General features: G+C 42.2%; 98 protein-coding genes, 2 tRNA genes and 1 pseudogene (2 of these 101 only partly in view). 46 read left to right on the top strand and 55 right to left on the bottom strand.

Annotation, left to right across the window (positions count from 1 at the left end):
* Together CQ839_RS03470 and CQ839_RS03465 are read left to right on the top strand one after the other, a co-directional pair.
* A protein-coding gene (locus CQ839_RS03470; RefSeq protein ID WP_103666887.1) for a DNA phosphorothioation-associated putative methyltransferase crosses the window boundary here: on the top strand, nucleotides 1–864 show its end. 1,203 nt of this gene lie to the left of the window's left edge; only the last 864 of its 2,067 coding nucleotides appear in the window; its start codon lies beyond the left edge, outside the window; it ends in the stop codon at nucleotides 862–864.
* A gap of 63 nt (nucleotides 865–927) precedes the next feature.
* Nucleotides 928–1,575 carry a rhomboid family intramembrane serine protease gene (locus CQ839_RS03465; protein WP_103666886.1) on the top strand — a complete coding sequence of 216 codons (648 nt, stop codon included), beginning with the start codon at nucleotides 928–930 and terminating at the stop codon, nucleotides 1,573–1,575.
* Between the two features lie 85 nt (nucleotides 1,576–1,660).
* On the opposite strand, the gene CQ839_RS03460 is transcribed toward CQ839_RS03465, so the two are convergent.
* Both CQ839_RS03460 and CQ839_RS03455 read right to left on the bottom strand, forming a co-directional pair.
* Entirely contained in the window at nucleotides 1,661–2,737 is a 1,077-nt protein-coding gene (locus tag CQ839_RS03460; protein ID WP_103666885.1) for a hypothetical protein, read from the bottom strand.
* Between the two features lie 241 nt (nucleotides 2,738–2,978).
* Nucleotides 2,979–4,667 (bottom strand): adenylate/guanylate cyclase domain-containing protein, encoded by a 1,689-nt coding sequence (locus CQ839_RS03455; protein ID WP_103666970.1) that lies wholly within the window; start codon nucleotides 4,665–4,667, stop codon nucleotides 2,979–2,981.
* Nucleotides 4,668–4,866: 199 nt separating this feature from the next.
* Here CQ839_RS03455 and CQ839_RS03450 point away from each other — a divergent pair, with 199 nt between their 5' ends.
* Complete coding sequence (locus CQ839_RS03450; RefSeq protein ID WP_103666884.1) at nucleotides 4,867–6,126, top strand: aspartate aminotransferase family protein; 1,260 nt, start codon at nucleotides 4,867–4,869, stop codon at nucleotides 6,124–6,126.
* A gap of 59 nt (nucleotides 6,127–6,185) precedes the next feature.
* Here the strand turns inward: CQ839_RS03450 and CQ839_RS03445 are convergent, their stop codons facing one another.
* The 7 genes from CQ839_RS03445 to CQ839_RS03415 all read right to left on the bottom strand — a co-directional run bounded on the left by CQ839_RS03445 (nucleotide 6,186) and on the right by CQ839_RS03415 (nucleotide 17,609).
* The gene (locus CQ839_RS03445) at nucleotides 6,186–6,641 is read right to left on the bottom strand and encodes a chemotaxis protein CheW (RefSeq protein WP_103666883.1); all 456 of its coding nucleotides are present in this window, start codon (nucleotides 6,639–6,641) and stop codon (nucleotides 6,186–6,188) included.
* 58 nt (nucleotides 6,642–6,699) lie between these two features.
* A complete protein-coding gene (locus CQ839_RS03440) occupies nucleotides 6,700–10,230 on the bottom strand; it encodes a hybrid sensor histidine kinase/response regulator (RefSeq protein WP_103666882.1) in 3,531 nt (1,176 codons plus the stop codon).
* A 47-nt stretch (nucleotides 10,231–10,277) separates the two neighbouring features.
* The gene (locus tag CQ839_RS03435) at nucleotides 10,278–12,881 is read right to left on the bottom strand and encodes a methyl-accepting chemotaxis protein (RefSeq protein ID WP_103666881.1); all 2,604 of its coding nucleotides are present in this window, start codon (nucleotides 12,879–12,881) and stop codon (nucleotides 10,278–10,280) included.
* Nucleotides 12,882–12,951: 70 nt separating this feature from the next.
* Nucleotides 12,952–15,288, bottom strand: coding sequence for a methyl-accepting chemotaxis protein (locus CQ839_RS03430; protein WP_103666880.1), 2,337 nt, complete (start codon nucleotides 15,286–15,288; stop codon nucleotides 12,952–12,954).
* Nucleotides 15,289–15,410: 122 nt separating this feature from the next.
* Nucleotides 15,411–15,938, bottom strand: coding sequence for a chemotaxis protein CheW (locus tag CQ839_RS03425; RefSeq protein ID WP_103666879.1), 528 nt, complete (start codon nucleotides 15,936–15,938; stop codon nucleotides 15,411–15,413).
* A gap of 13 nt (nucleotides 15,939–15,951) precedes the next feature.
* Nucleotides 15,952–16,317, bottom strand: a complete 366-nt coding sequence (locus CQ839_RS03420) for a response regulator transcription factor (RefSeq protein WP_103666878.1) — start codon at nucleotides 16,315–16,317, stop codon at nucleotides 15,952–15,954.
* A 101-nt stretch (nucleotides 16,318–16,418) separates the two neighbouring features.
* Nucleotides 16,419–17,609 (bottom strand): response regulator, encoded by a 1,191-nt coding sequence (locus CQ839_RS03415; protein WP_103666877.1) that lies wholly within the window; start codon nucleotides 17,607–17,609, stop codon nucleotides 16,419–16,421.
* Between the two features lie 504 nt (nucleotides 17,610–18,113).
* On the opposite strand from CQ839_RS03415, the gene CQ839_RS03410 reads away from it, so the two are divergent.
* Nucleotides 18,114–21,263: a PAS domain S-box protein gene (locus CQ839_RS03410; RefSeq protein ID WP_103666876.1), complete on the top strand. Its 3,150-nt coding sequence runs from the start codon at nucleotides 18,114–18,116 to the stop codon at nucleotides 21,261–21,263.
* 49 nt (nucleotides 21,264–21,312) lie between these two features.
* Here the strand turns inward: CQ839_RS03410 and murF are convergent, their stop codons facing one another.
* The 4 genes from murF to CQ839_RS03390 form a co-directional block, all read right to left on the bottom strand.
* Complete coding sequence (gene murF / locus CQ839_RS03405; RefSeq protein ID WP_103666875.1) at nucleotides 21,313–22,698, bottom strand: UDP-N-acetylmuramoyl-tripeptide--D-alanyl-D-alanine ligase; 1,386 nt, start codon at nucleotides 22,696–22,698, stop codon at nucleotides 21,313–21,315.
* Between the two features lie 476 nt (nucleotides 22,699–23,174).
* Nucleotides 23,175–24,314, bottom strand: a complete 1,140-nt coding sequence (locus tag CQ839_RS03400) for a hypothetical protein (protein WP_258040614.1) — start codon at nucleotides 24,312–24,314, stop codon at nucleotides 23,175–23,177.
* Between the two features lie 301 nt (nucleotides 24,315–24,615).
* Nucleotides 24,616–25,392 (bottom strand): TrkA family potassium uptake protein, encoded by a 777-nt coding sequence (locus CQ839_RS03395; RefSeq protein ID WP_103666874.1) that lies wholly within the window; start codon nucleotides 25,390–25,392, stop codon nucleotides 24,616–24,618.
* A 76-nt stretch (nucleotides 25,393–25,468) separates the two neighbouring features.
* Nucleotides 25,469–26,803, bottom strand: coding sequence for a TrkH family potassium uptake protein (locus CQ839_RS03390; protein ID WP_103666873.1), 1,335 nt, complete (start codon nucleotides 26,801–26,803; stop codon nucleotides 25,469–25,471).
* Nucleotides 26,804–27,064: 261 nt separating this feature from the next.
* Between CQ839_RS03390 and CQ839_RS03385 the strand changes: the two genes are divergently transcribed.
* On the top strand, nucleotides 27,065–27,448 hold the full coding sequence (locus CQ839_RS03385) for a hypothetical protein (RefSeq protein WP_103666872.1): 384 nt from the start codon (nucleotides 27,065–27,067) through the stop codon (nucleotides 27,446–27,448).
* A 122-nt stretch (nucleotides 27,449–27,570) separates the two neighbouring features.
* Nucleotides 27,571–28,020: an NAD(P)H-quinone oxidoreductase subunit N gene (locus CQ839_RS03380; RefSeq protein WP_103666871.1), complete on the top strand. Its 450-nt coding sequence runs from the start codon at nucleotides 27,571–27,573 to the stop codon at nucleotides 28,018–28,020.
* A 107-nt stretch (nucleotides 28,021–28,127) separates the two neighbouring features.
* Here the strand turns inward: CQ839_RS03380 and CQ839_RS03375 are convergent, their stop codons facing one another.
* On the bottom strand, nucleotides 28,128–28,967 hold the full coding sequence (locus CQ839_RS03375; RefSeq protein ID WP_103666870.1) for a zinc-dependent peptidase: 840 nt from the start codon (nucleotides 28,965–28,967) through the stop codon (nucleotides 28,128–28,130).
* 149 nt (nucleotides 28,968–29,116) lie between these two features.
* Between CQ839_RS03375 and CQ839_RS03370 the strand changes: the two genes are divergently transcribed.
* Nucleotides 29,117–30,487 (top strand): efflux RND transporter periplasmic adaptor subunit, encoded by a 1,371-nt coding sequence (locus tag CQ839_RS03370; RefSeq protein WP_103666869.1) that lies wholly within the window; start codon nucleotides 29,117–29,119, stop codon nucleotides 30,485–30,487.
* Nucleotides 30,488–30,547: 60 nt separating this feature from the next.
* Entirely contained in the window at nucleotides 30,548–33,763 is a 3,216-nt protein-coding gene (locus CQ839_RS03365; RefSeq protein WP_103666868.1) for an efflux RND transporter permease subunit, read from the top strand.
* 238 nt (nucleotides 33,764–34,001) lie between these two features.
* On the opposite strand, the gene CQ839_RS03360 is transcribed toward CQ839_RS03365, so the two are convergent.
* The 4 genes from CQ839_RS03360 to CQ839_RS03345 form a co-directional block, all read right to left on the bottom strand.
* Nucleotides 34,002–36,626, bottom strand: a complete 2,625-nt coding sequence (locus CQ839_RS03360; RefSeq protein ID WP_103666867.1) for an RNA helicase — start codon at nucleotides 36,624–36,626, stop codon at nucleotides 34,002–34,004.
* A gap of 261 nt (nucleotides 36,627–36,887) precedes the next feature.
* The gene (locus CQ839_RS03355; protein ID WP_103666866.1) at nucleotides 36,888–37,445 is read right to left on the bottom strand and encodes a Uma2 family endonuclease; all 558 of its coding nucleotides are present in this window, start codon (nucleotides 37,443–37,445) and stop codon (nucleotides 36,888–36,890) included.
* Nucleotides 37,446–37,498: 53 nt separating this feature from the next.
* Nucleotides 37,499–39,163, bottom strand: coding sequence for a ShlB/FhaC/HecB family hemolysin secretion/activation protein (locus tag CQ839_RS03350; RefSeq protein WP_103666865.1), 1,665 nt, complete (start codon nucleotides 39,161–39,163; stop codon nucleotides 37,499–37,501).
* A gap of 155 nt (nucleotides 39,164–39,318) precedes the next feature.
* Nucleotides 39,319–43,068: an S-layer family protein gene (locus CQ839_RS03345; RefSeq protein ID WP_103666864.1), complete on the bottom strand. Its 3,750-nt coding sequence runs from the start codon at nucleotides 43,066–43,068 to the stop codon at nucleotides 39,319–39,321.
* Nucleotides 43,069–43,546: 478 nt separating this feature from the next.
* Between CQ839_RS03345 and CQ839_RS03340 the strand changes: the two genes are divergently transcribed.
* The 4 genes from CQ839_RS03340 to CQ839_RS03325 all read left to right on the top strand — a co-directional run bounded on the left by CQ839_RS03340 (nucleotide 43,547) and on the right by CQ839_RS03325 (nucleotide 49,547).
* Nucleotides 43,547–44,830, top strand: coding sequence for a Glu/Leu/Phe/Val dehydrogenase (locus tag CQ839_RS03340; RefSeq protein ID WP_103666968.1), 1,284 nt, complete (start codon nucleotides 43,547–43,549; stop codon nucleotides 44,828–44,830).
* Nucleotides 44,831–44,997: 167 nt separating this feature from the next.
* Complete coding sequence (gene secA / locus CQ839_RS03335; protein ID WP_103666863.1) at nucleotides 44,998–47,805, top strand: preprotein translocase subunit SecA; 2,808 nt, start codon at nucleotides 44,998–45,000, stop codon at nucleotides 47,803–47,805.
* 386 nt (nucleotides 47,806–48,191) lie between these two features.
* Nucleotides 48,192–48,845 (top strand): uracil phosphoribosyltransferase, encoded by a 654-nt coding sequence (gene upp, locus CQ839_RS03330; protein ID WP_103666862.1) that lies wholly within the window; start codon nucleotides 48,192–48,194, stop codon nucleotides 48,843–48,845.
* 120 nt (nucleotides 48,846–48,965) lie between these two features.
* Nucleotides 48,966–49,547 carry a Uma2 family endonuclease gene (locus CQ839_RS03325; RefSeq protein ID WP_103666861.1) on the top strand — a complete coding sequence of 194 codons (582 nt, stop codon included), beginning with the start codon at nucleotides 48,966–48,968 and terminating at the stop codon, nucleotides 49,545–49,547.
* Nucleotides 49,548–49,580: 33 nt separating this feature from the next.
* Here CQ839_RS03325 and CQ839_RS03320 read toward each other — a convergent pair whose 3' ends face one another.
* The 3 genes from CQ839_RS03320 to CQ839_RS03310 all read right to left on the bottom strand — a co-directional run bounded on the left by CQ839_RS03320 (nucleotide 49,581) and on the right by CQ839_RS03310 (nucleotide 51,689).
* On the bottom strand, nucleotides 49,581–50,585 hold the full coding sequence (locus CQ839_RS03320) for an NAD(P)/FAD-dependent oxidoreductase (RefSeq protein ID WP_103666860.1): 1,005 nt from the start codon (nucleotides 50,583–50,585) through the stop codon (nucleotides 49,581–49,583).
* Between the two features lie 44 nt (nucleotides 50,586–50,629).
* Nucleotides 50,630–51,028, bottom strand: a complete 399-nt coding sequence (locus CQ839_RS03315) for a VOC family protein (protein ID WP_103666859.1) — start codon at nucleotides 51,026–51,028, stop codon at nucleotides 50,630–50,632.
* A gap of 88 nt (nucleotides 51,029–51,116) precedes the next feature.
* Complete coding sequence (locus CQ839_RS03310; RefSeq protein ID WP_103666858.1) at nucleotides 51,117–51,689, bottom strand: peroxiredoxin; 573 nt, start codon at nucleotides 51,687–51,689, stop codon at nucleotides 51,117–51,119.
* A gap of 300 nt (nucleotides 51,690–51,989) precedes the next feature.
* Between CQ839_RS03310 and CQ839_RS03305 the strand changes: the two genes are divergently transcribed.
* A complete protein-coding gene (locus tag CQ839_RS03305) occupies nucleotides 51,990–52,409 on the top strand; it encodes a Fur family transcriptional regulator (protein ID WP_103666857.1) in 420 nt (139 codons plus the stop codon).
* Nucleotides 52,410–52,441: 32 nt separating this feature from the next.
* Here CQ839_RS03305 and CQ839_RS03300 read toward each other — a convergent pair whose 3' ends face one another.
* Genes CQ839_RS03300 through CQ839_RS03290 form a run of 3 tightly spaced genes read right to left on the bottom strand, consistent with a single transcriptional unit; the run spans nucleotide 52,442 to nucleotide 53,790 of the window.
* Complete coding sequence (locus tag CQ839_RS03300) at nucleotides 52,442–52,981, bottom strand: DUF948 domain-containing protein (protein ID WP_103666856.1); 540 nt, start codon at nucleotides 52,979–52,981, stop codon at nucleotides 52,442–52,444.
* A gap of 43 nt (nucleotides 52,982–53,024) precedes the next feature.
* A complete protein-coding gene (locus tag CQ839_RS03295) occupies nucleotides 53,025–53,390 on the bottom strand; it encodes a YtxH domain-containing protein (RefSeq protein ID WP_181016076.1) in 366 nt (121 codons plus the stop codon).
* Nucleotides 53,371–53,790, bottom strand: a complete 420-nt coding sequence (locus CQ839_RS03290; protein WP_103666854.1) for a hypothetical protein — start codon at nucleotides 53,788–53,790, stop codon at nucleotides 53,371–53,373. The genes CQ839_RS03295 and CQ839_RS03290 overlap by 20 nt, the downstream gene beginning before the upstream one ends.
* 382 nt (nucleotides 53,791–54,172) lie before the next feature.
* Between CQ839_RS03290 and CQ839_RS03285 the strand changes: the two genes are divergently transcribed.
* Both CQ839_RS03285 and CQ839_RS25000 read left to right on the top strand, forming a co-directional pair.
* The gene (locus CQ839_RS03285; protein ID WP_103666853.1) at nucleotides 54,173–54,892 is read left to right on the top strand and encodes a LuxR C-terminal-related transcriptional regulator; all 720 of its coding nucleotides are present in this window, start codon (nucleotides 54,173–54,175) and stop codon (nucleotides 54,890–54,892) included.
* Nucleotides 54,893–55,069: 177 nt separating this feature from the next.
* On the top strand, nucleotides 55,070–55,225 hold the full coding sequence (locus tag CQ839_RS25000; protein ID WP_181016091.1) for a hypothetical protein: 156 nt from the start codon (nucleotides 55,070–55,072) through the stop codon (nucleotides 55,223–55,225).
* A gap of 199 nt (nucleotides 55,226–55,424) precedes the next feature.
* Here the strand turns inward: CQ839_RS25000 and CQ839_RS24995 are convergent, their stop codons facing one another.
* The gene (locus CQ839_RS24995) at nucleotides 55,425–55,583 is read right to left on the bottom strand and encodes a hypothetical protein (RefSeq protein WP_181016075.1); all 159 of its coding nucleotides are present in this window, start codon (nucleotides 55,581–55,583) and stop codon (nucleotides 55,425–55,427) included.
* A gap of 65 nt (nucleotides 55,584–55,648) precedes the next feature.
* Here CQ839_RS24995 and rpsO point away from each other — a divergent pair, with 65 nt between their 5' ends.
* Together rpsO and CQ839_RS03275 are read left to right on the top strand one after the other, a co-directional pair.
* Nucleotides 55,649–55,918, top strand: coding sequence for a 30S ribosomal protein S15 (rpsO, locus tag CQ839_RS03280; protein ID WP_103666967.1), 270 nt, complete (start codon nucleotides 55,649–55,651; stop codon nucleotides 55,916–55,918).
* Nucleotides 55,919–56,094: 176 nt separating this feature from the next.
* Nucleotides 56,095–56,619 (top strand): PAM68 family protein, encoded by a 525-nt coding sequence (locus tag CQ839_RS03275; protein WP_103666852.1) that lies wholly within the window; start codon nucleotides 56,095–56,097, stop codon nucleotides 56,617–56,619.
* A gap of 29 nt (nucleotides 56,620–56,648) precedes the next feature.
* Here CQ839_RS03275 and CQ839_RS03270 read toward each other — a convergent pair whose 3' ends face one another.
* From CQ839_RS03270 to CQ839_RS03245, 6 genes are all read right to left on the bottom strand, one after another.
* The gene (locus tag CQ839_RS03270) at nucleotides 56,649–57,305 is read right to left on the bottom strand and encodes a 4-vinyl reductase (RefSeq protein ID WP_103666851.1); all 657 of its coding nucleotides are present in this window, start codon (nucleotides 57,303–57,305) and stop codon (nucleotides 56,649–56,651) included.
* Between the two features lie 12 nt (nucleotides 57,306–57,317).
* Nucleotides 57,318–57,776 (bottom strand): hypothetical protein, encoded by a 459-nt coding sequence (locus tag CQ839_RS03265; RefSeq protein ID WP_103666850.1) that lies wholly within the window; start codon nucleotides 57,774–57,776, stop codon nucleotides 57,318–57,320.
* A 65-nt stretch (nucleotides 57,777–57,841) separates the two neighbouring features.
* Entirely contained in the window at nucleotides 57,842–58,120 is a 279-nt protein-coding gene (locus tag CQ839_RS03260; protein ID WP_103666849.1) for a hypothetical protein, read from the bottom strand.
* Nucleotides 58,117–58,797 carry a V4R domain-containing protein gene (locus tag CQ839_RS03255; RefSeq protein ID WP_103666848.1) on the bottom strand — a complete coding sequence of 227 codons (681 nt, stop codon included), beginning with the start codon at nucleotides 58,795–58,797 and terminating at the stop codon, nucleotides 58,117–58,119. Before CQ839_RS03255 ends, CQ839_RS03260 begins: the two co-directional genes overlap by 4 nt.
* Before the next feature lie 122 nt (nucleotides 58,798–58,919).
* Nucleotides 58,920–59,414, bottom strand: coding sequence for a 2Fe-2S iron-sulfur cluster-binding protein (locus CQ839_RS03250; RefSeq protein ID WP_103666847.1), 495 nt, complete (start codon nucleotides 59,412–59,414; stop codon nucleotides 58,920–58,922).
* Nucleotides 59,415–59,647: 233 nt separating this feature from the next.
* Nucleotides 59,648–60,748 (bottom strand): hypothetical protein, encoded by a 1,101-nt coding sequence (locus CQ839_RS03245; protein WP_103666846.1) that lies wholly within the window; start codon nucleotides 60,746–60,748, stop codon nucleotides 59,648–59,650.
* 19 nt (nucleotides 60,749–60,767) lie between these two features.
* Between CQ839_RS03245 and CQ839_RS03240 the strand changes: the two genes are divergently transcribed.
* Together CQ839_RS03240 and hisC are read left to right on the top strand one after the other, a co-directional pair.
* A complete protein-coding gene (locus tag CQ839_RS03240) occupies nucleotides 60,768–61,694 on the top strand; it encodes a LysR family transcriptional regulator (protein WP_103666845.1) in 927 nt (308 codons plus the stop codon).
* A gap of 118 nt (nucleotides 61,695–61,812) precedes the next feature.
* Nucleotides 61,813–62,862: a histidinol-phosphate transaminase gene (gene hisC, locus CQ839_RS03235; RefSeq protein WP_103666844.1), complete on the top strand. Its 1,050-nt coding sequence runs from the start codon at nucleotides 61,813–61,815 to the stop codon at nucleotides 62,860–62,862.
* 65 nt (nucleotides 62,863–62,927) lie between these two features.
* Here the strand turns inward: hisC and CQ839_RS03230 are convergent.
* Both CQ839_RS03230 and CQ839_RS03225 read right to left on the bottom strand, forming a co-directional pair.
* Nucleotides 62,928–63,000: transfer RNA gene (locus CQ839_RS03230), tRNA-Ala, on the bottom strand.
* A 58-nt stretch (nucleotides 63,001–63,058) separates the two neighbouring features.
* Complete coding sequence (locus CQ839_RS03225; protein WP_103666843.1) at nucleotides 63,059–63,547, bottom strand: hypothetical protein; 489 nt, start codon at nucleotides 63,545–63,547, stop codon at nucleotides 63,059–63,061.
* A gap of 190 nt (nucleotides 63,548–63,737) precedes the next feature.
* Here CQ839_RS03225 and CQ839_RS03220 point away from each other — a divergent pair, with 190 nt between their 5' ends.
* The 3 genes from CQ839_RS03220 (at nucleotide 63,738) to CQ839_RS03210 (ending at nucleotide 66,809) form a co-directional block, all read left to right on the top strand.
* Nucleotides 63,738–64,634 (top strand): 4-hydroxybenzoate solanesyltransferase, encoded by an 897-nt coding sequence (locus CQ839_RS03220; RefSeq protein ID WP_103666842.1) that lies wholly within the window; start codon nucleotides 63,738–63,740, stop codon nucleotides 64,632–64,634.
* A 90-nt stretch (nucleotides 64,635–64,724) separates the two neighbouring features.
* Nucleotides 64,725–64,946, top strand: coding sequence for a Calvin cycle protein CP12 (locus CQ839_RS03215; RefSeq protein WP_103666841.1), 222 nt, complete (start codon nucleotides 64,725–64,727; stop codon nucleotides 64,944–64,946).
* 384 nt (nucleotides 64,947–65,330) lie between these two features.
* Nucleotides 65,331–66,809, top strand: coding sequence for a hypothetical protein (locus tag CQ839_RS03210; RefSeq protein ID WP_103666840.1), 1,479 nt, complete (start codon nucleotides 65,331–65,333; stop codon nucleotides 66,807–66,809).
* Between the two features lie 49 nt (nucleotides 66,810–66,858).
* Here the strand turns inward: CQ839_RS03210 and CQ839_RS03205 are convergent, their stop codons facing one another.
* The 3 genes from CQ839_RS03205 to CQ839_RS03195 form a co-directional block, all read right to left on the bottom strand.
* Complete coding sequence (locus CQ839_RS03205; protein ID WP_103666839.1) at nucleotides 66,859–68,130, bottom strand: site-2 protease family protein; 1,272 nt, start codon at nucleotides 68,128–68,130, stop codon at nucleotides 66,859–66,861.
* A gap of 119 nt (nucleotides 68,131–68,249) precedes the next feature.
* Nucleotides 68,250–69,560: a CCA tRNA nucleotidyltransferase gene (locus CQ839_RS03200; protein WP_103666838.1), complete on the bottom strand. Its 1,311-nt coding sequence runs from the start codon at nucleotides 69,558–69,560 to the stop codon at nucleotides 68,250–68,252.
* Between the two features lie 42 nt (nucleotides 69,561–69,602).
* Nucleotides 69,603–70,673 (bottom strand): LOG family protein, encoded by a 1,071-nt coding sequence (locus CQ839_RS03195; RefSeq protein ID WP_103666837.1) that lies wholly within the window; start codon nucleotides 70,671–70,673, stop codon nucleotides 69,603–69,605.
* Between the two features lie 224 nt (nucleotides 70,674–70,897).
* On the opposite strand from CQ839_RS03195, the gene CQ839_RS03190 reads away from it, so the two are divergent.
* The 5 genes from CQ839_RS03190 to CQ839_RS03170 all read left to right on the top strand — a co-directional run bounded on the left by CQ839_RS03190 (nucleotide 70,898) and on the right by CQ839_RS03170 (nucleotide 74,707).
* The gene (locus tag CQ839_RS03190) at nucleotides 70,898–71,197 is read left to right on the top strand and encodes a 2Fe-2S iron-sulfur cluster-binding protein (protein ID WP_103666836.1); all 300 of its coding nucleotides are present in this window, start codon (nucleotides 70,898–70,900) and stop codon (nucleotides 71,195–71,197) included.
* A gap of 195 nt (nucleotides 71,198–71,392) precedes the next feature.
* Nucleotides 71,393–72,526, top strand: coding sequence for a molecular chaperone DnaJ (gene dnaJ, locus CQ839_RS03185; RefSeq protein WP_103666835.1), 1,134 nt, complete (start codon nucleotides 71,393–71,395; stop codon nucleotides 72,524–72,526).
* Between the two features lie 60 nt (nucleotides 72,527–72,586).
* The gene (locus CQ839_RS03180) at nucleotides 72,587–72,820 is read left to right on the top strand and encodes a sulfurtransferase TusA family protein (RefSeq protein ID WP_103666834.1); all 234 of its coding nucleotides are present in this window, start codon (nucleotides 72,587–72,589) and stop codon (nucleotides 72,818–72,820) included.
* 13 nt (nucleotides 72,821–72,833) lie between these two features.
* On the top strand, nucleotides 72,834–73,910 hold the full coding sequence (gene rsgA / locus CQ839_RS03175) for a small ribosomal subunit biogenesis GTPase RsgA (protein ID WP_103666833.1): 1,077 nt from the start codon (nucleotides 72,834–72,836) through the stop codon (nucleotides 73,908–73,910).
* Nucleotides 73,911–74,041: 131 nt separating this feature from the next.
* Complete coding sequence (locus CQ839_RS03170; protein ID WP_103666832.1) at nucleotides 74,042–74,707, top strand: hypothetical protein; 666 nt, start codon at nucleotides 74,042–74,044, stop codon at nucleotides 74,705–74,707.
* Nucleotides 74,708–74,786: 79 nt separating this feature from the next.
* On the opposite strand, the gene CQ839_RS03165 is transcribed toward CQ839_RS03170, so the two are convergent.
* From CQ839_RS03165 to CQ839_RS03155, 3 genes are all read right to left on the bottom strand, one after another.
* A complete protein-coding gene (locus CQ839_RS03165; RefSeq protein WP_181016074.1) occupies nucleotides 74,787–75,413 on the bottom strand; it encodes a heme-copper oxidase subunit III in 627 nt (208 codons plus the stop codon).
* Nucleotides 75,414–75,592: 179 nt separating this feature from the next.
* Complete coding sequence (ctaD, locus tag CQ839_RS03160) at nucleotides 75,593–77,263, bottom strand: cytochrome c oxidase subunit I (RefSeq protein ID WP_103666831.1); 1,671 nt, start codon at nucleotides 77,261–77,263, stop codon at nucleotides 75,593–75,595.
* A gap of 49 nt (nucleotides 77,264–77,312) precedes the next feature.
* Entirely contained in the window at nucleotides 77,313–78,281 is a 969-nt protein-coding gene (locus tag CQ839_RS03155; protein WP_103666830.1) for a cytochrome c oxidase subunit II, read from the bottom strand.
* 359 nt (nucleotides 78,282–78,640) lie between these two features.
* On the opposite strand from CQ839_RS03155, the gene CQ839_RS24740 reads away from it, so the two are divergent.
* Nucleotides 78,641–78,823, top strand: a complete 183-nt coding sequence (locus tag CQ839_RS24740) for a hypothetical protein (protein ID WP_146048685.1) — start codon at nucleotides 78,641–78,643, stop codon at nucleotides 78,821–78,823.
* An 80-nt stretch (nucleotides 78,824–78,903) separates the two neighbouring features.
* Here CQ839_RS24740 and CQ839_RS03150 read toward each other — a convergent pair whose 3' ends face one another.
* The gene (locus tag CQ839_RS03150; RefSeq protein ID WP_103666829.1) at nucleotides 78,904–81,015 is read right to left on the bottom strand and encodes an NACHT domain-containing NTPase; all 2,112 of its coding nucleotides are present in this window, start codon (nucleotides 81,013–81,015) and stop codon (nucleotides 78,904–78,906) included.
* 81 nt (nucleotides 81,016–81,096) lie between these two features.
* Complete coding sequence (locus tag CQ839_RS24735) at nucleotides 81,097–81,912, bottom strand: triacylglycerol lipase (protein WP_146048684.1); 816 nt, start codon at nucleotides 81,910–81,912, stop codon at nucleotides 81,097–81,099.
* 137 nt (nucleotides 81,913–82,049) lie between these two features.
* Here CQ839_RS24735 and CQ839_RS03140 point away from each other — a divergent pair, with 137 nt between their 5' ends.
* Nucleotides 82,050–82,241: a DNA-binding protein gene (locus CQ839_RS03140; protein WP_181016073.1), complete on the top strand. Its 192-nt coding sequence runs from the start codon at nucleotides 82,050–82,052 to the stop codon at nucleotides 82,239–82,241.
* 26 nt (nucleotides 82,242–82,267) lie between these two features.
* Here the strand turns inward: CQ839_RS03140 and CQ839_RS03135 are convergent, their stop codons facing one another.
* Entirely contained in the window at nucleotides 82,268–83,854 is a 1,587-nt protein-coding gene (locus tag CQ839_RS03135) for a cryptochrome/photolyase family protein (protein WP_258040612.1), read from the bottom strand.
* An 87-nt stretch (nucleotides 83,855–83,941) separates the two neighbouring features.
* On the opposite strand from CQ839_RS03135, the gene CQ839_RS03130 reads away from it, so the two are divergent.
* The 4 genes from CQ839_RS03130 (at nucleotide 83,942) to CQ839_RS03115 (ending at nucleotide 87,513) form a co-directional block, all read left to right on the top strand.
* On the top strand, nucleotides 83,942–86,185 hold the full coding sequence (locus CQ839_RS03130; RefSeq protein ID WP_103666828.1) for an ATP-dependent helicase: 2,244 nt from the start codon (nucleotides 83,942–83,944) through the stop codon (nucleotides 86,183–86,185).
* Nucleotides 86,186–86,284: 99 nt separating this feature from the next.
* Nucleotides 86,285–86,518, top strand: a complete 234-nt coding sequence (locus CQ839_RS03125; protein ID WP_103666827.1) for a hypothetical protein — start codon at nucleotides 86,285–86,287, stop codon at nucleotides 86,516–86,518.
* An 81-nt stretch (nucleotides 86,519–86,599) separates the two neighbouring features.
* The gene (def, locus tag CQ839_RS03120; protein ID WP_103666826.1) at nucleotides 86,600–87,160 is read left to right on the top strand and encodes a peptide deformylase; all 561 of its coding nucleotides are present in this window, start codon (nucleotides 86,600–86,602) and stop codon (nucleotides 87,158–87,160) included.
* Nucleotides 87,151–87,513 (top strand): DUF2237 family protein, encoded by a 363-nt coding sequence (locus tag CQ839_RS03115; RefSeq protein ID WP_103666825.1) that lies wholly within the window; start codon nucleotides 87,151–87,153, stop codon nucleotides 87,511–87,513. Before def ends, CQ839_RS03115 begins: the two co-directional genes overlap by 10 nt.
* Nucleotides 87,514–87,563: 50 nt before the next feature.
* Here CQ839_RS03115 and CQ839_RS03110 read toward each other — a convergent pair whose 3' ends face one another.
* A complete protein-coding gene (locus CQ839_RS03110) occupies nucleotides 87,564–88,004 on the bottom strand; it encodes a hypothetical protein (protein WP_103666824.1) in 441 nt (146 codons plus the stop codon).
* A 118-nt stretch (nucleotides 88,005–88,122) separates the two neighbouring features.
* Entirely contained in the window at nucleotides 88,123–88,836 is a 714-nt protein-coding gene (gene pyrF / locus CQ839_RS03105; protein ID WP_103666823.1) for an orotidine-5'-phosphate decarboxylase, read from the bottom strand.
* Nucleotides 88,837–88,903: 67 nt separating this feature from the next.
* Here pyrF and CQ839_RS03100 point away from each other — a divergent pair, with 67 nt between their 5' ends.
* Nucleotides 88,904–91,462: a mannose-1-phosphate guanyltransferase gene (locus CQ839_RS03100; RefSeq protein WP_103666822.1), complete on the top strand. Its 2,559-nt coding sequence runs from the start codon at nucleotides 88,904–88,906 to the stop codon at nucleotides 91,460–91,462.
* Between the two features lie 235 nt (nucleotides 91,463–91,697).
* A tRNA-Gln gene (locus CQ839_RS03095) sits at nucleotides 91,698–91,769 on the top strand.
* Nucleotides 91,770–91,883: 114 nt separating this feature from the next.
* Here CQ839_RS03095 and gloB read toward each other — a convergent pair.
* The 4 genes from gloB to CQ839_RS24990 form a co-directional block, all read right to left on the bottom strand.
* The gene (gene gloB, locus CQ839_RS03090) at nucleotides 91,884–92,654 is read right to left on the bottom strand and encodes a hydroxyacylglutathione hydrolase (RefSeq protein ID WP_103666821.1); all 771 of its coding nucleotides are present in this window, start codon (nucleotides 92,652–92,654) and stop codon (nucleotides 91,884–91,886) included.
* Between the two features lie 124 nt (nucleotides 92,655–92,778).
* The gene (locus CQ839_RS03085; protein WP_103666820.1) at nucleotides 92,779–93,243 is read right to left on the bottom strand and encodes a salt stress protein, Slr1339 family; all 465 of its coding nucleotides are present in this window, start codon (nucleotides 93,241–93,243) and stop codon (nucleotides 92,779–92,781) included.
* 72 nt (nucleotides 93,244–93,315) lie between these two features.
* On the bottom strand, nucleotides 93,316–93,918 hold the full coding sequence (locus CQ839_RS03080) for a VWA domain-containing protein (protein ID WP_103666819.1): 603 nt from the start codon (nucleotides 93,916–93,918) through the stop codon (nucleotides 93,316–93,318).
* 131 nt (nucleotides 93,919–94,049) lie between these two features.
* Complete coding sequence (locus tag CQ839_RS24990; protein WP_181016072.1) at nucleotides 94,050–94,193, bottom strand: hypothetical protein; 144 nt, start codon at nucleotides 94,191–94,193, stop codon at nucleotides 94,050–94,052.
* On the opposite strand from CQ839_RS24990, the gene uvrB reads away from it, so the two are divergent.
* Nucleotides 94,177–96,180 carry an excinuclease ABC subunit UvrB gene (uvrB, locus tag CQ839_RS03075; protein ID WP_103666818.1) on the top strand — a complete coding sequence of 668 codons (2,004 nt, stop codon included), beginning with the start codon at nucleotides 94,177–94,179 and terminating at the stop codon, nucleotides 96,178–96,180. The two genes, CQ839_RS24990 and uvrB, sit on opposite strands and share 17 nt — an antisense overlap.
* Nucleotides 96,181–96,226: 46 nt before the next feature.
* On the opposite strand, the gene CQ839_RS03070 is transcribed toward uvrB, so the two are convergent.
* Together CQ839_RS03070 and CQ839_RS03065 are read right to left on the bottom strand one after the other, a co-directional pair.
* Nucleotides 96,227–96,559, bottom strand: a complete 333-nt coding sequence (locus tag CQ839_RS03070) for a DUF5615 family PIN-like protein (protein ID WP_103666817.1) — start codon at nucleotides 96,557–96,559, stop codon at nucleotides 96,227–96,229.
* Nucleotides 96,556–96,780 carry a DUF433 domain-containing protein gene (locus CQ839_RS03065; RefSeq protein ID WP_103666816.1) on the bottom strand — a complete coding sequence of 75 codons (225 nt, stop codon included), beginning with the start codon at nucleotides 96,778–96,780 and terminating at the stop codon, nucleotides 96,556–96,558. The genes CQ839_RS03070 and CQ839_RS03065 overlap by 4 nt, the downstream gene beginning before the upstream one ends.
* Nucleotides 96,781–96,987: 207 nt before the next feature.
* Between CQ839_RS03065 and CQ839_RS03060 the strand changes: the two are divergent.
* From CQ839_RS03060 to CQ839_RS03040, 5 genes and pseudogenes are all read left to right on the top strand, one after another.
* Nucleotides 96,988–97,281: pseudogene (locus tag CQ839_RS03060) on the top strand (type II toxin-antitoxin system HigB family toxin).
* Between the two features lie 25 nt (nucleotides 97,282–97,306).
* Nucleotides 97,307–97,684 carry a type II toxin-antitoxin system HigA family antitoxin gene (locus CQ839_RS03055; protein ID WP_103666815.1) on the top strand — a complete coding sequence of 126 codons (378 nt, stop codon included), beginning with the start codon at nucleotides 97,307–97,309 and terminating at the stop codon, nucleotides 97,682–97,684.
* Nucleotides 97,685–97,699: 15 nt separating this feature from the next.
* Entirely contained in the window at nucleotides 97,700–99,019 is a 1,320-nt protein-coding gene (locus tag CQ839_RS03050) for an AAA family ATPase (RefSeq protein WP_103666814.1), read from the top strand.
* Nucleotides 99,016–99,780, top strand: a complete 765-nt coding sequence (locus CQ839_RS03045; protein WP_103666813.1) for a retron system putative HNH endonuclease — start codon at nucleotides 99,016–99,018, stop codon at nucleotides 99,778–99,780. Before CQ839_RS03050 ends, CQ839_RS03045 begins: the two co-directional genes overlap by 4 nt.
* 48 nt (nucleotides 99,781–99,828) lie before the next feature.
* Nucleotides 99,829–100,890, top strand: a complete 1,062-nt coding sequence (locus tag CQ839_RS03040) for a ring-opening amidohydrolase (RefSeq protein WP_103666812.1) — start codon at nucleotides 99,829–99,831, stop codon at nucleotides 100,888–100,890.
* Nucleotides 100,891–101,182: 292 nt separating this feature from the next.
* Here CQ839_RS03040 and CQ839_RS03030 read toward each other — a convergent pair whose 3' ends face one another.
* The 5 genes from CQ839_RS03030 to CQ839_RS03010 all read right to left on the bottom strand — a co-directional run bounded on the left by CQ839_RS03030 (nucleotide 101,183) and on the right by CQ839_RS03010 (nucleotide 109,795).
* Entirely contained in the window at nucleotides 101,183–102,364 is a 1,182-nt protein-coding gene (locus CQ839_RS03030) for an RtcB family protein (RefSeq protein WP_103666810.1), read from the bottom strand.
* Nucleotides 102,365–102,490: 126 nt separating this feature from the next.
* Complete coding sequence (locus CQ839_RS03025; protein WP_103666809.1) at nucleotides 102,491–105,091, bottom strand: polynucleotide kinase-phosphatase; 2,601 nt, start codon at nucleotides 105,089–105,091, stop codon at nucleotides 102,491–102,493.
* Entirely contained in the window at nucleotides 105,091–106,146 is a 1,056-nt protein-coding gene (locus CQ839_RS03020) for a hypothetical protein (protein WP_103666808.1), read from the bottom strand. The genes CQ839_RS03025 and CQ839_RS03020 overlap by 1 nt, the downstream gene beginning before the upstream one ends.
* Before the next feature lie 143 nt (nucleotides 106,147–106,289).
* Complete coding sequence (locus CQ839_RS03015; protein ID WP_103666807.1) at nucleotides 106,290–108,602, bottom strand: NACHT domain-containing protein; 2,313 nt, start codon at nucleotides 108,600–108,602, stop codon at nucleotides 106,290–106,292.
* A gap of 329 nt (nucleotides 108,603–108,931) precedes the next feature.
* Nucleotides 108,932–109,795, bottom strand: a complete 864-nt coding sequence (locus CQ839_RS03010) for an alpha/beta fold hydrolase (protein ID WP_103666806.1) — start codon at nucleotides 109,793–109,795, stop codon at nucleotides 108,932–108,934.
* A gap of 48 nt (nucleotides 109,796–109,843) precedes the next feature.
* Here CQ839_RS03010 and CQ839_RS03005 point away from each other — a divergent pair, with 48 nt between their 5' ends.
* The 5 genes from CQ839_RS03005 to CQ839_RS02985 all read left to right on the top strand — a co-directional run.
* The gene (locus CQ839_RS03005) at nucleotides 109,844–111,073 is read left to right on the top strand and encodes a response regulator (protein WP_103666805.1); all 1,230 of its coding nucleotides are present in this window, start codon (nucleotides 109,844–109,846) and stop codon (nucleotides 111,071–111,073) included.
* A 375-nt stretch (nucleotides 111,074–111,448) separates the two neighbouring features.
* Nucleotides 111,449–112,654, top strand: a complete 1,206-nt coding sequence (locus CQ839_RS03000) for a response regulator (protein WP_258040611.1) — start codon at nucleotides 111,449–111,451, stop codon at nucleotides 112,652–112,654.
* 235 nt (nucleotides 112,655–112,889) lie between these two features.
* Nucleotides 112,890–113,267: a response regulator gene (locus CQ839_RS02995; RefSeq protein ID WP_103666803.1), complete on the top strand. Its 378-nt coding sequence runs from the start codon at nucleotides 112,890–112,892 to the stop codon at nucleotides 113,265–113,267.
* Nucleotides 113,264–113,848, top strand: a complete 585-nt coding sequence (locus CQ839_RS02990; protein ID WP_103666802.1) for a chemotaxis protein CheW — start codon at nucleotides 113,264–113,266, stop codon at nucleotides 113,846–113,848. The genes CQ839_RS02995 and CQ839_RS02990 overlap by 4 nt, the downstream gene beginning before the upstream one ends.
* A 162-nt stretch (nucleotides 113,849–114,010) precedes the next feature.
* On the top strand, nucleotides 114,011–115,343 hold the beginning of the coding sequence (locus CQ839_RS02985; protein ID WP_181016071.1) for a methyl-accepting chemotaxis protein. Its footprint extends 4,547 nt past the window's final position; only the first 1,333 of its 5,880 coding nucleotides appear in the window; the start codon lies at nucleotides 114,011–114,013; its stop codon lies beyond the right edge, outside the window.

Below are 115,343 nucleotides of genomic sequence, written 5' to 3'. Positions count from 1 at the left end.
TTACCCGTTGGAGAGGAATTGCAAAACTTCGAGCCGTTACTGACAGAATTTGGAACGGTACGCCGCGCCTTTAACTTGATTGTCAGCGCCACAAATCAAAATGAATGGGATGCGATCGCTGATAAGCGTCGCCAAGATATCTTGGTATTCCTAGCCCTTAGCAATTTTGATAACCCTTACAAACGACTCAAATTAAGCCAACTTTCAACGCCATACCAAACCGATATCAAATCTCTATTTGGCTCTTATCAAGGCGCAAGTACCACTTCTGACCTGATGTTATTTAATTTAGGTCGTGAAGGTTTCATCGCTACCTGTTGTCGAAATAGCAAAATTGGACGGCTAGATCATCAAGCCCTCTATGTTCATATTTCGGCTTTAGAACATCTTGATACTATGCTCAGACTCTATGAAGGATGTGCCAGTCGCACCATTGGTAGAATGGATGGAGCCACGCTGATCAAATTCCATCTTCATAAACCGAAAATAAGTTATCTTTTTTATCCTGACTTTGATCGAGATCCTCACCCAAAAATGCAAGCCTCAATGCAAATTGACCTGAGAGATTTACAGGTTCATTATCGTGACTATCCCAATTCCGATAATCCTCCAGTACTTCATTGCAAAGATGCCTATATCCTTCCCGACTACCCACAGCATGAAAAATTTGCAAAATTGACCCAACAAGAAGAAAGTTGGGGATTGCTAGAAAACATGAAAGATATTTCACATTGGCAAGGCTGGCAACAAAAATTAAAAGAATACTGTGCGGAACTTCAAGGGCATCGTCTTGTCTGGAGCAAAGACTCTGACCCAGAGACGATAAAGTTATTGAAGATGAGACACAAAGCCAAGAAATTATAGGAATTACACAAAATGCTGAGATGTAATTGCTAAAATCTATAAAGCTGTTGCTTATGGTTAGCAATGTTTCCTTTACATGATGATAATCCGACTCAAGACACTTCTATAGTTGTCTATGCGCTGATTTTAATAAATGTGCTGATTTTTGGATATCAAACTAGTTTGCCAAACTTTCAACTGGGGGAATGGTTAGGGAATTGGGCATTATTTCCAAAAGAATTAATTGCTAATCCATCAAAAGGCGCGATCGCATTAATATCATCACAGTTTCTCCATGGCAATATTTTCCATTTAGTTGGGAACTTGTGGTTCCTATATCTATTTGGCAATAACATTGAAGACCAGCTTGGGCATTGGAAGTTTTTGTTTTTTTACTTGCTTTGTGGAGCTGTAGCAGGAGTTGCTCAAGTGCTGACTGCGCCAATGTCTTTAGTTCCGATGATAGGAGCTAGTGGTGCGATATCAGGTGTAATGGGCGCATATCTAATCCGTTTTCCTCGCGCAAGGATTTTGAGCTTAGTATTTTTAGGCTTTTTTATCACAGCAATTCCGATTCCTGCGGCAGTATTTTTAGGCTTATGGATTGTAGGTCAAACTGTTTATGCCGCGATAGCGAATCCTAATTTACCAGGGGTGGCATATTTGGCTCATGTTAGCGGTTTTGCGATCGGGGCGATCGCGATGTTTTTATTCTCCAAGCTCAAAAGATGAGAGGCACTGCCTTTGCGCTGCCTCTCATCTTTTGAGCTTGGAGGTGAGTTTACGCTCACCTCAAAACCGCTATATTTTGGGTTGGCTAGATTGGCTGAAAATTTGCAGAATCAGCTAAAAAGCCACGTAAACGCCGAGAAATTAATTCACGACTACCCATTCTGCGTCCCAGCTCTTTTTCTAAGGCTCCCACTGGGGTGAGGTTTTGCGGGGCACGGGGATCGCGCGTAGGATGCGAGGCATATTGAGGAATTAAATATGTGCTTTGATCCGCGATCGCCTTAGCTCGCTCTAGGGGAATTGCGCCATCTAGATCAATGCGAATAATTCCATGTAAATCGTGATAGCCCAGCTTTTTATAGTTCAAATCTTTACTACCCGATCGCAAATACCAACTGAGATTCGAGCCATTGGTATTAGAAATCCTAAAAATTGGAGTCCGCTCTCCGACTTTTAGCGATCGCATGACTTGGGCATTGTCTCCTTTGAGATAGGCTTTACCCATTGTTTTCACATAACCCATCGTATCGTAGGGAGTTTGATAAACTCGATAGAGTAAGGGTCCATCGCGAACAATTAGCGTATTCTCTTTGATTAATTCTTTATCTAAAGAGAGAGCATTAGCAATTCGCAGTTCTTCGTCGAGCATTTCGCCCTGCACTAATTGAGATGGAGTGTCTGGCTGATTGTTACTACTAGTCAAACAGCGATCGTATCTCAAATCACCTCGACCACTGACAGGACAAGGAATTGACGTTACAGGGGGAGTCAAATTTCCACCCAGAGCAATAATCCTCGTTACTTCTGTCGCTACACATTTTGCTCTGTTGATCGTGCGATCGACTAATACTGCTCCCACTGAGATCGTCGCAAACGCACCATACAAAATCTCATCATCTCGCCGCCCCAAAAAGCTAGCATCGAGGCGCAGTCTGCCATCGATAAACAAAATTTGATTAGGAAGTTCGGGTGCGATCGCAGCCCTGATTGGTTGCCATTCACCATTTTCAAACTCAACTTCAGTATTTACCCTGTCGCTTGTAGGAATTTCTTCAGGATTAATGCTGACAGGTGCATCATAGCCCATACTCCAAGGCTCTAAGCGAATGTTATATTCGCTCCAAAAATTGTCTACTAGTGGCTTTATAAGGTTGGCAACCATAGAAATTAAGCTGTGCAAATAGGAATGAATTATACACGAGCAAGCCATTAATACAAATTCTCAAAATGGCGTTGCCATTTTGAGAATTTCAAACCAAACAGATGCACAGGTACTTAGGGACTTGCGAAAAAATAAAGTGCCAATCCAGATTTTCCAGAATCAGTGGGGCGGCGAAGCCGCCCCACTGATTCTGGTTTTATATTTGGTACTTTATTAAATCGCAGATCCCTTAGTGCTAAACCTAGGGAGTCGGACCTGAAAACTTAGTTTTGGTTTTACTAAGCATTTCTTTAACATCAACATTTTCCCAAAGGACTCGATACAACTGCAATGGATCTTCTTTCCCCTTTACCTTAATCAGGTCTAGCTTCTCTAGTGGTAGATTCTGACTGGAAATATGAGTCCTTGTACTTTCAGAAATAAAGACTTCCCCCGCCTTCGCAGCTGTACAAATTCTACTAGCCACATTCATTGTGTCGCCAATATTGGTGTACTGAATGAGATTCTCAGAGCCAATATTCCCTGCGGCAACCATTCCTGTATTTAGCCCAATGTGAATCTGGATTTGCAGATCGCGTCCCTGTTCTGTCCACTGTTCATTTAACTCTTTCATCGCCCATTGCATCGCGATCGCAGCATTCACTGCCATGATCGCATCATCTTCTTTTTGATAGGGTGAACCCCATACCGCTAATAGGGCATCAGCGATATATTTCTCTAAGGTGCCACCAAAGGGGAAGACGATATCCTCGACCATTACTTTGAAATATTCATTCAAAAATTCGAGAACCTTACGGGGCTGCATCGGCGCTGTCATTTCGGTGAAACCACTAATATCAGAAAACAAAGCGGTCACTTCGGTTTCGATAATCCGATTTAAATCCCAGCCTTCCTCAATTTTTTGGCTGACAGCGGCAGGAAAAAATCGCTCTAGCTTAGTACGACGGATCACTTCTGATTGCATATTGCGATAGAGATTGGCATTTTCGATTGCGATCGCAGCTTGGTTAGCAAGACTACTCAAAAATTCTAAATCTTCTTTATGGTAAGCATGACCACGGGATAAATTATCCACATACAGAACACCGATCGTCTGATCTCTGGGTCTTAATGGCGCACACATCGCGGCTTGAATCGATTGTTGAATGATAGATTGCGAACTATCAAAACGGCGATCGAGCGAAGCATCATCACTGATAATCGCATCTCCCTGCTTAAATACAAAATTAGTAATTTTGCGACTATAAAAATCAAGATCGGCTGTGGCGCTAGGATTGCTAAATCTATAGGCTTTTGGTTCTAGTAGTCCAGTTTTTTCATCGACAAGTAATAAGACAGCGCGATCGACTGACATTATTTTCAGCAATAATTCCAAAATCTTTTCAGGTAAAGCTGAATAAGCTTCGGGAGATGCTAATTCTTGGCTAACCTCCAGCAAAACTCGCAACTTTGCCGATGTTCTCTGTACCTCATCCGTCCCCTGAATCATCAACACCGAGCCTGATGTCGTTAATTTCTGCTCTTTCAGCAAATCTTGCATATTCACACGAGATTTCTCTGGAGAAACTCGCATTACAATCGATAAACCTGAATTTGGAATTACTTTTTGACCAGAAGTAGAATCATCCCCAGATTGCGAGTCATCAACTAATCGAAATACGACACTACCAAACTGTACCAAGTCACCATGGCTAAGCTTTTGTTGAATAATCTTGACCTGATTAACAAAAGTGCCATTACTACTATTCAAGTCGGTAACATATAAGCCTTTATCTGTTACCTGAATTTCTGCATGATGACGTGAAAGACTACGAGCATCATCTTCAACGACAATACTATTATCTAGTCCTCGTCCAATCGTATTTACACCATATCGTAGCTCGCAGATGCGCTCATGGGGAGTACCTTGACCTTGAATAATGTATGGCATATTTTTTCCTATGGCGACAACTGCAATATCATTACAGCGCAAAGCGCTGACGTAAAACCCAAAATTTTTATTGAAAGTTTTACCTTGTAAAACTTTCAATAAAAATTTTGGGTTTATTCGCTAATTCCACTACAGAAGTACTTACGAAAACTCTCGTATCATTCATAATGAAATTAACAGCATTATCACATTTTTATCCATGTCTCCAACTACGTTAGAAGTACAATCTCAAGTTCAGGCAGATAATCAGGTTTCAACTGATCCCATTGCCGAGTTTAATCAATATGTGATGAGTACCTACGCTCGCTTCCCGATCGCCTTAGAGCGAGGTGCAGGTTGCCGAGTCTGGGACAGTACAGGTAAAGAATATTTGGATTTTGTGGCTGGCATTGCTACTTGTACGTTGGGACACGCACATCCTGCAATGGTCAAAGCTGTAACTGAGCAAATCCAAACTCTTCACCACGCCTCTAATTTGTTCTATTTTGCGCCCCAAGGTCAATTAGCTAAATGGCTGGTACAAAACTCTTGTGCGGATAAGGCTTTTTTCTGTAACTCTGGTGCTGAGGCAAATGAAGGCGCGATCAAATTAGCGCGTAAGTATGCGCATACTAAACTCGGCATTGAAGATCCCTTAATTTTGACTGCAAATGCTAGTTTTCACGGACGTACCCTAGCCACTGTTACAGCAACGGGTCAACCTAAATACCACAAGAATTTTGCGCCCCTTGTCCGAGGATTTGACTACATTAAATATAACGACATTGCCGCCCTCGAAGATGCAGTCAAAAAATATGAAGGTAGACTTTGCGCGATCATGCTCGAACCACTACAGGGTGAAGGTGGCGTAAATCCTGGCGATCGCACCTACTTTGCTCGTGTTCGTGAAATCTGTGACGAGAAGAAAATTCTGTTAATAATTGATGAAGTCCAAGTTGGTATGGGTCGTAGTGGAATGCTTTGGGGTTATGAAAATCTTGGCATTCAGCCCGATATCTTCACTTCAGCAAAGGGATTAGGCGGCGGCATTCCCATTGGCGCGATGATGTGTAAGGCGCATTGCGATGTGTTTGAGGCTGGGGATCATGCGAGTACCTTTGGTGGTAATCCTTTTGTCTGTGCCGTGGCTCTAGCAGTCTGTAGCACGATGGTTCAGGATAATTTGATTGCCAATGCGAGAGAGCGTGGTCAACAATTGCGAACTGGGCTACAAGCTATTTGCGATCGCTATCCCCAGCATATTGCTTCAGTCCGTGGCTGGGGCTTAATCGATGGTTTAGTTTTGCAAGAGTCCAGCCAGATCCAAGCCCGTGATGTGGTTGCGGCAGGAATTGAAAATGGGTTGCTACTAGTTCCTGCGGGTGTGAAGGTGGTGCGCTTTGTGCCTCCTCTGATCGTCTCTGCTGAGGAGATTGACCAAGCTTTAGCCATCGTCGAAAAGGCGATCGCTGCTTTCTAGCCAAAACAACAAAAAAGGCGGCGCAAAGCGCCGCCTTTTTTGTTGTTTTGGTGGTGCAGCTAAGCTGCCATCTTTAGTAACAGTTCGGAATCTAGTAGAAATACAGTTTGTGGATTAGATCTTTTAATGGAGACTTGCATTGTGTGGCTAGCAATTCCTAATGTGTCAATCTCGCGATATGCAGGTGGTATTGGCTGCAAACTATTTACAGAAACATTCTCCACATTTGGTAAAGTGGCGATCGTAATACCATACAAACAGTTTAGACCTGCAAAAATCACCAAAAACCCTTTAGCAAGATTTATTTCCTTACCATAGATTCGCTTGTGCAAATCGATGACTAAAACCTCTTGATCTTCATAGTTTGCTATTCCCAATAATTTATCACCACTACGATGAATTTGCGGTAAAGGGATAATTCGCACCACACTCTCAATGCCGATCGCTAAATTGAGGTCTGCCATGGTGAAGATCAGGAATTTAAGCGTTTCTTCTTTTTTTTTGCTGCTGAGCATAGTAATTAATTATAAGTTCGGATAATGAAATCTGATATTAGGAGAAGATTCGCTCCGCCTATACGAGTAACTGTTGGATAGTTTTGATTAATTCTTGTTCTAAATAGGGTTTGGTGAGATATCCTGAAGCGCCAAGCATCTGAGCTACGCCGCGATGCTTAGCGCCACTACGGGAAGTGAGCATAACAATGGGAATATCTAGATAACGGCTATCTTTACGACAGGCGGTTAAAAATTCAAATCCATTCATATTCGGCATTTCCACATCACACAATACAGCTTGAATTTCAGGAGATCTAGACAGTTTCTCGATCGCTTCGCGTCCATCGCCAGCTTGGATAACTTGATAGCCAAATTTCTCTAAGGTCAAATAAAGTGCTTGGCGAACAGTGAGTGAATCATCCACAATTAGGATCGTTTTCCTCTGGGGTGCATTAGGCTTGGATTCAGCTAATAACGGTGGGGTGGTATGTGTTGGCGATGCTGATAGCAAGGAATTGGTAGACTGTTTGATAGAAAGCAAAACTGAACTATCAATGACAGGTACAAGTGTTCCATTACCTAACACAGTACAACCGTATAGATAGGGTGGCGGCGTGATTACTTTACCAAAAGGTTTAATCGCTAATTCCTGCTCATTAAGTACGCGATCAATTGGGAGAGCCACAACTTGATCGCCATCAGAAAACAGCAACAAAGTGGTCTGATTATCCTCTGTAAATGACTCTGTGTTAAACATATCTAGAGATTGCTTGGGCAATGGATAACCATCAGCAAATAAAGATATAGGATATAGAGGAACTAGCCGATCTTCAAAACGATAGAACTCATTACCTTGGATAATTTGAATTTCATTACTATCAACGGTGATAATCCCTAGCAAGCTATCGATCGCGATCGCTAATAAGCGTTCCTGAATGCTGAAAATCATCAGCTTGGCAATGCTCAGTGTTAGCGGCAATTTAATCGTAAAAGTCGTACCTTGCCCAAGTTCTGACTTGATTTCAATTGATCCTTTAAGACTACGAACTTGCTCTTGGACGGTGGATAATCCCATTCCCCGCCCTGAGATCTCAGATACTACATCCGCTGTCGAAAAATTGGGCTCAAATAAAAACTGATAGACCTCTTCGTTAGTGATTTGATCGGCTTTTTCAGGTGCCAATAGACCAGACGCGATCGCCTTTGCTTTTACTTTGTCAGGGTTAATCCCTTGACCATCGTCTTTGATTTCGATATAGGTTTGATTACCTCGATAATACGCACGAATCTCAATGCTTGCAATCAAAGACTTACCAACTTTGAGACGCTTTTGAGCTGGCTCAGTACCATGATCGAAAGCATTACGGACTAAATGCACAAAGGGATCATAAAGTTTTTCTAATATAGATTTATCAACTAATGTGCCTGTTCCAAATAGTTTCAGATTGACCTGTTTGTTATATTTATTAGACATCTCCCGCACCATGCGCGGCAAATTGCTGAGAATATCTCCTAGTGGCAACATCCTCGACCATAGTAGGTCATAGCGTACTTGTTTGAGAATCTGCTGCTTGCGCCGTTGAGTTTGCTGCGTCTGTTGCATTAAAACCGTCATATCGCGCATCCCTTCATCCATTTGCGCAATATCTTCGAGTGCCTCTTGGATAAAACCATGCAGATGGCTATATGAATCCATTAATAATGGGTCAAAATCTACTAGTAGATTCGTAAAAGTAGAAAAGCTCCGAGAAACATCATTAGCATTGTAGGCATCGGGAGGAGAAGAATCTACAGTTAGTTCTTGAGTTCTAACTTGCGATCGCTGTGCTTTATCGAGCCATGTTTGCAGATTTTTAGAGAGTTGATCAAAATCTTTAAATTGCTTTTGAATGCGTTCAATTTTGGCTTGAAGCTGTTGATTATGAAGGATTGAGGCATTCTCTTGTGTCACTAATTCACTAGAATAATTATTTAATCGATCTAATCTGGGTATAGCGACTCGAATAGTTTCGGCGATGGAAGGAATAACATTTTTAGGAGTACTACCAATTTCTTGGGTAACATATTTAGTTGATATTTTTTTGGGTTGCTGTGGTACAGTTTCAGCTAATTGGGAAGATGATTTATTAGTTAACGAAGATTCTTTAGGTTCAAAGAAATTAGATAGCTCAGATATATCTGTTACTTCTTCAAAACCATTAAAAGAGTCTGTTTCTATAAGCTCATTGTCATTCTCATCTAGATCCTCAGAAAAAACATCAAAATGTTGATCAAGTTGATCAATATCCAGAACATCAAAGTTCTCAAATTCTGACGTTATTTCCAATGCCTCTGGATCGATTTCAGAGCTAATTAAGGAAATATCAAATTCTTGAGTATCTGCAAATAGATCTAATTCCATTTCTGGAGAATTATCGCCAAAACTATCTATAGCTAAATCTATCTGTGTTTCTAGTTGTACATCTTCATCTAGATCCTCAGAAAAAATATCAAAATTTTGATCGAGTTGATCAATATCGAGAGAATCAAAATACTCAATTTCTGACGTTGCTTCCAATATCCCTGAATTGACTAAGGGAATATCATCAAGATAATCAAATTGTTGGGTATCAACAAATATATCTAAGTTAAATTCTGAACTTGAATCAGTCTCTGTCTCTAGTTGTATATCTGAGTTAGTCTCTGGAAATACAACCTCATTTAATCCTTCCTCTAAAGCCTTAAACCAATCATCATCATCAAAATTTGCCTCAAAAGGGTCTTCCTCCGTCAAAGCTGGAATTGCTGCTGTTGAACTAGATTTAGCTTGATTAGCTTTAGACTGAGATTTTGTCAGAGCAATTAACTCTGGGCTGGGTTGCCCCCCTTGAGCGCGATCGCCCACCAAGACCTCAGCACGAGCAGCTTCAAAATTAGCAACTGCCACCCTGCCCACCAAAATTGGATTATCAGTATTTTGTTCAAGCGCTTGCAAGGTTGCATCGGAGATTGCTTTAAATCCAGATAAATTTAATAATTCGCCAATACCGCTAAACACTTCTATTTGTGCTCGGATTTCCCCTGCTACAGGTACACCTTCAGGATTGGCAAGGACACTTTGTAGGCGGGCGATTCCCTGTTGCACATCGCCTTCAAAGACGATCTGAACAATATCTACACCTAACTCAGCCGCTGTTGGTAATTCAACATCTTCATCCGTATCACCAAAATACAGCTTTAACACTTCAAATACTGGTTCTGCCGCCGCGATCGCAGCGGCAGATTCGTAATGTCCTAATTGCAGTTGATCCATTAGTGGCAGGCGCAAGCAGTCATAAGCTTGAAATAACAAGCCTTCTACATCGGCATCAATCTCGCCTTCAAAGCGGTAAAGCGATCGGAAGACATCTTCTAATTGATGGGCGATCGTTTTGATACCTTCGAGATTGAGGCTAGCGGAACCGCCTTTGATCGAGTGGGCAGCTCGCATAATCGAGTGGATATTATTGGTACTGCGATCTTCCCGCAGAGAGAGTAGACCCGTCTCAATCGTCTGCAAAAATTCAGGTGCTTCTTGCTTAAAAAATTGATATGCCTGATCGTGAATTTCTCTTTCTGTGCTGTACATGGCTGCTATCCTGATTTTTTTGCCTGAATCTCTCTCTAATAATGTTTCTATGCGTTGACTTTAAACTGAGCGACACTAACTTGCAATTCTTCGGCAACTTTTAGTAACTCGCTAAAGGAATCATTCAGATTTTGGGCATAGCCAGAGTTAGAAGTGGCGATCGCAGCTACGTTTTGAATCGTTTGGCTAGCCTGATCTGAAGTCTGTGATTGCAAAGAAGCTGATTGAGCAATTTCTCTCACCAATTGGTTAACTTGTTGACTAGATGCCGAAATATCAGTTAGCTTCTGGCGGGTTTCTTCAACCAATTGAGAGCCACTGGTTACTTGTTTTGTTCCCATTGTCATTGCCTTGACGAGATCATTAACTTGCGATTGAATTTCCTCAATCAATTGCCGAATTTCGGTGGTAGCCTTTGCCGAACGTTGGGCAAGTGCTCGAACTTCATTAGCAACAACGCCAAAGCCCTGACCTTCCTCTCCAGCTCTTGCAGCTTCAATCGAAGCATTCAGCGCTAGCATATTGGTCTGATTGGCAAATCCGCTAATTAGTTTGACGACCTTCGAGATTTTCTGTGAAGCTTCTCCCAACTGCTGCACTTTTTCGGCGGTTTCGGCTACAGTCTCACGAATTGCTGTGAAGCCTTCAACGGTGCTATTCATCGCTGCATCACCTTCGAGCAACGCTTGGTTCGTCGATTCCACCTGTGCTTCTGCTTGAACTGCACGCATTTCTACACCTGCGATCAACTCGGTAAGAGTATGAATTTTTTCAAGCGTCTGATCGATCGCCAGTACTTGTTCTGAAGCACCATTGGATACGTTTTCCATAGTTGGTTGGTTCTTCAAAACATTTTGAGATACAGACTGAGCAGCAGATTGAACTTCTAGTACTAACTTACTGAGGTTCTTAATGGTGGCGTTATAGGAATCTGCGATCGTACCAATTTCATCTTCTGTAACATTAGCGCGAACTGTCAAGTCGCCACGGCTGATCGGATCAACTTCGATCAGCAATTCCAAGGCTCGTTTTTGCAGAAATTCCTTCGCTTGACGTTGTTCTTGAATGCGCGATTCCGACTCGCTTTGAGCAACCTCCTGTCTAGCAACCGCAATACGCTCTGCTTCTAGCTGTTTCTCAGCAATCAGGACTTCTAGCTGTTCAGCCATATTATTCAGCTCTTGAGACAAGGTGCCTATTTCATCACCACGATCGCTATCAGTTAATCTTTCTGCCATTTCGCCACGACCCACTTTTTGGGTGAAACTTGATAAACGGCGCAAGGGACTAGAAAAAGAACTAGCAATGATTAACCCGATCGCACTAGCAAGCACAATCGAAATTAAGGCGATTATATAGCCAGCATTGGATAAGCCACTTAACAGGTCTTGCACTTCGGATAGAGGACGACCTACATAAGCAATGCCAACAGGCTTAGCCGTATCATCAATTAGTTTACGGTGATCATAAAGAGGAGCATAAAATGTCAAGTAATTGACACCTGTAATACTCGTTTCCCCAATATATTCTTGACCTTGTTGAAGTACCTTATCCGATACTTCACGCGCTGCACGAGTACCGATCTCTCTGGTGCTATCCGTACTTGTAGTGTTCGGATCGACATAAGGAACGTTGGTGGTGACTCGCCAATCTTGAGCGAAGATTGTAGCCGTCGGCATATTGTAGCGTACAGAAAACTTATCAACGATGCCATAATTTCGATTGAGCAAGGCTCCAACCACAGCAGTCCCGACTACGCGCCCTTTGACCTTGATTGGATATACCGCCATACTTACTAAGCCTGACTTGCCTTGCTCAATGTCGTAAGTTCCTGTTGGAGCTGGCTGCTTTGGTTCTTTGAGCCCCTGTGTTATTTGGGGGCGGATACCAATGTTGGCTTGCTTTTCTAATCCGAGGGCTTGCAGATCAGCCGATTTTACCAATTCGATGCCATACATCGGCTTACCAGTCGCGATCGCATTTTTAACAATCGGCAGATTTGCTAAATTACTATTTGTGGGGATTGTTTCCTGTCTATAAACCTGAGGAACTAATTCTTTTTGACCTTTTGATGCCAACATTGGAAACTTAGAAAAATCATCACTTAGAACAAGTGAATTTCCTTCAATACTGCGACCACTATTGTCTGTGATCACCTTGATGTTCTTAATTGATTCGGGATCGACACCTTCGCCGCTAACTTGAAGTAATGGTTGCAGAATAGAACGCTTAGCGGCTAGAGCAGTTGCATCGCTTAAATCTAAATTGGCATCTTCAATGCTTTTAGCGATCGCTTCGGCATCCTGCTTACTTTCATTATTTGTCCAAAGCACATATTCTGACACAAAGAAAGAACCTTTCTCCTGCACTGAGATCTTTAATTCTTTAAGAGAAGCCTGTTCTGATGATTTGACTAGTATCTGTGTGACGATTAATACTGGTAGCCCCGAAACCAACAACAGAACAATCGACAATTTCCAACGCACACCTAAGTTGTTCCAAGCCCGTGCGGGTAAATTCCAGAAAGGTATTTTAGGTCTAGGCGATTTCGTCTTAGTTATGGAAATTTGTTTATTTTCCGATGATTTTGTACGTGAGATTTGCTCTGCATCCTCAGGTGATGGCATCTCTGGTTTGTCTTTAAGTAACATAATTTTCTCTAAATCTATGATCAATATTGAATTCAGATAGTCGTCGCTAAGCGACGACTATCCAAGAGACTTAAGCAACCTTGAACTGAGATACACTCACCTGTAAATCTTGTGCAACTTGCAAAAGCTCAGAGAACGATCGCGCCACATCTTCAGACTGCTTAGATGTATCCTTTGCGATCGCGGCAATACTTTGCATTGTCTCCCCCATGTGATCGGAAGTTTGGGTCTGCGTATCCGCAGCGATCGCAATCTCGCGCACAATTGAGTTTACCTGTTTACTCACCATCGCAATTTGAGTTAGTTTATCACGAGCGTTTTGGACAAGTTTTGTACCTGTGACCACCTGTTCAGTACCAGTTTCCATCACTGCAACTACTTCGTTTGTTTGCGATTGAATCTCTTCTACTAGTTGTTCGATTTCCGCCGTTGATGTTGCCGACTGTTCCGCAAGATCTCGGATCTCCTCAGCAACTACACTAAATCCTCTTCCTTCTTCACCAGCGCGGGCAGCTTCAATCGCGGCATTAAGAGCTAACAAGTTAGTTTGAGCAGCAAAGTTACTAATCAAGTTCACAATTCGTGAAATCTTTTGCGAAGTCTCACCCAGACGCTTGACCTTTTTCGCTGTTTCCGACACAGTTTCACGGATCTCAGAAATCCCTTGAACCGTGCGATTCATCGCTTCGTCTCCTTCTTTCAGAGCTGATACCGCTACTTGCATTCCCTGTTCGGCTTGTTTGGCTCTATTTTCTACGCCTCGACTTGACTCAGCCATGACTTTAATTTCTTGTAGCGCTGAGTTAATCGATTCTGACTGCTTCAATGCTTCATTAGAAACCGATCGCACTGATATTTCATTACTGATAGTGGTTTGGGTTACAGACTGTGAAGCTCCTTGTACTTCAACTACCAGTTTCCGCAAGTTACGGATAATCGCATTGTACGAGTCAGCGATCGTCCCTACTTCATCAGCAGTCACGTTAGCCCGAATCGTCAAGTCACCACGGCTAACAGGGTCAACCTCCATCAATAGTTCCAAGGCTCGACGTTGCAAAAGTTCCTTTTCTTGCTTTTGCTCTTCAGCTCGTTCATCGGCTTCTGCTCTTGCCTCTTGTCGAGCCGACTCCAATCTTCCTGCTTCTTGTTGCTGAATGTCATTCAGGTACTTGAGTTGCTCAGCCATCCCGTTAATGTTACTAGACAATACACCTAGCTCATCATCACTCACTACCTCAAGGCGAGAATCTAGATTGCCTAGCCCAATCTTTTCGACCACCTTAGCAGCTTCTTGAATTGGTTTAACAGCTCGATTTGCTAGAAGAGCAGCTAGTAATCCTACCGCTACAGCCGAGAATAGACCACCAAGTAAAAATACATACCCCAACTCTACTTGCGCCCGAAAGGCAACATCGTCGTTAACAACTAATAAAAATCTCCAATTAAGGTTGGGCATTCCAGTTAATTCAGGAGTGGGAGCATTGCCAATTAGTTTGTAATCTGATGTCTCAATCTCTTGTCCAACATAAGAATAAGCTGGGGTTCCATCTTTTCGACTTTCGACATCCTTAAATACTGCTGCCACTGGTTTACCAACTTTATCTTTGTCTTGAGAGATAAAAATTACGCCCTTGGCATCTACAATATTGTAACTTCCACCCTTATCTGTGGCTGAGACTAGATCTTCCAAGACTTTAACAGGAATACGAGTTCGCAACGCACCTATTATTTGATTGGTTTCAACATCTCTGATTGGCGCAGCAATTTCAACCGAAACTTTGCCTGAAGATTTAGACTTTGCGGGTGGATTCAGAACTGGCTTACCAGTCTTTATAGCTTCTTGAAAATATGGGCGATCGCTATAGTTACTAATAGGGGTTCCACCACGCATCTGTACAATCGTATTACCCTGCAAATCAAAAACGGCAATACTGTCGTACACCCCATAACTTTCGGCATATTTTGTTAAAATTTCTGAGCGCTCAGCCAAGGAGTAAATTTTTCGTACTCTAGAATCAGTAAAAATTGGGAGGTTCGCCAACACCTGTGCATCACCATAGCGTTCAAACATAAACCTAGCTATCTTGTCCCCAGTCGTGATAGAAGCCTTAGTGTTGGATTCAGTAACCTGCTTTGTCACAGTATTGCCAGCTATGAGATATCCTGCAATTCCGATGAGCAGAACTGGCAATGAACCAATCATGACCGCTAGAATTGTTGATTTAGATTTTAGAGATAGCGATCGCCAGCCCCATTTTTGGGATTTAGGCGCTTGAGGAATGGGCGGAAAGTCATCTTCTGGCAAGTTTTCGAGAAGCTCTGCATTATTTTCAGCAGCATTATTGCCATTTATGTCAGCACCTCCTGAATGAGGTTGGTTTTTGGGCTGATTATTTTGTGTCAACATTATTGATTCTGCTCCCTAAACATCTAAAAAAGCATTAAAAAATGAAATTTTGTAATTTTCAATCCGTCAAATCTCAGAAAAATTACGATGAAATCATGACATGGTTATGTTCAGAAATTAATCTATGTACTTACAATTTCGGCGATCGCATCGCCATCAAGCACTAAAAAAGTTTCCTCCGAACCACTTAACCAATAGCCTCGACAAGCTTGCATCATTGCTGGATTTGCAAATGTTAAAGCTGAAGTTTGAATTTTGGAAATATCACATTTCACTATCTGCCCCACATGCTGCACTGCCAAGCCAATTACATTATCTTGACTACGCAGCAATATAATGTGGCATTTGTCCTGAAGTTTCTCCTGTTCATATTGCTGTGCATAAAGAGGCTTATATCCTAAAAGACTAGCTAAATCAACGACCCAGATCACATCTCCGCGCCAGTTATATATACCCATAATGCTAGGAGCCAAACCTGCGATCGCCGTTATTTGTGTCAGACTAACCTTGACGATTTCGAGTAATTGCTGAGTTGGCAATAAAGATTGCTGATCTGCATCCAAATAAAATGACAGAAATTGCTCAACCACAGCCTGAGACTTAGTTAGCTGAGTTGATTTTTTCTGACTACTAATCGTCTGATTTGTCATGGCGATCGCCTTCCTAATCTTTTACTAACAACTTAATTGTGCGGATCAGTTCAGCAACATCTACGGGCTTGGTCAGATAAGCTGAAGCCCCTTGTTTCATACCCCAAAATTTATCCATTTCGCCACTCTTAGTAGAGCAAAGAATGATCGGAATATCCTTAGTCTCAGGCTTGTCCTTAAGATCTCGACAAAGCTCAAACCCACTTTCATTGGGTAAAACCACGTCCAAAACAATGGCACTAGGCTTTTGTTGGCTGATTTTTGTTCTAGCTTCATCGCCACTCATTGCCAAAATCGTATTAAAGCCAGCATTTCTAAGACTGCCTGTAATAATCTCAGCTTGAGTCATTGTGTCCTCAACCACTAAAATTGTACTCATATAAATTCTTTCCCTTTACTGTTTTATCTACCGTTTTATTTATTAATAAATTATCAATAATTTATCGAATGTTAATTAGTTGAATTAGGAGTTTCTCCAAGCTAATTTGGTTGAGCAAGATGCAAAAACTTACGTAGTATTTGCAAAACCTTCGCAGAATCTGGTGGTTTGCTCAAAAAATCCGAGGAGCCGGCCATCTTCGCTCTTACCCGATCAATCATCCCATCTCTTCCTGTCAAAATCACAATAGGTATTTCCTGAAATGTCGTAGTTTTCCGTAAAAAAGTACATAATTCGTAACCATTAGTATTTGGCATCACCAAATCCAGAAAAATCAAATCGGGCTTACGTTGCAATAAAGTACTAACACTTTGTAAAGGCTCAGTAATGCCCAAAACTTCATAGCCCAACGGCTCAAGGATGCGCCTCATTTCAATTGCAACTTGAGGACTGTCATCAATGCAAGCAATCAAACCTCGAAGGGGAACGTTACTAGGCTTACTGGGAAATTTCCACTTCGGTGAAACCCAATCAGCAACTTCGTGAAACGCGACAATACCATCTACCACCAGTGGTAATAGCGATCGCATCACGGCAATCATCGAGCAGTGCATGATGATTGACAGATCCCATAGAGTATTTTTGCCATTAACAATTTTCTTGAGAGTTTTATAGGTTTTGCTCGTGATGGCATCGGCATTTAACATCAAGTCTAATTGGTCTGGATTAGCCAGATAGGGTGCTAAATCAAAGGAAAACCCTTGAATCATATTCTGTACATGTGACAATCCCGCCTGTTGCCACCTTGATTGAGCTGCAACAACGCTATCTAGGGTCTGGAGCGTAGGCAAAGCAACGATAGGCTTAAACACTAAAGCTTCTAAGGGTTTCCAAGATGATTTTGGATTCTTTTGATCGCTTAGACTATAAAAAACTTCATGAATACTTGACTGGATAATCGCCCGCGCCTGCTCTGTTGTCAGTAAATTTTCGTGAATAGCCTGTTCAATGATCTTTAGCTCCCAAGCTTCCGTATTGGGTGTGGCATGTCCAAGTAATTCTTGGATATTTATGTGCGGTGAATGCTGACGAATCGCTCTTGCCAACCTACGGACACGATGTTTGCCACCAGTTGCATATACTAACCGTCCTAGATAAAAATATATATTCCAAGTAGGATCTCCCTCTTGGTCCCCAGTTACCAGCAACTCACCTGTAGCCTGTTGAAACAGGACATGTATTTGCTTCAAATCTTGAATAAACTTAGGTTGTAATTGAATTGATGAGTCCACTAGAGCAGGTCTGTTAAGTAGTATGGATGAGCAATACTGAAAATCACAAGCAACTAAAATACAATCATTTACTTTAATACCTAACTGATTTTATAGATACTTGCTTACCAAGTAATCACAAGAAACTCATTAAATAAAAATAGATGCAGTTAGAACATCTATCAAATCAAATTAAACCTTTTGATTGATTCTATGTTATGGGAACGGATTCAAGACAACTATACTATAGGAATTATTCTTTTGCTCTGGGAGAAACAATTATTTAGCTAGCCTCATTACTTATATAGACACAAACTTACTGTACCAGTGATATTCATTGTCCAAATTGGTTTCATAAATTTAGAATTGCTGGATTCGGAAGTTAACTCAGTAAAATTGAAAATCAGTTTCGTAATGGCAATCGCCAGAAAATTTGTGAATGCCAAGTAAAAGCCAGAAACTTAAAGTAGAATTTAGTTAAAAGATATTTGTATAGAAATTTCATAAAATTCTGTGGTTGTACCTATGTATGCTAATAGTCAGGAAGTGCCAATTGAACAGGCGATCATTCGCGCTCCCTTAACGATCACAGCAAGTGCAACTGTTGCTGACGCGATCGCCCTAATGAGTGTGGGCAGAAAAACTTGCAACTTATTATGTGAGATTGACTCAGAAATAAATTTGCAATTAGCTCATGCCCAAAACAGTTGCATTTTAGTAACTGAAGGGAAAAAACTAATTGGCATTTTGACTGAACGTGACTTGGTTAGGCTATGTGGACAAAAAGCTAATCCTGAAACTTCAGCCCAAAATTCGGTGCAAAATCTGATCGAAACTACGATCGCTGAGGTGATGGTTTATCCAGTTCAATCACTTTTGGAATGGGAATTTACCGACATCCTTGTAGCAATTAATCGCTTCCATCGCTATCAGATTAAACATTTACCCCTAGTAAATGATCGTGGCGAAATCGTTGGATTACTTACTCAAGAGAGTTTACGGCAATTATTGCGTCCCATCGATATGCTGCGTTTGCGTCAGGCTAGGGAGGTTATGACTACTTCTGTGATTTATGCAGATTCTAGAGCTTCGGTAGCACAGATTGCGAACTTAATGCTTGAGCAGAAAGTGAGTTCAGTAGTGATCGTTGAAGAGTGCGATAGAGGCATATTGCCTGTGGGAATTGTTACTGAAGGCGATATCGTTCAATATCTTGCTTTAGAGATAGCACTAGCGACAACATCTGTACAGGTAGTGATGAGCTTTCCAGTTGCTACAGTCAGCCCAGATGAGACACTTTGGTCAGTACGAGAGATAATGCAAACGCGAATGATTAATCACTTGATTGTGACTAATCCAGATGGAACAATGGAGGGAATCATTGGTCAAAGTGACTTGATTAATACACTTCAGCTCACAGAAATTTATAAACTAGTCTCGATCCTAGAAACAAAGATGTCTCGACTAGAGCAAGAGAAACTAGAGTTACTCCAAGGACGAAATAAACTATTGGAGAGCCAAGTGCAAGCAAGCACATTTGCACTAGCTGACAGTAATAATATGTTTCGTCAATTTGCCGATAATAATCGCGGTGCAATTATTATCCGTGAGTTTAGTACTGGGAAGGTAATGTATGTGAGTCCTCGATATTCTGAGATTTGGGGACATTCATGCGAGTATTTATATCAAAATCCTGAGATTTGGATGCAATCGATCCATCCTGAAGATATTGATAGAGTTCTTCAACTTTATAAATTGACAGTTAGTAGTGGATTCTTTAGTGAGGAATATCGAATTATTCGTCCTGATGGAGATATTCGATGGATATGGGGACGCTGCTTCCCCTTAAAAAATTCTAATGGAAAAATCGAGCAAATGGCTGCCATTGCTGAAGATATTAGCGATCGCAAGATTGCGGAAATAGCCTTAAGAGAGAGTGGACAACGATTAAGAGCAAGTGAATCTCTTTTAAGCGCCATGTTTGAACGTTCAGTTGTAGGCATAGCAATTACGAATGCTGACGGTAAATTTATTAGGACTAATCCTTTTTATCAACAAATGGTTGGCTATTCTGAAAGTGAATTGCAATTAATGCGATTTACTGACAATATGCTGCCTGAAGATATAGAAGATAATTTACGACTGCGTACTCAAGTCTTGTCTGGTGAAAGTGAAAGCTATCAAATGGAAAAACGACTTTTTCATCAAGATGGGAAAATGCTTTGGGTACGAACAACTAGTTCTAAAATATTGGATGAAGTTGGTCAGACACCACTTTTAGTTGGGGTCATCGAAGATATTAGCGATCGCAAGCAAGCTGAAAAATCTTTGGCGAGTGCAGAGATAGAAAGACAAGAAGCGATTGATGATCTCTATCAACTCAATCAACAATTAGAGTCAAGAGTTGCACAACGGACGCAGGAGCTTCAATTTACCAATCAGCAATTGAGCGCGGCTAATAATGAGTTAGCTAGGGCGACGAAACTTAAGGATGAATTTCTTGCTAACATGAGCCATGAACTGCGGACTCCACTAAATGCTGTGTTGGGAATGTCTGAAGGTTTGATGACAGGAGTATTTGGAGATTTAAACGAGCGACAGATGCGATCGCTATCTCTAATCGAAACTAGCGGTCGGCATTTATTGGAATTAATTAATGACATTTTGGATGTAGCCAAAATTGGTGCAGGTAAATTGGAGCTGGAGCTTAGCTCCGTAGCGATCGAATATCTGTGCAAATCCAGCCTAGAATTTGTCAAGCAAATTGCCAGTCAAAAAAATATTCAGCTCAAGTTGTCTATCAACCACAGCATCAAAATGGTCACAGTTGATGAACGACGCATGAGGCAAGCCTTAATTAACTTACTCAGCAATGCGGTTAAGTTCACGCCTAAAGGGGGGAGTGTTTGCCTAGAAGTTAATCTCCAAGCAGCAGAGACAACAAAGATAACTACCGAATGCCCTTATGTAATGATCTTCTCAATTATTGATACGGGTATTGGCATTTCTCCAGAAGATATTAGTAATCTATTTCAAGCTTTTGTCCAGATTGATAGCAGCCTAAATCGACAATACGCAGGCACAGGTTTAGGACTTACTCTAGTCCAACAACTTGTGGAAATGCATGGAGGCTGTGTGAGTGTTGCTAGTCAAGTTGGCGAAGGAAGTTGCTTTTCGATAGTTTTGCCCTATACAGAATCAATTGAATTAGATAAATTAGATAAAGTAGATAAATTAGAACTTCCATCAAATTCCTTCAGTGAGAGTTATAAGCAAGCAAGTAATTTAGAGAATAATTTAGCTGTTAATCCTTTGATTTTGTTAGCAGATGATAATCCCATTAATATTGAAACTTTCTCTAATTATTTAATTAGTCGAGGATATCGCCTAATTTTTGCATCTGATGGTCAAGAAGCAATCAATATGACGATCGCCCAAAAACCTGATCTGATTCTGATGGATATTCAAATGCCAGTGCTAAATGGAATCAGCGCAATTAAAAGTATCCGAGCAAATCCAGATATAAACAATATTCCCATTGTGGCGCTAACTGCTTTAGCGATGATTGGCGATCGCGAAAAATGTTTAGCCGTTGGTGCGAATGAATATCTCGCCAAACCTGTGCAACTATCTCATTTAATTACAGTTATTCAACAACTCCTAAAGACTATATAAATGGCGGCGCTACGCGCCGCCATTTATATAAAAACAAACTAAAGACAAACTATTGCCAAGTCTGGCGAAATGCCTTGACAACTTGATCCATGCCAACGGATCGTGAAGCTTTAAACAGAATGCGATCGCCACTTTTAACTTTTTGCAAAAGCGTCTGTGTAATATCGTCATAGGACTGACAGGCGATCGCATATTTCAATGAACCATTGGCTCCCGTCAAAATCGCATCTGCTTCACCATCGGTCAAGATGATCGCTCCTTCAATTCCCAATTTACTGATCGCTTCACCAACTTGACGATGCAATTGAGTAGACATCTCTCCCAATTCCTTCATCGTCCCCAAAACTGCCCAATGTCGTTTTGCTGGCATATCTGCAAGTTGGCGCAGAGCCGCGAGCATCCCTTCAGGGGAAGCATTATACGTCTCATCAAGAATCATCACATCTTGAGGCAACTCATATATCTGCGCTCTACCAAACGGAAGATCGAGTTTCCCGATCCCTTGAGTTGTTCGATGCCAATCGAGATTTAATGCCCTGAGAACTGCTAAGCCTGCCAAAAAATTTAAAGCATTATGGCGACCTGGTAAGGGCAAGTCCCACGTTAGACCTTCTACATGTAATTGCTGATCAATTAGTTCACCATTGATATCCCCAGTCCCTAAGCCATAGGTGATCGTTTTACCTTGCCAAACTTTGCTAGCCATTTCCAGCAAAAGGGGATTACTAGCATTGAGAATGGCAGTGCCATTCGGAGAAGTCTCAGCCAAAAGTTCACATTTAGCTTGAGCGATCGCTTCTCGCGAACCTAACCTACCAATATGAGCTGTTCCCACATTAGTGATTACGCTCACCGTCGGCAAAGCTGTTTTGGCAAGGCGTTCGATTTCGCCTAGACCACGCATCCCCATTTCTACAACGACAAAACGATCCCGCTCAGGATCAATCGACAACAAAGTTTGCGCCACACCAATATCATTATTATGGTTAGCCTGACTCTTGTGAACTCGCTGATCGGGGGCGACATAGCAAGCTAACATGCTGGCAATAATTTCTTTAGTGGTGGTTTTGCCAACTGAGCCAGTAATCGATACAACTGGGTGTAAAAACTGCGATCGCCACCAGCGGGCTAGATCTTGGTAAGCCGTAATTATATCGTCAACGGCTAAGACAGGTAAACCTACTGCGGCATCTGAGCTCGCCCATTCACGGCTGACGATTGCAGCAACTGCGCCTTGGGCGATCGCTTTTGCCACAAACATATGACCATCAAAGTTCTCGCCAGTTAAAGCTACAAATATCTCACCAGCTTTAAGTTTGCGGCTATCGGAAGTAACGCCCCTTATCTCTATGTTGTTTTGCGCGTTTTCGTCAATATTGGCAACCATTGCCGATGTAATGGCGATCGCTTGGCTAATCGTACAAATACAGGTCATGCTTAATTTTTTCTGTTCGTAGCTGTTCTGTGCTTCGGATGGCAAACTCAAATTTGGTAAAAAAGTCTCGGTTTGCGCAACTTTTCAACAATTCTAATTATGAGACCAATTTCAGTACTTTCATTACCAGTGGCACTAAAAGTACTGAAATTGGCTTAGTTAAAAGTATGTTTGCGACATGTTTTTAACTAAGCCAATGGGTATAACTAAAACTACTGGCAACTTTTTTACCAAGCTTATTACAGTGCTTTACGCTCAAACCCAAACTAATAAATTCTTTAATACCAATTCACAAAAGCGTGACAACACTTCTGTGAATTAAAAAGCAAACCCTGTAAGGGTTTTAAAAACACAAAGTGGCTACGCCACTTTGTGTTTTGGTATAAAAGTGTTGCGAAGCAACACTTTTATAGAATTTATTATGGTTAGTTTGATCGGAAATAGCTGTAGGTTTAATATTCCAAGCTTTATTATTATCAGGCTTCGGGCAGCACATCATCACCAAACATTTCATTCAAGGCGATGAGATATGGCTCAAACTGCTGAACATGCTCTTCTCCAAGACAATTATGCATCTCTTGAGAAAGCAGTCTTAACAAAGTGCGCACTAGTTCCCAACTAACTTTTAAAGGTGGATAGAGCATAATACAGAGGGGGAAAAGCTCTTGCTGAATTGAAGCAACGCTTTTTTCGAGAACACATAGACAAAGATAAACTTGAAACATCTCAATGTCACGCAAGCTAGAAACACGAATTTGAGGTGAGCTCAACACACCGCTATAGCAATGATAGTCAGAATGCATAATCAGTGTTTTTTGAGAAACTTGCCGTGCAATTTCACTAGTTCTTGTAAGCAAATGACGCACAGATTCCAAGGCAATGTCGTCATACTCTAGATTCCCAGCCGCTTCATAGCATCTTTGCAAGGGCATGTAGAGATGATCGTCAATGACTTTGAAGTAGGAGTTAACCATCAATTTTTCGAGTGGTGGAAGTGAGTCGAGAAGTAACTGCCCACTGTAATGAAACTGCATACTCACAAAGCCGATCGCGCGCGCATCAACTGATGTGAATTTTTTGCGAATCTTTCCAACGCTTTGAGCGATCGCAACTGAGAGCTGTCCAATTGTTGGTAACTGTGTATAGCTGGCTAGACTCAATTTTTGCCCATCAATGTTCAGGTCTATCTCTACAAGGCGACTTTCAGAATTCTCTGTATAAACCTTTAGAGCCTGCTCTAACAGAAACCGAGAATCGGTGGCGATTGCCCAAGGATCGATTAAGTCTGCGGCAATACCATGGGTTTGCAACTGCCCCATCAATAAATTTTCGGTCTTTGCCCATGCCTGAGCGCTAGAGAAGCGTAGAGACTGCAATAAATTTGTAGCAGTTACCTCACGTCTCTCTGTTGATAAGATTTCCTCTAAATTATTAGATTTAATATCCTGCTTGGGTGAATCCGCTTGCAAATTTTGAATATACTTCTTTGCCCAAATATTTGCCAATGTCGGAACAGCAGGACTGGCAGCATCATGAAAATCCTCCGCTAGATTATCTGCAAGAGTATGTCTAATCATTGCGACTCCGAAAGTAAACAGTTTTGTTAAATTAGTCACATTATATTTCCTGAGCCTAAAATAGTTAAGGTTTAGTTAAAAACACTTATTAGGATTCAGTTCCTCCTCAAAACCAAAAATTTAGAGTCAGCGCAAAGCGCTGACTCTAAATTTTTGGTTTTATTCTATTTAAATCACCATACCTAGATAGAATTCCTGAGATAGCTGAGGCTTAAGTCTGGCAAGGGGGCGCAGCACCTACAGAGCATAAATATTATTCAGATAGGGGCAATCCACCCGTGTCTGCCCTGATTCACTACCAGCAAGAGATTCATTATCTGCTTTCTACACATAACATCAGCTATTTAAGTTTGACTTCTGATGATTGATGTAATGGCAACTGAGTTGTTACGGAAGTTCCATCGTTATTGAACAAATCACAGGAAATTGGCAGACGACTAATATTTTTGTTGCTGCCAATTACAACGATCGCTGATCCTTTGAACAGCTTTTGGTTTGGATCAGGGTTGATTTCAAACTTTTGATCATGGCTAACGGCAATCACATTTACGCCATAGTGACCACGCAGCTTTAGTTCTAGGATCGTCTTGCCATCAAACTCTTCAGGAACCATCACTTCGACAATACTATTATCTGGATCGAGTTCAAAGCGCTCTAAAATGCCTCGTTGAGTTAGCGATCGCGCCAATGCTCTTCCCATTTCTGCTTCAGGATAAACGACTAGATCCGCACCAACTTTTTTGAGCAAAGTCCCATGTACTTCTGATGAAGCCTTCGCAACAACGTGCTTCACTCCCGCTTCCTTCACATTCAAAGTAGTGATAATACTCTCTTCTAAAAAATTGCCGATCGCAACAATCACCGTATCAATTTCGAGAATGCCAGATTCTTTGAGTGCAAGTGGATTAGTGGAATCTAATTGAATACAATGCGCTGCTAGGTTATTGGCTCGAACATGACTGACACTCTCTTCGTCTTTGTCAGCAGCTAAGACCTCATGCCCTAAGCGATCAAGGGTCGAGCATACCGATCTCCCAAATCGTCCTAAGCCAATCACGGCAAATTGCTTGTTTTCGTGGCGCAGACTACGAAAAAAGCTTAAAGAAGATATATCCACAAAATTTTCCTGTATTCCTTACGGTGATTTATTTTAAATATTACTAAAGACAGCAAGTAGCAATGTTTTTAGTGGCTCAACCAACTAGCATCGACTCTTGAGGATATTTAATCAGACTAGGACGGGTATCAGTAAAGATTGCTGCCATCAATAGTAATACGCCAACCCGACCGATATACATTGTGGCAATTATCACGAGTCTGCCTGCTGAGGATAACGATGAAGTAATGCCAGTCGATAAGCCGACTGTGGCGAATGCTGAAGTAGCTTCAAATAGAATATTTATAAAGCCCATATTGCGATCAGTTAATGATAGTAACCCTGTCGAACAAATTACTGTAAATAATGAACCCACTGCGACACCAACTGCTTTTAAGATCAGACCATTTGGTACTTGCAGCTTATAAAGATTGATTTGATCTCGACCCTGCAATGCTGCGCCCGTACAACTAGCCAAAATCCTAGCAGTTGTGGTTTTAATGCCACCACCTGTACCTCCAGGGCTTGCACCGATAAACATTAAAGCGATCGTGATAAATATCCCAGTCACAGTCATTTTGCCATTGTCAATCGTATTGAAGCCAGCCGTGCGCGTAGTAACCGACTGAAACCAAGCACCAATGATCTGATCAAACAGTGGCAATTTACCCAATGTTTCGCTATTACTAAACTCTGTCAACCAGAAAAATATAGTGCCAAATAGGAGTAAGGCAATGGTTGTACTGGTGGCTACGCAGAAGGTCAGACTAAAGGAGATGTAATCGCGATCGCGTGAAAATTTTGTTCTTAACCATAGATAGCCTTCTAAAATCACTTGATAGCCAATGCCACCAAAAATAATCAGTAAGCCAATAATGATACTCACCATCGGTGAATTCACATAGCCCATCAAATTATCTGTGAATAGGCTAAAACCAGCATTATTAAAAGCATTAACGCTATGAAAAATTGATTGCCAAACACTTTCAGTAAAGCTCATTTTTTGGCTAAAGATGGGCATCAGGGCAAATACCCCAGTCAACTCAAATAACATTGTCACGGCAATGATTGACTTAACTAATTGCAGACCGCTACGAATACCATTTGTATCCAATGCGGACTGCAAAGTCACTTTGTCCCTCAGGCTAAATCTACGTCCAATCAGCAATAGGAGGATGGTAGTCGCAGTCATATAGCCCAATCCGCCTATTTGGACTAACAATGTCAGGAACAGTTGTCCCCAAAATGAATAAAATTTACCGACATCAACTACCGATAAACCCGTTACACATACAGCCGAGGTAGAGGTAAATAAAGCGGTGATCAGATCTGACCATGTGCCGTTACTAGTTGATATGGGCAGCATTAGTAAAAATGTCCCAATTGCTATGACAGCCACAAAGCCAAGACAAATTGTTCTAGCAGGGTTCACGTTGATTCCGCAAATATATCCGTGAGTTACAAAATTAATTCTATAGCGATCATTGGAATAGAGACGACACAAATTCTCGTCGTATCACCGAAAATTTACCCCACCCTAGCCCTCCCCTTGCAAATAATGATTAGAGGTGGCGCAAAGCGCCGCCTCTAATCATTATTTGTGGTTAACCATACCCAATGACAGAAGGGCAACATTAGATAAGAGTGTTACGATCGCTATTATGCAAATACAGGGTTACAGGGACTGAAACTAATGAAATACTACACATTTGGCAATAATTTTCCCAATGGCGGCGGTGGTGGCGATCGCTGGTCAGGTGTGCGTTTTTGGCTAACGACTATGCTGGTTTTTTGGGCATTTAGTGCGATCGGGCTAGGTTGGCTAGTTAACTCGTTTTTCATCTTGATTGGTTTCATTACAGTAGTCCCTGTCGTCGCCTTTTTTGGTTTGCAATGGTGGATTAAACGCAGCATCGTGACAGCAGATTGTCCTATATGCGACACAACTTTTAATGCCTCAAGGTCAAGTCAGTTTCAATGTCCTAACTGTGGTGAACCTTTGCAAGAGCAGCAAAATAAATTTGTACGGCTTACCCCACCAGGCACTATCGATGTTGATGTCCAAGTTGTCGAATGAGTCCATCCCCCTGTTTTGGATCATTTTTTAGAAAGGAAAAGGATGCGCGAAGCGCATCCTTTTCCTTTCTAGGTATAAAATACTGTTAGCTCTATATTTAGCGTTTAGCATAGGATGTCACCATGCCCTTGATTGCAACCGATAAAATTGTCAAAGACCTAGAAAAGGCAGGCGCTTTAGCAATGCGCGTTCCCCCAGAAGGCGGATATGAAGGTCGCTACCAACTCAGACTGAAGAATGCAGGTTATGACATTTTGTTCATTTCTGCGCGTGGTTTAGGTGATGTGAATAGCTATCTCACTGGAGTTCATGGCGTGCGTCCTTCTCACCTTGGCAAAACCGAGATTCGCACATATTTCATCCCACCTGCGATCCAATTTCGTCTCAATGCTTTACCTCCTAAAGCTAAGGGCTTAGTTGTGTGGCTGATCGAGGGTAAATACCTGTCCAAGGAAGAACTTGAGACTTTAAGCCAGATTCCCGATCGCGATCCAAGAGTAAAAATCGTAATTGAAACAGGTAGCGATCGCCAAGTGACTTGGCAACCGCTCAAGCAAGCTGTTGCGGCATAAATCTAAAGAGGGGGAGCGTAGCTCCCCCTCTTTGATTTATTACTAAAGGAGAGATGCGGCGCAAAGCGCCGCATCTCTCCTTTAGGTTAGTGGCTAAATATATAGCTTTAATGTTGCCATTGACGAGGATCGAGGTAATAGTATCTTTGCAAGATTTCGTAAAGAGAAGGATGCTTTTGGTTTAACTGATGTGGCTTCTCAAAAAATGTCTCCGTTGCCACCGCAAAAAACTCCGCAGGATTAGTCGCACCATAACTATCAATGACAGTTTTTTTCCCACATTCCACGCGATCGCATAGTTGCAAATATTCTGTCGTCATCACCTTTGACCATGCCGCATAATCCATTGCTCTTGATAAAATTGGCACACCTTCAGCTTGCCCATCTTCTTGATCAAGCTGGTGTGCAAACTCATGCAGCACCACATTATGTCCATCTTGCCAATTGCGAATATCCTGCTGTACCTGCTCCCAAGAGAGAACCAATTGATCTCTTGTCCATGACTCTCCTAATCTAGCGACACGACGTTCTTCCACTACATAGCGATCGCTCATCACCATCTCATTGACGATGTAAGCGTGAGGATAAACCAAAATCGATCGCAGATTTGGAAAGTAAGTTTTACGATCGCCAAATAACAACAAACAGGCGATTGCCGCGATCGTCACTTTAATCTCTTGCGTAATTTGCAATCCTAGACAGCCAATAAATTGCTTCTCTTTCAGAAATACTTGTATATAGCCGAGCAATTCTTTTTGCTGTTCAGAAGTCATACTCTTATAAATAGAAAGATTACTTTCGATAATGCTTAACCATGACTTAGGAAATTGCTGCGCCATGAGGCGATCGCGTTGCCACTTCACAAAAAATGGATAGCACAAAATTCCTATAGCGATTGCACTGATCACAATAGAAAAGATGAATGCTACCACATTTGGAGGAATCATTGAGGCGAAATTAGCTGAAATTAGATAATTTCAGGGATTTATGACTATTTCTCCATCTATATTGACATAGGTAGTGATGACAGCAAGCATTTATTAACTAAAGGATTTATCGTGAGAATCTCGCGCAAAATAAAGTAACATCGCTTAGAATGGCTTTAGAAAACTCAACATTTGCCATCACACCTATGAAAGCTATTTGGATGTTAGCGGCGATCACAGGCTTATCAGTTGGAATTACTAGCTGTGGTGCAGCTAAAGACGCAACTCAAGCCCAGACACAAAGCCAAAAACCATCTACAGCTGTAGATGTGGCAATCGCTAAATTTGATACTCTCCAAGCTGAGACAGAGTACACAGGCACAACTGCACCAATCAGAGAAGTGTCGGTAAAATCGAGACTGGAAGGGCGTTTGCTCGATCTGAATGTGGATGTTGGCGATCGCGTGGAAACTGGACAATCAATCGCCCAATTGGATGATGCAGTTCTATCCGCAACTGTGCTACAGGCCGAAGCGGAAGTTGCAGCGAGAGAAGCAGAAGTTTCGCAAGCAAGTGCTGGCGTGGGTAATGCTCGCGCTCAAGTAGAACGAGCCAGACTGGAATACCAACAGGCACAAGCTGATGCGAACCGCTTCACCCAATTGGCTAAAGATGGAGCCGTATCTTCTCAAACTGCGGAGACTGCAATTACCCGTGCGCGAACTGCCGAGCAATCATTGCGATCTGCTGAGCAACAAGTCAGTCTTCAGCAACAAACGGTGGGAGCAAGTTCACAGAGAGTTTTAGCTCAAGAAGCGATTAGACTAAGGGAACAAGAGCGTCAATCCTACACTACGATTACTGCACCGATTAGTGGGGTTGTGCTAGAGCGCGTTAGTGAAACGGGGAATCTTCTATTCGCAGGAAATGACGTTATAAAATTAGGTGATTTTAGTCAAGTTAAGGTAATTGTGCTGATTTCAGAGCTGGAAATTAGTAAGGTTCGTTTAAATCAATCGGTTGACGTGCGATTTGATACATTCCCAAATCAAAAGTTTACAGGAACGGTGAGACGGATTTCACCAGTAGCTGATCCTGTAGCGAGATTGATTCCTGTAGAAGTTGTCGTTCCTAATCGCGATAATAAATTGGGAAGCGGTCAGCTAGCGAGAGTGCAGTTTTCCAGTAATCAGGCTCGTCAGATTGCGATCGCAGAAACAGCTCTAGAGGTAGCAGGACGACCGACCCCATCACCTAAAGATGCAAATACAACTCAAGCGAAGCCAAAAACCGATACCAAGTCTAATCCTAATGCTAGTAATCAAGGCAAGCCAAAAACTGGCACAGTTTTTGTGATTACTGGTGATCAGCAAGAGCCGAAAGTGGCGGCGCGTAAAGTTACCCTTGGCGATCGCCGTGATGGTAAAGTCGTGATTCTCTCTGGTTTAAAAGAAGGCGATCGCATCGTGGTCAGAAGTGGGGGCAAATTGCAGGATGGTGATTCTGTCAAGCTCAGCGTGTTATCGGAATCTTCTAAATAAAGATGTAAGGCACTTTGCACCTTACATCTTTATTTTTTTTAATTATTTTAAGAGGTAACTATGAGCAACCAAAACTTGTCCAATCCGAAGCCGACAGGATTTAGTATCAGCGCCACGGCAATTCGCCGCCACATCGGTACGCTGATGCTGACGATCGCTATTTTTGTGATGGGCGCATTTTATATCACCCGATTGCAGGTAGACTTACTTCCATCAATTGTTTATCCACGCATCGGCGTACAGATTGATGTTCCAGGGGTTTCTCCAGAGGTGGCTATTACCGAAGTCACCAAACCTCTAGAAGAAGCTTTGGCAATTACGGAAGGCGTTAACCAGCTTTTTTCGCGTACTCGCGAAGGACAAGTGCGAGTTGATTTGTTTTTTGATGCAGGTAGTGATGTTGATCAGGCGCTGAATGATGCTGTTGCTAGCTTCAACCGTGGGCGTAGTCGTTTACCTGATGTCGTCGAGAATGAAAGAATTTTTAAGTTTGATCCGTCTCAATTTCCGATCTATGAGTTTGCGCTCACATCGCCTTCTTTGTCATTGCCAGAGTTGCGACTATTCGCGGATGAGGAGTTGGGTCGGGAACTGGCGATCGTGCCTGGGGTTGCGGGTGTTGATGTAGTTGGAGGAGTAAAGGAAGAAGTACAGGTTAATCTCGATCTGCCTCGATTACAATCAGCAGGCGTGAGCGTTAATGATGTTTTGGATGCATTGCGCGATCGCAATATCGATATTTCTGGTGGTAGGTTACGCAATGGCGCGGTTGAGCCACTGACTCGGGCGATCGGCAAGTTTAAAAATGCTAAAGAGCTAGAAAATTTATCCTTTGTGGTTAGTAATCCATCGGCTACAACCCAGTCTAGACAAGTCTATTTGCGTGACTTTGCGGAGATTATTGATAGTACTGAGGAACAACGGGTTTTCACTACATTAAATGGACAGGAAGCGGTGCGGTTGCTCATAACTAAGCAGCCCGATGCTAATACGATTGAGGTCGTTGATCGCGTCAAGGAAAAAATTGCCACCCTTCAGGAAAATGGCTTGATTCCCAGTGATGCTGAGGTAACAGCCACCATTGACGAGTCAAAGCTAATCAGGGCATCGGTTGCTAACGTGGCTTGGTCAGGGATTATTGGTTCTGGCTTAGCGGCGATCGCTGTGTTTTTATTTCTAGGATCATTACGTCAGACATTAATTATTTCTCTTGCAATTCCCCTAGCGACCCTTGCGGCAGTAATCTGTATGGGTATTTTTGGATTCTCTCTCAACCTATTCAGTTTAGGTGGACTTGCTCTTGGTGTCGGTATTGTTGTGGATAACTCGATTGTGATGTTAGAGAACATTACTATCGGCATTGAGAAAATCCGCAAGCGCAATGCTGGTGAGGCTGGCTTTGACGACATTATTAACCAATCACAGGCTAGCAGTGCTGAAATTGAATCAGCTCTAATTGCTTCTACTAGCACCAACCTTGTCGTAATTTTTCCATTCTTATTGTTAGGTGGATTTCTATCACTACTATTCAATCAACTAATTCTGACCATTAGTTTTGCAGTACTTGCCTCGATTGTGATTGCAGTAACTGTAGTGCCGATGATGGCTTCGCGACTATTAGCAATCCCTTGGTCGAGCCGTTTAAATGAATCTTGGTTCATGGTCGGATTTGAGCGTCGTTTTGCGGCGGCTACTCTGGGCTATGCAGGATTTTTAGCAAGGATTGTCCATTATCGGCTTTTGGTGATAATTGCTTTATTTGCAATCCTTGGCGGTGGTGGCTTCCTAATGGCGCGACAACTTCCCCAAGAAATCATCCCCCAAGTCAAAACAGGTGATGTCAACGTCAATGCTCAATTCCCAGCAGGTACAACTCTTGCTGAGAATATTAAGGTGATGGCGCTAGTTGATGAAATTCTGATTAAGCAACCTGAAACAGCCTACTCATTCGCTACTATTGGCGGTGGTTCCTTTGGCAATAACGTTACTGCTAATCCTTTGCGAAGTGGTAGTACGGTTACCCTCAAGCCAAATGCTGACCTGACGGGTTTTGTGAGTCGCGTTAATCGCGAAATAGCCAAACTAAATCTAGCAGGAGTGAGGGTTCGGGTTAACCCTGGGCAAGTGCGCGGGATTATTGTCAATAATTCCCCTGTACCCAGAACTGATATTGATGTCGTTTTGCAAGGTAATAACCCCGACCTATTGACCCAAGCAGGTTTAGAAGTTCTCAGTGTCTTAGAGAAGTCAGTTAAAGGCGCAACTTTCCGTCCCGATACCGATGCTCGTCAGCCTGAAGTCCAAATTATTCCTGATTGGGAACGTCTGCAAGCATTAGGACTATCCACCCAAGCGATCGGCTCCACTCTGCAAACTGCGATTACAGGTTCAGTACCCACCCAACTACAACGTGGCGATCGCCTTGTCGATGTGCGCGTACAGCTTGATCCTGAGTTACGCCAAAACTCTTCGCAGTTGCAGCAAGTCCCCCTATTTGTCAGCAATAATCGACCAGTCCGCCTCGCTGATGTGGCAACTTTGAGCGAAGGTCGCGCCCCAGGAGAAATTCAACGGATTAATCAACGTCAGGTTTACCTAATCCTCGGTAGTGTGGAGCGCGGCGCAAGTCTTAGTGATGCTCTCAAACAAACTGAACAGGCGATCGCCGAAATTGACCTGCCCGATGGTGTCACCGTATTACCTAGTTCTGCAAAAGCTGCTAATGACAACCTATCTGGAGCCTTTGGAACATTAGGCTTACTTGCCTCATTCCTCGTATTTGTGGTGATGGCAGTACAGTACAACTCATTGCTCGATCCACTTGTGATCATGCTGACGATTCCCCTTGCACTGGCTGGTGGAGTTGTTGGACTATACGTCACCAATAGCTCGATCAATGTGATGGTAGTAATCGGCGTGATCTTGCTGATTGGGATTGTCGTGAATAATGCGATCGTACTGGTGGAACTGGCAAATCAATTACGCGAGGAGCAGAAATGTAGTCGTATCCAAGCGATGTTGCAAGCTGCCCCCACTCGTTTACGTCCGATCTTGATGACCACGATTACAACTGTTGTCGGTGCATTTCCGCTTGCCCTTGGCGGCGGCGATGGTGGTGAGTTTTTACAACCACTTGGAATCGTAATTTTCTCAGGCTTAGCCCTTGCCACAATCCTGACTTTATTCCTGATTCCTTGCTCCTATGTATTGATACATGAGTTGAGTTGGGCAAAAGTAAGTAAGTTAGTGCCATTAAAAGCATCATCAAGAAATTAAAGCTCTTTGCACTCTAAAGTCGAGAAAGAATAGGTATAGCAATGTAAGCTTTGCTTAGGACATACAACCCAAATTAATAAAGGCGGAGCTTCGCTCCGCCTTTATTAATTTGGGTTTTGAAATGAAGTACGGGATTGTGTCTCCGCCGAAGGCGGAGACACAATCCCGTACTTCGATCGCTTGAAAAGCGCTATATATTTTAACTAACTTGGCGAGCTATATATTGTGAGAAATATGCTTAAATCACCTCGTTAACAGGGAAGCGATCGATCATTTGTGCAGCTTGCTTGGCTGATGAATAGATTTGAGAGGGCAAATTCGGTACATGGGGAATTTGATATAGCAAATCAATCGTGCGGCGCATCAAGCGGACAATATCGCCCTCATCAAGATTCGTATTTTGACATAGCTCCGACCATTCCATTCCCAACGCCCATTGTTCCACTAGTCCTGTTAGCTCATAATCTAGCCATGCAGGAATATCGACCAAATGTCGGCGTTGGACTGGCATCAATTCTCGACGGCGATCGCGCAAACCATCAAGGGCATCTTCCACCGTTGGGGATAAACCAAATTTGATCCAGTTATCAGGACGACTGTTTTCACTAACGATCGCAGCACAGACGGTAGCGAGGTGATGGGGAGCGAGGTTATCTAACTCTCCTGACATTAGACATAGAGCTAACCATAGTTCATTCTCACCTCGCAGCGCCGCTACGACCTTACCTTTATCGGTGGGTTGGGTATCTTCAAGACATCCGTAGAATTGCAAGATATTAACTAAGCTCATAAATTCTTGCCAATGTCTTTGGCGGCGCTCATTGACCACCTTTTGCTGAAATTCGATCTGGCGCTGCAATTGTTCGAGCCGACTAACTTTTTTGAAAACAGCACCGCGATCAGTCATTTTCGAGACAGGATGTTGATTCATTTCTGACTCGATCGCAATGACTCTCGACTGTTGGGTAATTACTTCAGGTGCTAACTCTGGATCAGGTAATGGCGTAATTTTTTGGGCGATCGCAAAGCTGGATTCATCCCCATCGATCGATTGTCCTGGGCGCAATGGCAACTTTGCAGGATATTCGATATCACCATCAAGCAACAAATCAGCACCAACTTGGACAATATCTTTATAACCAACCGTATACCAGCGATTATCGCGACCAAGACAGACAAACCAAGGAAACTGCCCAGAGCCTTGCACTTTGGCAGCGAGAACTGTATGCACAATCAAGCCTTTGTTAGTGCGGATCGTAAGCGGTGAGCCTGACAGCAAATAGGGAGCGTAGGAAGCCAAATCATTTAAACGCATCTCTTCCGCTTGCTGTGCGAGCATTTTTAGGAGCCGCTTTTCTTCTCGGAGGCGATCGCGCAATTTGTCATAAACTTCCAATTGCTTCAAATCGATATTAGCAAGATCTTTCTCTAACTTAGCGATTTGCTCGATGACTAATTCGAGATTCTGGATTTGTGGCGCGAGATTAAGATCGGCAAGATACTGCCCAAAGCTTCGTTCTACCAGATCTCTAGCTTGATCAAGAGAATGAGTTTGCAACAAGTTCATGACCATTCCATAACTCGGTGCAAACTGACTAACAAGAGGATCGGCTCCAGATGTGGCGAGATGAGCAGCTTCTTTAGCCCCTTCAAAGGGAGTTTGCACAGTCACAACATAGCCAACTTCATCCATACCTCGTCGTCCAGCCCTGCCTGCCATTTGCAGAAATTCCGAAGCATTGAGCAATCGATGTCCGCGATCGGTACGCTTGGAAATACTAGAGATTACGGTAGTTCGTGCAGGCATATTAATTCCTGCGGCAAGAGTTTCCGTCGCGAATACAACTTTGATTAAGCCTTGTTGGAAGAGTTCCTCGACAAAGCCTTTCCAAGCAGGTAAAATCCCTGCATGATGAGTGGCAATGCCACGATAAAGAGCATCAATATGTGTAGGTTTACCAATCTCAGGATTTGCGGCAACAAACGAATCAATTTGCGGTTTCAATCTCAGGGCTTCGGTCGGACTAACTAGAGAGACATTACCTAAGTCCGTGACCGCTTTATCACAACCTCGACGGCTAAAGATAAAATAAATTGCTGGCAGCATATCGCGCTGACGCAGATGGGAAATTACAGCCCCAATCGGGGGAACGATTTTATGTCTTTCTTCTTTTGATGGCGGCTTATTAGTGAGCGGCTTCAGTCGCGGATTAATCTTCTCATTAGAGCTATCTAGTAGCGGAAAAAACCCTTTGTTATTACAGAAAGAATGCTCAAGAGGAACTGGGCGGAAATCAGAATAGATTAATTCGGTGTCGCCATGTACTTTGTGAATCCAATCGGTGAGCTGCTGGCTATTTGCCACGGTTGCCGAGAGTGCCACTAGCTGCACTCCCGCAGGACAATACACAATCGACTCTTCCCATACCGTTCCCCGTTGGCGATCGTTCATGTAGTGACATTCGTCTAGTACCACTACTTCCACGTCTGTCAACGAAGTACCTACTTCACCGATAGGAGTACCATAGAGCATATTCCGAAAAATCTCGGTAGTCATCACCAAGATTGGTGCATCACGATTGACAGAGGTATCACCTGTGAGCAAGCCCACATTATCATCGCCAAACTGCTGCCGAAAGTCTCGCAATTTCTGATTTGATAGCGCCTTGAGGGGGGTGGTATAGAAAACGCGGCGATTACCTGCTAAAGCTGCATGGATCGCATATTCGCCGATTAAGGTTTTGCCTGAACCAGTTGGCGCACAAACAACGACCGACTTACCAGCTTGCAATGCGGCGATCGCCTGTAATTGAAACGGGTCAAGTTCAAAGGGATATAATTCTTGTGGGTCTATTGCTTGCACGCAGGTCTGCCTGAGTAAATATACTTAAATTAGACTAGCAATTATGATGAAATGCTGATCTGATCTTCTATAGTAGCCTATTGCAAGGGGTTGCGAGAATAACCCAGTAGTGATCCAGCAATTCTCATTGTAAAAATCAGTTTTAATGCAATTCAGCCAACGGCTGAATTGCATTAAAACTGATTTTAGAAATTTCAGCGCCGTAGGCGCTGAAATTTCCAAAATCAGTATTTTAAAAATCAAATTAAAAAATCAATCAAGTCATAAACTCAACCAGCTAAAGACTTGCTCTACTGTTAGCTCTAAATCAATTCCTGCGAGAACTGGCAAGCGATCGCTATTTTTAAATTCTCTTACTCGGCGATCGCTATCCACTAATAGAATACTCTCGTCTTCTGCATCAAGTAACCAACCTAGTTCAGTACCATATTCTGCACAATGTAATAATTTTGCTAAGACTTGTTTATATCGCTGATCGGGCGAGAGAATCTCAATCGCCCAGTCAGGATAAGTTTCAAAACGATTAGCAATGCGCCCCGATGGCAAACGAGGGATTCGCTCCCAACGAAATACAGCTATGTCTGGGACGATCGCTAACCCACCAAAAACACAGCGTAGCTCTGGGAAGGCTAAAGCAATTTGCTTTGGTTGAGTAATTTGGCTAATGGTCTGACAGAGTGTACCTTGTAGTAAACTATGTTCTCCTTGTGGCATTGGTTTCTGTATGATTTGCCCATGAATAAATTCAGAGGCAGGTTTTGTCTCTGGCAGTGCTAAAAATTCATCTAGTGTTGTGGGTCTAATTGCTGTAACAGTCATAGCTTTATGCCCTTTGGAACTTATTCAATATTAACAGCTATCTCCTTCGCAGCCTAGAACTGATAACTTACACTAAAATGAACGGCAGTATCTTGAAGATTATTGCCGCGTCCTTGCAAGTTCACAAATGGAATAGCAGCTTCAACTCGGAGCAGGAACCGCTCAATTGGCTCAATAATTAGACCTATCCCACCTGCGGCTAAAAAGTTTTGTGATGATGAAGGTGTAGGGTTATTGCCATGATTCCAAATTGCACCAAGATCGATAAAAGGAGCGATTTGGAGAATTGCTCTGTTAGTTTCTTGATCTCGCATTGCTACTAGACGAGTCTCAAGACTAAAGCGAATCCCGTTATCGCCTGATCGCGCATTTTGGCGAAATCCTCGCAGTGATTGTCCACCGCCAATCGTGAATTGTTGAGAAGGAAGTAAAGGATTAGCAGACAACTGCGAATCAAAAGAGGCGATTAGAAGCGCATCAGAGCCTAGCATTTGCACTCTTTGAGCCTGTCCGATCCAGCTAAAAAAGCCAGCATTAGGTGTGGTGACATAGGTGGCGTTAAATAGTCCTGTGCCAAGATTGAATTGCGATCGCAATGACCATGTACCATCATTATCGCGCAAGGTATAGTCTTGACCAAAGCGAAATACGCTGGTGGTGCTGACACCATTGGCATCAGGTCCAATCCCAAATGGGGTTGCAAGATTCTCAAACAGGAAGGTCTGTCCTGTCTGATGGGCAAATCCTAGGGACAGCGCAAATTCTTCGCGTGGGTTACGAATTAATGGTTGGCGATAAACGATGTCATAGAGGCTACTCGCGCCACGAATATTAAAGGTCGCGAAGTCTGGATCGGTAATCCGATAGTTATTCGGCGCGTAGCGAATTGCTACAGTTCCATTCATGGGATTCACGGGAATGCTGTAGCTAAAGTCGTAGAGATTGGAGCCACCTGTGGTGCTGCGATAGTAGGATGCTGAGAGTAAATCGCCAAGTCCTGTAAGGTTCCGATAGCTTAATCCTACACCCATGCGTTCTGAGCCAACGGCGATGGGTGAGTAATTGTCAAAGCTAACGGAGCCGCCAAACTGTTTTGATTCTTCTACTTGGACTACTAGTAAGCTTTTATCTGCTTCGGTGCTGGGTTTGAGAGTGGAGGTGACTTTTTTGAATAGCGGATCGTTTTTTAGGAGTCGCAACTGATCTTCAACAGCGTTGGCATTGAATGGTTTGGAGATCCCCAATTCCACTCGCGATCTTACGTAGTCAGGATTGGTTTGGACAGTTCCTACAACGTCAATTCGTTCAATTTGTCCCTCGATTGCTTTGATTTGAGCAACCCCATTAACGATACTTTGAGGATCTTGCGGGTCAAATTGAGCACGGGAGGTGAGATAGCCATTACTGATATACAGTTGAGTAATATCTTCAGCAGCGGCTTTGACCTGTTCTAGAGTGGAGGATTTGTCTTGGAGTGACTGAAGAATAAGGTCGATCTCGTCTCGGTTGAGGACAGTATTACCAATCAACTTTACTTGATTGATGGATACGGCTTGAGAAATCGCAGTTTCTGTTACCTTAACTTCTGTCTCACTTGTTTTTGTATTCTCTTGATTTAATGCGATCGTATCAGCATAGCTGGGGAGCACAAAATACCCTGAGCTAATTACGATTGTCCATAGTAAGCTCTTGAGGGAGTCTTTTGTTTGTTGGGTCATTAGTCTGCTCACACCATTTAATTATACTATTTATATATTTCAAGCCTGTAATTATAGACTGAAATAAAATTCGCGCCAAAAGCTTACAAACATTAGGTCTGTGTAGGATACAATCCCCGACTTTACCTTAAAAAGCAAATTGAGGATTTTGGCATTTAATCCTTGAGAAATCTAGCAGGTTTAGGAGACTTCCGAACCTTGAGTAGGATATTTTTTCTGTCTTTTTTAGTCTCAAAGTTGACATCTACTAGATCGATATATTCCTTGCCAATAAATCTACCAATTGAGCGATTGATTGCTAATTTAATCACATCTTGATTGACTGATTTTTCAAAAATACTGATATCTGCATCTTTCCAGATATCGTTGGTGTTGATCGCTAAATTGCCACCATCTTTATTCATCAGCTCAACGATTACGATCAGGAATCTATCAAGGCGCTGGAATTCAATATCATCGGTTGAGAGAAATGCGATCGGAGTTAATGATGATAAAACCAAAACTTTCTTCTCGTCATGGTAACGAGTCTCCTTGTTAGGATCTATGTCTGGCTTTGATGTGACAACAGGTGGTGTAACGATAGGTGGTACAACCACTGGTGGGGTAACGACTGGTGGGATAACGACTGGTGGTACAACCACTGGGTTATTGGTTAAAGCAAAGTTGGCGGGTGTAGCAGCTCCTGAAGTGGCTGTGTTGGTATAAGATCCTGCGATTGTGTTGGCAGTAACGGAAACTGTGGCAACTCCACTAGCATTGGTCGTTGCAGTTGCGATCGCAACTGCTGTTGATGCACCAGCATTGGGTGCGGTGAAGGTGACAGTGCTATTTGGGACGACATTGCCGAATTGGTCTGTTACTGATACTTGTAATTGATTGGCAAATGCGGTGTTGACGACTGTGCTTTGTGGTGTGCCTCCTGTGGCGGTGATGGTGGCTGGTGCATCTGGGGTGTTGGTTAGAACGAAGTTGGCGGTGTTGGATACGCCTGTAGCTGTAGCTGTGACATTGTAAGTTCCCGATGTAGTAGTAGCCCTGAAAGCTCCAGCAGTGGCTATACCTCCCGCAATTGTTGCTGTAGTGGTGCTGCTCGCACCAAACAAACCTGATACAGCAGTATTTGGTGCAGTAAAGGTAACTGTCTCTCCATCCACAACCCCGCCATCAAAGCTGACAGTAACTCCTAAGAGATTCCCAAACAATGTGTTGACAGTGGCACTTTGTGGTGTGGTTCCGCCTACGGGAGTGAGAGTAAATCCTCTCGACTCAAATGCACCGATATCACGAGTACCATTAACTATAAGGATACCGCGTTGGTCAGATGTGGTAGGAATTGCTCCACCTGCTGTGGTACTTGCATCAAGGGCAATACTGTTAGGAGAAAGGGCAAAGGTTTGTGTGGAACCACCATTATTGGCGAGGGTAGTGTTAATTACCGTGCTGGCTGCCCCAGTCGGAGTAATGGGCGTTACTCCTGTAACTGAGCCAGTACCACTGATGCTAATGCCACTTGTTCCATTTGCGCCAACAATATTTGCTCCAGTAAAATTGACAATCCCCGTTCCCACTGGATTCGTCACTCTATTTGTTACAAAGATCTCTGGATTTCCGACTGACGAATTACCGATTATGATGCTGTTAGCGATATTAATTGTACCACCTTCGCTAAAAATAGCTCCCTGTGGATTTGGCGTATTGCCAGAGACAGTGATATTAGAGATGTTGGTTGTACCAGAGAAGTTAAAAATAATGCCTCTGCCGTTAAAACCTGTCGAATTTCCAGAGAAGGTACTATTAGAGATATTAGTCGTACCACCCTCGTTCAAAACCGCTGCTCCAGCTCTATCGGTTAACGTATTGCCCAAGAAGACACTGTTAGAGATTGTAGTTGTTGCATTCGAGCTGTAAAGCGCACCAACGACAGTTGCCGAATTATTCGAGAAGGTAGTGTTGGAGATTGTAGCTGTACCAAAGTTGGCAATAGCACTGCCTGCAGATGCCGAATTATTTGAAAATGTACTGTTTGCAACATTAAGTATTGTCCCATTATCATTAGTAATGGCAGCCCCTGTGGCACCAGAAACATTATTAGAGAAAATAGTCCTATCCAGGCTCAGGGTCGATCCTGTAACGATAAATATACCTCCTCCATCTCCAGTAGCTCTTCCCCTTGTAACAGTCAAGTCATTCATATTGACAATGCCATTATTGCCAATACGAATGACTTGGACGGCATTGTTACCACTAACAATAGTGTTATTCGCACCTGCACCATTTAGTGTCAAGTTTTTATTAATTAACACTGTTGCGCCTAGTGTGTAAGTGGCAGCCGCCAGATTCACAGTTGCTCCAGTCGCCGCTGCATCCACACCATTTTGCACTGTCCCCGCAGCACCTACATTGACCGTAGTCGCAGTACCCGTAAGAGCACCTCCTGTTAAAGTAATCGGTGCATTGAGATTAGTGGTGGTTGCATTGAGCTCCAAGCCATTTCCAGAAAGAGAATTGATTGCCGCATCGACAGTAATCGTATTAGTTGCGGTCAGGGTGACATTACCAAAACCAAGAGCCGTCACAATTACAGCGCTATCGATAGTACTAGCACCCGCATTAGCATTAGCTGCCGCAACTGTAGGATCAATTCCACCAGTTGCCACCACAGTAATCGAAGTAGGATCAAGCAACCAATTACCTGATACACCCTGTGGAGCAGAAGTATTGACCTGTGCGGTATTGCCTACAATGAGAGTATTTTTGCCAGAAGTCTCAACTAGTCCACCATTACCGCTTTGGGTTCCAGCTTTTGCCGTAATAGTGCCATCAAATTTCGTTGTATTATCCGCCCATACGATTACTTTGCCGCCATTGCCATTGGTCAATGCATCGGCACTAATCTTGCTGTTTGCGTCAACCGTTGTTGATTGAGCAGTAGGTGTTGTGCCAGTACCCTGTAAATCGCCACCAATGAGCACCGTACCGCCGCCGTTATTTCCATTTGCATTGATGTTGGCACTTGCTAAGGTGACATTGTTGCCCAAAGCTTGAACATTACCGCCGTTATTTCCCGATACATTTAAATTACCTGATACGATCGCAGTTCCCGCAGTCTTCCCAGTAAGCAAGCTAGGTAAATCCACGCCTTTTAATACTGGTGCATTACCAACAGCTTGCCGATCAGCTATCGGCAGTTCAAGTGACATCAAACTACCTTCATTGCTGATTTTGATAAATTTGTTATCAGGAGTCGCTGCGATCGTTATGTTGCCAGAAGGTGTTGCGATCGTTCCCGTATTTACTACCATTCCACCAACAAGGGTCACACTTTTGCCTGTACTAGCATTCAGATTCCCTTCATTGACGATTACACCTGATGGATTAGTATCCACACTTGGCAAAGTATTTGTAAACGCATAGCCAGCAACATTACCAGTGAGGTTGCGAACTTCATCAACGCTGCTATTCATCCCAAACCAGCCATTCCCTACTTGGATTCCTGACGCAGTTGTAGCCGAGAAACTGGCGGGTACATTCAAACTGGCATTTGCACCAAACACAATTCCAGCAGGATTCATGATGAATAGATTAGAGTTTCCTCCTGTTACTTGAATCAATCCATTAATCAGCGATGCTTCTCCACCTGTTACACGAGTTAAGACATTCTGAATATTAGGACTGCTTAAAAAATTAGCTATTTCCCCTGTGGATAGTCCTAATTTTTGCAAACTATAAAATAAGTTGCCACCTGCCTGTGTTCCACCCGTGATGTTGTATTGGTTGCCTACTTGATCGACATTTGTATTTAATCCATTAGCCCCAGTAGTGATGTTCTGGGCATAGGCTCCGCTTGTTGATGCGATTATGCTAGTTAGTAATAAGTAACTTAATCCATGTTTTACAATGAACATAACAAAAATCTCGTAGGCTGATGATATATATTACGACAAACTACATAGCTTTTGGGTTCGCAATTGCTCATAAATTTATACCTTATAACTTATTAGTAACTTACCTATAACTTATAAATTTATGCATCAAAATATTCTAACTTTTATGTACTCACTCACTTTACGCAGAAGGAAATCCCTAAAATCGACCAAACCTAGGATAATCATGGAGGCGTAGCTCCTATAAATCTATATTATTCAGGTAGAGATAATCCTTCTGTGGTTGCGCTTGTTCACGATTCAATAGGAGGATTGGTATTTTCCATCTACGCAATATGTCGTAATTATTATAAAGTGATACTTCGCAGAGAAGCTCTGGGAATTTCAATCTCAAAAAAAGTAGATTTTGATGGTGTTATAGAGTTGTTTGTTTATATAAGTCATATAGTCAATACTATGGTTACAAGATCTATTTGAGCGCGAAGCAATGGAGTTATTGGTGGCAGAGTCTTTATTTGATCAAGCTAGTGAACGATTGGCGGACGCGATCGCACATGTAAATATTTCTGAAGATGCGATCGAGCGATTAAAATCACCGAAAGCAAGTTTGCAAGTTTCCATTCAAGTGAGAATGGATGATGGAACTCTGAAAGTCTTTCAAGGCTATCGAGTGCGCTACAACGATTTGCGGGGGCCAACCAAAGGAGGAATTCGATTCCATCCTAATGTAAACATGGATGAAGTAAAATCCTTAGCATTTTGGATGACTTTTAAATGTGCTGCTGTGAATTTGCCATTTGGAGGTGCAAAGGGTGGAGTAGCCGTCGATCCGAAACAATTATCCAAGTTTGAATTAGAGCGACTCAGTCGTGGCTATATCAATGCGATCGCAGATTTTATGGGCGCAGATGTAGATATTCCTGCGCCCGATGTTCAGACTAACCAGACGATCATGGGATGGATGGTGGATGAATATAGCAATATTCAACGTCGGCTTTGTCCTGCGGCGATAACAGGCAAGCCAATCGCTATGGGTGGCAGTCTCGGACGCGAAACAGCAACGGGCTTAGGGGCATTTTTTGCGATCGAAACTTTGTTGCCATTGTTAAAAATGCAGCGCGAACAAACAACAGTGGCGGTGCAGGGGTTTGGAAATGTGGGCGCTGCGATCGCCGATCTGTTGAGTAAGGCAGGCTACAAGGTTCTAGCGGTAAGCGATTCTAAGGGCGGTATTTATGCAAAGCAAGGGCTAGATGTGCCGAGCATCATCAGTTACAAAAATTCGACTCGCAGTTTTCAAGCCGTGTACTGCGAGGATTCAGTATGTAATATTGTTGAACATCAAACGATTACCAATGAAGAATTGCTCAAACTCGATGTCGATATTTTGATTCCTGCGGCGCTGGAGAATCAAATTACTGAACATAATGCTCACGAGATCCGCGCTAAATATATTTTCGAGATCGCGAATGGACCAGTCACTCCTGCGGCGGATACAATTTTGGAAAAACGCGGAATCATGGTTTTTCCTGACATTCTCGTGAATGCGGGTGGTGTTACTGTCAGTTATTTTGAATGGGTACAGAATCGTAGTGGCTTATATTGGACACTCGAAGAGGTAAACGATCGCCTCAAACACAGCATGATCGCCGAAACTCTAAGAATCTGGAAAATTGCCGATCAAAAGCAAATCTCGATGCGGACAGCCGCCTATGTACATGCCTTAACGCGCCTGAGTGAAGCGATCGATGCCAAAGGTACAAGGGCTTATTACGTGCAATAAACCAAATAAAAAAGTGTTGCTTCGCAACACTTTTTTATTTGGTTTCGAGATCGCTTCGGTTATCCGAAGCTTGTAATCTCAACAGTCGGGTAATATATACTTGTAGTCCAAAATCGTATTAAATATCACGTTTGGCGCATCCCCTGTTTTAACTGCATTCGGTAGCTATGTTTAACTTAAAAAACCTGATTGGCGATCCTAATAAGCGTAAGCTTGACAAACTCCGTCCCGAAGTGGCTCTCATTAACTCCCTAGCCCCAGAGTTAGCGGTGCTAAGCGATCGCGAATTGCAAGGAAAAACAGGAGAGTTTAAACAGCGCCTCGAAAAAGGGGAACCACTTGACGAGCTACTCCCCGAAGCCTTTGCGGTAGTCCGTGAGGCAGCCACCCGCGTTTTAGGTCTGCGTCATTATGATGTCCAAATGCTCGGCGGCATGATCCTGCATCGTGGTGAAATTGCCGAAATGAAGACGGGAGAAGGCAAAACTCTCGTCGCTACCTTGCCCAGCTACCTTAACGCCCTGTCAGGTAAAGGCGTGCATGTAGTCACAGTTAACGACTACCTCGCCCGTCGTGACGCAGAATGGATGGGTCAAGTGCATCGCTTTCTAGGTATGTCGGTAGGCTTGATTCAAAACTCAATGGAGCCAGTCGAGCGCCGCAAAAATTATGGCTGTGATATCACCTATGCCACCAACAGCGAACTAGGTTTTGATTATTTACGCGACAACATGGCGACCAGCATCGAAGAAGTGGTGCAGCGTAATTTTAACTTTTGTGTAATTGACGAAGTTGACTCGATCCTGATTGATGAAGCGCGTACACCCCTGATTATTTCGGGTATGGTTGAGCGTCCAACAGAGAAATATTTAGGCGCTGTCACGATCGCAGCTCAACTGCAACCAGAAACCCATTATGAAGTTGACGAAAAGCAGCGTAATGTCGTCATGACCGATGAAGGTTTTGAGCTAGCCGAAAAGCTGCTTGGTGTTACTGACTTGTTTGACCAAGCTGATCCTTGGGCGCATTATGTATTTAACGCGCTGAAGGCAAAGGAATTATTCCTCAAAGATGTGAATTATATTGTCCGCGATGGCGAAGTCACGATCGTTGATGAATTTACAGGGCGTGTCATGCCAGGTCGCCGTTGGAGCGATGGATTACATCAAGCGATCGAGGCAAAAGAAGGCACAGACATTGAGAATGAAACCCAAACTCTCGCCACGATTACCTATCAAAACTTCTTCCTGCTTTATCCAAAACTTGGCGGCATGACTGGCACGGCAAAAACCGAAGAAGCCGAACTAGGCAAGATCTATAATCTCGAAGTCACAACCATGCCCACCAACCGTAAGAGCGGACGTGGTGACTGGTCGGATGTGGTCTACAAAACTGAAGCAGCTAAGTGGCGAGCCGTTGCCGAAGAATGCCGCGAAATGCATGAATCAGGTCGCCCAGTTTTGATTGGAACTACCAGTGTTGAAAAATCTGAAGTTTTAGCGCGGTTGTTGAGTGAAAAAGACATTCCTCACAATCTACTCAATGCGAAGCCAGAGAACGTAGAACGCGAAGCCGAAATCGTGGCTCAAGCAGGACGTAAAGGCTCAATCACGATCGCTACAAACATGGCAGGTCGTGGCACAGACATTATCCTCGGCGGTAATGCTGACTACATGGCGCGTTTGAAGGTGCGTGAAAGCTTTATGCCGATGATTGTTCGTCCTGAAGATGACGAAGACTTTACCAATGAGGGGCAACGCATGTTTAGCGATCGCCCTCAAAAAGGGCAGGGATTCGGCTCAACGGATGGCAAAAAGAAAAAGACTTGGAAAGTATCTGATAGTCTCTATCCTTGCGAACTCTCTAAAGATGCCCAAACGATGCTCAAAGAAGCTGTAGATTTTGCAGTTGAGAAGTTAGGCAGAATGAGTCAATCGGAATTGGAAGCCGAAGAAATGCTTGCGGTTGCTTCTGAAAAAGCTCCTACCGATGATGAAGTGATCCAAAAACTCCGCGATGCGTTTACCCTAATCAAGCGTGAATATGAAGAAGTTACTGATGCTGAGCATGAGCTAGTAACGAAACTAGGTGGCTTGCATGTGATTGGCACTGAGCGTCATGAATCGCGACGTGTGGATAACCAGTTACGCGGTCGTTGCGGTCGCCAAGGTGACCCAGGTTCGACGAGATTTTTCCTGAGCCTCGAAGATAATTTGATGCGGATTTTTGCAGGCGATCGCGTTGCAGGGCTGATGAATGCCTTCCGCGTCGAAGAAGATATGCCGATTAGTTCAGGGATGCTGACTAGCGCTCTAGAAAATGCTCAGAAGAAAGTAGAAACCTACTATTACGACATTCGTAAACAAGTCTTTGAATACGATGAAGTCATGAACAATCAGCGTCGAGCAATCTATGCTGAGCGTCGTCGCGTGCTTGAGGGTGAAAACTTGCGCGATCGCGTAATCGAATATGCTGAACGCACGATGGATGATATCGTCAATGCCTATGTCAATCCTGAACTTCCACCCGAAGAATGGAACCTCGTAGCGATGGTGAAAAAGATCAAGGAATTTGTAAACCTCTTACAAGACCTCGAACCAGATCAACTTGATGATATGTTCTTGCCTGAGATGCAAGCTTTCCTACGTGAGGAAGTTCGCCGCGCCTATGAAATCAAGGAAGCACAAGTGGAATCCTTGCAAGTTGGTTTGATGCGTCAAGCCGAACGCTTCTTTATCTTGCAGCGGATTGATTCTCTCTGGCGCGATCATTTACAAGCAATGGAAGCTTTGCGTGAATCCGTCGGTTTGCGTGGCTATGGACAAAAAGATCCTTTGATTGAATATAAGAGTGAAGGCTATGAAATCTTCCTAGACATGATGACCCAAATTCGCCGTGATGTTGTCTACTCACTATTTGAGTTCGATCCTCGCCCTCAGCAACAGCCTGAAACCATCGAAGCTGAATTTGTCTAAAAAAGGGAGCGCCTTGCGCTCCTTTTTTTGATCAGTAGCAAAGCAGGGCAACCACGCGGGGATTTGCCCCAACCCTAAAAACCAAAGATTCTCTTAGGTGCTAAGCCCCAGTACCAGCAACCAACCTATGCCATTACTCATACCGATTCACAAATCAGTTATATAGCAATGTAAGAGATAGCTAGGACATAAAACCCAAATTAATAAAGGCTGAGCTTCTCTCAGCCTTTATTAATTTGGGTTTTATGTCCTAGTACGCTTGGCGGCAGCTATAAATTCATGGAACTGAAACCAAAACTGAAACCAAAAGCGATGTAGGATGTTAAGAAGCACAGCACTATAGACTGAACGCATTAAATCTAAATTTAGAATACAAAAGTAAACCAATGACTTCTCAATTGCGTGTATATGTTCCTCCACATCCAGTCATTCGTCACTGGCTCACGATCGCAAGGGAGAAGCATACACCAGTTCCCTTATTCCGAACTGCGATGAGCGAAATGGGTAAATGGCTTACCTATGAGGCTGTCCGAGAATTTTTACCTGTACAAGAAGTAAATATAGAAACTCCATTGGGAAACGCATCAGGACAGTTGATCGATGGTTCTATCCCTTTAGCCTTTGTCCCGATTTTGCGTGCAGGCTTGTCAATGCTTGAAGGCTGCCAAAATCTATTGCCAACGGCAAATGTTTATCATCTTGGCTTAGTGCGTAATGAAGAAACCCTTGAAGCTAGCTGTTATCTCAATCGTTTACCAGAGAGATTTGAACCTCAAACACATATTTTCATTGTCGAGCCAATGATGGCAACAGGTGGATCGATTATTACAACCCTAAAAATGTTGACAGAACGAGGAGCCGATGCATCCTTAATACGGATTATTAATGCCCTATGTGCTCCGCCAGCTTTGCAACTAATCAATCAACAATTTCCTGCGGTACAGATCTATTCAGGTTGTATCGATGAAGTTGTGAATGAGAAAGGATGGATTGTTCCTGGGTTAGGAGATGCAGGCGATCGCTCGTTTGGAACTGAGTAAATTGACGATAAAGAAAATATCAAATCAACCTGTTGAAACTGGTTTAAGCTTTTAGCCCGCAATTTATTGTAGGGCTGGTTTTATAATTGATTTAGCTCTCACGCAGGAAACCATAAATCTATGAGTGCATTAACCTTAACCCTCGATCCCGTAGTCCAAGTTTCTAAAGAACAGTTTTATCAAATATGTGCCAACAATCCCGATCTGCGACTAGAGCGTAATGCTAATGGAGAACTCGTAATTATGTCGCCAACAGGCAGTGAAACAAGTTCTTGGAACTCAGATTTAACTACCGATCTCAATATTTGGAATCGACAAAATCTTACTGGAAAGGTTTTTGACTCTTCAGGAGGATTTTCATTGCCCAATGGGGCAGATCGATCCCCCGATGCGGCATGGATTCCCATTGAAAAATGGAATGCCTTTACTCCAGAACAGCGCAAAAAATTTCTGCCTATATGTCCAGACTTCGCACTTGAGCTTCTTTCTCCCAGTGATTCATGGCTTAAGGGACAACTAAAGATGCAAGAATATATGGATAACGGCTGTCGGTTAGGTTGGCTAATCGATCCCGAAAATAAGCGCGTTGCCATTTATCGCATTGGTCAACCAGTAGAAATCATCGAAGCGCCATCCAATCTTTCAGGTGAAGATGTCTTACAAGGATTTATACTCAACCTAAAAAATATTTGGTCAAGCTAAAAAAAGAGGACTCGCAATGCGAGTCCTCTTTTTTTAAATTGTAACTGGAATTTTAATATTCTCTTCCCATTTACGTGGCGGACTAGCTCGACGAATATTCCGCCAGATTTGAGTAGCCGCGACAGTGCCATCAGCAACTGCGATCGAAACTTGATTCAAACCTTTCTTTAAATCACCAAGCGCAAAAATGCGATTGTGGCTAGTTTGTGCCATCTCATTTGTGACCAAGTTTTGTCCATCCCATTCCAGACCTTCAATACCTTTAAGGTAATGATTGTGATAAACGGAACCCATACCTACTAGACCAGTTGTTGCCTCGACAACTGTGCCATCGGTGAGTTCGACACCACTAAGCTGATGATTTTCTCCTAAGAACTTAGCAATCGGAGCTTCATACAATGGATAGCCATGTTCAGCAAGCTTCTGTTTCGTCTTATCGCTAACTGTACATAAGCCGTGAGTCAGCACAGAAATATAGGGTGTGAACCAGTTCAGCACAAAAGCCGCACCGATTTGAGATTCTGTATTCGCAATCAAAACTGCTTTCTGATCCCACATGTCATAGCCATCACAAATCATGCAGACATGAAGTGTATAACCTGCATAATCATAGACATTTTGCATGTTTTCGAGCTGAGGCAAATTGTCCATAATGCCAGAAGCCGCAATCACATACTTACTGCGAAATACAGGATAAATACTATTTTGCTTACCAACTTTTACTTTTACAGCAAAAGTTTCGCCTTCATCGGTTACTTCTTCAACATAACCACGCAGATGATCTGCTCCCCAATCTAAGGATGTTTTGGTTCCATGATTTAAAATGTCGCGCCCTGGAGTGTGAGGATCAAGACCGACATAGTTACGCAAATCTTGCATCCATAGCGATCGCCCTTTTCCTTTTTCGATCACTAGACACTTCAATCCATAACGGGCTAAATAGATTGCCGCCGATAGACCACCCATACCACCACCAACTACGATCGCATCGTAGAGAGTATCAATGTGTTCATTAAGATTTTTGCTAGAGAGTTTCATGGCAGTGCAAATTTACAAGACGATATTTTTAAAGGCGATGTGATCTAGCGAAGCCTGTAGTCAGAGTTGTATTCAACTAATTCAATCTCATTGCCATCTGGATCACTGACGTAAATGCGATGCTTGGTTTCTGGTGCATTAAGAATGTAGTATTCAATCTTATTTTCTTCCAGTCGGACTTTGATCGCTTCACCATTGTTAATCACAAATCCGACATGGTTCACACCGATATTTTCATAGATTGCATGAACCCTTTTTAAATTTGGGGTGTGGTTTAAACAAACATAAAACTGGTCGTCACCCAAATGAACCCAAGGTCTTTGATCGTGAAGATCCTCGGCACGAACATACCAATCAGGGAATAAAACTTGATAGAAAGCTTGGCTAGCTTTAATATCGTGACAAGCTAAGTTGACATGTTCTAAACGATTTAGAGTAGTCATTTCTTCCTCCAAATAAGGGAGAAACAACTGTAGAGAAAACTTGTTTCACAAGTTTTCTCTACAGTTGTTTGCGTTAGAAAATGCAGAATTAACCGACAAATGCTAAGCGAGGAGCAGACACACCAGTAGCTTCAGCACCCTTAAGGTAAGCCAACATCGTGTCAGCGTCAGACACTTCAAAAGGATCGCTACCAGCATTATCAGCGAAGCCTGGCTCTACGAAAATCTTTTCGATCTTAGAGTCATTGACTAACATCGAATAGCGCCAAGAGCGAAGTCCGAAACCAATATTAGATTTGTCAACAAGCATTCCCATCTTGCGGGTAAATTCACCAGCGCCATCAGGAAGCAAGAATACATTCTTAGCACCGATTTCCTTGCCCCATTTGAACATAACGAAAGCATCGTTAACGGAAATACAAATGACTGCGTCAACACCTAGAGCCTTAAATTCTTCATAAAGCTCTTCGTAACGAGGTAAGTGATTGGATGAGCAGGTAGGAGTAAATGCACCAGGTAGAGAGAAAACTACTACTTTTTTGCCAGCAAAAAGATCTTGAGTAGTTTTGTCTTCCCAACGATATGGGTTAGGACCTTCAACAGATTCATCACGTACACGAGTCTTAAAAACAACGCTTGGTACGGTTTCAATAACTGCCATATTTTTCTTTGAGGTAAATACTTTTCTGAGCACTTTTAAGAATAGTTCTTATTTAGAAGTTAGTCAATACCCATAATCACTCAATTTTTTTAAAAAGTTTAATAAATTTGTAGTTCTTAGATAGAAATGATATAGTTGCCATTCAAGTAATTAAACATGTGATTTACTTGTGAAATTTTTAGTCAAAATTTCTCGGTTGAATTTTCCTATTTGAAAGCAGATTACTAAATTTTTAAAACTGTAAATCTAGTCTGCAAGAGCTTTACAAGAAAATTTGGCGGGATTCAGGAGCAGTTTTATATGCAAAAGCAAGCAGATCGGGTTGTCCAAATCTTAAAATCTAAGGGGTTGCGCGTTACGCCACAACGTTTTGCGGTATATGCAAATTTACTTGAGCGTCTAGATCATCCAACTGCCGACCAGATCCTAAATGATTTAAACCAAGATGCACCAACTTCTTCTCAGGCAACCGTTTACCTCTCGCTCCAGACCTTGCGTGATGCAGGATTAGTGCGAGAAGTTTTATTGGAGCAGGGTGTATGCCGTTATGATGCCAATGTAGAGCCACATCATCATTTTCGGTGCAAATGTTGCGGCAAGATTGAAGATATTGAGTGGGATGCTTTTGAAGGTTTAAGTTTTCGGAAACTTCGTGTAGGTCTAAAAGTTGATAGCTACGAGGTAACTGTTAATGGGGTCTGCGATCGCTGTCAAGATTAAAAAAAATTGGTGCATTGCTGCACCAATTTTTTTTAATCTTCATCTGGGGTCAAATCTCCCATAAAGCCCTCAGATCTCATTTCATCAGGTGTAACTAGTCGATTTTGTCTAGTCATATTATCTTCGCTTTCATCTAAGTCTTCGGAAGGAGGATTACTGGATCGTAAATTTTCTGAATATAAATCCGAAGGCGATCGCTTTTGACGGCGAGGACGACCGAGGGATTTTAATCCAGCTTTTAAGCCAGCAAATGCACTTTTAGTTGCGATCGAAGCACTAGACGCACCTTGACGCACACCCTTGATTCCATCATTTACTTGCTTCACAGCCTCGCCAGCACTTTTTGCCCCTTGGTTGAGTTCATCGCTTAACTCACTTAGCTCTAGCCCAGTCATCCGAATTGCTTCTAGTGTCGCAGGTAACTCCCGCGTTAAGGTGTCAGCTAGGCGAATGATACTATTAGCTGCTTTTGCCAATTCCTGAAAAGCAGGAATTGCTGTTAGCAAAAGAATCGTCAGACAAACGACCACCAATAAAAATGACAAACCTAGCAGAAAGATCGCTTCTGACATAATTTCCTATAGGTGTTTACTCTTTCAAGACTGTTTTAAGGGCTTATTCTTCATCTTCAATAGCGTGGTCACCTTCACTGAGCGTACTAGCACTATTTGGCGAACTACCCATTGATAGCGCTAATTCCTCCTGTAGCTTGCGACTAGCTTCTTGTCCTGTAGCGATCGCCTCTTGGAGACGGACTAGCGCTTCGTCAATAGTCCGTTGAGCCTGCTCAGTAAATCGATCTGCTTGATACTGCACATTAGAACCTAACTCTTCGGCTAGCTGTGGTAAATCTTGAGCCGATCGCTTTAAAACTTGACGAGTTTCTTTGCCTGATCTCGGCGCAAATAATACGCCAACTGCTGCTCCGATTGCAGTACCTACAATCAATCCACCGAAAAATTTACCTGCGCCGTTTGACATTATGCTTGCTCCCTGACGACTTGCTCGCTGACGACCCTTTATTTTTGCCGTTTGGTTGATTAGTTAGAGAGTTTGACGCACCCTTCGATGCACCTTTCCGCGACTTTTGCCACCGACTCCCTAAAAAGGATACACCACGCACAAGTACAGACAATACTTTGCGAATTTTTTCTAACTGACTTTGCAATATTTGGTATTGCTTTCGCGCCGTGCCAACTCCTCCCCGAGCAACTTCAAGGCTGGGAGTAGATCCCTGTAAGCCTTTTTCGCAAGCTTCTGTCCAGCCATCTACAGTTTTTACCGTTGATTGGAGCGCACTGCGCAATATCCAGACCTGCCATGAAGCCCATAGCAATCCTAAGCTAAGTATTAACTGTATGGAGATCGCGATCCAAATCATTATTTTTTAATAAGAACACATAGATTTTTTAAGATTTGTAATGACAAGAAAAAAGTATCATATGTTTCATTTCTCACATATTCTTATCCTATGTTGATAAAACTTTTGTTTCTACTTACCTTGGCTTGATTTAAACCAATATTCAAAATCAATGGCTCACCAGTAGAGGCGGAGGGGGATTTTGAGGTTTTATATTTAATTGGTGTCTACCGACTTATGAGTGAGTATAGCAATCACCGACAAATTTTAATAACAGAAAACTAATGTCAAAAGACATCGTGACAGAATATGTCGGCAAAAGCCATGACTTCAAAAAAGGAACTCAATATTTATTAAACTCGTCTCACAATATATAAATAAGTTATATTGGCAATTGATTGAGATGCACACAACAAAGTTGTCTAATAGTTCAGTGACACTTCTACACCCACACCCCTATCTGATCGTTCATGCAGATGAAGGGCAGCAAATGATTCCACTTACAAACGCAGATTTCTGGACAATTGGCAGGGGCTATGACAACTCAATTGTATTGACTGATAAATGGGTTTCACGCTACCACGCCACATTGCAAATCGTGGGAGCGTCCAAAAATGAAGGCTTTGAGTCTTCTATGAAAGGAGATCCAAAGAATCGCAGCAATAACAATGAGTCTGGTAGCTTCTACCTTGTCGATTTTGGTAGCCGCAACGGTTCTTTTATGCGTGGACAAAGGATTACCTTCCCCATTTTGTTGAAAAGTGGCGATCGCATGACCATTGGCAAAACTGATATAGATTTCTTTTCGCCACATAAACGCGAACCTCATCGCCCTGCCAGCGAACACATGCGTCTATTTCAGCAGCCTACGGCTCCTGTTTCGCGTACTACACTTACTCCTTCCGAAGAGCGTGTTTTCTGGCAAGTTGTCCAAGGCTTTACCAATAAAGAAATTGGCAAACGTCTGCAAATAAGCCCTAGGACTGTCCAAACTCATCTCAGCAGCATTATGACTAAGCTGAATCTGGAGAATCGTTCACAGATTGTGCGCTATGCCTTTGAGCAAAGTTATCGTCCTATTAGCAGTGATAGCGGAGATAACACCGACGGTAGTAATAACTAAATCTAATCAAAAGCCCAAAAGAGAGTTGCGGAGCTTCGCGCCGCAACTCTCTTTTGGTTTTTATATCTCAACTCAATTAGCTATTGCGATACTTTAGGTATAGGTAATTGCTGTAAACATTAAGAAAGCCAATGCAGGATAACTTCTTAATGTTTTTTGGGTTTAAAATATTAAAACATGTGTCACTTTATCCAAACATCTCCAAACATGCTCGATCTCAAAGTAATTCTGCCGATTTTGACCATTTTGTTTACCGTTAGCTGTTTGTTTTTCGGTACTCGTAATGGTTTCTACGACACCGATAAATATCATGGTAATGGCTCAGCCCATTAAGAAATAAAGCGACGTAATGTGTCGCCTTATTTCTTGTAAATAAGAGTGGCGCTGCTTTGCACCGCCACTCTTATTTTTGGTTTCATGAGCATTGCTCTTATTTTTTGTTTGTGTACAAAAACATGCGGTCGGCATGTTAAGCTAGTCTGTCTAAAAGCTAACGCCTTCAGAAAATATGGCGATCGCCATACCAATGTACTCAGAGACTACTGAGAATCGGAAACCGCCTATGCAGTCGAACTGTCCAAGAGTAAGTAAATATATTTCTCTGGATAAGTGGCAAAATCCCAAAACTGGGAGTAACTAGGAATGCCCAATCGTGAGGTTGGGAAGCTCGCACCGTAATGCCTAAGTTCATTGAATTTCGCATTTAGTGTCGAGTTTATGTCACGTACACCTCAAAACACGTTTAAAGTTTTTATCATGGCACTGTTGCAAGAACGCAAGCTCGAAATCTTTTCCGAATATCAAAAGCACCCCACAGACACTGGCTCTTCAGATGTTCAAGTTGCATTATTAACTGAGCGTGTCACCCAGTTGACTACTCATCTGAAGTTACACCCTAAAGATTTTTCATCTCGTCGTAGTTTGTTGAAAATCATTGGTCAACGTAAGCGCTTACTTGCCTACGTTCGCAACCAAGATCGCGCTCATTACAAACAGCTGATCCAAAGTCTCGGCGTAAGAGGCTAGGCTTAAAAGTTTAGGTGCGATCGCTTCACACTATAAGTGACTAGGCAAAATTAAAAAACTAGAGTCAAAATCTTTACCGCCCGCATAGCGGGCGGTAAAGATTTTGGAGTTTTATATTTAATTTTGCCTAGCTATTTAAAAAGTGTAAGAACAAGAAGCCAAAGCAAGGAGCAAAAGTGAGTAAACCAACCTCAGAACGTATTCCCTTCGAGCCGAATAATCGCAGTAAAAAGTCAAAAGAGTCTAAGGAATCCAAAAAGGCACCTTCTGCTCCTGTCAATGCGACCAAAACTACCCCGAAAAGTACTATCAATACCAACTCAAATACAAAGCGCAATGATTCTCTAGGCATACCTGAAGAGGTCAATCGTCGTATTGTGAGACGTGCCGCTTTATTCTGTGGTATTCCTACAGGCTTGGGTTTAACAACATTTATTGTTAGCTATTTTCTTGTAAGCAAACATATAGTCGATTTGCCAACTTCAGCAGTTGTTTTATTGAGTATGTTGTTTCTAGGTATAGGAGTTATCGGGCTCAGCTACGGAGCTATCTCTGCATCTTGGGATGAAGGTCGTATAGGTAGCTGGTGGGGATGGGAAGAGTTTAAAACCAACTTTGGACATTTAAGGGGCGCGTGGAAATCACAGCAGCAACTAGTCAAAGCTAATCAAGAAACTGCAAAAACAAATACTAAAAAATAAAAAAGAGACTCGCAAAGCGAGTCTCTTTTTTATTTAAGCACTCGTTGCAAAATTGTCTCGTGTGGCAAACCTTCTGCAAGAAATGAATCAACGATTTGCAGCCTTTCAGGTAAGCCGATAATGTAAATATTACAACTAGCACCTAGAGATTCACAGCTTGTCTGTACTGCCAATAATTCACGACCTGTTAGTCTTGTGAAGAAAGACGTAAGAATACCAGACTCTAAATAGCCTGTTGGCAAAGTATTGCCAGCGATCGCCCGAACATAGGGAGAGTTATAAGTTTTAACCAAAATAAATCCTTGAGATTGATATTGAGGATCGAACTCAAATTTGCCCCAGCCGTGAGTTATCCAACATTCTTTCAAGCTTTGAATGAAGGTAATCATATCCATCTCAGCAAGTGATTGTGAGTAATATTCCTCAAGAGACTCAGTAAAGCGCGTATAAAAGTTTTTTCCCCACCACTTGCCGCAGTTAAACAAAACCAATCTCGAAGCTTGACCTGTTTCTTTTGCCAAACCTGCATAAAGTGACGATATTAATGTGTCAGGAACTGCAATAAGGCGATCGCCTCGTCGATTTTCTAGTAGCCCAATTTCTAGATCACCTTTGACATAAGCGTTGTAGTCAAAGAAGTTAGAAGGGATGCGATTTTCCTTGATAAGATCAGCGACAGAAATCATAGTGGTTTGTCTCTAGTAGATTAGCGTGACTTGGGCGGCAGTAATCAAAGGCTGGATCAGGGCAAGTTGCGTAGAGCTAAGCTGTTTCTTTAGTCCTTGATTAAGCAATTTGTAGAGGATTTCATTGAGGCGACGCATATCGCGCATGGACATGATTCCTTCTAGCCAATTGAGCAATCTTTGCTTTAAAAAATTTTCATCATTGAGTAGCATTGCCATAGAGCTATAGCGCAAAACAAGGATCAAATTTTTAATACCCGACTCCAAGTCTTCGTCAGTTACATTAGGCAATTCTGCTGGGACTTGATCCGCTACTGACTGCAAAATATCAATTTCGCGATCGCGGATTAGTTTATATAGCTTTAAGCGATCAGGCAATGAACTAATGTAACCTTCCATTAGTCCTAGTTCATCTGAGACAAGATATCGATCTTGCGCTTGGTTAATTAGTTCTTGAATCTTCGGTATCATAGTTCTTATGTCACGAGAGTTAATGGTTTTAGTAAGATGGGCACAGAGTGACGCGCTTACTATACTTAGAAGAATTGAGAAATATCATCAAGAAAATCTTCAAGAGTTTCATTACTTGCGTCAATAGAGTTAATACTCGGCTTAGGCTCAGCTGAGGTGGCAGCAATTTCCGGAATCCCTGTCCAAGAAATTGCCCGAAAATATTCCCTTACCGACATTAACAAGCTTAATGGCGGAGATCCTTTACCGTTGTTGCTTGTTATTGGGGCGATCGCGCGATTTTCCCAATTTACACTTTGCCAAAAACTGCGTAATGGCTGTAAACGCCAGTCTGAGCTGCTCATTTTAGAAATTCTCCATTTCGCAAACGACCTTCGATGTCACGAGTCGTCGCTCCTTCATTGAGCCAGAACGAAGCTGCATCAATGCGATTTTTGCCACCGAGCAAGAATTTACAATAGTTTTCACCCATTGAATAGCACTGAATTTCAATACATTCCAGCTCTTTATTCACTAGATGCGTAAAGAATCCTGAGAACAAGCCTGCATATAAGTGACAAACTGGTTTGCCAACATCGCCAAGGCTACGAGCTACAGCAGAGTCAAAAACACTAATAAACATAAATCCTTGTTTGCGATCGCTCATATCTACCTGCCAACGCCCCCAACCCTGTGAGGTAAAAGGCCACCACCAAGTTTCTAGCAAGAAAGGTAGATTAGTCTGACGGATACTGCGCCCAAAATCGCGTTCAAACCATTTTGTGAAAAATAATGCATCTTGCTGCCCCCATTCACATCCAATCGAATACATGACGGCAGCCGAAGCTTCTCCAACTTCATCTTCTAATCCTTCTTGTAGCCCAATAATGAAATCTTCACTGGTAAGAATATTTCTTGAGCCATTCCAGTCTTCGATGATGCCTTTCTCAAGATCGGGCTGCAAAAAATCTTGCAGACTATAGTGATTGTTTTTTCTTTTCGCTCTGGTTGCGCTATTTGGACGATCTACAGCAACAGTCATAAGTAAATACTCCTATCCAAAAAATTATTTAATACAAAGCTAGTCTTGAGAATAAGAAAATGATAGTAAGCAGAATATGTCGATAAAAACTGATTTTGGCTCAGATATTAATCTGATTATTTTTACTCAAAAATATCGACTCTTTTCGTATTTGCTAATTGTTCTCCCACACTGAAATTGGTGTTTTCTAGTTGACGAACAACCGATCGCGTAATTAATTGACCAACTTCGACTAATGTCTGACCAGTAATCGGGCTAAGTAATGGTTTCTCACAACGTCTTCCAATTAAAGCTTCGATGTCTTGAATTGATTGAACATACATACCGACTGGCAGTTCAACTACAATTCCCTCACCCATCACTTTGGCTTGACAAGCAAGTCTAGAGTTGGGTTTGCACGTAGTGATAACTTCTAAAGTGCGCTGCTCTCGTTTACCCATTGGGCTAAGCGAAGACATACCGTCTTGAATATAAACGTGACAGGTCGCACACATGCCGCGACCACCACATTCTTTTAAAATACTTAGTTCGTCTCCCATTAAGCCAGACAGTAATGCACCATTTGTTGCAATATCTGCTACTTGGGCGATAGGCTCAATTCTTACACGCTTAGCCATTATTAGCTTGCCTCTACAATTGTTCCCCTTAATATTAAAGATTAGTTTAGCTCATTTAAGGTATGTTCATAGGGTATTTCCCGCCAAATTGCCTACTCTAAAAAAATGAAATGCTTCACGTTGTATCTTGATTAAGATCTCAACTTAAATAAAAAACTAAACTATTGTGGCGGGCGAAGGCGATCACAATAGTTTAGTTTTTTGAATTACACAAGTTATTTAATGCTCGAACTTTAGAGTAATATTTGCCTTTGACGACTATCAAGACAGTCTTTTTCTAGCATTTGATCGAAATTACGTATTACTTGTTTACAACGTTTTATATAAGCAGCTACCCATGATTGAATTTGCTGAATTTGTGCTGGATCGCAGCAGAGTGTCGCTTGTTTTGGATGTGATATTTGCCCACTGCGATCGATCTCAAACTCATCTAACCAAGATAAAGCGGGGCGACTAGATTTCCAATAGTTTGTGACTACGACCTTCCCCAGATATTGGGTCGTAAAGTGGCTCAGTTTATTTAAAGCTATTACAAGTTCATCTAACTTATACTCTTGCGGGTCATTTTTCGCTGATACTAGCTTAGTAGGACTTTCAGTAATTTGTGTAGAGTTATTGTTAGCTACAGCCTTAGCCGTAGGTGCTGATGTAGAAGATATGGCAGATGTAGGAGGCTTATTTATGTTTGACTGAGTCTGTACATTTGCATTATGTGCAGTTGTACTAGCTCTTATGTTTGCATTACTTGCCGTCGTACTTGCTCTTATATTCGAGGAGTTTGGTTGTCTCTCAGTGCGACTTCTCTCTTTTGCACCAGCAGATGTGGTGGCAGAGAGAGTATCTGGAGTTGGGTCAGCAATAGGATTAATCAATATCTGTTTAGCTGCTTCATTTTGAACCCTTGCTTGAGCATTGGCATTGGGCATACTTGCATTCCAATTGGAACTTGGCAAGGAAGGCTGAGTTGTCGGGCCTAATAAGAGCTTAAAGTGTGCGACTGTGTTGTATGTATCTGTTTCGAGCAGATGCTTGATTTTGGTAATGCCCCGACTGTAGTCAATCAGCTTCAGGTCGCTATCGGTAAGTACTAGTAGTACTAATCCATGTGTCAACTTGTAAATATAAACAGCATGACCTGCAAAGCAAAACTCAAAAGATTCAAACCCTTCTGGTACATGCTCAATAACTTGCAGTACTCCCTGACCTAATGCTTGCTTTGTCCTATCTAATACGGCATCAAGTCCGTAGAAATAAGGACGCATACGGCGGTTTGTGAGGGAAACCCCCACAACTCCTGCTAAATTCAAAAAATCTTGAATAACCTCCCGACTCATATTTTCTCACGCTGCTTCTATGATCGACATACCGTTCACCCTAGACCAATTACGCATTCTTAAGGCGATCGCTGCTGAAGGTAGCTTTAAACGCGCCGCCGATAGTCTATATGTGTCTCAACCCGCTGTTAGTTTGCAAGTCCAACATCTAGAGCGACAACTAGACGTTCCTTTGTTCGATCGCGGAGGCAGAAGAGCACAGTTGACCGAGGCAGGGCAGTTATTACTTTCCTATGGCGATCGCATTTTAAGCCTTTGCCAAGAAACTTGTCGCGCCATTGATGATTTGCAAAATTTAAATGGTGGGACTCTAATTATAGGTGCTAGTCAAACGACAGGAACCTACCTAATGCCCCAAATGATCGGCTTATTTCGCAAGAAATATCCTGAAGTCTCAGTTCAACTCCATGTTCATTCTACAAGGCGAACTGCATGGAGTGTTGCTAATGGACAGGTAGACTTGGCGATTATTGGTGGAGAAATTCCTGCGGATTTACTGGACTCTTTAGAGATTACACCCTATGCCGAAGATGAACTAGCGCTAATTCTACCAACGTCCCATCCCCTAGCTCAGGTGGGAGCTTTACCGATTGAGGAGTTGTATAAATTGCAATTTATTACTCTTGATTCACAATCAACGATCCGTAAAGCAATCGATCGCGTACTTCTTGATAGTGGCGTTGATCCGCGTCAGTTGGCGATCTCAATGGAGCTAAATTCGATTGAGGCGATCAAAAATGCAGTGCAGGCGGGATTGGGGGCAGCATTTTTGTCGATAACAGCGATCGAAAAAGAATTGCAAATGGGGGCTTTGCAGCAAGTCCGTATTGATGGAGTGGTGATCAAGCGGATGCTATTGCAAATTCGTAATCCTAATCGTTATCGCTCTAAGGCGACTGAGGCTTTTTGTAATGAAGTTTTGCCTGTATTTCGAGATAAAACCTAATAGTAAAGAGACGTGAAGCGTCCCTTTATTAGTCGCAAAGCAGTATAAGCACTATGGCGATCGCGATACAATAAAAAGCCTGACCTAAATTTTTACTTTTTACTTTTTACTTCACCCCATGAGCTATTTCCGCCCCGCAGTTGATGCTATGACTGGTTATGTTCCAGGTGAGCAGCCAAAGTCTGGCATCAAAGTCATCAAGCTAAATACCAACGAGAATGCCTATCCGCCTTCGCCAATGGCGATCGCTGCTTTACAAAATATTGATGGTGATTCACTGCGGCGCTATCCAGATCCCTTTGCTCATGAATTTTGCCAAGCCGTAAGTGATGTACTAGGTGTACCTAAGGATTGGGTAATTGTCGGCAATGGTAGTGATGATGTTTTAAATATTTTGATTCGGGCTTGTGCGGAAGGTCGCGATCGCAAAGTTGTCTATCCCATGCCGACCTATGTGCTTTATCGCACTTTGTCAGCGATGCAGCCTGCGGAAATAGTAGAAGTGTCCTATGGTGAAAATTTTGAATTGCCAATTGATGAACTCGTAAAAGCAAATGGTGCAGTGACCTTTATTGCTTCACCCAATAGTCCATCGGGACATATCGTACCTCTAGATGATTTACGCAAATTGGCACAACAAGTTTCTGGTGTTTTAGCGATCGATGAAGCCTATGTCGATTTTGCGGAATACTCGGCTTTGCCATTGGTGCAAGAGTTTGACAATGTGATTGTGTTACGCACTTTGTCAAAGGGTTACTCATTAGCAGGATTACGCTTAGGTTTTGGGATTGCGAATCCTCAGCTTTTATCGGGGCTATTTAAGGTTAAAGATAGCTACAACATTGATGCCGCTGCGATCGCAGTTGGCACTGCCGCCATGCGCGATCAAGAATACAAAAATACGAATGCTGAAAAAGTCAAAACCTCACGGACTAGACTTACTTTAGATCTAAAAAATCTTAGCTATAACGTACTAGAGTCACACGGAAATTTTGTGCTTGCCACTCCACCAAAAGGCAATGCTGAAGAGATTTATTTAAAACTCAAAGAATCTGGCATTTTAGTCCGTTATTTCAATCAATCAGGACTAGCTGATAAGCTACGGATTACTGTTGGTACTGACGAACAGAACAAGTCTCTGATTGAACAATTGGCTTTAATTTGTTAAGTCATCACAAACATAATTAGCAATAAAAGAAATGCCAAGCTTGTCATTTCTTTACGAATAAAAAATGGAGAATAGGAGGCTCGAACCCCTGACCTCTGCGGTGCGATCGCAGCACTCTACCAACTGAGCTAATTCCCCAATAGGCTATACATACTAGCACATTTGATAAAAAAGGCGGCGCATTGCGCCGCCTTTTTTATTTGTTGGATATAGGCGATCGCGCTTCACCGTTCATTAAAAAGCGCGTTATCTTCTGCTCGTATCCTGAGCCGTCGGGAAACTCAACTACTAGCACAGGATTTTTAATGTTTTCAGATGGGATTTGCAGCAAATATACATAATCGCCATTATGAAACTCGAAATAATTTCCTTGTTTAGGGTTATAGGTTCTCGCTGTGAGACTTACTCCCGTAGTGCCATTTTTGTTTACACTCCGATAGTAACGAGGTTGAGAGATATCTTTGGTATCAGCACAAATATATAGAGAATAATCCTTAGTTTCTGCATAGGCAAGAATCCCCCCAGTGCCATCACAGGTTTTGTCATTGGCTAGCTCATCGGTTAAGCCAGTCTTTAAATTCTCTGCGATCGCCTTGTTCCCATTTATTTCAGCACATACTGACAGGGACAAGCCCACTAATATAGTCGCCACAGATTTTTGGAAAATAGATTTAATTAAACGCATCTCAAAACCTCATACTTTTGCAACTTGAAATTACAGAGATACTCGTTACCCAAACCTTACTGTAACAACCCTGAAAACCTTTGTAATCAGCAACTTTGCCTATAAATTCAACGGTAGGTATTGCCTCGTGCTGCCTACTCTTGGTTTGGATTTGATATAGTTACTCCAAAAGACCTGACACGCATTCACTATGACCACGAGCCTCACCAATGACGAATCAACATTTCAAAAGATCGTGCGTCTTTTGCGTTGGCACAAACCCGCAGGAAGACTAATTTTGATGTTGCCTGCACTGTGGGCAACAGTTGCAGCCGCCAAAACTCAACATCAATTGCCGCCTCTTGATTTATTGGGTGTGGTGATACTTGGCAGCTTGGCAACTAGCGCCGCAGGTTGCGTGATTAATGATCTTTGGGATCGCGATATTGATCCGCAAGTTGATCGCACTAAAAATCGTCCTTTAGCTGATCGCTCTTTATCGATTCAAGTGGGGATCGCAGTTTTATTAGTCGCAGGTCTATGTGCTTTTTTACTATCGACCTATCTCAATCCTCTAAGTTTTGGGCTGTGCTTCGCTGCCGTACCTGTAATTGCAATTTATCCAGCTTGCAAGCGCTTTTTCCCAATACCACAACTCGTACTGTCGATCGCATGGGGATTTGCCGTACTAATCCCTTGGAGTGCTGTTACTGGCGGACTTGATCGCCATGCTTGGGAGTTATGGACAGCAGTGATCGCTTGGACAATGGGCTTTGACACAATTTATGCCATGAGCGATCGCACTGATGATCTCAAGGTTGGGGTTAACTCTAGTGCCCTCTTTTTTGGAAGATATGTAACAATTGCGATCGCCATATTTTTAGCGATCGCCCTTGGATGTTTGATTTGGCTAGGTTGGGAGATTCAACTTGGTTACGCACACTACTTTGCTTGCTTGACGGCAGGAGTAATATGGATATGGCAATGTAACAGACTGAATCAAGCTGAAATTCCGAGTGAGTTATACCAAAAAGCCTTTGGTCAAAATGTCTGGATCGGCTTTATTATTCTTACAGGAATGCTACCATCGACCCTAGGACTTAGCTAAACCATTAACCTAGGTTCCTACTACTGACGCATGATGCCTAGCTAGCCTCAGTCTGTTAACATCTAAGTTATAGATAGTTTAAAGAAATACATGAGCAATATTACAGAGAAGATCCAAGAAGAACTAAAACAAGCCAGAGAAACCTGCGAAGTTAGCGGTACTGGCTCCAAGGAATGCGCTGCTGCATGGGATGCAGTTGAAGAGTTACAAGCTGAGTCTTCACATCAAAAACAGTCAAAGGGTAAAAACTCCCTTGAAGTTTATTGTGACGATAATCCTGAAGCGGCTGAATGCCGCCTTTACGAAGATTAATTGCTTGAAATTTTGATAGCAAAGTATTTGCTAAACAGCATTCTGCAAATTTCAATAAGAAAGGGGGGGCGCTAAGCGCCCCCCTTTCTTATGTAGCATAAGTGTGGCTACACTTTCGAGAATTGATAAGCAAGCCCGTTAACGGTTTTAAAAGCACAAAATGGCAACGCCATTTTGTGCTTTTGGTATTACGCTAAAATTTATCTCTAAATCAGTAAATTTGCCAGATTGTCAGTTACATTTAAATTGAATCCCCATATTAGGGGGAATTCAGCGCTTTTCAAGCACATGAGATACAGGAATGTATTTCACTCGTTTGGCAAACGCTATAGTGAGGGACATCTATAGTTGCTAAAGAAATTTGTAGATAATAGGGAATAGGGTATGGCACAACTAAGCGTTATGGACTTGGCAAAGAAAGGTGATCCCCATGCGATCGCATCTTTGATCAATCGATCTCTAGCATCTAAAGGCATTCATGCCGAGGCTGAACTTGACGCAGAATGTCTGAGAATATCCTTACAAGCTTCCCAGATACCCAACCAAAAAGCGGTTGTGACAATTATTCATCGAGGCATGATCGTTTTGCAGGTCAGTCAAATCAAGCGAGTCAAAATTCTGACCTATCGCTCTGATAATCAATACCTAGCTTGGCAGGATGAAATCGATCTTGGCTACAAAGACGATCATAAACAGGTCGAAACAACTCCACCGATTGTCAAGGATACTAATGTCGAGCAAGATCAAAATATGAATCTTGTAAGTAATTCCAAAGGAGTCATCCTCGTGCAGAAGTTGTCTCAAATCCAGCAAAACTTGCAAGAGTATCAAGACATCATCGTCCGTTTCACTGATGAACAGGTTGGTACTGTGCGATGTTTAACTACACTCACAGAATTAATTCAGGTAATTAGTCAGCCTAGCTTCTTATTTGCGTCCGTCGCATCTAACCCTAATTTACGAAGTTTGCTCGATACGATCGCTGAATCTAGTAAAACAGATCAGCACGGCGATCAAGTAATTACTAACCTATCGATATTGCAACCAGGCCAACAATGGCAAAAAGCCAAAATCCGTCTAGTTACTAAGATATTTTTAGAACCTGCGGAACTTAACCAAAATCCGAATGAGCCAAAAGCCACACATCAAGGGCTTACTTTGGACTTGGTAGAAAGCAATCCTGAATCTATGACTGATGATCCAGATGTAGATCTAGACAATGCTAGTTCAGAAATAGAGCAAGATAATTCTGAAGATTTGATAGTTAATCTTGGCTCAGAATCTAATTCGCAAATACTTACTGCAAATTCATTATTTGACGATTTCCCAGAACCTTCATTACCAAGTACTCAATCAGTTCAAATAGTTAATGATATAACTGAAAATTCTAATTTTTCGGATTCACTATTTGATGACTTTATGAATGTAGATTCAGCGAATAGTTATCTTGAAAGTGAGCATTTATCCATTCGTCAAGTCAATGAAGAAACAAAGCCAACAAATGCAGATGATGATTTATTCGGTAATTTCTCGTCAAACGATGACTCTGTTAAATCTAGCATAGATGATTCAGAAGGTGATCTGGAGGCAATTAAATTAAGAATTCCCAAACAGAATCTGGATAAATTTTTGCAGCTAATGGATGAGGAAGAGAAGATTAAAGTGAAATCAGAAACTATCAGCAACAAAAAAGATATTGACAAAGATGCAATTAAACTAGAATCAGATCTTGGAGCAGTAACCATAGAGCGGATATTAGGCAATATGGAAACTATTACTCTAAGTGGGTTAAATTCGGAACTTTCATCTAATTTTGTCACATTGGAAGACCTTACAGAAGACTTAAATTCTGTTGGCTTCTAAATACCCAAAAAATGGTTCTGGGGCTTTGCCCCAGAACCATTTTTTGGGTTTATTGCTTGGAAGCCTCTAACTGTTCACAAATTTCTACTAAACGGAAGTTTGCAGGGAATTTTCCATCAGCTTTAATCTGCTTGACATATTCAGAAGGAATTCGCCAAAGAAGTTTACTATCTAAAGCCTTGATGATATCCCCATGATCGATTACGCCTGCTACTGATCCCACAGGCGATCGCACAATCACATAACGCAATTGTTTTTGTTCGAGGAGATTCACAACTGTGGAAATTTGCGTTTTGAGATCGACAGTATCAATTTCATCAAAGGGTTTAATTAGAGATTGCAAAGATTTTGATTGCCATTCGCTACTGTCAATATTGCGGATAGCCCCAGCCGAAATGATGCCGCGATCGCGCCCATTTGAGGAAGCGATATAAATAGGATTTGCATCTTTATCTTCCATTAGTAAGAATTTATCAGCAAATTCTCGCAATGAGATTTCGGCATCAACGAGGCGAAAATCTCTTGTCATCGCAGCTTCAGCATTAATATCAAGTAGAGCTTGCTGTAAATTGTTGAGATACAGATAGCCACCTGCATTGCCAAATAGAAACCATCCAATAAAGATCAGAAAAATACCGCCGATAGGAATACCACTGAAGCTGACTAAGCCTCCCAAAACCATCGTCATAATCCCGCAGAACTGCCCCGATCGCGCCGCCCATCGAATGCCAGTAAAGCGATCGCCTGTCAGTTTCCAAACCGCTGCTTTGAGAATATGACCACCTTCAAAGGGCAGCGCAGGGATGAGACTAAACACTCCAAATATGAGATTGATTCGGGCAATATTCAGCGCAATCATTGTCCAAATGGTGCGCATACTACCAATACTTTCGGGTAATGCCTCAATAGTTTTTGGATTACCAGAAAAAATCACATCCCCAGCGATTAGCCAAGCCGCAGTAAATCCGATCACACTCAAAAAAAAGCTAACTAAGGGGCCTGAAATGGCAATACTAAATACAGAGAAAGGATCTTTAGCTTCCTGCTCAACCGTACTTGCCCCACCCATAAACTGAATATTAATCGCGTTCACTTCAACGCCGCGTGCCTTGGACATAATGGCATGGGCAGTTTTATTGAAAGCGATCGAAAAAAAGAACAGGATAGCGGTGATTGCCCCATAGCCTAAAGAAAAAGATGGCGATAACTTGGTATAGGCAGCACTCAGCCAAACGGCAAGAAAGCCGATGACGAGAAACCATGATGAATCAATGTATATGGGAATGCCAGAAATGCTGCCGATGCGGATACCGCCTCTCATGATGTGCCTGTCCTAAATTTTTGTACTGATGATTGGCGTTGAAAGATTTTGACTGCCTTTTGATTACATTTTATAGCAATCATCAAAGTGTTTAAGAGTAAAGGTTGCTTCGTACGCCTTTACTCTTGGGTATGAAGATAAACGATCGCATCTTCTTTAGTTAGAATTTCACGATCAATCGTGGCAAACCTTAAGCGTTGTAATATTTCGCCCATTTGTTTACCTGTAGCATAACCAACTTGCTTGAGGTCTGCACCTGTCAATGGTGATTTGACCATTTGCCATTGGGTTAGATAACGCCAAAGGATGCGTCGTTGAGCAGGTTCACATTTTGCTCCAGACAATATTAAAGTCTGAGTATCGAATTTTTGCAGATTTTGGGTGATCTCTGAATTCTTTAAGCCAATACTTACTAAATTTGGCAAATTTATTAGTAAATCTGCTAGTTTTATTTGCCTTGTTTTTTGTTCAGGTGCTAACCCCAGATCTAGTTGTGTTGCTATTTGATGAGGTAAATAGGATAGCAGCAATTCCAATCCTAGTTGCAGTGGTGCATAAGTTTTGTTCTCTAATTGATTGAGTAAATGTAGCCAATATTGCGATCGCCGCCATTGATGCTTAAACGAATTAGTTAAATTCTTAGGTAGTTTTAAATCTGGATGAATACATCGCAATGCTCCTAATTTTTGCAAAAGTTCAAACATTGCTCCTGCTCTAGGTTCGGCAAGAGTATAAAGCAACTCCGATCGCAGTCTAGCTCCACCGATCGCATCATGGATTCCGCTTGAAGTAGTTGCTATGATTTCTGTATAAGTTTCAGTGGCAATTTCCAAATCTAATCGCATCGCAAAACGTACTGCCCGAAACAACCGACGCGGATCTTCCTCAAAGCTTCCTTCACGAATGGCGCGTACCTGCTTATTGGCTAAATCTACCAAGCCTTGAAAACGATCAATCACTTCGCCTTTAATTCCCAATTGTGGATCGAGTTCTATAGCCAAAGCATTAATCGTGAAATCGCGCCGCCACAAATCATCTTCGAGAGTTGTCGCGATCACTTGTGGATTTGCCCCAGCATAGGCATAAATCTCGCGCCGCGCCGTCGCCATGTCCATTTCAAAGTCTTGATCTGCATCTTGCCAGCTCAATGCTGCTGTCTGAAATTTTTCATGGAGTTGTAATTTTGATGCGGGAAAAAGTTGATGCAAAGCGATCGCTACTTTCATTCCTGCCTGTTCTCCCCCATCGAAAACTAAGTCTAGATCTTTATGTAAAGGCGGCGATGGATGGTTTTCTCTCACTATGGCATCGCGAACAATACCACCCACAGCGAAAGCCCGTAAATTCAAATCATGGGCAATCTGCGCTGTCGTTAAAATAATCTGCCATTGCAAAGGACTAAAGAAGCGATCGAAATTTTTCAAATACATTTTTTTCGTTAAAAAAGCTAGCTTTGCTAGCTTTTTTACTAGTTAGCGTTGTTCAGGATGACAAACTAGGGGATTACCACTATCACAAGTGTCGTTAATCGCTGAAATTAACTCATACAAGCGGCCAAAACCATGTTGATTAAAATGCATGGCTAGCCGAGGCAAATCCAGAATATGTGGCTCATTGGCTTCTTTGGGCAGAGCTGAACTGCGCTCGATTTTGCCACTGATTAAAATATCGCTGAAATTATCATTTAGGCGCTCAAGATGCTCATCAGTAATTTCTACGTGCAATCGAATTACAAATAAATCCCCAACCCATCGACAAGAGTGATAAACACTATAAAACGAAGTAATAAATTGACAAGCTTCATCAATATCGTCGGTTATTTTGTAAAGACTGAGGTCTTCTTTGATAATCAAGCCTCTTTCCAGCAAATTATTCTGGACAAATACATTCCAGTCATTCCAATAATCTCCACCCTGCTTATCGATTAAGACAATCGGGCGCGGCGTTGTTCTTCCCGTTTGACAGAGCGTTAAGCACTCAAAAAACTCATCCTGCGTGCCGAAACCTCCAGGAAAAAGCGCGATCGCATCACTCTCTTTAATAAAGTAAAGTTTGCGCGTAAAGAAATATCGAAACCTAACTAAACGCGAAGCCTCAGATACAAATCCATTACTTGATTGCTCAAAGGGCAGACTGATATTTAAGCCAAAAGAATTATTACCTGCGCCTTCATTTCCTGCCGCCATGATGCCGCCTCCAGCACCAGTAATCACCATGAATCCTTGTTTGGTGATTTTTTCAGAAAATTCAAAGGCTTTGCGATATTCGGGCGCATTTGCGTCAGTACGAGCTGAACCAAAGATACTCACTTTACGATTAAAGCGATAGGGATAAAACATAGCGATCGCTTTTTGCATATCCTGCAAAGAACCCGCCAAGATTTTCCAGTCTAAGCGTTCTGTATCAGCCTGACTAAGTTGCGCGATCGCCTTTAATGCATTGTAAATTAGCTCTCCATGCTCGGTTGATTCAAGATTGTCAACCAGTTTATGCAAATCATCAGAAAGAGCTTCAATATCTGAACGTGATGGAATTGTAGGCATATTAATTAATTTTAAGCCGCGCTTAGCATTTTATTGCCTTCGGATAACACTGAGGTAAGCTTTGCACTTATTTTGAGACTTGCATAGAATCACAAAACCCAAAAATGTTGCGACGGGCTTTGCCCACTGGAACATTTTTGGGTTTTGTTTGGATAATTTATTGTCCTCCATTTGATAGGATAATAATTAAGTAATAAAAATTAACAAACAATTAACACTCAGCTATGGCGAACATTACGTTTGTGAATGAAGGAAAAGAAGCGATCGCTATGGATGGCGTTAACCTTCGTATAAAAGCTCTCGAAAACAATATCGACATCTATAAATTTGTTGCGAAGCTCACCAACTGTAATGGTTATGGACAATGTGCCACCTGTGTAGTCGAGATTGTAGAAGGTTTGGAGAACCTTTCACCCAAAACAGAATTTGAAGAAAAAAAACTTAAAAATAAACCAAATAATTACCGTCTCGCTTGTCAAACCTTGGTAAATCAAGGAAATGTAAGTGTAAAGACTAGACCATAGCTTTTAGCTTTTTAGATTTTAGTTTGCACAACCAAAATCTAAGTTTCAAAGAAGCTAATATCCAATAGCTAATAGCTAACGACTAAAGATGTGCGGTAAAACGTACTCATTACGAGTATGCATAAACAAACGATCAGTGCTACGTTAAACTAAAATAATTGTCTATGAATCCTTTAGGCGACAGAGAAACCCCCTATGGCGCGTGATTATTACGAAATCCTTGGAGTCGATCGCAGTACTGACAAAGAGGAAATCAAACGAGCATATCGACGTTTAGCTCGAAAATATCACCCCGATGTCAACAAAGAAGCGGGGGCAGATGAACGATTTAAAGAAATTAACCGTGCCTATGAGGTTCTCTCGGAACCAGAAACTCGTGCGCGTTATGATCGGTTTGGAGAAGCTGGAGTCTCAAGCGGAGGCGGTGGCTCACCTGACATGGGCGATATGGGCGGATTCGCCGATATCTTTGAGAGCTTCTTTAGTGGCTTTTCTAACACTGGTCAGCAGCAGCAAGCTCGCCGTCGCAGTGGCCCCACTCGTGGTGAAGATCTCCGATTTGATCTAAAACTAGAATTCCGCGAAGCCGTGTTTGGTGGTGAGAAGCAAATCAAAATCTCTCACCTCGAAACTTGTGGAACTTGTGCAGGCAGTGGCGCGAAACCAGGAACTCGCCCTCGTACTTGCGGCACTTGTAGCGGCACTGGTCAAGTTCGCCGTGCTACACGTACACCCTTTGGCAGCTTTACACAAGTTTCTACCTGTCCAACTTGTAATGGCACTGGTCAAACTATTGAGGATAAGTGCGAAAGCTGTAATGGTCTAGGACTAAACCAAGTTACCAAAAAATTAAAAATCACGATTCCCGCAGGTGTCGATAGTGGCACAAGATTGCGGGTATCTAGCGAAGGTGATGCGGGACAGCGCGGTGGCCCCTCAGGTGATCTTTATGTTTACTTGTTTGTTCAAGCAGACAATGAGTTTGAACGTGAAGGCATCAACGTTTTATCAGAAATCAAGATTAGCTATTTGCAAGCGATTCTGGGTGACAAAATTGCGATTAATACTGTTGATGGCAAGAAACCGCTCACGATTCCCGCAGGTACACAATCTGATACGGTCTTGACCCTAGAAGGTTTGGGTGTTCCCAAGTTAGGCAATCCTGTCGCTCGCGGTGATCATTTAATCAGAATCAAGATCGATATTCCGACCAAAATCGGGAATGAAGAGCGCGAAGTGCTTGAGAAACTCAAAGAGAAGCAACTTGGCAGTGCAGCTAAAGGTGGTATTGGCGATATCTTAGGCGGTATATTTGGCAATCAAAAGTAAGAATAAGTAGTTCATCAACGCGCAAAGTGCGTTGATGAACTACTTTTAGTAGAGGAATATATGTGCATACAGGCAATCAAATCAATCGATTTACGTGGTGTTCCCTGTCCGCTGAGTTTTGTGCGGGCAAAATTGCATCTGGAAAAACTGGAGTCAGGGCAATTGCTGGAAGTACTACTAGATGGTGGTGAGCCAATTGAGCAAGTTCCTAATAGCCTTATTTCTGATGGTCATCAGGTAAAAGGCATCGAAGAGCGCGATCGCTTTTTTGCTTTGACAGTCCAAAAAGCATGATGCAAGCAACCCCATGCTGGCTATAACAGGTACAGTCTTGGCTGTGCAAGCCAACTATTATCGCGTGATTTTAGATCAAGCTTTCAGTCTAGAGTTGCTTGATGAATCTGGGCAAAAATTTAGTCAACTTGTCCATGAGCTACTCTGTACCCGCCGCGCCCGACTCAAAAAAATTGGTCAACAGATCTGTGTAGGCGATCGCATCACCATCGAAGAACCAGATTGGCAAGGCGGACGCGGAGCCATCTCGGAAGTAGAGCCACGGCGTAATTTGCTTGATCGTCCGACTGTGGCTAATGTTGATCGCATTTTATTAGTTTTTGCCCTAGCTGAACCAACTCTCGATCCGCATCAACTCAGTCGCTTTTTAGTCAAAGCTGAAAGTACTGGGGTTGATGTTTTGTTGTGCTTAAATAAGCGCGATTTAGTCAGTGCGCAAATATGGCAAACATGGTGCGATCGCCTGAAATCATGGGGATATCCACCGATCGCGATAAGTACTTACACCCGTGAAGGCATCGAGGAGCTTGCTCAACATTTACAAACTGGCGTAACCGTTGTAGCAGGTCAGTCAGGTGTTGGTAAATCTAGCCTAATTAATTTATTAATTCCCAATTTACAAGTTCGTGTTGGTGAAGTTTCGCAACGTTTAGGACATGGGAAACACACAACTCGACATGTAGAGCTATTTGCCTTGCCTGCGGGTGGATATCTTGCTGATACCCCAGGTTTTATGCAACCTAACCTGACCGTCACACCTCAGGAATTAACGGATTGTTTTCCTGAAGCAAGACAAAGATTAGCTTCAGGAGAAAGTTGTCAGTTTAATGATTGTTTACATCGCCGCGACGAGCCAAATTGTGTGGTACGCGGCGATTGGGAGCGCTATGAGCATTACATAGACTATTTAGAAGAGGCGATCGCTTATCAACAAAAGCTAAAAAATACAGCTAATGCTGATGCTTCGGTCAAAGTCAAAGACACCAGTGATGGGAAGCAACAGCAAGAGCCTAGATTACTGAAGAAACGCTATCGTCGCGAGTCACGTCGCAGTGAGCATCAAAATTTAGAAACAGATGACGATGATTAGAATTATGTATTCCCTGCTTTTGCAGGGAATACATAATTCTAAGTTTTATTAATGCGCTTGCAAGGCACGATATAGTATCTAACGAGCTTCAAGCTTATTCCCTAATCGAAGGTCGTATCTCTTAATCGCACATGAAAAAGTATATTTCCCTTGCTGCTGGTTTAGTCTTATTTACAGTCAGTGCTTGCACGACATCTACTCCTGTAGCTGATAATGCAACACCTACAAAAGCTGCAACACCTCTAGCTACAGCTTCTGAGAAGCCTTCTGAAAAGCCGAAAGATGGCACAAAGCCAGAAGCCAAAGCCTCCGAAAAGCCTGAAACCACAGGTGTTAATAGTTGGCAAGATTACAAATCTTCGGCTGGGAAATTTACGGTGCAAGTGCCTAGCAAGCCACAAGAGCAATCTCAAGAGCAAAAGACTAATGTGGGGACAATCAAGCTAAATATGGTGATTGCTGAAGCCAGTGAATCAGGGTATTTCGTTGGCTATGCTGATTTTCCTAACAAAATTGCCAATACTGCTGATATCCAAAAAGGACTAGGAGATTCGGTTAAAGGATCTGTTGCTAATCTCAAGGGAGTGATTAAGTCTGAGAAAGAATACATGCTTGGAGATATTCCTTGCCGTGATTTTGAGGCTAGTGGCAAAGTTCAGACTACTGATGTATCGATGAAAGGTAGATTTTGTCTTGCAGGAAATCGTTTGTATCAAGTATTTGCGTTAGGTGCTGCTGATAAAATTGCTGCTGCCGATGTCGATCGCTTTATTAAATCTTTCAAGATTGAAAAATAAAAACAAAAAAATGGATTGCGATGCAACCCATTTTCTATAAAAAAAGAGGCGACGCATTGCGTCGCCTCTTTTTTTATGCCTAAAGAATATAGAGCAATAAAAACAAGACAATCCAGACAATATCGACGAAGTGCCAATATACAGAGGCAGCTTCGATGCCGAAGTGACTGGTGTTGCTGTAATGTCCAGCTTTTAGCGATCGCACTAACACAGTTGCAATCAACGATAAGCCGATAATTACGTGCAAGCCATGAAAGCCTGTTAACACATAAAAAGTACTAGCAAATAAGTTTGTGGTCAGACCAAACTCTAGATGTTGGTATTCATAAATTTGTCCAGCAATGAATATCGCACCCATGATAAAGGTGGCAAGGAACCATAGCTGAGCCGCCTTGATCTTATTCTCTTTGACAGCATGATCGGCTTGGTGAATCACGAAGCTACTTGATACCAGAATAATTGTGTTGATGCCAGGTAGTAGTAATTCGAGTTCAGGCGTACCTTCTGGGGGCCAAGCTGGGGCAACTGAACGAAAGGTTAAGTAAGCAGCAAATAAGCCAAAAAATAGCATTCCTTCAGAAATAAGGAAGACAATTAAGCCAAAAACCCGTAAATCAGGGTGTTCATAATGCCCTGCTTCGGCGGCATGAGCATGGATTGCATCATCTTGCGTTGGGTCAGTAACTGGAGCGATCGATCCTTGCATAGGTAATGTTTGGATAAATGGATAAATACAGATAAGGGGTGTTGGGCTTAGAAACTGTCTCGATCCCCCCCAGCCCCCCTTAAAAAGGGGGGAGAATTAAATTCTTCCCCCTTTTTAAGGGGGATTGAGGGGGATCTCTTACAGCTTTTGACCACAGAAAACAATTCTTAATTGGTTTCTTAAGTTAGAGCTTGTGAAGCTGCGATCGCGGCTTCTTTGCGAGCCTCTTTATATTCTTCGCCGTAGTCATAGGGGCCAGTCAATAAGACAGGCTCACCAACCCAGTTATGGGGAATCGGTGGCGAAGAAGTTGTCCATTCCATAGTCAGAGCGTTCCAAGGATTGTCAGGAGCTTGTTCGCCCTTAAACCAGCTGTAAACGGCATTGATCACAAAAGGAACTGTAGAAATCGCTAGAACAAATGCGCCAATTGTGCAGATCACATTAATCGGTGCAAATTGAGGATCGTACTGGGCGACGCGGCGAGGCATTCCTTGCAAACCAAGAATATGCATGGGGCCAAAGGTTAAATGCATTCCAATGAAGGTCAAGACAAAGTGAACCTTGCCCCAAAACTCATTCAACATGCGACCAGTCATTTTGGGGAACCAATGATATAGCCCCGCGTAAATACCAAATACACTGCCGCCAAACAACACATAGTGGAAATGAGCCACAACAAAATAAGTGTCGTGAACATGGATATCGATTGGGGTCGAACCAAGCATCACTCCACTTAAACCGCCAATCAAAAAAGTAGAAATAAAGCCCATTGCAAAAAGCAAAGGACTCTCTAAGCGCAACTTCCCACCCCAAAGCGTAGCAACCCAACTAAATACCTTGATTCCCGTTGGTACAGACACGAGCAATGTCACCACCATAAAGAATACGCGCAACCAATCAGGTGTGCCGCTGGTAAACATATGGTGTGCCCAGACAAACAAGCCCAAAAAGCAAATCATCATGCTGGAATAGGCGATCGCCTTATAGCCAAAAATTGGCTTACGGCTGTGGGGAGGCAAAACTTCAGAAATGATGCCAAATACTGGCAAAACCATTACATAAACGGCAGGGTGTGAATAGAACCAGAATAAGTGTTGGTACACAACTGGATCGCCGCCACCAGTGGGGTTAAAAAAGTTTGTGCCAATCAATAGGTCAAAACCTAGTAAAACCATAGCTCCTGCTAGTACAGGGGTAGCTAATAGGGCTAGCACTGATGTTGCCATCATCGCCCAACAGAATAGGGGCATACTAAACAGATCCATTCCAGGCATCCGCATCGACCAGATCGTGACAATAAAATTCACAGCCGCCAAAATTGAGGAAGTCCCTACTAAAAGAATGCTCCCAATCCAAATAACTTGGCCAACATGCTCATTGGTCAAAATGCTTAAAGGCGGATAGGCAGTCCAACCTGTCGAGGCAGGGCCAAAAAAGAAGCTGCTCATCAACAACATCCCCGCAGGAATCGTCAGCCAAAAGGCGATCGCATTTAAACGCGGAAATGCCATGTCTCGCGCCCCAATCATTAGGGGGATCAAGTAGTTGCCGAATCCTCCAGTCACCGCTGGTACGATCCATAAAAAGATCATGACCGTGCCATGCATGGTGAAAAGACTGTTGTAAAAAGCAGGATCGACTAAATCAGAGTCTGGAGTTGCTAGCTCAGCACGAACGATCGAGGCAAGCAGTCCGCCTACTAAATAAAATACAAACGAAGTGACGAGATACTGAATCCCGATGATTTTATGATCGACGCTAAAGGTGAAAAATTCCCACCAAAGAGTTTTTTGGGGTTCGGCTCCCATCGCGCCCGAACTTTGGGTTGGTATGAGTGTCTGGGTCATAGAGTAATTGGTAATTCGTAATTGATAATTCGTAATTCGTATTCAGCCTTTAATGACTCATATGCATCATGTGCATATCTCCACCAGCTTGTGCGACTTTACCTGCGAGGTATTCTTGCTCAGACATCTTGGTTACTGAGGCTGGACGAGATGCCACGATCGCATCGGGATCGTTACTAGCAATTTCTTGCTGCTCTTTTAACCATGTTGCATAGTCTTCAGGAGTATCAATTACCATCGTCGTCCGCATACCGCCATGATAAGAACCGCATAACTCAGCGCAGACTACAGGATATTCACCGACAACACGCGGAGTGAATTCGAGATAGGTTTCGCGTCCGGGAATCACGTCTTGTTTGATGCGTAATTGGGGAACCCAAAAAGCATGGAGTACATCAACTGCGTTCATGTTTAGGCGAACTTTTTTGCCAACAGGAACATGCAATTCAGCGGTAGCAATTTCGTCTGTATAGTTAAAAATCCAAGCAAATTGCATGGCGCTAACATTGATCGCCAACACATCATTGCTACCAGCAGGAAGAGTACCTGCCATCAGCACCCCGTCACTATTTGAGGAGGCGATGGTAGCTTTTGACATGGGCATAGTTTCAGACTTAGCTACAGTCTGATGCATCCCTCCGTGAGCCATGCCTCCAAGGTCTTGAGTTCCTTGCATGGCGGTATAAACGTCAAAGCTGTAAATCGCTACCCACATAACGATGACTGTGGGGATCGCTGTCCATACGATCTCAATGCTTAAGTTTTCATGAATGGCGGGGCCATCGGTATCGTCACCTTTGCGGCGACGAAATTTGATAATTGAGTAAATCAATACGCCTTCGACTACGAGGAAAAATCCGAAGGCGATCCCTAAGATCGTGTTAAAAAGTCCGTCATACAAGACGGCTTCGTCACCTGCGGCAACTGGTAGTAAGCCATTATTGCGCCCGTACCAAATGCTAGCTGCAAAAATCAGCCCAATGATGACGATTACTGAAACTAAGTTGTTTTTTCTCATGATTAGGTTGCCCTATCTTGCTGCTCCTATAAAGTGCATTTGGGTCAAGTGGAGCTTGCTGTCAGCTCATGTTCTAAATAATGACAGATTGACATATTCTCTATACTTGCATCCATTTACAGAATGCGGGGCATTTGTTTGTAATCTTTTAGCTATTTCTTTGGGATCACTCTATAAAATAAATTAAATAAAGTCCCTAACTGTGTGTGTAAATACATTCGCCTTAGTTAAAAGCATCAAAACCACAACAAGGGTTATGGCGCAAATCGCTATAACCCTTGTTGTGGTTTTAAATGCAATAGTTGCGCTTGAGAAGTAACTAGTCTCGATAAATATGCGATCGCCTCAAAAGTCAGAATTTGGGTAACGCAGAAATAGGAGATCGCCTCAAAAGCCAGAAATTTAGTAAGGTGAAAATAGGCGATCGCCTCAGAAGCGAGAATTTAGGTAAAGTAGAAATAGGCGATCGCTTCAAAAGTCAGAAATTTAGTAAGGTAGAAATAAGCGATCGCATTTTCTCATCATGTAAGCGCGATCGCTAACAGAGCCTTGTAGATAAAAATAATCGCCTCAAAAATCAGAAGATCGATTTAAACAATTTCTTAAAGAAACCTCATTTAGGTTATGGACTAGCGGAGATTGTGAGAAGTTTAATGTCGGCAATCGGCAAGAGCAATGTGTCTTCAATATGTTGGCGCACCTCTCGGCTGACATAACATATACTATTGAGGCAAGCTACTAGCAGCTTATTCGCATTGTAATACTGATTGAGAAGTTCTCTTTGTGTGGAGATGAACTGCCAGTCATGCCCAATATTGCGATATTTGACTAGGGCTTGATGGAAGTCTTTAACCCATTGCTTCTCATTTTGTTCCCCCCACTGGTTAAGAATTTCTTTAGAAGATTCTGGATCTGGCAATCGATCTTTGAGTGTTTGCAGCGCTTGGTGTAAAATCTCATCGCCAGCTTTGCTAGCAATGTCGATGGCGCGGGCGAGGACGAGGGCAAGGGCGCGGGCAAGGGCGCGGACGAGGGCGATGTCGCGGGCGAGGGCGATGTCGCGGGCGAGGTCGAGGTCGTGGTCGAGGGCGAGGTCGTGGACGCGGTCGAGGGCGAGGTCGTGGACGCGGTCGTGGGCGAGGTCGCGGTAGAGGTCGTGGTCGCGGGCGTGGGCGAAGTCGTGGTCGATGTCGCGGGCGAGGGAGTGGGTGAGAGAGCGGTTGATGGCTAAAACGCTGGCGGTGAGGTTGCGGGCGTGACCGATGGTGAGGTCGAGGTAAAAAGCTCTCACTGCGGCAGATTTGTATGGGGCTTTAACAGAAATTGCTTTTTCATTTGTCCATATCAAAAGTTTTTGGAGTTGGGTGTCTTTTGCCAGCATGGCATCGATCGCTTGTTTCATTGCCAACAACAAATCATCTGCATTGGATGACATTTCCGTAGCAATCAAGAACACTTCACGCCAACGTTTTTCGGTAATGTGGTCAATCAAAGCTTGCATAACCTCGGATGAAGATTTCTGAACAGTGATAATTTCCCTTGCGACAAAATATTCATGAAAAGTCAGATGGGAAAATGAATAGATATCACTAGCCCGTTCCATCAGCAATCCATGTTGTGCTTCGATGGAACGAAGTATTTTTCGACCGTCAACCCGCAAGGTTTCAGAATCATTGACAGCTTCGGGTAAGTTCTGAATATAGGCAGCAATCAGGTCAGCACCACGTTCTCTTTTAAAAAAATAATTATTCTCTCCAAAGGTTGACCATGCAATGCGACTGAGCAAATCTTCTTTACGTTTAGTCGAGAGATGTTTGTAAATTTCGTCACGATGGATATCTCGTCTCGCATCCCAACGCTCCAACAACAGATCGATCCCCTTTTCGTAAAGTTCAGCGCGATTTTCGATTATCTTCGACCCTTCCTCAAAAATCAGGCACAGCAGCGTCAACAAAAGCGGATTACGCGCCTGCTCATTGATACGTGAATTAGCTTTCAATTTGCTAAAGAAAGCTGCTATTTTCTGAGGTGCTTTAGCTTGAAACCATTTTGTTGCAAAGCTTTTAACTTGCTCATCATTAAAATCGGCAACCTGAACCTCCTTGAAATCCTCAAAAATTGATTCCTTTGCGGCAAGCCGACAGGTAACAATTAGGCGACTACGACGAAACTTACCTGCCCATTCCTCAATGTCTTTTGAGATTCGTGCCACCTCTTCTTGACTAACTTCATCTAAGCCATCCAGCAACACAAACCCTCTACCCACTTCAAGCAGTTGTTGCAGATCCGCCTTATTTATAAATTCTTGATGTTTCTGTAAAACAAAGTCAAACAAACTCAACTTAGTTTTGTAAAACTCCTGCAACGTCACAAAAATCGGTACATAATCACCAAAGATCGTCCCACCCAGACATAAAATCGCTAATCGCTTCAGAAATGTTGTCTTACCTGCTCCAGGTCTACCTAGCACCATCAACTTGTCATATTTTTGCACCGCTTCAATTCCAGCAATGCGTTGCGTTTTAAGATCTAACCCATAGAAACCATACTCATTAAAATCAATATTTGCCGTTTCCTCTTGATATTCGAGCATCGCTTTATATCGCTTACTCGGTACGCGCTCAAAAATCTGCACATCTGTATATATATCATCTAGCGCGATCGCCTGTTCCATATTCAAAATCCGCATTGTCCCGCATTGATGCTGAATATCCTCACGACATTTCTCCCGCATCTCTAAAACCAGTGCGTCAATATCAAATGTATTCTCAATAGCAGGATTTGACTTTGCCCATTCCTCATCAGGCGACTCTAGTCAAGTAGAGGATTGAGAACTACTGATTTTTGAAATATTTGATTGAGTGCTAAGCCAATTGCCAATATACTTTTTCAAGCTCCGATAAATTAGTCTATCTTTTGAGTCAGGACGGCAAATCGTAATATGGTCGCAATCCAAAGGAATGGGAATAACATTCTCAATACCAGGATCGGCACTAGAAGCATCAACAACAAGAACTCCAGATGTAGGATATTTCTCGAAATAGACTTCAACATTAATCCCTAAATCGCGAAAGTTATTCCTAAACCATAAATTCAGTTGCAATAGTTGCGGCGAGTTAGCCTTTAACTCATCAACGCTAACCGTTTTGCGAATGATTGTCGAAAGGTAGCTGATCCAATTAGCAAGATCAGATCCAGAATGAGGAGTAGCAAGAAAAACAATTCCTCTAGTTTGTCCAACGATATCTCGCCATCCCTGTTGTTTTTGGTCTCTCGCGTGACGCAACATTTGCTTAACCAACAAGCCACCCAAACTATGAGTAACAAACGTAATTGGACGAACTCCAATATCATAACTATCTAACAACGCCAGAATGTTTGTTGCCCGATCAGTCAAAGGCATTGTATTCCCTTTCCAAGCAGAAGGTTCGACCTCATAGTCAAGTGACCAAATACCTACATCTGGAAGATCTTGACCCAACCAATACAACCAAGATTGCTGATCATCTTTTTTACCCTGTGGATGCCATGTCCCAAGAGCATCACCACCCAAGCCATGAACAAAAATTACATCACCAATACGATCAGCGCGATCGCAATTAGCTATTTTCTGAAGTTGACTTTCTTTCATTAGATTACTGGATAAATAGTTTGTCACTCAGCATTTAAGACATTGTAACAGTTACGTCTGGCATAACAATAAAAGCACCCAAAATCAAGATATCATCAAAGCAAAGCACTACTGGATAGACTTTCAGCGGAGAGAAAATGCCAACCTATAAAAGCTATCATTCTTACCTGATCGAATCCTTAAAAGATCCCTTAGAAGCGGATGCTTATCTAGATGCAGTTCTAGAAGAAGGCGACTTTGAGCATATTTTATTAGCATTAAAAAATGTCGCAGAAGCTCAAAAAAATATAGCTGCTCATGCAAATGGCAGTGAAAACTACAGACCGTAGAGAATAACCACCAATTCAAATCATGGCTATTTTAAATAGCCACGTTTTAGATTCATTATGAAATGAATTGATGATTTGCGAATAGCTAGCTTTTCATCTTCAGCTTTCTTTTCATAAACATTAGTCATTAGTGACACCCTTCCATTCTCAGCAAAGCTATCACGATGCTGATCAACAAAATTCCAATACAAATAATTAAATGGACAAGCAGAACGACCTGTCTTTTGCTTCACATCATACTTGCATTGTGAGCAGCAGTTGCTCATTTTATTGATATAACTACCGCCTGAAACATATGGCTTAGAAGCCAGTATGCCCCCATCAGCAAAGGTAGACATGCCCAAAACATTAGGAAGTTCAACCCATTCGTAAGCATCGACATAGGCAAGCCAAAACCAATGATTTAGCTGACGAGGATCTGTATTTGTGAGATTGCTAAAATTACTCAAAACCATCAATCTTTGAATATGATGGGAATAGCCATGATTTAAGACATGAGTAACAGCATCCTTGAGACAGAGTAAATCTGTATCTGCATTCCAATAGAGTTGCGGTAAATCGTTAGTAAACTCAAAATAGTTGCTTTCTCTAACTTGTGGCATCTGTGCTTCGTAATAAACACGAATGTATTCACGCCATCCTAAAATCTGACGAACAAAACCCTCAACGGAATTTAGCGGCGCTAATTTCTGTTCATAAGCTGCGATCGCCATTTCACAAATCTCCTGTGGCAATAACAAACCATTATTAAGATAGGGCGAAAGTACAGAATGGAATAAAAATGGCTCACCAACTTTGATTGCATCTTCATAGGCTCCAAAATTTGGTAGGCGAGTTTCGATGAATGCTTGAGCCAGTCCTAAGGCGCGATCGCGAGTTACAGCATAGCCAAATTGGTCTAGACTTCCAAAGTTATCGGGTAAGTAGTTTTTGACTAACTCGATTACTTCTTGCGTAATTACATCTGGCTCTATTACAGAAATCTTAGGAATAGAGCCATTTTTTGGCAGAGACTTACGATTCTCTTTGTCATAATTCCATGTACCTCCCACGGGCTTCCCATCTGCCATCAAGTAGCCAGTTTGCTTACGAAGTTCCCGATAGAAATTTTCTAGGCGATAACCTTTTTTAATTTTGGATTTGAACTTCTCCGCATCCGCAATGAAAAAGTTGTTGGGAATTATGGTAACTCGATCGCCAAATTTATCTGCTAAAGCCGCCATCTGCGATCGCGTATCCCATTCCGATGGCTGCATGTAGGTAAGATGAATATGAGGATATTGCTCCAAAAACTCCGCGATCGCGTCAGCGTGAAAGCCTTGAGTAAATAAATTCAATACAGGAAAGCCTTGGTTATGACAGGCGATCGCAAAGTGGCGCTGAGCACTCAGGATATAGACCAATTTTTGTTTATGGTGTGGAATTACTGTCGCATATTTTAAAGATTCAACAAAGATTAATAATGGCTTTTGGTCAATTAGTTCCTTGGGAAATACATCGAAATTTAGTTGATCGTAGAGAATAAATAGAGCGCGATCGCTAGTTTTTAAATTGTTTTCAAGAGATGGTGCATTCTTGATTTGCGTAAGAAATTCACGAGCAGTTTCTATCATGTTTTAATACAGCTTGATTGCTTGAAAAACACTATAGCCTTTCCCAGCTTGCGATAAAATGCGTGATGTACATCAGCCCAAGTTGCTATGGTCACCCCTGACGCTCTCCATGAATTACGCAAAACCCTCCGCAAAGGACAGCAAACAATGGCGGACTGGCAGGGTGGCGAACTAGCAGTATCCGCAGTGCCAGGGGCAGGCAAATCAACAGGCATGGCAGTAGCCGCCGCGATCGCGATCGCAAATTTTAATCTGCATCGCCAAAAACAATTAGTCATCGTCACGTTTACGAGATCGGCAGTAAGCAACATTCGCAAAAAAGTATCTGAGCATCTCAAAAATCTGCGACTACCGCAAAGTTCCTTCACAGTTAGCACATTGCATAGCTTGGCTTACAACATCGCCAGTACCCATCGCGAGCTATCAGGATTTGGCTTAGGCGAAACCAAGATTATTTCCGAATCCCTCAAGCAAAAATTAATTCGTAATGCCACAAATATTTGGGTAAAAGAGAATCCCAAATTGTATGACCTATTGCTAGAAGGCAAAAACTTTGATGGCGAAGATACGGAACGCTTGCGACGACAGACAGTATTGCGAACTGATGTATTACCAAGCTTAGCCAGAGAAGCGATCGCAACGGCTAAAAGTTCAGGATTAAGCGCGACACAGTTGCGTGAAGCCGAAGCACCCGATGGCGGCGACATTTTAGCGATCGCGGCGGGACTCTATGAAACCTATGAGCGACTGTTGCGGCAGGAAGGTGCGATCGATTATGACGATATGATTCTGGGAGCATTGCGAGTCTTGCAAAATGAAGGTGTTCGCAAATATTGGCAAGAACGGATTTTTGCCGTATTTGAAGATGAAGCACAGGATTCTTCACCATTGCAAACAGAGCTGTTAGAGATTCTGGCTCAGAATTCCCTTGAGAACAAAAACCTGATGCGGGTTGGTGATCCTAACCAAGCGATTAACTCCACCTTTACACCTGCCGATCCGCGCTTTTTTAATGAATTTTGCGATCGCTGTAATATCAATTCTCAACTCTCAACTCTCGATCAAGCAGGACGCAGCACCAGAAACGTGATGCGAGCTGCAAACTATATGTTGCATTGGGTCAATCATTCAGAATATGCCAAGATTGAGAATCCTTTTCGTATGCAAAGAATTCGTCCTGTCGATGAGGATGATCCGCAAAAAAATGCGAATCCTGAACCAATTGGCAAGGGCGTAGAAATCTATATGCCCAATACTGTCGATGATATCGAGCATGAGATTACGATGATCGGCGATCGCATTAAACAATTGCATGATCAAGATCCCAAACTCAGTATGGCGATTTTAGTGCGTCAACATAATCAAGGACGCTTTGTTGCGGAGTCTTTGGCATGGTTAACAAAAGAGCATGAAATTAAAATCTATGATGTCGAACAAAGCGATCGGCGATCGCGAGTCCCAATGGATATGTTGGCGATTTTGCAATTTATGGAGCGTCCCCATTCGCCTGACAATCTCAAAGCAGCGCTAGAAGTTCTCAAGGATCGCCAAAAAATTTCATCGCAACAGGATCTTAATGCCCTTGCTAGTAATCCCGAAAAATTTCTCTATCCAACCTTGTTAGATCCTGCAATATCGCAACTCGCTCAGGAAACTCAAGCAAAATGTATCGGCTTACTTCGCGCTAAAATCGAACTTCCGTTATATAACCTGATTCCCTTTGTTGCGTTTACCCTCTATGACGAAGAGGCAGGACTATTAGCCACAGCGGACAAATTAGGCGATCGCCTTAATCAGCAACTTGTGGGTAGTTATTCGATGCAAACTGTGATCGAATCGCTACGAGAAATCGTCGAATCAGAAAACTTTGAAGCGGTCGAAGATGAGAATCTGGAAGGTCGCTATATGACTGGTGGACAGGTGACACTGATCAGTTTGCATAAATCTAAAGGGCTAGATTGGGATGTGGTATTCATGCCTTTTCTGCATAAACGTATTTGCCCAGGGGAAGCTTATATTCCTGAGTCTGTAAAGTTCTTAGGAGATTTTGGCTTACCTGAAGTAACTCGGGCACAGATTAGAGCGATCGTCCATAGCGATCGCCTTCCCAATGCGGAGGAAGCTTGGAAGCAATGCAATTACCTCAAACAAGCCGAGGAGTTTCGGCTACTCTATGTCGGCATGACCCGCGCCAAAAGACTTTTGTGGCTATCGGCGGCTCAGTCAGCACCATTCAGTTGGAACACCTTAGAAAATCGCACTGAAAATGCCCCAATTTGTCCTGCAATTACTGAGCTAGCCCGTAAATTTCCTGAACTCGTGTCTTGGTAAGATAATGCAATGAACCGTAAGGGCAATTCATGAATTGCCCTTACGGTTCACATTGTTGATGCTAAAATATGCCTTGATATTTTGTTAGGAAAACAATATATGGCAACCAGACGCAGTGATAGCGCATTTCCGATTGGTTATAACCGAGATACAGATAGCCTTATTGAAGGAATGACTAAACGTGAATATTTTGCGATTATGATCATGCAGGGATACACAACAGCCAATGCTAAGTTTGAAGATGAGTACCAAAAAGCACGTCTATCGGTTGCCGAAGCTGATGCTTTGATCGATATTCTTGCATACGAAGCAAATCCATTAAAACCAGAATAATTAAAACAAAACTTGCAAAGCAAGTTTTGTTTTAATTATTCTGGTTTTATATGACAACTGCCACAGGTAATCAATTAATCTATGTTTGCCCGATCGCTTAATAAAATATTTAATCAAAAATCTCAAAAACTCACTGTTTATCAGCTTGGCAATCCAGCTTTAAGGGAGATTGCCCAACCGATTGCAGATGTCCGCGATCGCGAAATTCAGAATCTGATTGACGAAATGCTGGTTACGCTCAAAGAAAGCAAGGGCGTAGGTCTAGCCGCTCCGCAAATTGGGCGATCGCTTCAGTTAATCATTATTGCGTCTCACCCAAATGAGCGTTATCCAAATGCGCCTCAGATGGAACCAAAGGCAATGATTAACCCCAAAATCATCTCCTCTTCAGGGCAAACTGAAAAAGGTTGGGAAGGTTGCTTGTCAGTACCGATGATTCGTGGGCTTGTACCTCGCGATCGCGAAATCGAAGTTGAATATACAGATCGACAAGGCGATCGCAAAGTCACCAAACTAACTGATTTTGTAGCAAGAATCTTTCAACATGAATACGATCATCTCGAAGGAAAAGTCTTTTTAGATCGCGTCGAAAATACTCTCGATCTTGCTACAGAAGCGGAATATCAAAAATTATGGCGATAATCAAAAATGTCTTGGGCGAAAATCTGTCGCTATGCTGCTCATCGCCAGTAACAGGATTTTATCGAGATGGATTTTGTCAAACAGGCGATCGCGATTTGGGAGTGCATGTTATTTGCGCTGAAGTCACCGATGAATTTCTTGCCTACACCAAATCCCAAGGTAATGATTTGGGAACACCTGCGCCGATGTTTAGTTTCCCAGGGCTAAAGGCAGGCGATCGCTGGTGTCTCTGTGCTTCGCGATGGAAAGAAGCATTAGAAGCAGGTGTTGCTCCACCCGTAAATCTCACCGCTACCCACGAAGCAGCTTTAAAAATTGTGTCTCTTGACCAATTACAACAACACTCAATTTAGAAGCACAAAAGACTCGCTTTGCGAGTCTTTTGTGCGATCGTGAATTAGTATTACTTCTTAATAGGAGCTAATGCTTCAAATTTCTTCTTCTGATCAGCCGTCAGAATGCTTACAAACTGATTGCGACGCTCCAGCATCACAACCCCAATCTTCTTCTTTTGATCAGCACTCAAATTTAAACTTTTGAGAGTAGCTCCAAATCCTTGCTTTGCCCTTAATCCAGCTTCTAGCTTTTTGCGCTGTTCAGGAGTGAGGTATAGAGCAATTTTTTTGGTGCTTTCAGTAAAGATCTTGAAAGCCTTTTGTTTTTGGTCAGCAGTCAAATTCAACTTTTGAACCAATGTCTCTGGTGCAATGTCTGCTTCAGCCTTAACAGCACCCTTGATGCGGACATCTGCACTTGGAGCGCTAAAAGCTGGCATAGTCTTCCAAACTAAACCTGAACCAAATAGCACAGAGGCGGTAAGAATAATAGAGCTTAATTTTTTCATGATTTATTTGGTTGAAATTATAAGTTTTCTTAGCTGTTGGATACTAACGTAAGGTGACAAGGTTTGAATATAAGCCCTAATACATTGATATGGCATTTGTGGGATATGGCATTTGTGGCTATAAACAATCTTTACAAATTTGATCCCAAGCTAAAACAGGATCAAATGCAGCTGTAATCGGTCTACCAATTACTAAATAATTCGCACCCGCCGCGATCGCATCTTTGGGAGTCATCACCCGACTTTGATCGCCAACTGCGACTCCTGCGGGACGAACCCCAGGCGTAACGAAGCAAAAATCATTACCAAGTAGCGATCGCAGCTTCTTCACCTCATGCGGCGAACAGACTGCACCCTTGAGTCCACTCTCTTTGGCTAAAAGCACCAATTTAGCAACATATTCAGGGATTTCTAGAGGTACTAGTAAATCAGACTGTAATTCGACGCTAGAAATGCTGGTTAACAGCGAGACCGCTAAAAGTTGCGTTGATGAGTCTTGGACTTCAGCTTGAGCAGCTTGCATCATGGCTTTACCACCCGAAGCATGAATTGTTAGGAAATCCGCACCATATTTTGTCGCCACTCGACAAGCCGAAGCAACTGTATTGGGTATGTCATGCAGCTTTAAATCTAAAAATATCTTTTTATTCCTTGCCTTCAGTTCGCGCAAAATCGTACTACCATCGGCGATAAATAGCTCTAGTCCAACTTTCCAGAAACTTACTTGGGGCAAGCGATCGCATAAATTTATAGCTTCGCTAGCAGAAGGTACATCCAACGCCACAATAATTTTTGTTTGGGGATCAGCTTCAGTATTAAGGTTTATTTTCATTGCTTTATCGCAGATTTGAACGATACTAGAGCTTAATCCTATTACGTGTTGGCGTTTGTGAGGATCTATGCGAGCGGTATTGATGGCAGGCGGTTCAGGAACGAGATTACGCCCACTTACTTGCGATATGCCAAAACCAATGGTATCGGTGCTAAATCGTCCCATTACCGAACATATTCTGAATTTACTTAAGCGTCACGGCATTAGAGAAGTAATTGCCACGTTGCACTACTTACCCGATGTAATTCGCGAACATTTTGGTGATGGCTCGGATTTTGGCGTAAATATGATGTACGTGGTTGAAGAAGATGAACCATTGGGAACAGCAGGCTGCGTCAAAAATGTGGAAAGTCTTTTAGATAGTACTTTTCTCGTGATTAGTGGAGATAGTATTACCGACTTTGATCTCACCGCCGCAATCAAATTTCATCGCGAAAAAAAATCGCAAGCAACCCTGATTTTGCGACGGGTCAGCGATCCGATGGCTTTTGGGGTAGTGATTACTAACGAACAAGATCAAATTCAAAGATTTTTGGAAAAACCATCAACGAGCGAAGTTTTTTCCGATACAGTCAATACTGGCATTTATATTCTTGAACCTGAAGTTTTAGATTTTTTACCCACTAATGAGCCAAGTGACTTTTCTACGGATCTGTTTCCACTTTTATTAGCTAAAAATGTACCGATGTACGGCTATATCGCCAGTGGATATTGGTGCGATATTGGCTCCTTAGATGCATATAGACAAGCGCAGTATGATGCGATCAGAGGACGTGTTCACTTAGATCTGGACTATGTGCAATTGCGAACAGGTTTATGGATTGGCAAACATACCGTAATTTCGCCCACCGTTCAAATTGAGCCTCCTGTACTAATTGGCAGTAATTGCTCTATCGGCGATCGCACCAAAATTTCCGCTGGTACGATCATCGGCGATCGCGTCACTATTGGCTCAGACTGCGATCTTCAACGTCCGATCATTGGCAATAGCGCCATGATTAGCGAAGAGTGCCACCTATGGGCTTGCACGATCTCCCGCAATGTTCGCGTTAGCCGCCGCGCTCATGTCATGGAGGGCTCAGTGGTTGGCTCCAATTCTGTCATAGGGGAAGAGGCAAGAATTTTCCCAAATGTGCGAATTTGGCCGAGCAAACATGTAGAAGCAGGTGCAACCCTAACCACAAACTTGATTTGGGGGGCAATGGCATCACGCAATTTGTTTGGGCAATATAGCGTGTCTGGCTTAGCCAATGTGGATATTACGCCCGAATTTGCGGTAAAACTAGGCGCTGCCTATGGTGCAACTCTGCATCCTAATTCCCATGTAATGGTTTCGCGGGATCAACGCACGATTTGTCGAATGTTAACGCGATCGCTAATTTCAGGATTAATGTCTGTAGGCATTAATGTGGAAAATCTTGAGGCAACAGCGATCCCGATTTCGCGATTTATTGCCCCAAGTCTCGGTGTAGTTGGTGGCATCCATGTGCGCGTTCATCCTGATCGCAATGACTGCGTGATGATTGAGTTCCTTGATGCTGATGGGATTAATATCAACAAATCCGCAGAAAAAAAGATTGAAGGCACATTTTTTAAAGAAGATTTCCGTAGAGCAAGAATCGAGGAAATTGGTGAAATTAGTTATCCCACTCGCGTTTTAGATTATTACAACAGCGGCTTTGCCAAAAATATTGACGTTGAGGCAATCAGATTTAGTGATTGCAAAAAAATCGTTATTGACTATGTGTATGCAGTCTCAGGCGCAGTTTTACCGAGAATATTAGGCAAATTTAGTACCGATGTCGTGGTTCTCAATGCCAGCCTCAATGAAGTTGCCCCAGCTCCAGTTGATCGCGAAAAAATGTTGACTCAGTTAACAGATGTGGTCAAGGCAGTACGGGCAAATTTTGGTGTACAAGTCTATGCTAATGGGGAGAAATTTATCTTAATTGATGAGCTAGGTAAACCTATCCGTGATGAAGCTTTAACTGGGTTAATGGTGGAAATGGTACTGACTTCTCAGAATGGTGGCACTGTCGTCGTACCTGTTTCTGCATCGGGTATGGTGGAACTGATAGCAGAAAAGCATGGGGGCAGAGTGATTCGCACTCGCGCCAATCCAACAGCTTTGATGGCGACTTGCCATAGTCATGAAGGTGTAGTGCTTGGTGGGTCAGCAGAAATGGGATTTATCTTCCCGCAGCTTCATCCTGGTTTTGATGCGATGTTTAGCATTGCGAAGATTATGGAATGGATTACGTTACAAAAGAGATCGCTATCGCAAGTACGAGTACATTTGCCTCGTTGCCATTTTCGCAAACAGGTCGTGCGTTGCCCTTGGAGTATCAAAGGTACACTCATGCGCCATTTAGTCGAATCTTACGGGCGCGAAAAAATAGAGCTGATCGATGGCGTTAAGGTTTTTTATAGCGATCGCGATTGGGTTTTAGTGTTGCCAGACGCAGGAGATCCGCTTGTGCATGTTTTTGCGAATGGATTTGATACGCCATTGAGTAATGGACAAGCATGGGCTGAGCGCAATATTGAGGATTTTTGCAGTCATATTGATGGTTTCTGCAAGATCCAAGTTGCCCTATCCAAAGATTCTGTGATTCTAGATAATTAGTAATGATGTCGATTTGTGGACAGCAATTCTCTTTATGAAACCCGTTTTGGGTTTTCCAGCACCTGTGGCGCTGGAAAACCCAAAATTAGAATTGCGGCTTTGTGAACAAGTTTTGATTGTCTCAAAGATTTTTTTGCAAATGGGTTGACAAAACCCTAGGCGACTTTGGTATAGTAATTACCGCGCAAACAAAGAAATTTGTAAAACGCATTGCTGCAAAGCACAAAACCCTCTTTGGGGTGTCGCCAAGTGGTAAGGCATCTGGTTTTGGTCCAGACATTCCGAGGTTCGAATCCTTGCACCCCAGTTCCAAATAAAAAAGCTCCTTGTAAAGGAGCTTTTTTATGAGCTTTTCTGTAGAATAAAACCCAAAATTGGTGCGGTGGGATATAACCGCCGCACCAATTTTGGGTTTTATTTTCTAAAAATTATCTTTTTTACCGCGAATTCTGGCAAATACCCGCTCAGGAATTTCAATACCAGCCGATCGCTGAATTGCAGGAAAATCCCAGCGCATAAATGGATTAGTCCGCTTTTCTAGTCCAATCGTAGTTGGTACAGTTGCTTCGCCTCTTTGTCTCATTGCAGTTGCGGTAGTCATCCGCTCTTGTAAATCAGGATTATCACTATCTACAGTCAGAGCAAACTTGAGATTGCCAAGCGTATACTCATGAGCGCACCAGACGCGAGTATCGTCGGGCAGTTGACGCAGTTGATCCAGTGAGGTAAGCATTTCCGCAGGAGTCCCTTCAAACAGCCTGCCACAGCCACCAGCAAACAAAGTATCACCGCAGAATAATTCACCACCTTGGTCACCCACAGGCGCGAAGTAATAGGCAATGTGAGCGTAGGTATGACCAGGCACAAAAAACACCTGAGCTTCCCGATCGCCAAAAGTAACGCGATCTCCACCTTTTAAAAAAACTTGCTGATGGGGAATGCGATCGCGGTCTTTTTCACCGCCATAGACAATTGCATCGGGGAATTTTTTAATGAGAGCATTATTCCCACCCACATGATCGCTATGGTGATGGGTATTAAAAATGGCAACTAAATTTGCACCTAGTTCTTCTAATTTGGCAAGAACAGGTTCTGGTACGGCTGGATCAACTACTGCGGCAGTATTGCTAGCAGGATCATGCAAGACAAAAACGTAATTGTCACTTAAAACGGCTAGACGATAAATGTTCATAAGTTAGGTTCCTGCTATTTAGTTTAAAGTGGCGCGGCTTCGCCGCGCCACTTTAAACTGGTTCTTTCGATTTAGTTTTATATAGCGCGGCTTCGCCGCGCTATATAAAACTGGTTCTTGATAATTATTTGGATTGGAGTAAAGCGATCGCAGCTTCTAGTCGTGAAGGATAGTTTTTGGCTAATTCCTCAAACCATAAGCCTTCACCACCAAGCGGATCGAGCTTTTTTAACCATTCAGTTGCAGTTTTTGTGATCTCTTCTTGATCTTTAGCTTTTTGCTGATTAGCAATCTGCTGTAAATCGCGATCAATCACAGGTGAAGTCAGTTTAGGTGTACCTTCGGGCGTTACTTGCGGTGATGTGTAATCAGGCAAATAGGTTTGCGAATTACTTTGCGAATTACTTTGTGAATTAATCCGCAAATCATTTAACAAACTATCCAATGAATTGGCGGCAGGTGCGATCGATTGGCTGTTGTTTTGGCTAGGCAACTGAGGAGTTGTCTTATCCTCTTTACCTTGTTTACTAGTTTCTGGATCTTTATATTTGCCCTGAAGATCCGAAAGAATGGACTCAAGAGATTCCATTTGGTTTGTTTATATCTATAAATTTGCTTATATTTATTTTTTGAGAAACACTAATAGCCAATAGCTATTAGCCTAATCACTAATCGCGCTCAGTAACACTTCTGCAAGTGTCATATCTTCCATATCACTAAGTGTAATCGTATCCACAATGTCAAAATTCGCTCCGATGCTCTGCAACTTATCATCTAAAGCCTTGAGGAAATCAGTGGCACTTGCATCAGAACCAACTTGAATAAAAGAGATTGCTAGTTCTTCATCTGAATTAAGACGGCGTGTTGCGTCGATGATGACTTCAAACACAGAACGGCGATCATCGGGTTCTCCATCGGTAATCACTAGAATGGTTTCCCCAGCCTTAGCTTGACCAGCCTTTTTGCGTTGAAAGTATTGATTAATCGCGTCTTGCAAAACTGCGGTCAAATTCGTGCCACCCATCGGATCATTTTCTTGGAAGATTTGCTCAACCTTCACTGCCGATACATTGTCGTAGCGCTTAAATTTTCCTGAGAACAAATACACCGTAATCCCGTCTGGGTCTAACTGATCGCATTTACGCGCAAGGGCAAGCGTCGATTCCTTGACAATTTCCCACCGACTTTTGTTAGTGCCTCTGTCAGTGTTTGACATGCTTCCACTTTTATCGATGATTAGGGTATAGTCGCGCTTGTCTAGCATATACAACTCCTTAGCAAGAATGTGAACTAACTTAAATTATATCTGATGTGACATGGAAGCAAACGCCTTGCACTCAAGTGCAGGCTAAGAGCTAAAACCCGTTAAAACGGGTTGCACTTTTTCAGTCGGTTTCAACCGACTTTAGCTTTTAGCCAAGAACTTGAGTTCTTGGCGGCTTTAGCTTTTAGCACCTTAAATTTTGGTTTGATATGATAGAGATCGCTAATTTTGCTCCCTTTCCCAATACCTTCTAAGCTCATGGCATTGTTTGACATTCGTACCCCTTGGCCGCCCACCGCCGATCAACCCAAAGCGATCGCCCAATTATTTGACGGATTACAAAAAGGATTGCGTTATCAGACACTTTTGGGTGCGACGGGGACAGGCAAAACCATGACCGTAGCCAATGCGATCGCACAATATCAAAAGCCAACCTTGGTACTTGCCCATAACAAAACCTTAGCGGCGCAGCTTTGTAACGAATTGCGCGAATTCTTTCCTAATAATGCTGTCGAATACTTCATCAGTTATTACGATTACTACCAACCTGAAGCCTATATCCCAGTAACGGATACCTACATCGAGAAAACCGCTTCGATTAACGATGAGATCGATATGCTGCGGCATTCAGCAACGCGATCGCTCTTTGAGCGCAAGGACGTAATTGTGGTTGCCTCGGTAAGCTGCATCTATGGTTTGGGTATTCCTGAAGAATATCTCAAAGCCTCAATACCCTTGGGTGTGGGTATTGAATATGACCAGCGAGAATTACTGCGATCGCTAACCAATGTGCAATACGAGCGCAATGATATCGAAATGGGGCGCGGCAAATTTCGCGTCAAGGGTGACATTTTAGAAATTGGGCCAGCTTATGAAGATCGCACAATTCGGATCGAGTTTTTTGGCGATCAAATCGAAGCAATTCGTTATGTTGATCCAGTTACTGGCGAGATTTTGCAAAGTTTAGAAGCTTTGAACATTTATCCTGCGCGTCACTTTGTTACTCCTACTGATCGCTTAGAGATTGCCTGCGCAGAAATCAGAGAAGAGATGGAAGCAAGACTTGAAGAATTAACTAATGCAGGAAAATTACTCGAAGCTCAACGTTTAGAACAACGCACAAAATACGATTTGGAACTATTGCAGGAAGTCGGCTTTTGTAATGGAGTCGAGAACTATTCGCGCCATTTAGCAGGTCGTCAAGCTGGTGAATCGCCAGCGTGTTTAGTAGATTACTTCCCAAAAGATGATTGGTTGCTAATTGTGGATGAGTCTCATGTCTCTATCCCTCAAATTCGCGGAATGTATAATGGCGATCGCGCTAGAAAGATGACCTTAATCGATCACGGCTTTCGCTTACCTAGCGCTGCTGATAACCGTCCACTCAAGGCTGATGAGTTTTGGGGGATGGTCAAGCAATGCATTTTTGTTTCTGCGACTCCAGGGGATTGGGAAATGGAAGTTTCAGAACAAGTTGTCGAACAAATTATTAGACCAACTGGCGTTATCGATCCCGAAATATTTGTGCGTCCGACTGAAGGGCAAGTTGACGACCTCTATCATGAGATTCAAGAACGGATTAAGCGTAAGGAACGAGTCCTAATCACAACTCTGACAAAGAAGATGGCTGAGGATTTGACTACATATTTTCAAGAGCGAAATCTTTTAGTCCGCTATCTACATTCAGACATTAAATCAATTGAACGGATTGAGATTCTGCAAGATCTTCGTAGAGGTACATTTGATGTGTTGATTGGTGTAAACTTACTGCGTGAAGGTTTAGATTTGCCAGAAGTTTCGCTAGTAGCAATTTTGGATGCAGACAAAGAGGGCTTCTTAAGAGCAGAGCGATCGCTAATTCAGACCATCGGTCGGGCGGCGCGAAACATTGGCGGACAGGTAATTATGTATGCCGATCGCATGACGAACAGCATGGAAAAAGCCATTTCCGAAACTGAGCGCCGCCGCCGTATTCAAACCAAGTATAACCAAGATAATCAGATTACCCCAACCTCAATTGTCAAATCCATTGAAGGCAATTCGATCTTAGACTTTCTCTCGGTATCACGCCGTCTTAATGAACGCCAGCTTGAATATGTCGTAAACAATGCCAAAGAGATTCCCCTTGATGATATTCCCTCTTTAATTGGAGAACTGGAAGCCCAAATGAAAGACGCGGCGAAGAAACAAGAATTCGAGCAAGCTGCTGCTTTTCGCGACAAAATTAAGTTACTGCGCGATCGCTTACTTGGTAAAGCGTAAATTTTGGAAAATAAGATTTTTGTCAAAATTAGATTAGATGAATAACCTAACCTAAAACCAAAATACTTTCTGATTCACTATCAACAAACTCAGTGATAATCTCGAAATTTTCCCTCAAAATATCAACGATTTTAGAAGTTGGGCTATTACCAATGCGAAGATAGACAAACTTAGGGGGATGCCCATAAAGCAAACTCCGTTGATGAAAGTCTGAATCTTTGGAAACAATCACAAAATTATTTTCCTTAGCATGTTTCCAGATCAAAGCATCATCAGTATGTACCAGTCCTAAAGTCTTAACGTGTTCAGATTCAGGATATAAATCGCCAATGCTATAAACTATCCGATCTGACAAATTCTCATCTAGAAGCAGTTTCATAACGCAGCGACAAACAATCTTTTTTCTCGTTCAGCCGCAAAACTCAGGCAAGCTTTAATGTCCTGCAAAGTGAGCTCAGAAAAATCTTCCAGAACTTCTGCTTCTGTCATTCCCCCAGCTAGATACTCCAAAATATCGTAAACGGTAATCCGCATCCCTCTTATACAAGGCTTACCACTACGTTTTCCAGATTCAATCGTGATGATGTTGTGATAGTCCATATAGCAACATTTACCATAATCATTTGCTCATAGTCATTGTAGCAGTTAATTTTTAAATATTTGAGGCTATAGCCAAATCGCCATATCAGGAAGTTTAAGAAGCGATCGCTTAATCGGTAAAGCGTAAATCTAGAAAATTAAGATAGTATTTTAGAGAAGGAACTCAGGTGCATCAACAGGTAAAACACTGAACTAAACACAAATTTAATGCGTATTATATCCCGCAGCACTTTACGAGATTTTTGGGAATCCCATCGAGATATTGAAGAAGCTTTAAAAACTTGGTATTACGAAGCATCCCATGCTAATTGGCAAAGTCCAGCCGATATAAAAGCCGAGCATCGCAACGTCAGCATTATTGCTAACAATCGTGTAGTTTTTAACATCAAAGGCAACAACTATTGATTAATAGTAGCAATTCGTTATGATATTGGCATCGTGTTTATCAAGTTTATTGGCACTCACGCCGAATATGACAAAGTAGATGCGGCAACAATTTAATTAGTATTCTCTTAGAGGTAAATGTATGCAATTACGCCCTATTAGGACTGAAGCAGACTATCAACAAGTTCTACAAGAAATTGAATCTTTGTTTGATGCTGCTCCCGATACTGCTGAATGCGATCGCTTAGATATTCTCAGTACCTTAGCTGAAGCCTACGAAAGATTGCATTTTCCTATAGAAATTCCTGATCCTATTGAGGCGATTGAATACTATATGGATACTCGTGGTTTGTCACAACATGATTTGGATGCTTGTCTTGGTGGTCGAGCTAGATCGGTTGATGTATTATCTCGTAAGTTTTCTTTAACTCTAGAAATGATTAGAAGATTAAACCAAGAGCTAGGAATTCCCGCAGAGATCTTGATCCAGCCCTATCAATCATTACAAACTTCCGCATAATGGGAAATAATCAAAATGCATATTCAACAAGTTCAGATTAAAAACTTTCGATGTTTTGAGGATCTAACGGTCAACTTAAATCCAGATGTAAATATATTCGTTGGCAATAATGGCTCTGGTAAAAGTGCTGTATTAGATGCGATCTCAGCAGCTATAAGTCCATACTTATATGAATTCCAATTGAGGCTTGATGTAAATATTAAAGATAAGCATATAAAAGAGCTTAATTTATTTCAAAAAGATGTAAGAAATGGAGAAAAAATTGACAAAGTTGTAAATATTATTCAATTTTCAATTGCATTAACAAATATACCCGAATTTACAACTTCATATTTTAAAGAAACAACTGACATCAATAATTTGGGCTTACCACTTCATAACAGAATTTCTTCTGAACTTCATGATTATGTTTATCAGCATGGAGAGCATTTAAAGAATTATTGGGACTTTCCAGTTTGTGCTTATTATAGAAGCCATAGAAGCCTAATAGATGATCTTGATATACAACTTGATTTCAATCAAGATTTTTCTCCGTTTGATGCATTGAAAAATTCTTTTGATGCAGTTGCTAGTTTTCGTGATTTAGTTGGTTGGGTTTTTGTTCGTGAATTTCAAGAGTTAAGAGAGGGAAAAAAACAAAAAAATATTGAATTTGAGTTCCCTGATTTAAAGCAAATACGAAAAGCAATTTCTATTATTATTGCACCAAGTGCTCGTGTATATTTTTCTCAGGTAAATTCGTCAGCTACAATAATGGTTGAGTGGGAAACTGAAACAGGTGAAAAAATTGAATTGTCACTTGATCAATTAAGTTCAGGATATCGAAATATGCTAGCGCTTGTGATGGACTTTGCAAGACGTTTAGCACTAGCAAATCCACAGATGGAAAACCCACTCGAAGCCGAAGCAATATTAATGATTGATGAACTAGATTTACATTTACATCCAACTTGGCAACAAAAAATTATTCCCGACCTCCGCAAAGTATTTCCTAATACGCAAATCATTGCCACCACCCATAGCCCCGAAATCGTCACCACCGTAGAACGCCATCAGGTCAAGATTTTAGAAAACTATCAAATCAAAGAATGTCCCTCACCGACTAGAGGGATGAAAAGTTCGGATATTGTAAGTAGTGTTTTAGGGCTAGAAAATTTGCGCCCAGACACCGAAGAATCAAGGACACTAACGGCTCTTTTTGAGGCGATCGATAATGGTAATTTAGAAGAAGCTAAACGACTGCGAGATAAGCTACAAGACTGGAAATCATTTGATCCAGATATTACTAGAGCAGATATGCAAATCCGTCGATTGGAGCGTGAAGCGATCGCATGAAAAATGTGCTTAAATCTCCAGAACCATCGGATCTTCAAAAATACAAAAATAACAATATTTCTCAATCTAAGACATGGAAAAGTTTCAAACGAACTAGTGCTTATAATTCCGTTCGTGAAACACTTATAAGAGATCAAAAAGGGCTTTGTGCTTATTGTGAAATCGATCTTCATCCCAATGATCGTTGTGTCGAGCATTTTATTCCGAGAAACCAATCCACTCCAGAAAATAACTACGATCTAGATTGGCAAAATATGTTAGCCAATTGTAAAGGTGGGTTGGAAAATGTTGATATTTCTGAAGAAGAAAATGAACGTAGAATTTCACGACCACCTAACAGAGTTGCTTGTTGTAGTGCCGCTAAAGCTGATTTTAATCCCGATGGCAAATTATTAAACCCTCTTGAATTGCCAACACTAAGATTATTTCGTTTTAGCAGTTTAGATGGTGAAATTAGACCTGACGAAAATGTTTGCCAAAAAGTTGGTATTCCTATTGAATATGTTCAATTCACTATTCAAAAACTGGGACTCAATGTTCTACGTTTGAAAAATGAAAGAGTAGCTATAATTGCTGAAATCACCCAAGAGCTTGATGACCGAGATGATGGAACTATTAATCCGATTTTACTAAAAAAGCAAATTGCCTCAGAACGTTTCGGTGATGGTAAACATGATTGGCCAGCATTCTTCACGACTATTCGTTGGGTTTTAGGAAAAGGAGCTGAAGATCATCTGGTTGATATTTCCTACTTAGGTTAGACTCAGCCTTATCGATTAACTTCACCTAATCCATTCATCCAAAATTCTATGAAAGTTGATGTATATAAGCTTCCTCAAAACAGCCCAGATGATCTAGAAGCGCTGAAAGCGGCGATCGCATCTGGAGAAATTAATCCGCAACTTATTGTGGCAATTTTAGGTAAGACAGAAGGAAATGGCTGCGTCAATGACTTCACACGAGGCTTTGCGGTACAAACCTTAAAAAACTATCTCACTAATTTTGTCGGAAAAGAACGATCTGAGTCTATTGTCTATGTCATGTCTGGTGGGACTGAAGGAGCTATAAGTCCACATTTGACAATTTTCACTAGTCAGCCTTCTCAACCACATATCCCAACCCGCATGGCTTTGACGTTGGGCATGATTCATACCCGTGATTTTACTTCTGCGGAAATCGGCTCGCTAACAATGGTCAAGGAAGTAGCTCTGGCTGTTAATCAGGCGATCGCATCCGCAGGAATAGCCAAAGCTGACGTACATTTTGTCCAGATTAAATGCCCACTTGTCACCAGTCGCGATCGCCTGCTAGATAATCCTCAATCGACAAACAAATCCATAAGTAGCTATGAGTCAATGGGTTACTCACGAGGAGCCTCAGCGCTAGGAGTCGCAGTAGCATTAGGTGAAGTTCAATTGGAAGATCTCAGCGCAAATGATATTTGCCAAAATTATGCTTTGTATTCCACTATAGCTTCCACTTCAGCAGGAGTAGAGCTACGCAACTGTGAGATTTTAGTATTGGGGAATGCTCCGACATCAACCAGTAATTTTGTAATTGGTCATAGTGTGATGCAACATGCCCTAGATGCTCATGCCGTAACTAAAGCGATCGCCTCAACAGGTCAACCCAGCGATCGCATTGTAAATATATTTGCCAAAGCGGAAGCCGATCCCTCTGGAGAGCTTTTGGGAAGAAGACATACGATGATGGATGATTCAGATATTAACCATACAAGGATGGCTAGGGCTGTGGTCGGTGCAGTAGTCGCATCGATTGTCCAAGATCCAATGGTCTATGTGTCAGGAGGTAGTGAGCATCAGGGGCCATCAGGTGGTGGGCCTGTTGCTGCGATCGCCCATATTGACTGATATCAATTTTCAAAATGGTAATGCTCTCAGGAACATTTGGCAAAACAGCGATCGCTTCCACAAACCAGAAGATGAGTGGCGGCGCGAAGCGCCGCCACTCATCTTCTGGTTTTGGTTTGTACTAGCTAACTCTTGTTTTGCTATAAAACCCAAATTAATAAAGGTGGAGCGAATCTCCGCCTTTATTAATTTGGGTTTTGATTTGTCCTAAGACACTTGGCGACAGCTATAAAAAATAAAATGGCATAGCCATTTTGTTCTTTTGGATATTTGAGTATTGTCCACATACTGCTTATCCTTTTATGCAAATAATCTGCTTTAAAGTAGCGACAACTTCCACTAGATCAGATTGCTGTTGCATCACTTGCTCAATCGGTTTATAAGCAGCAGGAATCTCGTCAATAATTCCTGTATCCTTGCGACACTCTATCCCTTGAGTCTGCTGAATCAAGTCATCTAACGTGAACTGATCCTTCGCCTTACTCCTCGATAACAATCGCCCAGCCCCATGAGAACAAGAACAATAACTTTCAGTATTTCCTTTGCCTTTGACAATGAAAGACTTCGCTCCCATTGAGCCAGGGATAATGCCATAGTCCTCTGTTCTTGCCCTTACAGCACCTTTGCGAGTGACATATACATCCTCACCAAAATGAACTTCCTTTTCTGCATAATTATGATGACAATTTACCGTTAGTAATGGCTTTACGGGCTTACCTCCGCTAGCATATTTCTCGATAATCTTCTTAAATCTTGCCATCATCACATCGCGATTAACACGTGCGTATTCCTGCGCCCATTGCAAATCGCGCCAGTAGGCAGCAAATTCAGAAGTACCAGCAACAAAATAGGCAAGATCTTTATCGGGTAGAGAAGTTCCAGCTAATCTAGCTAGTTCCTTCGCGGTTTCTATATGTCTTTGAGCAAGCATATTGCCAATATTGCGAGAACCAGAATGCAGCATCAGCCACACTTGATTATCTGTATCTATGCAGACCTCTATGAAGTGATTACCACCGCCGAGAGAGCCCATTTGCTTCATGGCTTTACCTTCAAGGTGCTGAACCCCATCATGTAAATCACCAAATTCTCGCCACCCTTGCCAATTGAATACAGGCTTTTCGACTTCTTTGTTGTCATTAAAGCCCACGGGAATTGCGGCTTCAATTTCAAGACGAATTTGCTTGAGCTTACCTTCTAGCTGTTCATGCCGAAATGGAGTTTTGATAGCCGCCATGCCACAACCAATGTCCACACCCACTGCCGCAGGTACGATCGCTTCTTTAGTCGCAACCACAGAACCGACGAGAGCACCTTTACCGAGATGGACATCAGGCATTAGAGCCACATGTTTAAACACAAAAGGCAAAGATGCAACATTTTTAGCCATTTTGGTTTCTTCATGACCAAGGTCATGATCTGCCCAAGACAAGACAGGCTTAGGCGTTGAGATATTTAACTGTTGATAAGGCATAATCTTAATTTCATAATGTAGTATGCATACTACATTATGAAATTAAGATTATGCAATAGTTTATAAAAAACGAACCAGATCTTTTTGTAAGTGTTGCAAAGCAACACTTACAAAAAGATCTGGTTCCTACAATCTTGGATCGACAGGTTCGCTCTCTAGGGCTAGAACACCGAACACACATTCATGAACTTGGCGCAGGGGCGAGTTCGACACAAAGCGCTCTAATCCTTCAATACCGATCGCAAATTCTCGTAGAGCTAGCGATCGCTTAACCGACAATCCTCTTTGGCGAAGACGTTCTAAGTTTTGCGGTAGAGAATATTCAGCTCCATAGATGATGCGAAGATATTCTTGTCCACGACATTTCACCGCAGGCTGAATCAATCCTTTCTTGGTTTCATTGATGAATTCCAAAGGTTTGACCACCATACCTTCTCCACCTTTGGCTGTTAATTCTTGCCACCATTGAATACCTTCTGACTGGCTTGCGGCATCGTTGAGATCGATCAGCCGATATTCAGTGGCAAGGAGCAGATTACGATCGCAATTACAAATCTGAGCAATTTGCTGCATATGCCATTGATGATTCTTGTCGATGTGAACTTTACCTTCCGTTGCCAAAATATGAAATGGAGCTAGTTTCAGATCCTCAATAGAATCAACATTCCAGCAATAACGGCGATAGGCAGCGACATATTGACCTGCTAATTGATGGCGCTGTTGGTATTGATCGAGCAGAGAATTTACGTCAATGCCGCGTTCTGTGGCTTGTTGCAAACTTGCGATCGCCTGACTCAGAGATTGATTAGCCGCCGTACCGACCGCAGCATATTGTTGTCTTAGTAACGCTTGAGCCTTTACCGACCAAGGCATAAGCTCGCAATCAAGACATACCCAATCGGTTTGAAATTGCTCCCAAAATCCGCTTTGAGTTAGGGCGGACTGTACTCGCGCTAGAAGTTCCATTTCTAAGGTGGGATTTTCAAAGAAGCGGCGACCTGTGCGGGTGTAGCAGATGCCAATCCCTTCATCAGTAATCCCAAAGCGACGACTAGCGGCGGCTTCATCCTTGCAAATGATCGCCACTGCCCGCGAACCCATGTGCTTTTCTTCGCAAACAACTTGATCAACGCCAGCTTGTTTGTAATAGGCAAAGGCTTCGGTAGGATATTCGAGAAATCCTGACTCAGTAGAAGTTGCTACAGGCGACATGGTGGGTGGTAAATAGATCAGCCATTTGGGATTAGCGGCAAATCGACTCATCACTTCTAGAGCCGCGATCGCATTTTCTTCTTTGATCGTGATATTGCGCTGAAGCCTCGTAGAAACTAGTCTTTTCCCTAGAACATCGGCAATATTGAGAACATCATCATGTTGTTGTTGGGCAGTGAGTGGTGAATCCGCTATCACTTCAGGAATCAAGGGCTTTACAGGTTCGCAATAGACTCGACTAGCTTGGACGCTTACCAGTTCTCTTTCGGGATAGCGCAAAGCACTCAGCTTGCCTCCAAACACACAGCCAGTATCAATATCAATGGTGTTATTCAGCCATTCTGCTTCTGGGACAGGTGTATGCCCATAGACCACCATCGCCTGTCCGCGATATTCGGCAGCCCAGTTATAGCGTACAGGTAAGCCAAATTCATCGATCTCACCTGTAGTTTCGCCAAAGAGAGCGAAGTCGCGCACTCGCCCTGAGCCTCGTCCTTGGAGTTCAGCTTTCATGCCAGCATGGGCGACAACTAATTTTCCATTATCCAAGACGTAATGACTGATGAGAGTATCAATAAATTGCCGCAGTTCTCTTTTCGCTTCATCGCGAATCTCGTCAGGTAAGGCTGCAATTTCGGCTAAGGTTTGTTCTAAGCCATGATTTATTTTGACGTTTTTACCGTTTAGCTTTCGCATCAGTTTGATATCGTGATTTCCGGGGACGCAGAGTCCTGTTTCAGCAACCACCATATTTCTGACCAGTTTGACCGTATCCAAAATGCGATGGCCGCGATCGACTAAATCGCCTAAAAAGACTGCTTTACGACCTTCAGGGTGGCTATAGGTTGGGAAGTCCCAGAAACTGGAATTAACTATGGAATTAGCTGGTGTTTCCAGTATTTGATATCCTAGCGATCGCAATAGTTCTTCTAATTCATTGCAGCAGCCATGCACATCACCGATGATGTCAAAGGGGCCATGTTCCTGTTTGCGATTATTCCAAAGTGGTTGCCGCTCAATTGACACATTCTCAATTTCTTCTAATGAGGAGAGAACAAATACATGACGGAATCCTTCTCTTTCTAGGCTTCGCAGCGATTTGCGTAAATTCTGGACATGGCGGCGCACTACATGTTCACCAAATTGGCGATCGGGTCGCTGTTGGTTGCGATCGTGACATACTTTCTCTGGCAAGTTCAGGACGATCGCGACGGGAATGCAGTGATATTGCCGCGCTAAATCGATGTATTGTTTGCGGTCTTGTGGCTGTACGTTAGTGGCATCAATGACGGTGAGTTTTCCTGCGGCTAATCGTTTTGCAGCAATGTAATGCAGTACGTCAAAAGCGTCTTTACTGGCAGCCTGATTGTTTTCATCGTCAGAAACTAAGCCTCGGCAAAAATCAGAGGATATAACTTCGGTGGAGAGAAAATGAGTTTTTGCAAAGGTAGATTTGCCAGAGCCAGAGGCTCCGATGATTGTGACGAGAGATAATTCGGGGATTTTAATTTTCATTATGTTTCAAGCGATCGTTTCCAAGCGATCGCAAATTGAATGGCTTTATCTAACTTATCTTGCTCAGTCAATTTCATTGGTAAACAGCTTATTAATGACGGAGTTGTATTTATCTGGTCTAAAAAAGGAGAAACATCAATCACTTTCTTTGCAAGCAAGACTAATTGTTGAGTCAAATGCTTTCTTGATGAAAAGCTCCATTCTAGAATCATTCTGTCATAAAGCATATTATATCCTCCCCAAAAAATTATTTTCTCTCGATAAAAATCAAGAAATTTAGAATTTTCAGATAGAGCGATAACTACCTCTTCCCACTTAAATTTAATTGCTGGATAAAGAATAGAAAAATGCTCATAGTCTTCAAAATTAGATTCCTTTAAGACAATTTCTATTGCTAAACTCTGGATTTGTTCAATTTGTTTTTTAGAGAGGATTTCAATAACTAGTTTCTTGTCAAGTCTATGAAACAATTTCCATAAAGAGGATAAATCGGATTTGGCAAAACAATCTATAACCAAACTACGACAGTCATTTATAGCTTTTAAATGTCCCAAATTTGCAAGAAATGCCAACTCATTTAGTGAGTCAGGATAGTTTAACAGGTCTATTAGAACAGGATGACATGAATTTGTCGCAGCAATAAGATCGTACCAACTTTCTGTATCTCCATGTTCTTTGCACAACTCCTCTATTCTATCTAAAGCAATTGTTCTAACTGGGTTATAAGAGACAAAAAGCTCTAGTGTAGGATTAGTTTTGCACCATTTTTCTATTCTATCCAAGGCAATTGTTTTGAATTGTTCAGGATAGTGATAGACAAGAATTTCTAGCGCATGATTGATATTGTATTTTCGATCTTGTTTTGCAAAAAGCTCTCTAGCAGTTTCTATCCACCAAGATTCGTCAACCCAAGCATCACCACCTTTGCGATACATCAGAGGCTCATTCCATCTCAAATAGGTTTCTCCACTACGCATTGCCGTCTTGAATCTCTCGATTACTTGATCAGCCCATGCTGTGGTTTCGCTTTTAAGGCTATCAGTTATTTCAATCATAATTATGAATGCTGTTTAATTTTTATTGTTCATGTCCCCACGAATCTACCTGAACAATTCTTGTCCTGTAGAGGCTTTGCCCCGTGCCAGCACCAGACTTCTGCCATAGCAGGAATTCCTTCCACGTAACACCAGTAAATAAGTTAGACAGATGGCAATAGCAGGCTTTGTTCAATTGATTGTCTGACAGGTTGACGGACATAGCAATCACTTTCAAGACATTCCACTAAAAGACGATTCGCATTACAATATTGACGTAAAAGGTCAAGTTGATAGGGCGTGAGATTCCAAATCTGACCAATATTCCGATATTTGATCGTCTGTTGACGCAGGTTATTAGCCCAAAGCTCCCATTTGCTCTCGCTATCCACATCTTCAGGACAAGTCTCAATTAGTTGAGTTAAAGCATCCGCCAAGAGCTGATCAGAAGTTTCTTGGGCATATTCCAGAGCAAGACTAAGATCTAGGTCTAAATCAAGTCCCAGATCTTCACCATCCTTAGTTTCTAGCGCCCTAGCCAGATCAAAAGCAAGATCAATATTGAGATTGCGATTTTGACAAAGATCAAGATCGAGCACGAGACTACGAGCTAATACATTAGCCAAATTGAGAAAATCGCTTTGGGCGATCGCACGTCCGAGAGTTAGATAGAAAGCACGAACCGATTGAATGTGATCGGGAACTTGAGCAGCATCTGCCTTTTTGTTAACCCATTGCAACAAACCTTGTAATTGCCGATCGCTAGCTAACAGGCGATCGCATTGCTCCTTCATTAATATTAATAACTCGTCAGCCGAGCGCATCATACCAACGGCAAGGCGTAAAATATCATGCCAACGGTGATCGGTGATTTTACCCGCTAGCAATGTCAACGTATCTTGGTTTCCATTATAAACAAGCTCACGCGCTGCTAAATATTCATGAAAAGTTAAATGCGAAAAAGAATAAATTCCTTTAGCTCGTTCTACAAACAACCCATGCTGTGATTCGATCGCCTTTATAATTGATGCACTATCAAGTTGCAAAGCCTCCTCATCTGTATGAGCTTTTGGTAAATTACGAATATATTCAGTAATATAGCTTTCCAGATCGACTTGTCGAAAAAAGTAATCGCCTTGATAAAATGTTGTACAGGCAACTTGAGCCAATAAATCTTCTTTACGTTGCATCGATAGATTTTTATAAATTTGATGCCGTTCAATATTGCGTTTGGCATCCCACTTCCTAAGCAGCACATCCAGCCCTTCCCGATAGAGTTCTGAACGGTTTGTTGGGAAATCCCCAAATTCATCGAACACTAAACACAATAGAGTCAGCAGCAAAGGATTAGTAGCCAATTCTTGAATAGGGCGATTGTCTTCTACTTTTCGCAAAAATAGCTCAATATGTCGGGAATTACCAAGAAACCAACGCTGGGCAAATTGCGAAATCTGCAATGATTGGAAGTTCGCGACTTCGACTTCTGTAAACTTCTCAAATACATATTCCTGCGATCCCAAGCGACTGGTAATCACAAAACGATTAGTATAGAACTGCTCTGAGAAACTCCGTAAATCTTCGAGCACACGATGCAAATCATTTTCGCGAACTTCATCAAGTCCATCTAAAAATAGAATTGCTCGACCTTGTTGTAAAAGCTGTTTAACATTTGCCTCATCGCCAATGTTATAAGCGTAAAAGTCTTGAGAAATATAATCTAATAACCGTGGCTGAGATTCAGTACCAGCATACTGACGAAGCGTTACAAAAATTGGGACTAAATCACTAAAAATATCGCCTTGCGAACATTTCAAGGCAGTATATTTTAACAGCGTCGTTTTACCTGCCCCTGGCTTACCTAGCAGCATCAGTTTGCTATAACGATTTAGAGCCTCCATGCTGGAAATACGATCTTCATTGATCAGCCCCATCTCAATGCGATCGCGCCCATGATAAGTAGCTAGTAAATCGGCAATTCCCAAACGACGACGGCTGGTAATTTTTTCTAGAACATCTGTACCTGTATAAATATTTTCGAGATCTATTGGATGCGACATGTCCAACACTCGCATGGTGGCACAGCGCTCTTGAATGATCTGACGACTACGATAGCGGAGTTGCTGCACCAGTTCTTCAATATCGATATTCAAGGCAACATTCTGACTAGATGCAGATTGGTTGACAAGAAGTAAGTTTTGCTCATTTTGCAAATTGGTTTGTGAACTGGTTTCTGCATCTAAAAAATTTTGCAAAATATGTAAGAGGCGATTATTTTTGCCTGGGCCCTTGCCACTAATGTCAAATTTTCGATAAATTTCTCCCATCCGCTTGCGATAGGCTTCTTCAGAAATGCCTAAAAAACTAGCAACTTCACGATCTTCACGATTTTCCCCAAATCGTAATAGGAAAACACTTTCCTGATCGGCAGAAAGCTGATGGGTTTGCGCCATTCGCGTCAGAAATTTTTGGGGAAACATAGGTTGTAGATGCTTTAGGAAGCCTATAGATTTAAATTATCACTGATGTTATGGGAAAAGAAAAATACACCCAATCCCTCAACCCTATCTCATCCTCAGGGAGAAGGGAAGCCTGAATTTTTCTTTTCCCCCTCTACTTGCCAAGGAGAGAGTTTAGAGGTGAGGTGTTTTTAACATTCCATGTAATACCAATTCACAGAAGTGTTGTCACATTTTTGTGAATTAAAAACCAAACCCTGTAAGGGTTCTTAAAACACAAAATGGCTGCGCCAATTTGTATTTTGGTATAACAGGAAGCATAAGGAAAACGGCGCTTTACACTACTTTCCTTATGATAAATGCCGATCGCACCATGAATCAATATCCGCTAGTAAGCGATCGCCTATTTCCCAAGGCAATAAATGGGCGGTATTTGGGTAAGAGATATATTCACAATTAGGCAATAATTTTGCAGTTTCTAAGGTTGATGCTGCTGTGATATGGCGATCTTGCTCTGCGGCGATCGCAAGGCAAGGGACTTGGATTTTATCTAAATCACCAGTGCGATCGTATCCCTGCCTAAGAGCTTGCATTAAAGCTCTTTGAGCATAGCGCGAAGTTTGTAAATAAGCTCTTGCACCAGTATGAGAAATCTGATCATAGGCTTCTTGAGTATGCTGCTGGATTAAATATCTAATCAGCGATCGCTTGCCTAACCACTCAATATGCCAACGCTGCTTTGGCGCAATCCAATGCAAAGCAACGGCAATCACTAAATTTGCATATTCCCACCAAGCAATTTTTGGTAAACCGCTGCGCGGCTTGGCGGCTGTCGCTATTAAAATCAAGCCTGCAATTTTCGGAGTTACGTTGTTGTGAGTTAAATTTTGCTGTTCAGCAGCTCGCAACGCCAACTCCATCGCCAAAATACCACCTAGAGACCATCCTAAAATCAGATATTCCGTTTCTGGATAATCGTTTAATAAATTTTGCTGATCAGACTGCCGATCGCTTTCTAAAAGATCCCAGAGATCTTGTATGTGATCTAACATTGTAAAGTTCACAGTTGCCTTACAATTTCCATAACCGCGCAAGTCAGGCGAGATCGCTTTAATACCTTTATCATGAAAGTATTTAGCGAATATCTGCATTGCTTCACTATTTCCGGGGTGTCCGTGCAAGCATAAAACTTTTAATCTGCGATCGCTAATCATCAGAAATACATTAGAAATAAATCAAGTCTTACTTACCTTAACTTGACAATGACGCAGACTTTACAAGATGACGACGCTTCCAATCTCCCAAAAGAAACAAGCGTTAGTCAAACAATCACTAAATCCATCAATATCATTCCAGTTGATGAAATTATCCCTGACTTGACTTATGCCAGTCTCATGGCGATGTTGAAATTACTCAAGAATCATACGGGGACTGTAAATATTGAAACATCTTATTTAAGTTGGAAAATCTTTATTCATCGTGGGAGTATCGCTTTTATCGAGGATGAAAGTGAGTTTTTGCTAACGCTAAAACGCAAATTAAAAATTAAAAAAGTTCATTTCCCAGAGGATATTCTGCTTAGTGCCAACAGCAAACCCATCAATATTATTGAGACTTGTGACCTGTTAGGTAAACTTTATGCCCATGATCATGAAAACTGCCTAATGATTTTCAAGGAAATATTATTAGAAAACCTTTTAGCAATTTCTTTAGAAAAAAAGTTTTCCCTATTATGGAACCCTCTGGCATTAAATCATCCAATCATTCTACCGATCTGGCAAATCAATGACCTTGAAAATGCGATCGCCAAAGTAACTAAGCAATGGCAGAATTTTACCAATGTGCGTCATCCCTATCAAATAGTGCAACTCCTAGATCCCGAATGTGAAATTGCGCAGGTTCCACTATTTACTAAAGTTACAAATGGCAAATATCGGATTTGTGAAATTGCCGATTGCTTTCAACAACATATTACCCGCACTGCCCACAAGCTTGATGAACTCGCAGAAAAGCAAACAGTTGCTATCTTGCCATTAACATTACGCTCATCGAAAGTTAATGAAGATCCAGCTCTTGATCAGGCATGGGAACCGCAATCTCAGCCTAAAGTGATGATTGTTGATGACTCTCCCTTACTGCTTAAGCAATTTGGCAATTTATTAAAAAACTGGGGATATCAACTAAGCCTAGTCAATGACTCCGCTAACGCCACTAGACAAATGTTGTTAGAAAAACCCGATATTGTATTTATAGATATCAATATGCCTAACTTAAACGGGTTTGATCTAATTAAACAAATTCGCCGTCAGCCATCACTGGCAAGCATTCCCTTAGTTTTGGTCACATCCGAGAATACTATTACCAACAATTTTCGAGCAAAATGGGCAAATTGTCGTTTTTTAAGCAAGCCTCTCAAATCCGATGATATCCATGAATTTCGGGAACAAGTTCGGACAATTTTGCAAGATTCTGTCTCCAGAACTCAACTGTAGCGATCGCCACTTTTGCAAATCAACCTATAAAAATCGATTTTGGAGTATAGATAATGATAGTCGGCGCGAAGCGCCGACTATCATTATCATATAAATCCTTTCCTTTTTAGGACTAACGGTTTCAGTGCCGCAGGTACTAAAAACTCCAAAATCGGTTTCATAATTTGAATTTCTGCTTGAGATCTCTATAACTTAAGTAGAATTGCTGAGATGTGATACGGCAATAATCTGAATACAATTTGGAATAATGTATCTGAGGCAACCAATCAAACTCATCTCTAGTTGCTACGATCTATAATGACGTGATCCGTTTTTTTGTAATACTTATAGTATTTTGCCCATTCAAGTGCCTCCCAGTCAAAAAACATGATTGCTATGACAGGTTCCTTGCCTAACTCAGACCTTGTGTCTAACAACTTGACGGACGGACAAGTAGTGAGGAATGCCACATTACATATCCTGTTAGCTGCTATGCGCGTCATGAGTCGCTCTACTGGAGTAATCCGAGTAGAGACTAAATATCATCGATGGAAATTATTACTTACGGGTGGGGGATTAGTATTAGCTGAAGAAGAAGGGCAAGTCATACCCACATTAGTTCGCAAATACAATAGCAGGGGCATCAATTTTTCGCGTATTCCTGAATGGGAGCAACGCCAAAATAATCGGCCTTACTGTTATCCTTTTGTGAGCAATGTTTATAAAAAACACCCCGATATTACAAAGGATGTTTTAAAAGAAGTAATCTTAGAAAATTTGTTGTCTTTGCATTTAGAGGATGGATTTTCTTTTCTATGGAAGCCCGCCGACGATCTACAAATTAATCTACCAATTTGGCAGTTATCAGTAATCGAAAATAGCATCGCCAATGAAGTGAGGCAATGGCAAAAATTTGATTGTGTAAAACATCCTTACCAATTAGTGCAACTTGTTGATGCAGCGAATTTACTGGCAAGAGTTGGCAATGATAATTTCCCACTTTTTGCCAAGGTGACCACTGGGCAAGATCGGATCTGTGCGATCGCCGATACGTTCAAACAGCCAATGTATCGTACAGCCCTGTTGCTAGATAAATTAGCTCAAAAGAACATTGTATCAATTGTGCCATTACAAGAGCGGAAGTCAGACAGTGATATTGGCGCTCGGCAAAATATAACTGCACCAAAAAGCGTCAAAGATGAGCCTAGAGTTTTTATCGTTGACGACTCACCTGTTTTGCTACAACAAATGCAAAGACTGTTAATTAGTTGGGGGTATCAAGTTGATTTTACTGATGATGCTGAAGCAGCTACAGACAGAATTTTGGATTACAAACCGACTATTGTTTTCATTGATATCAATATGCCAAGTTTAAATGGTTTTGATTTGATCAAACAAATTCGTCGTCAACGAGAATTAGCTTTGTTATCTTTAGTATTAGTTACTGCTGAAAACAGTATGACTAATAACTTTAGAGCAAGATGGGCAAATTGTCGGTTTCTAGCCAAACCAAGATCTTCATCAGACACACCAAAGTTTCGTGACGAATTACGTAACTTGTTAAGGGAGCTTGCACCTTTATCAACAGACACACTAGTCTAGAATCCAGCTATATTAGCGCTGTAAGGCTAATCCTGTAAGCAATAAATCAATCAAGTATATTTTAGTTTACATTCATTAATCTGTATAGTTCTTGACAAAAACTTTTGAATATCTTCAAGATATTAGAAATAGTAAAGAAAGAATAGATAAAGCTAATTGTCTAGGTTTACAGTAACTATCAATTAATCGTAAGTAGCTGTATTTAATTAACTGCATTCAATTTAAGGTAAGAATTATGAGCGAGAATTTTTTAATAATTGATGATTCGGCAATCCAGAGGCATTTGTTAAGTTCTTTCTTAAAGGATTTTGGACATACAGTAGATTTCTGCGAATCGACTATAGGCGCTTTGGATAAAATCATCAACAATTCCTACACAGCAATTTTCTTGGATATTGTGTTGCCAGAACAAGATGGGTACAAGTTTTTGAGAGAACTGCGATCGCAACACCAAATTGCCGATCAGTACGTGATACTATGCTCCACCAAAAGCTCAAGGCTGGAAATTGACTATGGGCTAAAACGCGCTAAAGCGAATGACTATTTGCCAAAACCCGTTAGTCGCGAGTCTTTAACTGAAGTTTTAAATAAGTTACCACAACGAGTGAAATGAGTATTTCTGAGATTAGCAAAGCTAATGCAGTAGAGAAATTGTTAAATCAGCTAGTTGCACCAAGTAACCGATATATTGTGGCAAAGGTTGGCGATCGCTCAGTTACTTTTCCAGATGTACTAGTATCAGAAATTATTATTATTGATCGCAATGCAATCGTATCTTTACCCTTTTATGAAACAGCAATTATTGGTGTAACGCATCATCAGGCAAATGTAATGCCATTGTTGTTATTACGATTGCTAATGGGCGAACAACGCACTTTAATCACGGAATCTTTGACGGCGGTGAGGCTAAGCAAAATTGCTGACGATTTGGGGGGCAAAAATTTGGGTGGGGTTGGTGTAATCGTAGATCGGGTGATTGGCAGCCTAACTATTGATGAGTATCAAGAAATAAATATTTATTCTTCAGAGCTAGCTCAGCCAACGCTTCCATCGATTTCTTCATCTAACTCTCCAAAAAAAACAAATCAAATAGTAGCGAATATTAAGGAGAACGAGTATACTCCCATTGAAATTATCTTATCTAGTATTCCTACCCACATTTGGCAGCCGCAACGTTGGAATCTTTCAAGCTAATACTTGGAGCTAACAAGTTAAGGTCGATCAAAACACTAAGCTAAATTATCAGATCTTCAGATCCGTCTATAGATCTATTTAGAAGGCTTATTGAATGTGGCAGGTATGGTGTAGGATAGCTTTCACAAAAATATCCGAGTCCTTTCCCTATAGCGGATGCATATGGCAAGCACATCTAAGAAAAACCGAGCGACTTCTGTAAGCAAGAGCAATCAGGCATCTCCCAAAAGATCGCCCAAGTCGCAGAATGTCCCCAAGCCTAATAAACCTAGAGGCTCAATGGGGCTGGGATTGCTGCTGATTGCGATCGGCACATCGCTGATTGGCTTAGGTGGCTTAGGATATTGGTTTTATCAAGAATTACTAAGTAGCACTCGTAGAGAAGTTGATACATCGGCAGAAGTGAAGACTCGTCAAATCGAGGCTAAGCTCTCAGATGTACGTCAAGCGGTTGATGAGGTTGCAACTGGGGCAAAAATCTTATCTCAGATGCAGCCCAAAAACAAGGGTTCTGAGCCCTACCAAAGTTTGATTGTAGATGGATTACAGAGTAAAAAATCCATAGCGGGCATGGGAATCGCCTCAAACGGTAATTTACTATTTGCCCCAGCCAAACCAATTATCCCCTATGTTTGGAAAGAGCAGTCTGGCTTAAAGACTGAAACATCTGGGCGAAAGCTGGCTGCGCCCAATGATAAATTGTTGTCTGGAGATCGCCCTGACATTCAAAAAGCGCCATTTTATGAAGATACGCTCAAGGGAAATGCATCTTGGTCCCAGCCATATACTGCATTGGGCAAGACGATTATCACCTACAGTGCTCCCATCAGCGATGGTCAGAAAGTTGTGGGGATTGTCAATGCTGATGCGATCGCGAGTGAGATTTTGTCATTGATCGACACAGCTTCCTATCAAGAGCCTACTTATGAAAGCAAATTTGGTTTTTTGGTGGCTAGCAGTACTGGTCAAGTAATTACCTCCTCTTCCAAGTTTCAGACAACGCAAACCCAAAATCCTGCGATCACACAGACTATCGTTAGTCTTGCTCAACAAGCTAAAACCGAACCATCAGGAATTGTCCAAACTGGAGGCTATCTCTGGGCATACCGCAAAATCCAAGGTAGCAATTTGCTCTTTGTAGCACAGTTGTCTGAGACAGAAATCACCAATAAGCTAATGCTTCCATTCGGGGTTGCGGCTGTTAGCATCAGTGCAATTTTGGCGATCGCCATATTATTATTTGTCAACTCTCTCAAAAAGCGGCTTAAGCCACTTACCGAAGAATGCGATCGCTACTTGAGTCAACAAGGAAATTCAGGCGTAAATATTGCTGGTAAAGATGAAATTGATCATCTTAGCCTCTCGATTAAAAATACCTTCCAACAAGTAAAAAGCAATGAAATCCGCTTGCGTAGTGGATTAAGCCAACCATTGTCATCTGATGATGACATATCGGCAGCTGCACAGATTCAGCAAAATTTTGCAGAAACAGAGT

It is taken from the genome of Pseudanabaena sp. BC1403, assembly GCF_002914585.1.
Classification (GTDB): Bacteria; Cyanobacteriota; Cyanobacteriia; order Pseudanabaenales; family Pseudanabaenaceae; genus Pseudanabaena.
Note: the sequence above shows the minus strand (reverse complement) of the source record. Positions and strands in the feature narration are given on the sequence as shown.

Bases quoted from the DNA above. Each gene is read 5' to 3' on its own strand.
- CQ839_RS03465 (WP_103666886.1), top strand. From the start codon at position 928: ATGTTTCCTTTACATGATGATAATCCGACTCAAGACACTTCTATAGTT.
- CQ839_RS03460 (WP_103666885.1), bottom strand. From the start codon at position 2,737: ATGGTTGCCAACCTTATAAAGCCACTAGTAGACAATTTTTGGAGCGAA.
- CQ839_RS03455 (WP_103666970.1), bottom strand. From the start codon at position 4,667: ATGCCATACATTATTCAAGGTCAAGGTACTCCCCATGAGCGCATCTGC.
- CQ839_RS03450 (WP_103666884.1), top strand. From the start codon at position 4,867: ATGTCTCCAACTACGTTAGAAGTACAATCTCAAGTTCAGGCAGATAAT.
- CQ839_RS03445 (WP_103666883.1), bottom strand. From the start codon at position 6,641: ATGCTCAGCAGCAAAAAAAAAGAAGAAACGCTTAAATTCCTGATCTTC.
- CQ839_RS03440 (WP_103666882.1), bottom strand. From the start codon at position 10,230: ATGTACAGCACAGAAAGAGAAATTCACGATCAGGCATATCAATTTTTT.
- CQ839_RS03435 (WP_103666881.1), bottom strand. From the start codon at position 12,881: ATGTTACTTAAAGACAAACCAGAGATGCCATCACCTGAGGATGCAGAG.
- CQ839_RS03430 (WP_103666880.1), bottom strand. From the start codon at position 15,288: ATGTTGACACAAAATAATCAGCCCAAAAACCAACCTCATTCAGGAGGT.
- CQ839_RS03425 (WP_103666879.1), bottom strand. From the start codon at position 15,938: ATGACAAATCAGACGATTAGTAGTCAGAAAAAATCAACTCAGCTAACT.
- CQ839_RS03420 (WP_103666878.1), bottom strand. From the start codon at position 16,317: ATGAGTACAATTTTAGTGGTTGAGGACACAATGACTCAAGCTGAGATT.
- CQ839_RS03410 (WP_103666876.1), top strand. From the start codon at position 18,114: ATGTATGCTAATAGTCAGGAAGTGCCAATTGAACAGGCGATCATTCGC.
- murF (WP_103666875.1), bottom strand. From the start codon at position 22,698: ATGACCTGTATTTGTACGATTAGCCAAGCGATCGCCATTACATCGGCA.
- CQ839_RS03385 (WP_103666872.1), top strand. From the start codon at position 27,065: ATGAAATACTACACATTTGGCAATAATTTTCCCAATGGCGGCGGTGGT.
- CQ839_RS03380 (WP_103666871.1), top strand. From the start codon at position 27,571: ATGCCCTTGATTGCAACCGATAAAATTGTCAAAGACCTAGAAAAGGCA.
- CQ839_RS03375 (WP_103666870.1), bottom strand. From the start codon at position 28,967: ATGATTCCTCCAAATGTGGTAGCATTCATCTTTTCTATTGTGATCAGT.
- CQ839_RS03370 (WP_103666869.1), top strand. From the start codon at position 29,117: ATGGCTTTAGAAAACTCAACATTTGCCATCACACCTATGAAAGCTATT.
- CQ839_RS03365 (WP_103666868.1), top strand. From the start codon at position 30,548: ATGAGCAACCAAAACTTGTCCAATCCGAAGCCGACAGGATTTAGTATC.
- CQ839_RS03355 (WP_103666866.1), bottom strand. From the start codon at position 37,445: ATGACTGTTACAGCAATTAGACCCACAACACTAGATGAATTTTTAGCA.
- CQ839_RS03350 (WP_103666865.1), bottom strand. From the start codon at position 39,163: ATGACCCAACAAACAAAAGACTCCCTCAAGAGCTTACTATGGACAATC.
- CQ839_RS03345 (WP_103666864.1), bottom strand. From the start codon at position 43,068: ATGTTCATTGTAAAACATGGATTAAGTTACTTATTACTAACTAGCATA.
- secA (WP_103666863.1), top strand. From the start codon at position 44,998: ATGTTTAACTTAAAAAACCTGATTGGCGATCCTAATAAGCGTAAGCTT.
- upp (WP_103666862.1), top strand. From the start codon at position 48,192: ATGACTTCTCAATTGCGTGTATATGTTCCTCCACATCCAGTCATTCGT.
- CQ839_RS03325 (WP_103666861.1), top strand. From the start codon at position 48,966: ATGAGTGCATTAACCTTAACCCTCGATCCCGTAGTCCAAGTTTCTAAA.
- CQ839_RS03320 (WP_103666860.1), bottom strand. From the start codon at position 50,585: ATGAAACTCTCTAGCAAAAATCTTAATGAACACATTGATACTCTCTAC.
- CQ839_RS03315 (WP_103666859.1), bottom strand. From the start codon at position 51,028: ATGACTACTCTAAATCGTTTAGAACATGTCAACTTAGCTTGTCACGAT.
- CQ839_RS03310 (WP_103666858.1), bottom strand. From the start codon at position 51,689: ATGGCAGTTATTGAAACCGTACCAAGCGTTGTTTTTAAGACTCGTGTA.
- CQ839_RS03305 (WP_103666857.1), top strand. From the start codon at position 51,990: ATGCAAAAGCAAGCAGATCGGGTTGTCCAAATCTTAAAATCTAAGGGG.
- CQ839_RS03300 (WP_103666856.1), bottom strand. From the start codon at position 52,981: ATGTCAGAAGCGATCTTTCTGCTAGGTTTGTCATTTTTATTGGTGGTC.
- CQ839_RS03295 (WP_181016076.1), bottom strand. From the start codon at position 53,390: ATGTCAAACGGCGCAGGTAAATTTTTCGGTGGATTGATTGTAGGTACT.
- CQ839_RS03290 (WP_103666854.1), bottom strand. From the start codon at position 53,790: ATGATTTGGATCGCGATCTCCATACAGTTAATACTTAGCTTAGGATTG.
- CQ839_RS03285 (WP_103666853.1), top strand. From the start codon at position 54,173: ATGCACACAACAAAGTTGTCTAATAGTTCAGTGACACTTCTACACCCA.
- CQ839_RS25000 (WP_181016091.1), top strand. From the start codon at position 55,070: ATGTGTCACTTTATCCAAACATCTCCAAACATGCTCGATCTCAAAGTA.
- CQ839_RS24995 (WP_181016075.1), bottom strand. From the start codon at position 55,583: ATGAACTTAGGCATTACGGTGCGAGCTTCCCAACCTCACGATTGGGCA.
- rpsO (WP_103666967.1), top strand. From the start codon at position 55,649: ATGGCACTGTTGCAAGAACGCAAGCTCGAAATCTTTTCCGAATATCAA.
- CQ839_RS03270 (WP_103666851.1), bottom strand. From the start codon at position 57,305: ATGATTTCTGTCGCTGATCTTATCAAGGAAAATCGCATCCCTTCTAAC.
- CQ839_RS03265 (WP_103666850.1), bottom strand. From the start codon at position 57,776: ATGATACCGAAGATTCAAGAACTAATTAACCAAGCGCAAGATCGATAT.
- CQ839_RS03260 (WP_103666849.1), bottom strand. From the start codon at position 58,120: ATGAGCAGCTCAGACTGGCGTTTACAGCCATTACGCAGTTTTTGGCAA.
- CQ839_RS03255 (WP_103666848.1), bottom strand. From the start codon at position 58,797: ATGACTGTTGCTGTAGATCGTCCAAATAGCGCAACCAGAGCGAAAAGA.
- CQ839_RS03250 (WP_103666847.1), bottom strand. From the start codon at position 59,414: ATGGCTAAGCGTGTAAGAATTGAGCCTATCGCCCAAGTAGCAGATATT.
- CQ839_RS03245 (WP_103666846.1), bottom strand. From the start codon at position 60,748: ATGAGTCGGGAGGTTATTCAAGATTTTTTGAATTTAGCAGGAGTTGTG.
- CQ839_RS03240 (WP_103666845.1), top strand. From the start codon at position 60,768: ATGATCGACATACCGTTCACCCTAGACCAATTACGCATTCTTAAGGCG.
- hisC (WP_103666844.1), top strand. From the start codon at position 61,813: ATGAGCTATTTCCGCCCCGCAGTTGATGCTATGACTGGTTATGTTCCA.
- CQ839_RS03225 (WP_103666843.1), bottom strand. From the start codon at position 63,547: ATGCGTTTAATTAAATCTATTTTCCAAAAATCTGTGGCGACTATATTA.
- CQ839_RS03220 (WP_103666842.1), top strand. From the start codon at position 63,738: ATGACCACGAGCCTCACCAATGACGAATCAACATTTCAAAAGATCGTG.
- CQ839_RS03215 (WP_103666841.1), top strand. From the start codon at position 64,725: ATGAGCAATATTACAGAGAAGATCCAAGAAGAACTAAAACAAGCCAGA.
- CQ839_RS03210 (WP_103666840.1), top strand. From the start codon at position 65,331: ATGGCACAACTAAGCGTTATGGACTTGGCAAAGAAAGGTGATCCCCAT.
- CQ839_RS03205 (WP_103666839.1), bottom strand. From the start codon at position 68,130: ATGAGAGGCGGTATCCGCATCGGCAGCATTTCTGGCATTCCCATATAC.
- CQ839_RS03200 (WP_103666838.1), bottom strand. From the start codon at position 69,560: ATGTATTTGAAAAATTTCGATCGCTTCTTTAGTCCTTTGCAATGGCAG.
- CQ839_RS03195 (WP_103666837.1), bottom strand. From the start codon at position 70,673: ATGCCTACAATTCCATCACGTTCAGATATTGAAGCTCTTTCTGATGAT.
- CQ839_RS03190 (WP_103666836.1), top strand. From the start codon at position 70,898: ATGGCGAACATTACGTTTGTGAATGAAGGAAAAGAAGCGATCGCTATG.
- dnaJ (WP_103666835.1), top strand. From the start codon at position 71,393: ATGGCGCGTGATTATTACGAAATCCTTGGAGTCGATCGCAGTACTGAC.
- CQ839_RS03180 (WP_103666834.1), top strand. From the start codon at position 72,587: ATGTGCATACAGGCAATCAAATCAATCGATTTACGTGGTGTTCCCTGT.
- rsgA (WP_103666833.1), top strand. From the start codon at position 72,834: ATGCTGGCTATAACAGGTACAGTCTTGGCTGTGCAAGCCAACTATTAT.
- CQ839_RS03170 (WP_103666832.1), top strand. From the start codon at position 74,042: ATGAAAAAGTATATTTCCCTTGCTGCTGGTTTAGTCTTATTTACAGTC.
- CQ839_RS03165 (WP_181016074.1), bottom strand. From the start codon at position 75,413: ATGCAAGGATCGATCGCTCCAGTTACTGACCCAACGCAAGATGATGCA.
- ctaD (WP_103666831.1), bottom strand. From the start codon at position 77,263: ATGACCCAGACACTCATACCAACCCAAAGTTCGGGCGCGATGGGAGCC.
- CQ839_RS03155 (WP_103666830.1), bottom strand. From the start codon at position 78,281: ATGAGAAAAAACAACTTAGTTTCAGTAATCGTCATCATTGGGCTGATT.
- CQ839_RS03150 (WP_103666829.1), bottom strand. From the start codon at position 81,015: ATGCGGGAGAAATGTCGTGAGGATATTCAGCATCAATGCGGGACAATG.
- CQ839_RS24735 (WP_146048684.1), bottom strand. From the start codon at position 81,912: ATGAAAGAAAGTCAACTTCAGAAAATAGCTAATTGCGATCGCGCTGAT.
- CQ839_RS03140 (WP_181016073.1), top strand. From the start codon at position 82,050: ATGCCAACCTATAAAAGCTATCATTCTTACCTGATCGAATCCTTAAAA.
- CQ839_RS03135 (WP_258040612.1), bottom strand. From the start codon at position 83,854: ATGATAGAAACTGCTCGTGAATTTCTTACGCAAATCAAGAATGCACCA.
- CQ839_RS03130 (WP_103666828.1), top strand. From the start codon at position 83,942: ATGGTCACCCCTGACGCTCTCCATGAATTACGCAAAACCCTCCGCAAA.
- CQ839_RS03125 (WP_103666827.1), top strand. From the start codon at position 86,285: ATGGCAACCAGACGCAGTGATAGCGCATTTCCGATTGGTTATAACCGA.
- def (WP_103666826.1), top strand. From the start codon at position 86,600: ATGTTTGCCCGATCGCTTAATAAAATATTTAATCAAAAATCTCAAAAA.
- CQ839_RS03115 (WP_103666825.1), top strand. From the start codon at position 87,151: ATGGCGATAATCAAAAATGTCTTGGGCGAAAATCTGTCGCTATGCTGC.
- CQ839_RS03110 (WP_103666824.1), bottom strand. From the start codon at position 88,004: ATGAAAAAATTAAGCTCTATTATTCTTACCGCCTCTGTGCTATTTGGT.
- pyrF (WP_103666823.1), bottom strand. From the start codon at position 88,836: ATGAAAATAAACCTTAATACTGAAGCTGATCCCCAAACAAAAATTATT.
- CQ839_RS03100 (WP_103666822.1), top strand. From the start codon at position 88,904: ATGCGAGCGGTATTGATGGCAGGCGGTTCAGGAACGAGATTACGCCCA.
- gloB (WP_103666821.1), bottom strand. From the start codon at position 92,654: ATGAACATTTATCGTCTAGCCGTTTTAAGTGACAATTACGTTTTTGTC.
- CQ839_RS03085 (WP_103666820.1), bottom strand. From the start codon at position 93,243: ATGGAATCTCTTGAGTCCATTCTTTCGGATCTTCAGGGCAAATATAAA.
- CQ839_RS03080 (WP_103666819.1), bottom strand. From the start codon at position 93,918: ATGCTAGACAAGCGCGACTATACCCTAATCATCGATAAAAGTGGAAGC.
- uvrB (WP_103666818.1), top strand. From the start codon at position 94,177: ATGGCATTGTTTGACATTCGTACCCCTTGGCCGCCCACCGCCGATCAA.
- CQ839_RS24990 (WP_181016072.1), bottom strand. From the start codon at position 94,193: ATGTCAAACAATGCCATGAGCTTAGAAGGTATTGGGAAAGGGAGCAAA.
- CQ839_RS03070 (WP_103666817.1), bottom strand. From the start codon at position 96,559: ATGAAACTGCTTCTAGATGAGAATTTGTCAGATCGGATAGTTTATAGC.
- CQ839_RS03065 (WP_103666816.1), bottom strand. From the start codon at position 96,780: ATGGACTATCACAACATCATCACGATTGAATCTGGAAAACGTAGTGGT.
- CQ839_RS03055 (WP_103666815.1), top strand. From the start codon at position 97,307: ATGCAATTACGCCCTATTAGGACTGAAGCAGACTATCAACAAGTTCTA.
- CQ839_RS03050 (WP_103666814.1), top strand. From the start codon at position 97,700: ATGCATATTCAACAAGTTCAGATTAAAAACTTTCGATGTTTTGAGGAT.
- CQ839_RS03045 (WP_103666813.1), top strand. From the start codon at position 99,016: ATGAAAAATGTGCTTAAATCTCCAGAACCATCGGATCTTCAAAAATAC.
- CQ839_RS03040 (WP_103666812.1), top strand. From the start codon at position 99,829: ATGAAAGTTGATGTATATAAGCTTCCTCAAAACAGCCCAGATGATCTA.
- CQ839_RS03030 (WP_103666810.1), bottom strand. From the start codon at position 102,364: ATGCCTTATCAACAGTTAAATATCTCAACGCCTAAGCCTGTCTTGTCT.
- CQ839_RS03025 (WP_103666809.1), bottom strand. From the start codon at position 105,091: ATGAAAATTAAAATCCCCGAATTATCTCTCGTCACAATCATCGGAGCC.
- CQ839_RS03020 (WP_103666808.1), bottom strand. From the start codon at position 106,146: ATGATTGAAATAACTGATAGCCTTAAAAGCGAAACCACAGCATGGGCT.
- CQ839_RS03015 (WP_103666807.1), bottom strand. From the start codon at position 108,602: ATGTTTCCCCAAAAATTTCTGACGCGAATGGCGCAAACCCATCAGCTT.
- CQ839_RS03010 (WP_103666806.1), bottom strand. From the start codon at position 109,795: ATGATTAGCGATCGCAGATTAAAAGTTTTATGCTTGCACGGACACCCC.
- CQ839_RS03005 (WP_103666805.1), top strand. From the start codon at position 109,844: ATGACGCAGACTTTACAAGATGACGACGCTTCCAATCTCCCAAAAGAA.
- CQ839_RS03000 (WP_258040611.1), top strand. From the start codon at position 111,449: ATGACAGGTTCCTTGCCTAACTCAGACCTTGTGTCTAACAACTTGACG.
- CQ839_RS02995 (WP_103666803.1), top strand. From the start codon at position 112,890: ATGAGCGAGAATTTTTTAATAATTGATGATTCGGCAATCCAGAGGCAT.
- CQ839_RS02990 (WP_103666802.1), top strand. From the start codon at position 113,264: ATGAGTATTTCTGAGATTAGCAAAGCTAATGCAGTAGAGAAATTGTTA.